Below are 107992 nucleotides of genomic sequence, written 5' to 3'. Positions count from 1 at the left end.
GGAAAAGAGCTATATAAAAAAAGAAAAGAAAAAATAGAGCGAAGCTTTGCAGATTCAAAACAACTGCATGGGCTTCGCTACTGCCGGTTGAGGGGAAAGCAGAATGTGAGTGAGCAAGTACTTCTCACAGCTGCGTGTCAGAACATGAAGAAGATTGCCACACACCTAGCGAAGCTAGGCTAGGTGTGTGGGAGGCCTTTTTCATTAAATCTCATCCATCATAATTACGATGAAAATAAAAAAGATTGTAGAAAAACATGAGTTTCTCTACAATCTGAAGTCCCTTTATATAAAGGGACTTTTTTGTTTTTCCTGATGGAGATTTCTCGCAGTAAAAATGATGAAACGGCTGTTTTGCGGGATTCATTAGCATGATCTGAACCGCTGAGGAATAGGATGATATAGAGGCTTTCTCATCAGTCTCACCATCTTTCAGTTTGATCTCATACACATGGGGCGGGAAGGGGTTCTTATTGAATGGGAAAAAGAAAAAATCGACTTAAAGCATGGCTGACAAGAACACTTGAAATCCCTCCAGACGTCATGATGGATCTTCCCCGTATTACGATGGTTGGCAGACTCCACATTTACATAGAGAACCATAAAGGGCTTTTGCTTTTCAGTGATCAAGAGGTAAGGCTGATGCTCAAACAAGGACAATGCATTATTTCAGGGAAAGATTTTGTGATTAAAACGATTTTGCCAGAAGAGATCTTATTAGAAGGGAAAATCGATGAGGTCCGTTATATTGATTCTTAACTGACGGAGGGGAGAAGTGTGAAGAATAAATGGTTCGCCTATTTTATTGGCAGAGTGGAAGTGGAGATCAAGGGAAACGGCATTGAGCGGCTCATCAATGAGTGCACGAGACAGGGGATCACAATGTTTCAAGTGAGCCGCCGTCAAGACAGCGTGCGCTTATTTATTCGCTTATCAGATGTACATGCCTTCAGAAAAGTACAAAGACATCATGAAGTGACATGTTCATTTCATCAAAAGAAGGGATTTCCGTTTCTTCTCCTATGGTCAAGGAAGAATATTGGGTTTACCCTTGGGATTGTGTGTTTTCTAGCGACGATATTGGCGCTTTCAAACATGGTGTGGAAAATTGATATTAAAGGAGCCAATCCAGAAACTGAACATCAGATGAGAAAGCATTTAGACGAGATTGGAGTGCAAAAAGGCCGTTTTCAGTTTCTAATGGGAACACCTGAGAAAATTCAAAAATCACTGACCGCCAATATTCAAAGCATTACATGGGTCGGCGTTGAACTAAACGGTACAACATTTCAAATGAAAGTTGTGGAAAAAAATGAGCCGGAAGAAGAGAAATATACGAGTCCTCAGCACATCGTTGCCAAGAAGAAGGCTGTCATCACGAGAATGTATGTGGAAAAAGGGGAGCCGCTTGCCGCGGTTGACGAACATGTGAAGAAAGGGCAGATGCTCGTCTCTGGCCTCATCGGCAGCGAAGACCAGCAAAAAACGGTGGGTGCTAGAGCGAAAATTTATGGTGAAACGTGGTACCGTTCTGAAGTTTCTGTCCCTCTTCGAACATCTTTTGATGTCTTTACGGGTAAAATGAAGACAAAGCACAAGCTCTCCGCATTTGGAGGTTCAATGCCATTTTGGGGCATTTCCTTTAAAAAGGATGATTTTAAGCAGCCAAAAACAGAAACAGAAGTTCACCCACTACATTTCTTAAACTTCCAGCTCCCATTTTCCTATGAAAAAGAAATGACACGCGAAAGTGAAAAAATAAATCGGACATACACAAATAAAGAAGCGGTTCAAGCAGGGATTAAAATGGGTAAAAAAGAATTAGAAGAGAAGCTAGGTCAAACAGGAGAGGTGAAAAGTGAAAAAGTTTTGCACGAGACAACAGGGAATGGTAAAGTTAAGTTAATCATCCTTTACCAAGTAATAGAAGATATTGTTCAACCAACACCTATTGTTCAGGGAGACTAGAGAATGACAGAACATTTACTTGAAATTCAACAAAAATTAGATAGCCCAAACGAAGCGATTGCTTTATTTGGAAATCAAGATGCTTATCTGAAACTGATGGAAAACGAGCTGAATGTCTCCATTATTACGCGCGGAGAAAAAGTGTATGTTTCTGGTCAGGAAGCATCAAGAGAAACAGCGAGCCGTCTGATTACATCTCTCTTACATCTCATCCGAAAAGGAATTGAGATTTCTGAACGGGATGTCGTCTATGCCATTAAAATGGCGCAAAAAGACAAGCTCAATTATTTTGAAAATATGTATGAAGATGAAATTACGAAAAATGCTAAAGGGAAGTCAATCAGGGTAAAAACCATTGGCCAGCGGGAATATGCTGCGGCGATGAAAAAAGATGACCTGGTCTTTGGAATTGGACCAGCTGGAACAGGGAAGACGTATTTGGCAGTCGTCAACGCGGTACATGCACTGAAAAATGGACATGTGAAACGGATTATCCTGACAAGACCAGCTGTTGAAGCAGGAGAGAGTCTTGGCTTTTTACCAGGTGATCTAAAGGAAAAAGTAGATCCTTATTTAAGACCACTATATGATGCCTTGCATGATGTGCTTGGCAGTGATCATACGGAACGTTTAATCGAGCGCGGCGTGATTGAAATAGCGCCTCTTGCCTACATGAGAGGGCGGACACTCGATGATGCATTTGTTATTTTAGATGAAGCGCAGAATACAACGCCTGCCCAAATGAAAATGTTTTTGACGAGACTTGGGTTTGGCTCTAAAATGGTCATTACAGGAGATATTACACAGATTGATCTGCCGAAAGGCATGCAGTCTGGTCTTGCAGCTGCAAAGGACATGCTTGCAGAGATCAAGGGCATTTCATTTATTGAGTTAGACCAGACAGATGTGGTCAGACACCCGCTTGTGGCGAAGATCATCGGAGCATACGAAAAGCAAAAATGAACTTAGTGACCCGATCGTCTTCATCGGGTCATTTTGTTTCGATCGTGGTTTAAAGTAAAAAAGGAGGTACTTTCCTTGAGAAAGAATCAGAAAGACAGTCAGCGCAAAAGACTACTGTCTAAAAAAGAACCTCAGAAAATGGAGCGCTCACGTTATTTAAATGTTTTGCTATACGCAGGTTTAGCAGCCATTCTATTCGTGGTGCTCTTCTTCCATGTAAAGCCTGAATCGCTCGACTTAGATTTATTTTCAGTGAGCGAACAGACCATCTATTCTCCATCAACCGTCGATGATCAAGAAGCGACAGAAGAAAAGAAGCAAGAAGCAACAGATCAAGTAGAGGATCAATATACACTCAAAAAAGCGTATTCTGACAATCGTGTTGACCTCATCTCCTCCCTTTTTGAAGCCATTAAAGAAGAGAAGAAAGCAGCTGATGAAAAAGAGAATCCGCCATCAGATAAAGAAATGGTCAAGCGTGTCAAAGAAAAACTCACATCAGATATGCAGGAGGCTGTTTCAGACCAATCCATCAAAGCACTGCTTCAGGCAAGTGACGAAAATCTCTCTTTTACTAAGGATTCCATCATCACAGTGGTAAATTCACTGATGAGTAAAGAAATCACAGCAGCGAAATTACAAGATGAGAAAAAACAAGTGAAAACAGAGCTTGAAAATAATTCAATTCCATCAAAATACTTAAATGCAGCAAAAGAAATTGGTGAATTTGCGATCATTCCAAACTATGTATTTGATCCAGTGGCTACAGAGAAGAAAAGACAAGAAGCCGCTGATAATATTCAGCCCGTTCAGATTAAGCAAGGGCAAATTTTAGTCGAAGAAGGAGAACTTATCGACCGGGAAGTGTATCGTAAATTAGAACTGACAGGCCTCTTAAACAGCTCCAATTTGATTAAGCCTGTAAGCGGTCTTATGATATTGATTGGTCTGTTTTTAGCAGCGATTATTCATTCACTTGAAACGAGGAAAAAATCGCTTGTTCATAAGAATAAGTCGTTGCTGCTCTACTCGCTTATTTTCACCATTATTTTAGTCATCATGGAAGTATTCAGTCTCTTCCAGGAAACGAAGTATACGACGATAGGTTATGTGGTACCAGTGGCACTTGGCACGATGCTGATCAAGCTGCTTATCAATGAGCGGCTAGCGATCTTCTCTGGCCTTGTATTTGCTCTTTGCGGCAGTATGATGTTTAATCAAGGAGTAACCGGCGTCTTTAACTATGTGATCTGTGCTTATTACCTTGTGAACGGGATGGCGGGCATTTTATTTTTGAGAAAGCATAATGCACGTTCAAAAATATTGCAGGCAGGGCTTTGGGTCGCTTTAATGAATGTCCTTGTGGTTCTATCCATTACGCTGATCCAAAACTCCTCACCATCAGGGCTTGAAATCGGTGTGAACCTCATGATGGCGTTTGTGTCAGGGTTTGCATCATCTATTTTGGTCATTGGGTTAATGCCTGTGTTTGAGAGTATGTTCGGCATCCTTTCAACAATGAAGCTGATTGAATTATCAAACCCAAATCATCCGCTGCTCAAAAAGATTTTAACAGAGACACCAGGTACATATCATCATAGTGTCATGGTGGCAAATTTAGCGGATGCTGCATGTGAAGCAGTTGGCGCAAACGGTCTTTTAGCAAGGGTTGGCGCTTATTATCATGACATTGGGAAAACGAAAAGACCGCAATACTTTATCGAAAACCAAATGAACATTGATAATCCGCATGACAAGCTTTCTCCTCAGCTAAGTAAAAATATCATTATTGCCCATACGACAGATGGAGCTGATATGCTGAGAGAAAAGAAGTTTCCTGAAGAGCTTGTCGATATTGCAGAACAGCATCACGGGAAGTCACTGTTAAAGTTCTTTTACTATAAGGCAAAAGAGCGTGATGATCAGGTGACAGAGGAAGAATTCCGTTATCCTGGTCCAAAACCGCAATCAAAAGAAGCGGCAATTATTTCTGTAGCGGACAGCGTTGAAGCGGCAGTACGATCGATGCATAATCCAAATCCAGAGCGAATCGAAAAGCTCGTCAAAGGCATTATTTCAGATAAAATGCAGGATGGGCAATTTAGTGAATGTGATCTGACATTTAAAGAATTAAATATTATTGGTCAAACGATTTGTACAACATTAAAGGGGATTTTTCATTCTCGGATTGAATATCCAGATGCCCCGAAGCAGAAGGTGAAGTAAATGACATTGTTAATCGATTTAATAGATGAAACAGGACAAGTATCAAAAGAGCAGCTTGAAGAAGTGGAAAAGCTTCTTCAGTTCGCTGCAGATGCCCTTGAGGTCAAAGATCAAGCGGAGGTATCAGTGACGATCGTCTCGAATGAAGAGATTCATCAAATCAATAAAGAATACCGCGGGAAAGACGCACCAACGGATGTCATCTCCTTTGCACTTGAGGAAGAAGGAGAAGGGGAAATTGAAATCATTGGTGCTGATGATATTCCGCCTGTACTCGGCGACATCATCATTAGTGTGGACCGTACGAAAGAGCAGGCAGAGGAATATGGACATTCCTTTATGAGAGAGCTTGGATTCCTCACCATTCATGGGTTCCTTCATTTGCTCGGGTTTGATCATATGACAGAAGAAGATGAAAAAGAAATGTTCGCCAAACAGACAAAGATCTTGGATGATTATGGCCTTTCAAGATCTTCGTAAGAAAAGAAGGCCGCTTGCCCGTCTTTTTCGGAGTTTTTATTATGCATTTAGAGGAATATGGCGAACTTTCTTGAATGAACGGAATTTTCGATTTCACACAGTCGCAGCCATCATCGTGGTGATCTGCGGCTTTTGGTTTCACATTGAACCATACGAATGGATGATCGTTTTGCTTTTATGCGGGGGGATGTTTGCGCTTGAACTTGTCAATACAGCCATTGAACATACAGTGGACCTGATGACAGAAGATAAGCACCCTCTTGCAGAGAGAGCGAAGGACGCTGCAGCAGGCGCTGTTTGCGTTTACGCCGCGATTTCGGTTATGATTGGGGTGATCATCTTCTTACCGAAGATCATGCAATAGAACAATATTACTATTTATTAACATTTTTAGAAATGGGCGTGAAAATGTCACGTGAATTATGTAAAATATAAATGTGACAGTGGGTCCATTTCTTCTGAAAGTGGGAACTAGGAATGAACAAACAAGAGTTGATTTCAGAAGCAGTTAAAGCAAGAGATTTTGCATATGTACCCTATTCAAAATTCAAAGTCGGTGCAGCATTATTGTCGAATGATGGAAAAGTGTATGGCGGCTGCAACATTGAAAATGCAGCATATGGCATGTGTAATTGTGCGGAAAGAACAGCACTTTTTAAAGCCTATTCAGAAGGCATCACATCGTTTCAAATGCTAGCGGTAGTGGCTGATACAGACCGGCCTGTTTCGCCGTGCGGCGCATGCAGACAGGTCATTTCAGAGCTGTGTGCACCTGATATGCCAGTGATTCTAACGAACTTAAAAGGACATATATACGAAACAACAGTAAACGAACTATTGCCAGGCGCATTTTCACCGGAGGATTTAAATGACTAACGAAAGCTTCAAATCAGGATTTGTATCAATTATTGGAAGACCAAATGTAGGAAAATCAACCTTTCTTAATCGTGTGATTGGACAAAAGATCGCCATCATGAGTGATAAGCCCCAAACGACACGAAACAAAGTGCAAGGTGTCTTGACAACAAACACGTCACAAACGATCTTTATCGATACACCAGGGATTCATAAACCTAAGCATAAGCTTGGTGACTTTATGATGAGAGTGGCTACAAATACACTGAAGGAAGTCGACCTGATCTTGTTTATGATCAATGCACAGGAAGGCTATGGCAAGGGTGATGAATTCATCATTGAACGACTCAAGCAAACATCTACACCGGTATTCCTAGTCGTCAATAAAATCGACCAAATTCACCCAGATGAGCTGTTCCTTTTAATTGATGAATACCGCACACGTTATCCATTTAAGGAAATTGTGCCAATTTCAGCTCTTGAAGGAAACAACATTGACACGCTTCTTCAGCAGATTGAAAGTTATCTTCCTGAGGGCCCTCAATTTTATCCGGCAGATCAAGTAACAGATCATCCAGAGCGGTTTATTATTTCTGAATTAATTCGTGAAAAAGTGCTGCATTTAACGAGAGAAGAGATCCCGCACAGTATTGCAGTTGCGATCGAATCCATTAAGCCAGATGAAAATGGCAAGATCCATGTTGCGGCGACCATTGTCGTAGAACGTGATTCACAAAAAGGGATCGTCATTGGTAAACGAGGCAGCTTATTAAAAGAAGTGGGACAAAAAGCACGCAGAGATATTGAAGCACTTCTCGGTTCAAAAGTGTATCTGGAGCTTTGGGTAAAGGTTCAGAAGGACTGGCGTAATAAATCCACTCATCTTCGTGACTTCGGATTTAGAGAAGACGAATATTAAAAAATCGCTGCTGTTGTCATAAAATCTGACAATGGTGCGGTTCGATTAGTAAAAATTGTTTATCATGAAATGGAGGTAGCTTGGTCAAGATAAAATTAATATGTTGGATGTAGCGTTGCTGCTTCTAATAAAGAAAGGTGGGGTTTTTATGTTGAATTTTACATGGAACGTATTTTCACAAACAGGAAGCGTTGACACGTATCTGCTTTTCAAAGAGTTAGAAAAGGAGAACCTGGAAAGACCCGATGTACTTGAAGAAGAGATAGCACGATTTGATTTTCCAATCTTATAATTCTTGACCCCCTCCAATGCTCGGAGTGTAGACAAATGCTCATTAAAAGTGAAGGAATCGTCCTTAGAACAACAGATTATGGCGAAACAAACAAAATTGTCACGCTGCTCACTAGAGAACATGGGAAAATTGGCGTGATGGCAAGAGGTGCAAAAAAATCAAACAGCCGCCTGTCAGCCATAAGCCAGCCGTTTTTATACGGAACCTTCCTGATCCAATCATCAACAGGACTTGGAACGCTCCAGCAAGGCGAAATGATTGAAAGTATGCGAACCATTCGGGAGGATTTATTTTTGACCGCATATGCCGCATATATGACAGAGTTACTCGATAAAGGCACAGAAGAAAAAAAGCCAAACCCTTATTTGTTTGAGCTCCTGCTTCAATCTCTGCGTCATCTGAATGAAGGCACAGATGCTGATATTATCTTATTTATCGTAGAGGTCAAAATGTTATCAGTAATGGGAATGAAGCCTGAACTTGATCAATGTGTCCATTGTGGTCAAAAAGAAGGGCAGTTTCATTTCTCTATTAGAGATAACGGCTTCATTTGCCAAAATTGCTTTTCTAAAGATCCGTATAAACTGCCCTTATCCCCAGCAGCTGCAAGGCTGCTCCGTTTATTTCATTATTTTGATTTATCAAGGCTCGGTCAGGTTGATGTGAAACCGCAGACGAAACAAGAAATTCGTCAAGTGCTCGATCACTACTATGAAGAGTATTCAGGCCTTTATTTGAAATCAAAAAAATTCATGAATCAGATGGAATCCATGAAAAAGCTAATGGGCGGGGAAAACAAAAGTTGACATCTCCCATGACTTTTTGTAAGATCATCTAAGATAAAATATGTTGCATTGACAGAAAGAAGTACTTACGCAGAATTCATTAAAAGCGACCTTAGGGCGGTGTGAGCTAAGGATGGAGGCGTAACGAAAGGCATTCTTGAGCAACGTAAAACAAAGCGGCTGGATGCTACGACACCAGCAAATAGGGTGGAACCGCGGGAAAAACTCTCGTCCCTATGTTTGCAAGGAGCCTTGCGAGCATAGAGACGGGAGTTTTTGTGTTCTCTTACGAGGTTCTCATCCCCACCCGCCATATCATAGCGGATGGTGTAGAAAAGATGGAGGTGCGATCATTGAATATTCAAGACATGATTTTGACGCTGCAAAAGCATTGGTCAAATGAAGGCTGCGTATTAATGCAGGCGTATGACACAGAAAAAGGTGCCGGAACGATGAGTCCATACACGTTCCTGCGAAGCATTGGCCCAGAGCCGTGGAAGGTAGCATATGTAGAGCCTTCAAGACGCCCGGCTGATGGCAGATATGGAGAAAACCCAAATAGATTGTATCAGCATCATCAATTTCAAGTGATCATTAAGCCGTCACCTGACAATATTCAAGAACTGTATCTTGAATCATTGAAAGCACTTGGTATTGACCCGCTGAAACATGATATTCGTTTTGTGGAAGACAACTGGGAAAACCCATCTCTTGGCTGTGCAGGACTTGGCTGGGAAGTATGGCTTGATGGGATGGAAATTACACAATTCACGTATTTCCAGCAAGTCGGCGGCTTAGAATGTAAGCCTGTTTCCGTTGAAATCACATACGGTATTGAACGTCTTGCTTCCTACATCCAGGACAAAGAAAATGTCTTCGATCTTGAATGGACAGACGGGTTTACAGTCAGAGATTTATTCTTAATGGCTGAATATGAGCACTCTGTTTATACATTTGAAACATCTAATACTGACATGCTGTTTGAGTTATTTACGACCTATGAGAAGGAAGCGCATAGCCAAATGGACAAAGGGCTTGTTCACCCAGCATACGATTATGTGCTCAAATGCTCTCATACGTTTAATCTGCTCGATGCAAAGGGCGCGATTTCTGTTACCGAGCGAACTGGCTATATCGGAAGAGTGCGCCAGTTAGCCAGAAAAGTAGCCAAAACATATTATGAAGAACGAGAAAAATTGGGATTCCCTATGCTAAAAGAGGAGGCGGCTTCTCATGAATAAACAAGATGTATTACTCGAAATTGGCTTAGAAGAGATGCCGGCTCGTTTCATGCCGGAAAGCACAAAGCAGCTAGGTGAGAAAGTAAAAGCATGGTTTGAAACGCAAAATATTTCATTTGAAGATGTTGCTTTATTCAACTCACCAAGACGTCTTGCTGTACTCGTGAAAGGTGTCGCAGAAAAACAAGAAGACATCAAAGAAGAAGCAAAAGGCCCAGCTAAAAAGATTGCGAAAGATGCTGAAGGCAATTGGACAAAAGCAGCAGAAGGCTTTGCCCGCGGACAAGGTGCCTCAACAGCTGATCTCTATTTTAAAGAGATCAAAGGAGTGGACTACGTTCATGTCCAAAAGTTTCAAGAAGGAAAGCAAGTCAAAGACCTTCTGCCAGCGTTAGGTGAGATCGCCGCCTCATTAAGTTTTCCAAAGAACATGAGATGGGGAAGTAAAGATTTACGCTATATCCGTCCGATTAAATGGATTGTTTGTTTATTTGGAGAGGAGATTGTACCTGTTGAAATTGCTGGGGTGAAAAGCGGCCGTGAGACAAGAGGACACCGTTTCCTTGGTAGGGCAGCCACCATCGACTCGCCTGCTTCTTATGAGCAAACATTGCGCGATCAATTTGTCATTGCAGATTCAGATAAAAGAAAACAATCCATTACTAAGCAGCTAAATGCCCTATCTTCAGAAAAAGGCTGGGTCATTCCTGTTGATCCTGAGCTTCTAGAAGAAGTCAACGATCTTGTAGAATATCCAACGGTGCTTTCTGGTTCCTTTGAAGAAGAATTCCTTGCATTGCCGGAAGAAGTATTAGTGACCACAATGAAAGAGCATCAGCGCTACTTCCCTGTGAAAAATGAGCAAGGGGAATTATTGCCGCACTTTATTACGGTCAGAAATGGAAACAGTGAGGCGCTTGAAAATGTCGCAAGAGGGAACGAAAAAGTACTTCGTGCACGTTTATCAGATGCTGCATTCTTCTATAAAGAAGACGAAAAACTAGTCATTGATGACAATATTAAGAAGCTTGATAAAGTTGTATTCCATGAGAAACTTGGCACAATTGGCGACAAGCTAAAGAGAGTGGCAGACATTGCGACCCGTCTAGCAGCGCATGTCGGTGCAGATGACGAAACGACAAAACGAGTGGCAAGAGCAGCAAGTATTTCGAAGTTTGATCTTGTGACTCAAATGGTCTATGAATTCCCAGAATTACAAGGAATCATGGGCGAGAAATATGCAAAAGCACTTGGCGAACATGAAGAAGTGGCAAAGAGTATCAACGAGCACTATATGCCGCGCTTTGCCGGTGATGAGGCGCCCTCCACTTTGATTGGTGCGATTGTGGCAGTAGCAGATAAGCTGGATTCTATTTGTTCCTTCTTCTCAATTGATGTCATTCCAACAGGCTCTCAAGACCCTTATGGACTGAGAAGACAAGCGAGCGGTATCGTTCAAATCCTGCTCGATCGTCATTGGAATATTTCATTTAAAGAGCTTTTGGCACTTGCTCAAGTAGAAGCAGAACATGAAGCTGCTCTGATTGAATTTTTGACACACCGTTTAAAATATGTCCTCCAAGCAGAGCATATCCGTCATGATGTTGTCGATGCAGTGCTGGATGTTGAAAATATTGAACCTTATGCAGTCGTGAAAAAAGCAGCTGTTCTTGAAGAGAGCGTGAAACAAGAAAGCTTCAAAGAAACGGCAGAAGCATTAGGACGCGTCATTTCAATCAGTAAAAAAGGGGAAGATGCAGAGATTCAGCCTGAGCTGTTTGAAAATGAGCATGAGCAAAAGCTATATGAGGCGTATCAACAAGTAGAGACAGCTGTCAAGGAACATGTAGCAGCAGGGCAATACAGCGCAGCACTTGAGGCGCTAGATACGTTAAAAACACCGATTGTTCATTATTTCGATCACACAATGGTACATGCGGATGATGAAAAGCTGAAGCGAAATCGTTTGGCGCAAATGGTCAAACTAGCCAAAGTCATTCAATCATTTGCGAATATGAACAATTTAATTGTAAAATAAATACCTAAGAACGGTTGCCTTTTTCGAAGGGCAATCGTTTTTTACTCATTTAATTCACGGTTTTTGAGTGGATTTTTGTTTCATTCGGACAAAGATGCGCTATAATATGATGAGTTATGAAAATGATATACATAAAGTAAAGATTCGCTCTCTCTATTTAAAGGTGGTGAGTACAATCGAGTTAAATAAACGGCAAGAGCAGATTTTACAGATTGTCAAAGAGAATGGTCCGATCACTGGAGAGCATATCGCCGATCGGCTGAACTTAACTAGGGCGACCCTCAGACCGGATTTAGCCATATTAACGATGTCAGGCTTTTTAGAAGCAAGACCAAGGGTCGGCTACTTTTTCACAGGAAAAACAGGCACGCAGCTTCTAGCAGATAAGCTGAAAAAACTTCAAGTAAAAGATTTTCAATCCATTCCAGTGGTGATACATGAGAATGTTTCAGTTTATGATGCGATTTGTACGATGTTTTTAGAGGATGTGGGCACATTATTCGTTGTGGATGATCACTCTATTTTAACAGGCGTGTTGTCAAGGAAAGACCTCCTTCGCGCAAGTATTGGAAAACAGGAGCTTCCATCTATCCCTGTCCATATTATTATGACAAGAATGCCGAACATCACCGTTTGCCGCAAGGAAGATTTTATTATGGATGTGGCGAAGCACTTGATTGAAAAGCAGATAGATGCACTTCCTGTTATAAAAGATACGGATAAAGGCTTTGAAGTGGTCGGCAGAATTACGAAAACAAACATGACGAAAATACTTGTTAGCTTATCGGAGAATGAAATAATCTAATTACAGAAGACTGCGAGGGGATGTTATGAGTAATCGCGTAATTTTTGTGGTATCAGATTCAGTAGGAGAAACGGCAGAGCTCGTGGTCAAAGCGGCACTTAGCCAATTTGATGGCGGTTCATCAGACCATTCAAATATTAGAAGAATTCCGTATGTAGAGGATGTCGGTACGATTAAAGAAGTCATTTCACTGGCGAAAGCAGATAACGGAATCGTCTGCTTTACTCTTGTTGTGCCAGAAATGCGCCAATTCTTAATTGAAGAGGCAGAAGCAAACGGAGTCGTTTATTATGACATCATCGGACCACTCATCGATAAAATGGAGACTGCTTATGGAAATGAAGCGAAACATGAGCCGGGGCGTGTACGTCAATTAGATGAGGACTATTTTAAAAAGGTTGAAGCCATTGAGTTCGCAGTGAAGTATGATGACGGCAGAGACCCAAGAGGCATTCTAAAGGCTGATATTGTGCTCATCGGTGTATCACGCACATCTAAGACACCATTATCTCAATACTTGGCGCATAAACGGCTGAAGGTAGCGAACGTTCCAATTGTTCCTGAAGTAGATCCGCCAGAGGAGTTATTTTCAGTTGATCCAAAAAAATGCATCGGTCTAAAAATCAGTCCAGACAAACTAAATCATATTCGTAAAGAGCGTTTGAAATCTCTAGGTTTAAATGATCGCGCAATTTATGCGAACATTGAGCGGATTAAAGAAGAACTAGAGTATTTTGAAAAAGTGGTGGACCGCATTAACTGTCAAGTCGTTGATGTATCGAATAAAGCAGTTGAGGAAACGGCAAATGTCATTCATCAAATGCTGACCAAAAGAGGTTCCGAATAAACTCAGGATGCTCCTCCTGGGTTTTTCCTATGGTGGGAAACGGGTAAACAAAAACAATGGCATATTTGCTGCATTTGTATTATAATAAAAAATTGTGATAAAATGATTGATTTTAGGTTTAAGTTAAGTCAAGAACGAATAAACTAATATTGGCAGAAGTCAAGTGATTCTGAACATAACTTTTCGACAAAATGAGTTTTACTGTTGTTTGCTATATGGGGGGAAAGTATGGTCTTTTTGCTTCTCTAAAGCAGGAATAAGGTGGAGGGATGGAGAATTAGTCACCTGAATGAACATAAACAAGAGAGGGCGATTTATGTCGATGCAGATGCTTGTCCTGTAAAAGACGAAATCCTTTCTGTCGCATCTCAATTTCAAGTACCTGTGATGTTCATTGCTTCATATGAGCATTTTCAAACCAAAAGATCTCCACTTGAAGATTGGCGGTTTGTAGATACACATAAGGAAGCAGCGGATTTAGTCATTGCGAACTCAGCTGCCGCGCATGATATTGTCGTCACCCAAGACATTGGTCTTGCCTCCTTACTGCTTCCAAGACAGGTCATTGTACTGTCTGAAAGAGGACGGATGTACACAAACGAAACAATTGATTTTGATTTGGAACGCAGACATGTTTCCAGTAAACAGCGAAGAAAAGGTGTATATGGAAAAGGTCCCAAAAAGCTTTTAGAAGAGGATAAAAAGCGATTTATTGCGCAGCTACAAAAAATCCTGTCGAATCATGAAGGATTTTTGAATTAAAAGGCGAATAATGTACGACGGAGTGTTATAGGATGAGCAAACGTATACCAGATGAACTTTTGGAGCAAATCCAAAAAAACGCAGACATTGTCGAAGTGATTGGAGAATACGTACAGCTTAGAAAGCAAGGTCGAAATTACTTCGGTCTTTGTCCATTCCATGGTGAAAATACTCCTTCATTCTCTGTTTCAGCAGATAAGCAAATCTTCCATTGTTTTGGCTGTGGTGCAGGAGGTAATGTATTTTCGTTCCTCAGACAAATGGAAGGCTACTCATTTATTGAAGCCGTTTCACATGTTGCTGATAAGTACCATATTGATTTGCCTGATCATGTAGCAAATGCTCAGGTCAGCTCCTCACAGCAAGAGGACACTGCAGATCATAAAATGATTGAAGCGCATGAGCTTCTTAAGAAATTTTACCACCATTTGCTGGTAAATACAAAGGAAGGTCAAAACGCACTCGATTATTTACGGGCGAGAGGCTTTACGGATGAAACAATTGCCAAGTTTGAGATCGGATATGCTCTTGACTCTTGGGATTTCGTGACCAAGTTTTTAGAAAAACGAGGGTTTGATCCTGTGATGATGGAGAAGGCTGGTCTTTTGATTCAACGTGAAAACGGAACAGGCTTTTTTGACCGCTTTAGGGATCGTGTGATGTTTCCCATTCATGATCATCATGGGACAGTTGTCGCTTTTTCCGGAAGATCGCTTGGTGATCAGCAGCCTAAGTATATGAATAGTCCTGAAACGCCACTTTTTCATAAAAGTAAGCTGCTTTATCACTTTCATGACGCGCGTATGCATATACGAAAACGCGAACGGGCGGTTCTTTTCGAAGGATTTGCTGACGTCATTTCAGCTGTCACATCAGGTGTCGGCGAAAGTGTTGCAACAATGGGTACGTCTCTAACAGAAGAGCACGTAAAACTTCTCAGACGTAACGTAGAAGAGATCATTCTTTGCTATGACTCTGACACGGCCGGTTATGAAGCCACCATGAAAGCATCAGATTTGCTTGGAAAAAGAGGATGTAAAGTTCGCGTTGCCATGATACCAGATGGACTTGATCCAGATGATTACATTCGTAAATATGGCGGCGAGAAATTTAGGAATGACATCATAGATGCAAGTGTGACATTAATGACTTTTAAGATGAACTTTTTCCGTAGGGGAAAGAATTTATCTGACGAAGGAGACCGGCTTACTTATATGAAGCAGGTACTCCGAGAAATTAGCCGGTTAAACGGTTCCTTGGAACAAGAGATTTACATGAAACAGCTTGCTGGAGAGTTCTCGATCTCACTTGATTCATTAAAAGAACAACTGGAGCTGTTTGAAAAACAGCAGCGGCAAGAAGCCAAAAGCACACAGGAAGAAAGCGGGCTTGAAAAACGGCGTGCACATCTGTCAACACAGGTAAGAAGAAAGCGTCTGCGGCCAGCATATGAAAATGCAGAGCGAATGCTGCTTGCTCATATGTTAAAAAGTGATGACGTGATCCGAAAAGTACTTGACAGAGTAGGGATTGAATTTAATATAGATTCTCACAGGGCGCTGGCCACGTACATTTATGCTTTGTATGAAGAAGGCAAAGAACCAACGCCGCAGCATCTGATGAACCGTATAGAAGATGATGTCATCAATCAGCTTCTGACGGATATATTCATGATTCAAGTTGGAGACGAACTAAGTGAAGCTGAATTAAGTGATTATGTAAAAAAAGTGTTGAATCATCGGAATTTGTCAATGATAAAGGAAAAAGAACTAGAACGTGCAGAAGCGGAGAGGCAAAAAGATTTCTTCAAAGCGGCAACACTTGCAAAAGAAATTATTCAGTTGAACCGTTCGCTGAAGTAATACGTCTAATATTTATGACAAGACTTACGGCTGGCAATGAATCCTTTACGGGAGGAGCATAAGACCGCAAGCATCTTGCTTTCATCATTATTTATTTTATTCCTATTTGCTCATCTGTTTGATAAAGAGAGAAAAGCAGAGCGAAAGCAAATCGCAAGTTACTTTAGAATTCGTTGCAAGCTTTGGAAGGAGGGATCCATAATGGCTGATAAACAAGCCCACGAAACCGAAACTGAATTAACCTTTGAACAGGTGAGAGATAAGCTCACTGAAACGGGTAAAAAACGGGGCGTTTTAACATACGAAGAAATTGCAGAGCGTATGTCTAGCTTTGAAATTGAATCAGACCAAATGGATGAATACTATGAATACTTAGGCGAACAGGGTGTAGAGCTCATCAGTGAAAACGAAGAGACAGAAGACCCAAATGTTCAGCAGCTGGCTAAAGCAGAAGAGGAATTTGACCTGAATGATTTAAGCGTACCACCAGGTGTCAAAATTAATGATCCTGTTCGTATGTACTTAAAAGAAATCGGACGCGTCAATTTGTTATCTGCTAAAGAAGAAATTACGTATGCTCAAAAGATCGAAGAAGGCGATGAGGAATCAAAAAGAAGATTAGCGGAAGCAAACCTTCGTCTCGTTGTCAGCATCGCGAAACGCTACGTCGGTCGTGGTATGCTGTTCCTTGACTTGATTCAAGAAGGAAACATGGGTCTTATGAAGGCAGTTGAGAAGTTTGATTACCGCAAAGGATACAAATTCTCAACATATGCAACCTGGTGGATTAGACAGGCGATCACGCGTGCGATTGCCGATCAGGCCAGAACAATCAGGATCCCGGTTCATATGGTGGAAACCATTAATAAATTGATCCGTGTTCAAAGACAGCTTCTGCAAGACCTAGGCAGAGAACCAACGCCAGAGGAAATTGCTGAAGACATGGATTTAACTCCAGAAAAGGTAAGAGAAATTCTTAAAATTGCGCAAGAGCCTGTATCTTTAGAAACACCTATTGGTGAAGAAGATGACTCGCATCTTGGTGATTTTATTGAAGACCAAGAGGCGACATCTCCATCTGACCATGCTGCATACGAATTGTTAAAAGAGCAGCTTGAAGATGTATTAGACACGCTAACGGACCGTGAAGAAAATGTACTGAGACTACGCTTCGGACTAGATGACGGAAGAACACGTACGTTAGAAGAGGTTGGAAAGGTGTTCGGCGTCACAAGAGAGCGTATCCGCCAAATTGAAGCGAAAGCTCTGCGTAAATTAAGACACCCAAGCAGAAGTAAACGATTAAAAGACTTCTTAGAGTAGAAACTGGACGGATCTTGAAAGAGATCCGTTCTTTCTTCATCAAAAATGAAAACGCTTTTTTCAATCTGATTATATTTTACTGAATAACAAATGAATTTGCAACGTTCTTAGAGAAAAGATGTATAAAAAATACATCAAAATGTGCTGAAGGCTTCATTTCTCATCTTGTATCATTTTTGTCTAATCTGTGAACTTGACCAAAGTTTTGTATCATAATTCGTTTACTTTTTGTAAAATTAAAGTAGAATTAGAATTGTTTGCATAGTCTCAAAGGGGTTTTCACAAAGGGGAGGATGAAAGAAATGAAACGGAATCCACTTATACCATTCTTATTGATTGCCATTTTAGGTATTGGACTCACTTTTTTCTTATCAATGAAGGGGTTGAAAGATGAAGACAAAATCGCCTCTGGAGGCGAGGAGCAAAAACAAGAAGAGACAGCGAATGCGACGCCGGAAGAATTGTATAAGCAAAACTGTTTGAGCTGTCACGGGGAAAACTATGAAGGCGGCGCAGGTCCTGCATTAAAAGGCGTTGGAGACAAGCTTGAAGTGGCAGACATCAAGAAGAAAATTCAAGAAGGCGGCAACGGGATGCCAGGCGGGCTGATCCCGAATGAAAAGCTCGATGAAATGTCGGAATGGGTATCCAAAATTAAATAATGTTACGCAAAAAGCTCTTTTTCATCAGAAGAGCTTTTTTCATTTGAAAACGACTTTTAAAAAGTCCATAATTTATATAAGATAGACAAGTATGAACATTAAAGAAAAGTAGTGATACGTATGAATGAAATGAATTTATCAAAACGATTAAAAAGAGTCGCAGACTTTTTACCACATGAGGCCGTCTTTGCTGATATCGGCTCAGATCATGCCTATTTGCCATGCTATGCGATCCTGCATCAAAAAGCAGTAAAAGCCATTGCTGGTGAAATTACAGAGGGACCGCTTCAATCGGCGAAGCAGCAAGTACATAGACTTGAATTAGATGACCAGATCTCGGTCAGAAAAGGTAATGGCCTTGAAGTTATTGAAAAGGGCGAAGTGAATGCTATCACGATTGCAGGTATGGGCGGAGCACTCATCGCAAGCATTTTAAATGATGGCAAGCATAAGCTCGCAGGCCATGAGAGGCTCATTCTTCAGCCAAATATCCATGCTCACCACATTCGTTTATGGCTCTATCAAGAGGGGTATGAATTGATGGATGAAGTCATTTTAGAAGAGGATGGCAAAATATACGAAATCATGATCGCAGAAAAAGGCGACAAAGATAAAGCCTATGAAGGGATGTCGATTGAAACAGGCATGCTAGTTGGTCCGTTTCTTGCGAAAGAGCAAAACGACGTCTTCCGGCGCAAGTGGATGCAAGAGCTTCAGCATATGGAGAAAATAGAAAGTCAAATTCAGCAGGCAGCGCGGGCAGAAGAGAATGAGGAGCGCCTTGAAGAGCTGCATGTAAAAATAAAGATTCTAAAGGAGGTTTTGACTGTTGGCTAAAACAGTAAACGGACATGAAATCATCCAATTATTTGAACAATTTTCACCAAAGGCATATGCCGTAGAAGGTGACAAAATCGGTCTCCAGATTGGGACGTTAAATAAAAAGGTAAACAATGTCATGATCACCTTGGATGTATTAGAGAATGTGGTAGATGAGGCGATCGAAAGAAATGTGGATCTCATTATTGCTCACCATCCACCGATCTTCCGTCCGTTAAAACATGTAGCGACAGATCAGCCAGCTGGACGGATCATTGAGAAATGCATCAAACATGATATTGCGGTATATGTGGCACATACGAATTTAGATGTGGCTGATGGAGGAGTCAATGACTTGCTTGCGGAGGCTTTAGAGCTTGAAGAAACAAGTGTGTTAGTCCCGACATATGAAGATCAAATCAAACAGCTTGCCCTGTATGTTCCGCAGGAATTTGAAGAAGCCATCCGTACAGCTTTAGGAAATGCGGGCGCAGGCCATATTGGCAACTACAGCCATTGCGCGTTTTCAAATGAGGGGACAGGCAGCTTTTTGCCATCAGAAGATGCGGATCCGTTCATTGGTGAGAGCGGTCAATTGGAATTTGTCAAAGAAGTGCGGATTGAAACCATTTTCCCGGCAAGTATAGAAAAACAAGTGATTCGTGAAATGATCAAAGCACACCCTTATGAAGAAGTCGCTTATAGTGTACACACGACAGATCTTCCTCCGATTCAAAAAGGCCTTGGCCGTATAGGGGAGCTAAGAGAGCCTATGACCCTTGGAGATTTTACACGATTTGTGAAGACAAAGCTGGATGTAAATGGTGCTCGCTTTGTAGGTGATCAGGACGCTGTTGTGAAAAAAGTGGCTGTGCTTGGCGGAGACGGAAATAAATACATTCATCAAGCGAAAAGAATGGGTGCTGATGTGTATGTGACAGGGGATCTTTATTTCCATGTCGCCCATGATGCCATGATGCTCGGGCTGAACGTAGTGGACCCAGGGCATTATGCAGAAAAGATTATGAAAGAGGGCGTAAAGGCGAAGCTTCAATCGCTATGTTCAGATAAAAAGTATGATGTACAGCTCTTTGTTTCTGAATCGAACACAAACCCATTTCAATTTATGTAAACAAAAAAACGTCAGAGCTGCTATGCTCTGACGTTTTCTTTATTTCTTTGTTTTCACGCGCGGTAGTATTTTCGAAAGAGGAACCGACCGTTCAATCTTCCAAGTTGCTTCATCATCCGGCTCGTAGTTTTCTAAGAAACGTATGACTTCCTTTGTAATAGGTGTTGGTGTTGAAGCACCAGCCGTAACGGCAACGGTATTTACGCCTTGCAGCCACTCCAGCTTGAGCTCACTTAGGTCACCAATACGGTAAGCCTGCGTTCCAGCAATCTCCATGGACACTTGTGCCAGACGGTTGGAGTTATTACTTTTTGGATCGCCGACAACAATGGTAAGATCAGCTTGGCCAGCTTGCTCGGAAACAGCTTCCTGACGTACCTGTGTCGCAAGACAAATTTCTTGATGGTACTCGACGTGAGGGTATTTCTCTTTAATCAGCTCCATTAGATCGTGAACATCCCACTGAGACATCGTCGTCTGATTGGTGATGAGCAGTTTATCTGATGTTAAATCGAGCGCCTCAATGTCGGCTTCTGTTTCGACAAGATGCACCTTGTCAGGAGCTACTCCGACAGCTCCCTCTGGCTCAGGATGACCCTTTTTCCCAATATAAATAATGTCATATCCATCGGCTGTTTTCTCTGAAATGAGTTCATGTGTTTTCGTTACATCGGGACAGGTTGCATCAATGGTGATAAGGCCTTTTTCTTCTGCAATTTGACGAACCTCAGGTGAAACGCCGTGAGCGGTGAAAATGACTGTTCCGCTTTCAACCTGCTTTAAAATGTCCATGCGGTTTGGTCCGTCCAGTGTGTAGATCCCATCTTCTTCGAAGGCATCTGTCACGTGCTTGTTGTGCACAATCATACCTAATATATAAATTGGGCGTGGCAAGTTTTTATCAAGTGCGGCATTTTTAGCAATGACCATTGCATCCACAACGCCATAGCAATAGCCACGCGGCGAAATTTTAATTACATTCATTTATTCGTCCTCCTGTAGGGAAGTGCTGCTAGAGAAGAACAATATAAAAAGCCGTAAAAAACGGCTTTTTATCATTCTCTAGCTTCCATTATAGCCAAAGTAAGCGCATATATCAAAGATTGTTATACGCAGTGAACACTTCGCCGTTAAAAGATCACTAGACATATAGTTTTGGAACAGAGCTGCCAGGTCTTTTTTTCGGTTTTGCTTCAGGAGCAGGTGATGTGTGAGGAGCTGCTTTTTTGACGAGGATGTCCTCTGGTTCTTTGTTTTCTTCTATTTCATCATCTCGTGCTGCTTCTTCTTGCGGCACTTCTGTTTCCTTGCCGATCTCTTTAGGATCTTCATCTGCGCTTGTTTCATCATCATCCGCACTGCCGAGCTGGCTGTACAGCTTAATCATGGCAGGCAGATTTCTTACTAAAGGACCGTATTGCTGAATCATTGGTGTAAATTGCTGCGCCATACCGAGCACTTTTTGTACATTTCCTAACATGCTTGAGAGGGTCGCAGGATTTGTGAAGCTCTGGATTCCTTGTAATCCCGCACCACCTCCAGAGATCCCTGCTCCCCCTGCGCCAGGAAGAAATTTAGCGAGCATGCCTTTCATTCCTGCTCCGCCGCCTAGTGCGCGGCTCTCGCCTCCTGGAATTCCGTCCATCCCGCGTATACCGCCTCCCTGTACAGACGGGGAGCGAGGCATCATTTGCTGAAATTGATTGCCTTGCCCTTGAAAAGGCTGTTCGATAGGAGGCTGCTGCCCTCTTTGAAAAATCCCGGGTTGTCCGCCATTTCCAAGATGCCGGCGTGAGGGACGGTGCGGCTGAAAATCGCCCATAGGCCTTTGCCCTAACATACTTGTACCTCCCTTACTGCATTCTCTTTCTCTTCATAGGTTATGCAAGGAAGCATCAATTGGTTTCCTGTAAGAAAAGCGGACATGGTTTTTTTGCTGAAAATCAGCTATAATGAGGAGATGAGCAAAAAGGCATTGCCTTAAGGAGTGAAAACATGAACGAAACAAAATTTACGACATATGAATTAAAGCCTTTTATTATAGATGCTATTCATGAACTGGGCTTTTATGAGCCAACTGATATTCAAAAAAGAATCATCCCTGCTGTGTTAAAAGGAGAAAGCGTGATTGGTCAATCACAAACAGGAACAGGAAAAACTCACGCGTACTTATTGCCGCTTATTCATTCAATTGATCCAAGCAAAGAGCAAGTACAAGTTGTGATTACTGCACCTACAAGAGAATTAGCCAATCAAATTTTCAAAGAAGCCCAAACGATTTTAAAGAATGCCTCTCCAGAAGAAGAGATGAAAGCAAAGCTTTACATTGGCGGAACGGACAAGCAGAAATCCATTCAAAAGCTAAAAAACCAGCCGCATTTGGTTGTCGGTACACCTGGACGTATTGCTGACCTCATTCATGAGCAGGCGCTGAACGTTTACAAAGCGACATCTCTTGTCATTGATGAAGCGGATTTAATGCTGGATATGGGATTTTTAGAAGATGTGGACCGTATTGGTTCACAAATGCCAGAACAGCTGCAAATGCTTGTGTTCTCAGCAACTATTCCAGAAAAATTAAAGCCGTTCCTGAAAAAATATATGGACAATCCAAAATATGCCCATGTTGAACCAAAACGAATTACAGCTGAAAACATTCAGCATATTTTAGTCCCATCTAAACAGCGTGACAAGCTAAAACTGCTTCATGAAATGGTGACGAATGTACAGCCTTATTTAGGCATCATTTTTGCCAATACAAAAACAACCGTTGATGAAATCGCATCATTCCTACAAGAAAAAGGAATGAAAGTTGGAGTGCTTCATGGCGGATTAACGCCGCGCGAACGTAAAAAAGTGATGAAACAAATTGATGATTTAGAGTTCACTTATATTGTGGCATCTGATCTTGCAGCCCGCGGAATTGATATTAAAGGCGTCAGCCACGTGATCAACTATGAACTTCCATCTGATCTTGATTTTTATGTTCACCGTGTTGGTAGAACAGCTCGAGCTGGTTCATCTGGAATTGCAATGACTATTTATGAGCTTGCTGATGAGGATGCACTCATTCAAATCGAGAAAATGGGCGTTGTGTTTGAAAACAAAACCATTGTTCATGGCGAATGGCGAGATGCAGATGACCGCTTGAAGCGGCAAAGACGTAAAAAAGCACCTAATGAAATTGAAGAAAAAGCAAAGCGTCTTGTGAGAAAACCGAAAGCCGTCAAACCTGGATATAAAAAGAAAATGACACGTGAGATGGACAAAATCAAGAGACAGGAACGTAGAAAGTCAAAGCGTAATGGAAAGTAGGGGGAAACATTGTTGAAGATTGGTTCACATGTATCCATGAGCGGAAAACATATGCTTCTTGCAGCGAGTCAAGAAGCAGCCTCTTATGGTTCGAATACGTTTATGATTTATACAGGTGCACCGCAAAATACGCGCCGCAAAAAAATTGAAGACCTCAATATTGAAGCTGGACAAGCGCATATGAAAGAGCATGGTATGACAGATATCGTCGTACATGCACCGTATATTATTAATATTGGGAACACCGTAAATCCAGCGACATTTGAGCTTGGCGTGGACTTCCTTCGCTCTGAGATTGAACGTACAGAAGCGCTAGGTGCAGGGCAGATTGTTCTCCACCCAGGTGCACATGTCGGAGCAGGATCAGAAGCAGGAATCCAAAAAATCATTGAAGGTTTAAACGAAGTCATCGTAAAAGGGCAAGAGGTTCAAATTGCACTTGAAACAATGGCAGGCAAAGGATCAGAGTGCGGAAGAAGCTTTGAAGAGCTTGCCCAAATTATCGACGGAGTGACACATAACGAAGCACTTTCAGTCTGCTTTGATACATGTCACACACACGATGCTGGTTATCCGATTGTAACTGACTTTGATGGGGTGTTAGAAGAATTTGATCGAATCGTCGGTATTGACCGAATCAAGGTTCTTCATATTAATGACAGTAAAAACGTACAAGGCGCAAGAAAAGACCGACATGAAAATATCGGCTTTGGTGAAATTGGCTTCGATGCACTGAACTATATTGTGCATCACCCGCAGCTTCAAGATGTGCCCAAAATCTTAGAAACGCCTTATGTAGGTGAAGATAAAAAGAACAAAAAACCACCTTACAAATTCGAAATTGCGATGCTGAAAGAAAAGCAATTTGACGAAGGCTTACTAGATAAAATTAAGGGTCAGTAAAAAAGCATACAACATCATGAGGTGCCGCTAAATGCGGCCCTTTTTTGCTTAACTTGTAAACTGATTAAACAGATCATTGACAGTCTGAGCTGTCTGTTTAGAAGTAATCGCTTCCACTTGCTTAAGAAGCCGGTTACGCTCTGCATCATTAAAAATATTGACGTTTTTCCCATTCATGAGTTTGGCCACCTCGACAGCTTGGTTTGACGTTAAACTGACACCATACTGTTTCGCATACCTTAACAGATCATTTGCTGTGATCTGATTGAGCCGCTGCAGGACAATTTTTTGAATTAAAATCAATTCCATTCCTCCCCTCTGTAACAATGTATGGGCGAAAACGGAAAATGTGCAAAAAATTTTATTTTATCCTGTGAAATGATAAAATAGTAAAGTGAATAAAATGTTCATTGAAAATTTAACATGTGTAGAAGGGAGAACGTATGGCAAATAGTAAACAGCATAGAAAGGAATCAGTGCCTCATTTTATTTTGAGAATTTTCCTGATTCTAGTAGGAGCTGCATGCGCAGCAGTCAGCATTGAATTATTTTTAGTGCCAAACAATATTATTGATGGAGGCATCATCGGTATTTCGCTTATTTTGGATTATCTCTTTACAGATAACCCATTCATCAATTTTGCGACGATTGTTGTCATTTTAAATATTCCATTTATGATATCAGGATACAAACATATTGGGAAAACCTTTCTGGTTTCCACAATGATTGGGATTGTCAGCTTAGCCGTGATTGAATCTTCACTCCATCATGTAGAGGCATTTACAAATCAGCCGATCTTAGCTACTGTATTTGGCGGGCTATTACTTGGTTTTGGTGTTGGACTTGTCATCCGTAATGGAGGCTCAATGGATGGAACAGAGATCTTAGGAATTCTTCTGACGAAAAAAATTCCTTTCTCCGTCGGTGAGTTTGTCATGATCGTCAATGTGTTCATTTTTATTTGGGCAGGCTTTGTCTTCGGACCAGAGCAGGCTATGTATTCTGTCATGACATATTATTTGGCAATGAAAACAATTGATGCTGTCATTCAAGGGCTTGATGAAACAAAAGCTGTCATTATCGTGTCAGATTATTATGATGAAATTTCAGATGCGATTCTTCATCGACTTGGCAGGGGAACGACAAAGCTGAGAGGGAAAGGCGGCTATACAGATGAAGAAAAGGATGTCATCTACGCCGTTGTCACAAGACTTGAAATTACAAAGCTAAAATCCATTGTATTTGAAATTGATGGTCAAGCATTTATTACGATTATGGATACGCATGAAACAAAAGGCGGTAAGTTCAAAACAGCCATTCATTAGCTTTTATTTTACTTTTTAATCTTTCTTTTATATAATGAAATGTATGTATGGACAGAGAAAATGGCAAAAGCCATTTTCTTTTTGTTGTATAAATCGTAATCATTCTTTTTATATTGATTAAAGGTGGAAAGATTCATGGCAAAGCCAATTATTGAAATGAAGGACATTTCGTACTCGTATGGACAGCGAAATGTCATTGATCACATTCATTTAACAGTAGAGGAAGGGAACTTTCTAGCACTTGTTGGACCGAATGGATCTGGTAAAACAACCTTATTAAAATGCCTGCTTGGGCTCATTAAACCACAGCAAGGTGAATTAAAGCTATTTGGCACGCCTGCGTCAAAATTTAGAGACTGGGATCAAATTGGATTTGTTTCTCAAAAGGCGAATAGTTTTAATACGGGTTTCCCTGCTTCTGTTTACGAGGTCGTTGCAAGTGGATTGACGGCGAAAATTGGTTTATTCAAACGAATGAGCAAGCAGGACAAATGGCAAGTTGAGGATGCCATTCGCTCAGTTGGCATACAAGATTTAAAGCACCAAAACATCGGTGAACTTTCAGGCGGTCAGCAGCAACGTGCTTTTATTGCCCGTGCGCTCGTCAGTCAGCCAAAGCTGCTCATTTTAGATGAACCGACGGTTGGTGTAGACCAGCGGACAGTAGAAGGCTTTTATCAGCTGCTCGAAACATTGAACAAAGAAAAAGGAATGTCTTTAATTCTCGTTACACACGACGTTGGCACCGTTTCTGATAAAGTCACCCATGTGGCTTGCTTAAATCAGGCACTTCATTTCCACGGGGATGCAGAAACGTTTGATTCAATGGATGATCAAGCGTTATCTCAATTTTACGGACATGACATTCAAGTGATTCATCACGACCATCACCATCATGGGGGACATGAATAATGCTATTTCCATTTTTTCATTATGAATTTTTACAAAATGCGTTTATCGCAGGGATGCTGATCGGCTTTATTGCGCCCTTACTTGGTGTATTTATCGTCGTGAGAAGGCTCTCGCTGATTGCAGATGCCCTCAGTCACGTATCACTTGCCGGTATTGCAGCAAGCTTATTCCTTGATAAAAAGTATGGCCTCTTGACAGGGGTGAGCCCGCTGTACTTAGGGATGGCGTTTTCTGTTGCCGGTTCATTGTTTATTGAACGTCTGCGCTCCGTGTATAAGCATTATCAGGAGCTTGCGATTCCTATTATTTTATCAGGTGGTATCGGGATTTCCGTCATCTTCATTTCACTAGCGAATGGCTTTAATACCGATTTGTTTAGTTATTTGTTCGGAAGTGTCAGTGCGGTTTCGAGATTAGATCTTTGGATTATTGTTGGGATTTCACTCGTTGTTGTGTTAGTTGTCGTGCTTTTATATAAAGAATTGTTTTTACTTTCTTTTGATGAAGAGCATGCAAAGGCTTCTGGTATTTCAGCGAAATGGATTCATTTTATTTTTATCTTAGTCGTCGCACTCGTCATTGCGGCATCAATGCGTATCGTAGGCACACTGCTTGTCTCCGCGCTTATGACGCTTCCTGTTGCGGCAAGTATCCGTATTGCCAAAGGATTCAAACAGGCGATCTTCCTTTCGATCTTGTTCGGTGAATTGTCTGTATTGGCCGGATTAATCTTAAGCTATTATCTAGATTTAGCGCCAGGCGGAACCATTGTGATGCTGTCCATTTTGATTTTAATCGGATGTATTAGTATTGGAAAATTCAGAAGGGGGAATCATCATGAACGTACAAGAAGCGCTTGATTTATTAAAGGAAAAAGGCTACAAATATACAAGCAAACGTGAAGATATGCTTCAATTGTTTTCTGATTCTGATAAATATTTGACCGCTAAAAATGTGCTGACGGCACTAAGTGAAGACTACCCAGGTCTTAGCTTTGATACGATATATCGAAACTTATCGCTATATGAAGACTTAGGTATATTAGAAACAACGGAATTGTCAGGGGAGAAGCTTTTTCGTTTTAAATGCTCATTTTCTCATCACCACCATCACTTTATTTGTCTTGCATGCGGTAAAACAAAGGAGATCGATGCCTGTCCTATGGACAAGCTAGACGCCGATTTAGAGGATTATCACATTAGTGGACATAAATTCGAAATCTACGGAACGTGTCCTTCCTGCGAACCGAAGGAAGTTCACTCATGAAAAAGCCAGCCGCAGAGCTGGCTTTTTCTTTTGTCTTTTTGAAAACGTTTTACAAAGGGCGGCTGTTTCATTAAAATGAGAACAAGGTACGATGCAGCAATTTGCGTCTTTTGGAGTAAAGGGAGGGGTCAAAAGTGGCGTATTATGTCGTGTTCGATGTAGGCGGGACGAGAACAAAACATGGATTAATGGATCAGGATGGGGAGCTGGTCACGAGCGGTGACTATCAAACGAACTGCCGGCAGCTTGAACCGTTTTTAGAAGTTATGGCGGATGTGGTCAAGCAATATCAGAGAACGTCGGATGTCAGCGGAATCGCCATTAGTCTTCCGGGCTTTGTGGACAGTGAAACAGGTTATACAGAATTTGCAGGAGCCATCATCGCCTTAAATGGTCAAAATGTAAAAACACTTTTAGAAGAGAAAACATCTCTTCGTGTTGAAGTTGAAAATGATGCGAATTGTGCAGCTCTTGCAGAAAAATATAGTGGCCATGCGAAAGATTGTGACAGCTTTATTTGTATGACGATTGGCACAGGTGTTGGCGGTGGTCTTTTCGCTGGCGGTCAGCTTGTGCGCGGAGCTTCCTTCCGCGGCGGTGAATTTGGCATGATGCTGACAGAGACAGAAAATGGACAATTTACAACACTCAACAGCAGTGCTTCAACGGCTGGATTAATTCGCAGCTATAAAGAAAAGCAAGGAATTCCGCAAAGTACTCAAATAGACGGTCAAGAAATTTTTGAAAAGGCAAAGCACGATCCGTCCATTGAGAAGCTGGTGGATCAGTGGTACAAGCGAATCGCCATTGGTATTTACAATGTAGCAACTGTCCTTAATCCAGAGAAAATCCTCATTGGAGGCGGCGTAAGTGCAAGACCGGATTTACTATCAAGCATTGAGAAACATTTACATACACTGCATGCATGGAAGAACATTCAGGTGAAGCTGGAAACGTGCCACTACTTGAATCAGGCAGGCATGAAGGGAGCACTGTACCATTTTCTCATGAAAGAAGGTCAGCTTGTTCCATCAAAAAAGCCGATACATTAAGGGTTTTCAACTATGCTGAAATGAAGCCAAAGAGATAAAATAAAGATCATTTTATCTCTTTGTGCGCAATCAAAAGCCGATACATTAGCGTATCGGCTTTTCTGTATTAATAAACAGTTTCAAAACGCTGCTCGTATTGTTTAATCCACTGAGATGCTTCCTGCCAGTTGTTGACGCGTATAATCCTGTCATCTATGGGCATTTGATTATATGGGGAGTTAAAAAGAATAACCGGTATGTCAGCCTCTTTTGCAATCATTGTGGCATTCCCATGATGATCCTCGAAAAACACATCAATCTTGTGCTTTTGAACAGCTTCGAGCTTATGATGACCGCCAACCAGCTCAATGTCATCATAGTGCACGTGATGTTTGTGAAACCACTCGTAGGTGATATCCGCATGATGCTGCCTTCTCGCTGTAATATAGATCAGCCTGTGTTGATGTTTCATTTGATCAAGAATCTCTTTTGCGTCCTTAGCAGGCTTTGCCTGTTTATATATATGAGGCTCATGCTGATTCATCCAGCCCCAAAACTCTTCTTGAGAAATATTTAAAAGCTTCGTCAAATCATATTCTGTCATATCATCTAGTGTCATGGCACATTGGAACGACTCATTTAAATAGGGAACAAAGGTATCCTGCGCCGTCACTGTGCCATCTATATCAATTCCTAAACGTAACATGCCCACACTCCTCATTTTTATACTCTTAAAGTGTAACATAATCAATTCACAATTCCAGCAAGTTTTAGCAAACATGAAACAGACATTTTTGCTCATACTAAAAAAGCTCCTTTCTATTAACCAAAAGGGGGAATTGATCATGGAAAGAGACGAAGATTTCAGAAGAAATGATCGTGAAATCGACACACACTTTAGTAATGATGATGGCTATCTAGAGGAAACAGCTGCTGAAATTGCAGAGCCATATCAGGCTTCAAGAGATCGAGTAGACAGACGAGAACGTGACCAAGTAGGTGACGATTCAGGCAGTAAGGGGATAGGCTATACAGCACTCGCGATTGCGATTATCTCGTTATTTGTCTTGCCGGTGCTATTAGGAGTAGCGGCAATCGTCGTTGGTTATATTGCAAGAAGAAAAGGAGCACATGCGCTTGGCGCATGGTCAATCGGGATCGGAATTGTTTCCGTCATCCTTGGCATATTTATCACCCCGTTCTTTTAACAAGAACAGAAAAACGCCTGACAGTGACGTCAGGCGTTTTTTGTTATGCGTTGGCTTTTGCTTTTTCAGCTTCCATTTTTGCATAATGCTCTTCAGCGATTTTATCGATTTCTTTTTTCAGTTCTTCAACCATTGTTTCTTCTGGCACTTTACGAACAATTTCACCTTTACGGAACAATAGGCCTTCGCCTCTAGCTCCAGCAATTCCGATATCAGCTTCACGCGCTTCACCTGGACCGTTTACAGCGCAGCCAAGAACAGCTACTTTAATCGGTGCTTTAATCGTGGAGATATATTCTTCGACTTCATTTGCAATGCTTATGAGGTCGATTTCAATTCGGCCGCAAGTTGGGCAAGAGATCAGTGTTGCTGCATTTGATGCAAGACCAAATGATTTCAACAGTTCACGTGCTACTTTTACTTCCTCAACTGGATCAGCACTTAATGAAATGCGGAGTGTATTCCCAATCCCCATATTCAAAATAGCGCCGAGACCAGCTGCACTTTTGACCGTACCTGCAAATAATGTACCTGATTCTGTAATTCCAAGGTGAAGAGGGTAGTCAAACGCTTTTGCTGCTTTTTCGTACGCCTCAATAGCTAGGTTGACATCAGATGCTTTCATGCTGACGATGATATCATGAAAATCTAGATCTTCTAGAATTTTAATGTGGTGCAGTGCACTTTCGACCATACCATCTGCTGTTGGGTAGCCGTATTTATCAAGAATTTTTTTCTCTAATGAACCGGCGTTTACCCCAATACGGATTGGAATGCCTTTTTCTTTTGCTGCTTTCACAACAGCTTCGACTTTTTCTCGTCTTCCGATGTTTCCTGGGTTGATTCGAATTTTGTCTGCACCTGCTTCAATGGCCTTCAGTGCAAGCTTGTAGTCAAAATGAATATCGACAACAAGCGGGATGTTGATTTGTTTTTTTATGTCTGCAATCGCATTTGCTGCACGCTCGTCTGGGCATGCGACACGCACGATTTGACAGCCTGCTTCTTCAAGACGCTTAATTTCAGCTACTGTCGCTTCGACATCATGTGTTTTGGTTGTTGCCATACTTTGAATGACAACCTCATTATTTCCACCTATAGTTAAAGGTCCCACTTTGACGGGACGCGTTTTAGTACGATGTGTGACTTCACTCACTTGTCAATCGCTCCTTAGTGTACAAGCAATCATTTGCCATGTACGTCTTGTTTTACAGTTCATATTGTAACAGTCTCTTTGTATGAATGACAAGGAATTAACGTTTTATCTCTTATATACCGGAAACTTATATGTGCTGCCTGCCCGAATTTCGTTTGCTTTGACGCCTTGATTCAGCTCTTCAAAATCCTCAATGACTTCATCAAGTGGCTTGCTTGTATGGACGATAGAGACGACGGTTTCACCTTGTTTCACCGTGACCTTCTTATATGCTTTTTTCTCAGGTGTTTGAAAGGCATTTGCAGGGACAGCTGGACCTTCTTCAACAGGGATGGTGCCATTTTTTAAATCAAAAAAGATAATAAAAAGGACAAACAAACTGATTAGCAAAAAAATAATACGCCGCATTTCACTCACCGCTTTTAAGAGTTTACTTCAGTCTATGCATGTCCTGAAATGATAGAACCAACATGAGGAGAAAAGGTGAAAAGGGAGGTTCTAGTTCGTTCTAGTGAGTCTTGTATTGAATTTACGCTCGGCGATGCTTTTTCAAGCTTCTATCACCATTATGATAAAATAAAAACAGGGGGAAAGTTTATGAAGAAAATCAGTCAGCAGATATATGTGAGAGCGCTAACAGAAGAAGATGCACAGCCACTACTTACACTTGAGCTTGAGAATCGCTCCTATTTTCAGCAATTTACACCTTTGGTTAAAGACGATTTTTTCACGTTATCTCGTCAAATTGAACGAATTCAGCGCAGTGTGGAAAGGTGCGCAAAGGATGAAGCCTACATGCACGGTATTTTCTTAAATGAAACAGATGACTTAATTGGGACAATCTCATTAAGTTCTGTCGTTAGAGGCCCGGTAGAAGGAGCTTGGCTAGGCTATGTACTTGATGAAAAGCATGGCGGTAAAGGGTATATGACAGAAGCCATTCGTTTAATCATTGATTATGCCTTTGATGAACTGCACCTTCATCGTATTGAAGCTGGAGTAAAGCCGAGTAATATAGGTTCTATTCGTGTACTTGAAAAGACAGGTTTTGAAAATGAGGGATTGAATCGTAAAAAAGTAAAGATTAATGGTGTGTGGGAAGATCATTATTTGTTTGCGATCATTCATCCAGATGAATCATAGAGCATGAACATACATAAAAAGCTCCTCCAAGTTGGGGGAGCTTTCATTTACTCATTAACTTTTGACAAGTGGTTTATGTTTAGCGGGTATTTCCTTTACGACGAGATATAAGAAGATAAAGTTAATGATCCAATTTAATAAAAATGAGTTCGCAACAGGCGTGTTTAATGCACTCATGATAGCGAAAAAGACCGTTGTTAATGTGAGTGAATAAGCGGAGAGCTTCCATAGCATTTGGAAAGACAGCTCTTTTTGCTGCATGCGTTTAATAAATGTACCAAGCATCGCAAGGAATGTTGCGCTAATGAACATGAGAGCCGCAGTTGATAGATACAGCAGCACCCAGATAACTGGGATAATAATCGCTTGATTCTGATTTGTGACGCGGGCGAGTTCGTCTTTTGTCAGCGTTCCGCCAAGCAGCTGGTATGGGATATCTGTCATTTGGCCATCAATGGCGATCACTGCTTTTTCTTTTAATAATGCGATGGCCGTTTGCTTTGATTCAAGCTCACTTGCTTTTATTTTTTCAGCAGGATCAAAGATGATCGTAATGCCGTTTTCTTCTTTTTCTATCGGTGCACTTTGATCCGCTTGAAGCTTTCCTTTTTCGATTGAGAAATCAGGTAAATCTTTTTTGATCACATGCTGAAATCCTGACATCGCATTCGAGATCTCTTGACTCATATGATAACCCTGAGGAACTGCTGCGATGATCGAAAGGATAAAAATGAATAAAATCGCTTTGCCAATCCCTGTAAACCGTGCTTTAGCAATATCTTTTGGTGAATAAATGCCTTTTAACAATAGTTTAAATACGTTCAATCAATTCACTTCCTACATTCTTTTCTATTTCTCATATTGTATCAATGTCTATCTATCAAGTACAAGTATGGCTTCATCGCTGGTTAAGATAGATGGAATGAGGCATAATGTATACAGCATATAAAAAGGAGGCGGCAGTGACTTGGACGTGCTGTATTGGATTCTGGTTATCTGTGCATTTATCATTGCGTTTGTTGGACTTGTTTATCCAATTATCCCTAGCGTGGTCTTTATGGTTCTCGGATTTATTCTATATGGTTTCTTTTTCAGCTTCGAGCCGCTTACACTGACGTTCTGGCTCATCCAAGCCGTGTTTACCGCGGTATTATTTGCGGCAGATTATGTCTCAAACCTCATTGGGGTCAAGCGTTTTGGCGGCAGTCGTGCAGCTATTTGGGGAAGCACCATTGGGTTATTAGTCGGTCCTTTTGTGATTCCCGTTGCAGGAATTATCATTGGTCCATTTATCGGAAGTGTCATTGCAGAGCTCCTTGTTCATCAAAAAGATGTGAAGACGAGTGTGAAAGTGGGATTAGGCTCATTAATCGGGTTTATATCAGGTGTATTTGCCAAAGGATTGATTCAAGCGCTGATGCTGGGCATCTTTTTATTTTATGTCCTTCGCTAAATAGAAAAAGGGAGTTTAAAACTTTTTCTAAAGGGCTAAATACAAAATAAACACTGAAATGTTTCAGATCATGAGCAATAACATTGAAACAAGCCAATTCTTTTGATACTCTTTGAGTAGGTTGAATTGCTTGCTTACGACCTAAGGAAGCATTTCAGTACATACATTTCTAAGGAGGAATTTAACCATGGCTTTTAAACTTCCAGAATTACCATATGCTTACGATGCATTAGAACCACATATCGACAAGGAAACAATGACGATTCACCACACAAAACACCACAACACATACGTAACAAACTTAAACAAAGCAATCGAAGGTGTATCAGCTCTTGAAGATCAATCAATCGAAGAGCTAGTGGCTAACCTAAACTCTGTGCCTGAAAACGTCCGTACAGCTGTACGTAACAATGGCGGAGGACATGCTAACCACTCATTATTCTGGACGCTTCTTTCACCAAACGGTGGCGGCGCACCAACTGGTGAACTTGCAGATGCAATCGAAAAAGAATTAGGCGGATTTGAAAAATTCAAATCTGATTTCGCTGCAGCAGCTGCAGGACGCTTTGGTTCTGGTTGGGCATGGCTTGTTGTGAACAATGGCAAACTTGAAATCACAAGCACGCCAAACCAAGATTCTCCTTTAACTGAAGGAAAAACACCAATTCTAGGACTTGACGTTTGGGAGCATGCTTACTACCTAAACTACCAAAACCGTCGTCCTGATTACATTTCAGCTTTCTGGAATGTTGTGAACTGGGATGAAGTGGCTCGCCTTTACAGCGAAGCTAAATAAATCATTTGATTTGAAAAGACCTGCTCTTTAGAGAAGCAGGTCTTTTTATATTTTCCCTCCTTTTTTTACATATCTGCCTTTTGATGAGACAGACTATTGTGTAGAAAAGGAGAATGAAATATATGAGCAGATTAAAGAAAATGTTCGGGGACATGGATGTTACAAGAGATTTAATGCTCCTCCTCACGATTGGCGGATTATACGCACTTGCCATTGCGCTTTCTAATACGTTTGTAAACGTGTATTTATGGAAACAGTCTGGGAAATTCACGGATCTTGCGATTTACAATCTGGCTATTGTTGTGCTTCAGCCCATTACATTTTTATTCGCAGGCCGGCTCGCTAAAAAAATAGACCGGGCGTTTGTCCTTCGTTTCGGCGTTATCTTTTTAGCCGCTTTTTACTTAATTGTCTTAATGGCAGGAGAGCAAGCGGCCGCGCGGCTTGTTTTATTAGGGAGTGTCCTTGGGATCGGCTATGGTTTTTACTGGCTTGCTTTTAACGTACTTACCTTTGAGATCACTGAGCCTGAAACAAGAGATTTCTTTAATGGGTTTCTCGGAGTGCTGTCATCTACTGCTGGCATGATCGGTCCTCTCATTGCGGGGATTGTCATTTCTCAATTAACGGATGATACAGGCTATACGGTGATTTTCACGTTATCGCTTTTTTTGTTTTCCCTCGCGGTTGTGATGAGCTTTTTCCTCAAGAGAAGGCAGTCAAAAGGGAAATTTATCATCAAGCAAATATGGAAAGAACGCCATGCCGACGAGAATTGGCGTAAGATTACAACAGCTCACTTTTTTCAAGGGCTTCGTGAAGGGGTCTTTGTCTTCTTAATCAGTGTCTTTGTGTTTATCGCAACAAACAGTGAGCTTGCTCTCGGGACGTTTGGTTTAGTGAACTCCGGTGTTGCCTTTTTCGCTTATTTCTTCGCTACACGTTTGATTAAGAAAAAGTGGCGAAAGAAAGCCATTATGCTTGGCGGGCTGATTTTATACGGCGCCTTGTTCTTAATCGTCTTTCACTTGTCCTATGTATCACTTCTCATGTATGCGGTAGCCATTGCGATAGGATACCCGCTTCTGCTTGTTCCATATGTATCCTTAACATACGATGTCATCGGTCATGCAAGGTATGCAAGGAAAGCCCGAATTGAATATATTGTGGTCAGAGAGCTGTTTTTAAATGCTGGCCGTATTTGTTCCATTGTGTTGTTTCTTCTGTCTGTCACCTTACTAGGTGATGAGCTCGGAATTCCCGCTTCTCTTGTTGTGCTTGGAGCGGGACACACACTCATTTATTATTTTGTAAAAGATATTCATTTAAAAGAAAAAACAGCTGATATGAAAGAGACTGACGGTCAAAAGCCAGTTTCTCACACGAACCTTATTAAGGGAGAAAGGTAAAATTTCTTACCAATGGAACATCAAATTTCTAGATAAATAATAGAAAAACCGCTAAAATGATGATGGCACCTTTTATACACAAAAAGGGGTGCCATTTCTTTCTTGATAGAAAAGGTGATGTGATGAGAAACAAGAAAAACAAAAAAGACGTAAAGGAAGGGCGCAAAACACTTCCACTCCGGCTGAATTTACTATTTTTAGCTGCGTTTATTATTTTTACCGGTGTTGTTGTGAGACTCGGATTTGTACAAATTGTCAATGGAGAAGATTATAAAAAGCAGGCAGAAAAACAAGAAGATGTGAATGTCAGCTCATCTGCTCCGCGCGGAAAAATTTACGATCGAAACTATAATACGATTGTCAGCAATAAAGCGCTAAATGCCATTACATATACGAGAACCTCGACAACTTCACAAGAAGAGCGGCTCAAAGTGGCAACAAAATTAGCGGATATGATTCATGTGAGTACGAAAAAAATCACAGATCGTGACAAAAAAGATTTCTGGATCTTAACGCATCCGAATGAAGCGAAAAAGCTTGTTCAAAAGGAATCGGAATTAAAGGGTGACGATAAGGTCTCTGATGATAAACTATATGAGCTACAACTAAAACGCATCACGGACAAGGAATTAAATCAACTGACGAAAAAAGACTTGCAAGTGCTTGCGATTAAAAGACAAATGGATGCAGGCTATGCACTTACGCCTCAATTCATTAAAAATGAAGATGTGAAGCCAAGCGAAATTGCTTACGTCTCTGAGCATTTGGACGAGCTGCCAGGTGTGGATGTCACGACAGACTGGTCACGCAGCTACCCGTATAAAGGACTGCTCCGCAGTATGCTCGGCAGTGTATCCTCAAGTGATGAAGGGCTTCCGCAGTCACTTCTTGAACATTATTTATCGCTCGGCTACAGCCGAAATGACCGTGTAGGAAAAAGCTATCTAGAATATCAATATGAAGATGTCCTGCAAGGCCAAAAGGAAAAAGAACAGAGCACAACTGATAAAGAGGGCAATGTGACAAGCTCTAAAGTGCTAACAGAAGGAAAGAGCGGGAAAGACCTTGTGCTCACCATTGATATTCAGCTGCAAAAAGCGGTTGAAAAAATCGTTGAAAAGAATTTGAGAAGTGCGAAACAAAGAGGCGGAACAGAGCTTCTTGATCGCGCGTTTGTTGTCATGATGGACCCGAGAAATGGAGAGGTTCTCTCAGTTGCGGGGAAACAGATTTCAAACAAAAACGGAAAATACAAATTTGATGACTACGCATTAGGAACGATGACATCATCTTATGCGATGGGCTCAGCTGTCAAAGGGGCAACTGTACTGACGGGATATAAAACAGGCGTGCTTCACATAGGAAGTACCCAGTACGATGAACCGCTGTATATCGCGCAGTCACCGCCCAAGAAATCCTATCAAAATATGGGACTCATTAATGATTTAACGGCACTCGAGCGTTCATCTAACGTGTATATGTTTAAAACAGCGATTGCCGTTGGAAAAGGGGAGTATCGTAAGAACCAGCCGCTCCCAATCGATCCGAAAGCTTTTGATACATTCCGCTATAATTTCAGTAAATTTGGTCTTGGGGTCAAAACAGGGATTGACCTGCCAAACGAAGCGACAGGCTACCGGGGAACGTCTACACAATCTGGTCTCCTGCTTGACTATGCAATTGGACAGTATGATACGTTTACACCGCTGCAAATGGCGCAATACGTTTCAACAGTTGCCAATGGCGGATATCGTTTACGTCCGCAGCTTGTTAAAGAAGTGAGAGAGCCAGATCCGCAGCGCGGCATTGGTGCTGTGACAGAATCCGTCAAACCGGACGTATTGAATAAGCTAGACATGACGAGTGATGAGATCAAGCGTGTTCAGCAAGGCTTCAAGCTTGTTATGCAGAACCCACGAGGGACAGCCTATTCGAACTTTGGCAACAAAAAATACAACCCGGCTGGCAAAACAGGGACCGCTCAATCATTCTATGACGGCCCAATTAAAAGCAAACGCGGCACACCGACGTATAACACCACTCTTGTTGCGTATGCGCCTGCTGATAATCCAGAAGTGGCCATTTCCGTCGTTGTACCGTGGGTGTATCAAGACTACAATCAGCGCTATCCAATTACAAATGATATCGGTGAACAAGTACTAGACAAGTACTTTGAGCTGAAATCAAAACAGGAAAGCAATGATACACAAGCGAAGAACAAAAATAAAATTGAAAATGAAGCAGAAACAAATGACTAGACCTTTTCTAGGTAAAAACGCTCACTTTTTGTGGGCGTTTTTTTTACGTTTTCTTCAAATTTTTCGAGATAAATTGACAAAATGCATAAAAAACATCGCAAGAATTCTACAAAACTTCGACATTTACAAAACCTTAACATTCCATTTAAACGAAATTAATAAAGAACCTTTAATGTATTACTCGTAGGACAAATTATTCAGGGGGTATTCTTGAAATGAAAAAGAACAAATTATGGCTGCTTACATTCCTTACTATCGCATTGTTAGCATTCGTCACAGCATGCGGAAACAGCAGCTCAAGCGGAGATTCAAAAGACAGTAAAGGAAATGCTTCAAACAAAGATGAGGCATCAGGTTCCATTACCATCTCAGGATCATCTGCGATGCAGCCTTTAGTTCTTGCGGCAGCAGAAAAATTCATGGATAAACATCCAAAAGCCGATATTCAAGTACAAGCCGGCGGTTCAGGAACAGGACTTTCTCAAGTTTCAGAAGGATCTGTACAAATTGGTAACTCAGATGTATTCGCAGAAGAGAAAGACGGAATCGACGCAAAAGCTTTAAAAGACCACAAAGTAGCAGTTGTTGGAATGGCAGCAGCTGTAAACCCTGAAGTGGGTGTCAAAGACATCACAAAGGACGAATTGAAAAAAATCTTCACTGGTAAAATCAAAAACTGGAAAGAGCTTGGCGGGAAAGATCAAAAAATCACTCTTGTGAACAGACCTGACTCTTCAGGAACTCGTGCAACATTTGTGAAGTATGCACTTGATGGTGCAACACCTGCAGAAGGAATCACAGAAGATTCTTCAAACACAGTGAAAAAACTGATTGCAGAAACACCAGGTGCGATTGGATACCTAGCATTCTCTTATTTAACAGATGACAAAATTACACCGCTTAGCATTGATGGTGTGAAACCGGAAGAAAGCAATGTAGAAAGCGGTAAATATACAATTTGGGCTTACGAGCATTCTTATACAAAAGGTGAGCCGGATGGTCTAGCAAAACAATTCTTAGATTACCTCATGAGTGATGAAGTACAAAAAGAAATCGTCAAAGACCAAGGCTACATCTCAGTTTCTAATATGAAAGTAGAAAGAGACGCAACAGGCAAACAAACAGATAAGTAAGAGGTCTTGAATTGCTGATGAAGGAAAAGTGGAGCTTTTCACTTTTCCTTTTATGACATTCATAGGAGTGTAGAAAAAGATGAAGCAGATAGAACATACAGAAGCGAGCGATCGACTGATCAGCTCGAAGAAAAATAGGCAAATGGATGAAGTAAGAGGAAGTATTTTGGTGAGATTCTGCGCATTCTTAATGATTGCTGTATCAATCGCCATTACCATCTTCCTTGGCATTAAGGGTTTACAATCTTTCATCGTAAATGGTGTAAGCCCAATTGAGTTCTTAACCAGTATCAATTGGAACCCAACAGCAGAAAACCCGCAGTACGGTGCATTTCCGTTTATCTTTGGATCAATCGCCGTCACGCTCCTATCGGCACTCATTGCAGCGCCGCTAGGCATCGCTGGCGCCATCTTTATGACAGAAATTGCACCTGCTTGGGGACGTAAAATCCTCCAGCCAGTCATTGAATTGCTTGTAGGGATTCCATCCGTTGTTTACGGATTCATAGGTCTTACAGTATTGGTGCCGTTTATCGGACATTTCAAGTCAAGCGGCTCAGGACATAGCGTGCTAGCAGGAACGATTGTCCTGTCTATTATGATACTGCCAACCGTTACATCCATTGCGACTGATGCAATGGCTTCACTACCAAAAAGTTTACGTGAGGGATCGTATGCACTAGGCGCAACAAGATGGCAAACGATTAGACGTGTGCTTGTCCCGGCAGCTCTGCCAACATTAATGACAGCGGTCGTGCTCGGCATGGCTAGAGCATTTGGAGAAGCCCTTGCTGTACAGATGGTCATTGGAAACACGCGTAATTTACCAGAGAGCATTATGGATACAGCTGGTACATTAACAACCATTATTACGTTAAACATGGGTCACACAACGTATGGAAGTGTTGAGAACAATACACTTTGGTCAATGGGACTTGTCCTTCTAGTTGTATCATTTATGTTCATACTCATTATCAGATACTTGTCGTCTAGGAGGAAGATTTAATGAATAGCAAAATGACCGATCGTTTTGCCACATTTATATTTGGATTATGTGCTGCCATTATTACGGCGATTCTCGTTGGTTTGTTTTCTTATATCATTTTCAACGGTGCAAAAGAATTAAATTTCGACTTTTTGACAACCCGCTCAAGTGCGATTGGCTCTGGCGGCGGCATCAGGGATCAGCTGTTTAACTCGTTTTATATTTTGTTTATTACGATGCTGATCACAGTCCCGCTTGGCGTCGGCGGGGGAGTGTATATGGCAGAGTATGCACCTCAAAACAAAGTCACAGATTTTATTCGTACATGTATTGAAGTGCTGTCTTCACTTCCGTCTATCGTCATTGGGATGTTTGGTTTACTCATGTTTGTGAATTTAACAGGCTGGGGCTATACGATCATTGGAGGAGCTCTGGCGCTCACTGTGTTTAACCTGCCGGTGATGGTCAGGGTGACAGAAGATGCGCTGCGCTCTGTACCGAAGGATCAAAAGGAAGCATCACTTGCGCTTGGTGTAACGAAGTGGCACACAGTCAAAACGGTCCTTATTCCAGGTGCGCTTCCGTCTATAATCACCGGTGCGATTTTAGCATCAGGAAGAGTCTTTGGTGAGGCGGCTGCTCTTCTTTTTACAGCAGGTCTCTCAACACCGCGCCTTGATTTCACAAACTGGAGTCCTTTTTCTGATACGTCACCGCTGAATGTTTTTAGACCGGCTGAAACATTAGCCGTTCATATATGGAACGTCAATACACAAGGAATCATTCCAGATGCAGAAGCCATTGCAAATGGTGCATCAGCCGTACTTGTGCTTTCAGTCTTATTGTTCAACTTAGCAGCTAGATGGCTTGGTTCATTTATTCATAAAAAGCTTACGTCAAAATAATGTGAGAGAGGTGTGAAGGGGATATGGTTCAAATGCTGGCAGAAAAAAAAGAAATTGCAGCGAAAAAGGCTCCACTTCAAGCGGAACAGATTTTACAGGTGCAGGATTTAAGCATTTATTATGGTGAAAAAAGAGCGGTCAATCACATTTCATTCGAGATCGAGAAGAATGCGATTACCGCATTAATCGGCCCATCTGGCTGCGGTAAGTCTACCTTTTTACGCAGTATTAACCGCATGAACGACTTAATTCCAGGTGCGAGAAGTGAAGGGGCGATCATGTACGAAGGGTTAAATATTTTGGATGACCGCATTAATGTGGTGAATTTAAGAAGAGAAATCGGCATGGTCTTCCAAAAGCCAAATCCATTTCCTAAATCGATCTACAATAACATCACCCATGCGTTAAAGTATGCCGGGGAAAAAAGAAAATCTGTGCTTGATGATGCGGTTGAGGAAAGCTTAACAAAGGCGGCGCTATGGGATGAGGTCAAAGATCGTTTGCACAGATCTGCTTTGTCATTGTCAGGCGGTCAGCAGCAGCGCCTTTGTATTGCACGTACACTTGCGATGAAACCTAGTGTTCTGCTATTAGATGAACCGGCTTCTGCCCTAGACCCCATCTCAAATGCGAAAATTGAAGAACTATTAGGGGAATTGAAAAATGATTATTCAATCGTCATTGTGACACACAACATGCAGCAAGCACTCCGTGTATCTGATCGTACGGCCTTTTTCTTAAACGGAGATCTAGTAGAATATGATGCCACAGAACGTATCTTTACACGTCCTGCGCAGCAAAAAACAGAAGACTATATCAATGGTCGATTTGGATAAGGCGGGTGGATTTTGATGAATGCAGTAGCAACTGAAACAGCAAAAAAAGAAGTGTTTCGTGTGAATGATATGAATCTTTGGTATGGACAGCATCATGCACTGAAGCATATTGACTTAGCTATAAGAGAGCATGAAGTCACAGCGATTATCGGCCCGTCCGGCTGCGGAAAGTCAACCTTTATTAAAACGTTAAATCTTATGGTCAAAACAGTGCCAGGTGTGAAAATCACCGGGGATATGATGTATAACGGTGACAACATTTTAAAAGGCCGTGTCGATTTAGTGGAGCTGCGTAAAAATGTCGGGATGGTGTTTCAAAAAGGGAATCCATTCCCTCAGTCTATCTTTGATAATGTCGTATACGGACCAAGAATTCACGGAGTAAAGAGCAAGCAGCAATTGAAAGAAATCGCTGAAAAAGCGCTTCGAGATGTTGCCCTTTGGGATGAAGTGAAAGATCGATTAAGTGCGCCCGCTCTAGGTCTTTCTGGCGGTCAGCAGCAGCGTCTTTGTATCGCAAGAGCCATTGCCACAAGCCCAGACATCTTATTAATGGATGAACCAACATCAGCGCTTGATCCTGTCTCAACATTAAAGATTGAAGAATTGATTATGAAATTGAAAGAGAAATATACAATTGCCATTGTGACGCATAACATGCAGCAAGCGGCTAGGGTATCAGACCGAACGGCATTCTTCTTAATGGGGGAGCTTGTTGAGGTTAATGATACGAATGTGATGTTTTCTGAGCCAAACGATCAAAGAACGAATGATTATATATCTGGTCGATTTGGATAAGAAAAGCCCCCTGGAGGTCAGTGCCGCCAGGGGGCTTTTGTTGTTATTTTGTTAAGGCTTTGACAATCTGTTTGAACGTCATCCCTGTTTTTAAATTGAACTTGCCTGCACGAATTTCTTTATGGTAGCCGGCGTCAATTACGTAATCATTAAAATCTTTAGACGAGTTGATGATGCCGTCCTTTTCAAGCATGTCTGAAACATCACTTGTACTCATACCGTTTTTAATCACGAATTTGATCGATTTGCCTTTAGGCTTTTGTTTATCACTCTTAGAATCGCCGTCTTCATTTGCCTTCAGCACTTTTTCTTTATAGTCAAGAAGCTGCTGGTACGTTTCACGGCTGACAGTGACTTCTTTTTTGGAGTCTAAATAGTTTTTCACGTCAGTGTCTGTTACTTTCTGTGCGAGGGTTTCTTTTGTTGTTGTATCAGCTGCTGCCTCGTCTTTCCCAGTGAGAAAAAAGACAATCGCAAGAACCCCAGTTGCAAGAATCATACCTGCTGCAAACGTTTGGATGCTTTTTTTCGTCATACAAGCACCCTCTCGTTGTCTTTAATGATCATGTTGACATCTTCTACAGATACATGCTCAGCGCGCGCAATGGCCTCAGGAGACATGCCATTTTGGTGCTTTGAAATGATCTGTCTTGCGATGGATGGATCAATTTCTGAATGCTTGCGAACGACGATGTTTGTTTCAAGTAATTCTTCTTCAAGCACTTTCATTTTCTTTTTCAGTTTATAGATTTCTTGCATTGCAGATAGTTGAAGTGTTTCAAGTTCCTGCTCGACTTCTTTAATCGGCTCTCTTTGAAAATATGAGAATGCGATCAGTACAATACTGACAACAAGCAATCCGATAATTGCAATTTCCATGTTTCATCACCTTTTATTCATATTTTTATGCTGAAAGCCATAAAAGGCTTTCAAGATTGTTTCAGACAGTTTTCGACCCTTCTTTTTTATACCATAAAAAAGCTAGTTTCAAAAGGAATTGCTGAAGAAAATCACCTTTTTTTCATCTTTTTTCTTTTTATATGTAAAACGGGTATGAAACCTTGCTTCGCTGTCAAAATAAATGAAAGAGGCGGGGAGAAGAGGGGTCTCATGTATACAGTACGACAAAGGATAAGGTTTTATAGGGGAGCAGACGATTTTTCATGACATAACCATGCGATATGTAAGTGAATGCACTCAAAATGAAATTGGTGAAAAAACATTCTAGCATTCCTAAGCTAGAAGTGGTATTATAGTTAGGTCTGAATGTGAATTGATTTTAGTTTGGAGGGAAAAATATGCGCGTAAATATTACTCTAGCTTGCACTGAATGCGGTGAGCGTAACTATATTACTAAAAAGAATAAGCGAAACAATCCAGATCGCGTTGAATTCAAAAAGTATTGCTCACGTGATAAAAAACAAACTTTACATCGTGAAACAAAGTAAGCAGCAGGGAATTTTCCTGCTGTTTTTTTATGATGGGAGATGATCTTTATGAAAAAGGAGCTTCGCCTTCAAACATTAGCCAAGCTGGATCAGATAAGCGCTGAAGAGTTTGAGCGCAGCACGGCTTTACTTCATGAGTACTTATTGCAGCTGCCAGCATGGAAACAGGCGAAAACGATCGCTTTGACGATGTCTAGAGGAAAAGAGATACCGACAATGCCTCTGATTGAAAAAGCGTGGGAAGAAGGAAAAACAGTATGTATCCCTACCTGTTTTCCGAAAACAAAAGAGATGATGTTTTATGAATATACACCGCAAACAAAGATGACATCCAGCTACTTTGGGCTATTGGAACCAGACCCTCAAGTATCAACAGCTGTACATAAAGAAACCATTGATTTAATCATTGTGCCTGGGGTATGCTTCGATCAAAAAGGCTACCGGATTGGATTTGGGGGCGGCTATTATGACCGCTACTTAGCTGACTATCACGGTGTAACCATTGCACTTTGTCTGTCTTTACAGCAAATCAGTCATGTGCCGTCTGAAGCACACGACATACCGGTGTCTATGATTGTCAGTGAAAAAGGTATATTATATCAAAAGTAAAAGTCCGCTGATTGTCCAAAGAACGGGCTTTTTGTGTTGAGATCCTTTCATCAGAGTTGCAGTAACGGTAGGGTGAAACGCAATATGATTTCACATTGATCAACAAATCTGCATGTAGTGGCATTTTGCTAAGAGGTCCGTTTTGAAAAAATTTCGTGGAAAGAAAAGATACTTCCGTAATATGTGGGAGGAAGTGAATAATGACGTTTCTTATGATCAATCAGAGTGTGAAGAGGTCTATTATATTCAATCAAAAGAACAAGGGATTAGATTGTGAAAGCCGGCTAATGAAAAGAACCATTGTAAGCGATAAAAATGATCGTTCATGCATAAACAAATCCTATTTAAGCCACGATACGAACATAGGAGGGAATATGATGAATAAAATGATTTGGAGCATTGTGTTCACATTGTTTGCATTCGTTCTCGTGCAAAATCGTTATCGGCTGATGAATTTGATCTTAGGTCAAAATCAAGTGCGTCACTTTTTTATTAAGTGGCTGATGAAAATCCCATATTTTCGGACGAAATTTATTCGCCAAGCATTCTAATCCCGCAGAAGCCGGGATTTTTTTGTTCAGAAATGCGGATAAGAACGATTCTTGTTATAATAATGTAAAAAATGGAGCGCGAATGAATGAATGTCATAGATAGTCTATTTTGGCGAGTTGTTGATGAATTAAGGCAAAAAGGGTACGAGATGATTCAAAGTCCGTATCCAGAAGATGAAATATTTTTTGAAGCACCAAGAAACTCAGGGTATGATCTCATCCGTCTATATAGAAAAGATGTGAATTTTAGACAGGAGATTGTTCGAGATATCGAAGAGCAGACGTATCGGGTGAATCAGCTGAGAGAGGCGATGCGTAAACGGTCTCTTCATCTCTTGCAGCTCCAATTTACAGCTGACGATCCTGTAGATGATTGGGAAGACTTAAACGGTCAGCCGCAGAAAAAACAAAAGGTGACGGTTACACCTGTATTACTGAACGCAGACATTCTTCAGCACGATGTAAACGAGCTGCAAAAATGGCTGAACACCTCGGTAACATTGGATGTAGAAGAGGCGAAGAGAGACACAGCTGAGGATGTCATGCAGCTTAAAATGAATGTACTTCAAGCATTTAATGATCAGGAAAAGCAGCGTGAACGAGAACGGGCCGTTTTTCAAAATGGCAGACCGATTTTCACCTACTTGCTCATCGCTGTTCAAGTGGTGATGTTTCTTTTGCTTGAACTATCTGGCGGAAGTACCAATACCGCGACTTTAACAGCGTTTGGTGCTAAAAATAATGGGCTGATCTTAGATGGAGAATGGTGGCGCCTCATTACACCAATGTTTTTGCACATTGGCTTGACGCACTTACTCTTTAATACATTTGCTCTTTGGTCTGTCGGAGCGGCTGTTGAGAGAATTTATGGCTCAGGGAGATTTTTGCTCATCTATTTCATTTCCGGCATTTTTGGCTCCATTGCGAGCTTTGTTCTTAATACGGCCATCGCAGCCGGTGCATCAGGTGCGATCTTTGGCTGCTTAGGTGCGCTATTATATTTAGCAATTTCTAACCGCAAGCTATTCTTTCGAACGATGGGGACAAATATTATTGTGATCATCCTGATCAATTTAGGGATAGGCTTCACCGTATCAGGTATTGATAACGCAGGGCACCTTGGCGGTCTGGTTGGCGGTTTTTTAGCCGCTTTAGCTGTCCGGCTCCCTAAACAGGTGCAGCCTGTCAAAATGTTTGTTGCTAGTGTTGTTTTGCTGTTGATTGGCAGTTTTGGACTGTATACAGGGTTTCATTCAGACGATCAAAAGGAAGCGGCGGCAGTAAGTGAGGCGGCAAGTCTATTTGATGAGAAGAACTATAACGAAGCAAGTAAACGGTTAGAGGAACATGTACACCAAAAGGATGCATCAGCTGATGCTCTCCATATATATGCACTATCTGAAGCGCAGCTCGGCCACCTTGACAAAGCGATTGAATTTTTACAAAAGTCGCTTAAAAAAGATCCTGATGATCCAAATAAACTGTATCATTTATCGTTGTTGTACGTAGAAAAAGGAGAGACAGCGAAAGCGGAGGATCTAATCGAGAAAGGGTTAGACCAAGATCCAAAAAATGATCAATTTTTAAAACTGAAACAATATATTGAAAGCACGCAAACACATTGAATGACTTGACTGAAAGCGCATTTATGAATACGCTTATCCTATCTGTTGATGAGAAGAAATGGTGGAAATAATGAAAACGTTATATGATGTACAGCAGCTGCTCATGAGATTTGGAAATTATGTGTATTTCGGAGATCGTGAAGTGGAATTAGAATTTATGGCAGATGAACTGAAGGAAATGTATACATCGGGCATTATTGACCGGACCGAATGGTCAAACGCAATGACTATTCTTCAAATGGAACTAGCCAAATTAAATCGAAAAACAATGTGAAGGTGGAGGGCATATGATAGGGGATTGGTTTGTAGGAGTTGATCTTGGCGGTACGACAATTAAGCTTGCGTTCATTAATCTATATGGTGAAATTCAGCATAAGTGGGAGATTCCTACGGATAAATCAGGGCAGACGATCACAGTCGATATTGCCAAATCAATTGACCACAAACTGGTCGAAATCAGTATGCCAAAATCAGCGCTTATTGGGATTGGAATGGGTGCACCTGGGCCTGTAGATAAAGTATCTGGGATTGTCTATAAAACAACGAATCTCGGCTGGACAAACTATCCACTCAAAGATCACCTGGAGGCAGAGACAGGACTTCCATCTGTCATAGAAAATGATGCGAATATTGCTGCACTCGGTGAAATGTGGAAGGGGGCAGGAGATGGCGCAAAAAATATCCTGATGGTCACACTTGGCACGGGTGTTGGCGGCGGTATTATTGTAAATGGTGAAGTTGTTCAAGGTGAGACTGGGGCTGGCGGAGAAATTGGCCATATTTGTGCCGTTCCATTCCAAGGAGCACCGTGTAACTGCGGAAGAACAGGCTGTATTGAAACCATTGCTTCTGCGACTGGCATCGTTCGGCTTGCAAAGGATAAATTAGAAACGGAGCAGCATACATCTTCACTTGGCACGCTCACTTCGCTGTCTGCAAAGGATGTGTTTAGGGCCGCTGAAAGTGGAGATGATCTTGCCATGCGTGTCTTAGAAGAAGTGACGACTCATCTTGGACTAGTCTTAGCGAATCTTGCCAGTGCGTTAAACCCAACAAAAATCGTCATTGGCGGCGGTGTTTCAAAAGCAGGGGAGCTTCTTCGCAGTAAAGTAGAGCGCGTTGTTAAACATCACGCATTTCCGCCTTGCGCTGATGATGTCGAAGTCGTGATTGCTTCACTCGGAAACGATGCAGGAGTCATCGGTGGTGCATGGATGGCAAAAAACAAATGGCTGTCTTAAACAAAAAAGTCATCATGATGTCATTTTTATTAAAAAAAGCGATAGATGGGCATGAAATGAAATGTTTAGCATATTCATAAGTTTGTCATGAGGAAAAAGACATTGATTTTCCAGCACATACAGGATAAGATATAGTTTAGTTATTTTTGAAGAAGCACCAATAATTAGGGTATTCCCTAACTTGAGTGCATGCTTAGAGCATAAGGAGGTTACAATGCGAAAGAAAAGATTAAAGGCGATTTCATTTTTACTGATTGCGACATTGTTAATGTGGGTCAAAACCTATGTTATCTATAAATCTAGCTTTAATATTAAAATAGAAAATTTCATGCAGGAGTTTATCCTGTTTATTAATCCGCTTAGCTTTCTCTTGTTTATCTTCGGTATCGGTTTATTTATGAAAGAAAAAAATCGCAATCGATATATCATCGTGATGAGTTTTATCCTGACATTCATTTTGTTAGCTAACATTGTGTTTTATCGATTCTATAGTGACTTTCTAACCATCCCCGTCCTATTTCAAACAAACAATATGGGTGACCTCGGGTCAAGTATTACCTCTTTAATTGAACCAGTCGATTTTCTGATGTTCGTTGATATTATGATTTTAATGTGGCTCTATAAAAAGCAGCCTTCCTTTAGAACGGATGTCACCATTTCACGAAAAGAACGAGCAGCTTATTATTTATTTGTGGCAGCCACTTTCTTCTTTAACCTTGGTTTGGCTGAAACAGAAAGACCAGAACTGCTCACTCGCTCATTTGACCGTGAGATGCTGGTGAAAAATATTAGCTTATATAATTTCCATATTTATGATGGAGTGTTGCAATCGAAGCAGTCTGCTCAACGAGCCCTTGCCGACAGCAATAGCTTAACGGAAATTGAAAACTATGTAAGCGCAAATCAAACCGACCGTAATGAAAAAACGTTTGGTCAAGCGAAAGGGCGAAATGTCATTCTTGTCTCCCTAGAGTCTACTCAGAGCTTTGTGGTCAATGAAAAATTAAATGGGAAAGAAATTACCCCATTTTTAAACAAACTAATCAAGAAAAGCTACAACTTTACTAATTTCTATCATCAAACAGGTCAAGGGAAAACATCGGACTCAGAGTTTATTGTTGATAACTCTCTCTATCCACTTGGAAGAGGGGCTGTGTTCTTCACAAACCCAAGCAATGAGTATACAGCCACACCTGAGTTGTTAAAGGATGAGGGGTATCACTCTTCTGTTATTCATGCGAATAACAAAAGTTTCTGGAATCGTGACCTGATCTACGATAGCTTTGGCTACGATAAGTTTTTTGATATTAAATCATTTGATGTGAATGAAGAGAACTCAGTTGGCTGGGGCTTGAAAGATGGTCCGTTCTTTGAACAGTCAGCGGAATTGATGAAATCGATCCCGCAGCCTTTCTATACGAGATTGATTACATTAACGAATCACTTTCCATTTGATCTAGATGAAGAAGATAAGCTCATTGATGAATATGATTCTAAGAGCAAAACGTTAAACAAGTTCTTTCCTACAGTGCGTTATCAAGATGAGGCGCTGAAGATTTTCTTTGAAAAGATGAAGGAAACAGGTTTGTACGAAAATTCCATCTTTGTTTTATATGGAGATCACTATGGAATTTCAGAAAACCATAACGAAGCAATGGGACAATTTTTAAATAAAAAGATTACGCCATTTGAAGAAGTGCAGCTTCAAAAAGTCCCGTTTGTTGTACACATTCCAGGGATCACAGATCAACATCCAAAAGAAATTGATACGGTAGGCGGTCAAGTCGATATCCGTCCAACTATACTCAATCTTTTAGGAATTGATACAAGTAAACAGATTCAATTTGGTCATGATCTTTTATCAAAAGATAAGAATGACTTTACCGTGCTTCGTGATGGCAGCTTTATTACGAAGGACAGTGTTTTCACAGATGGAGTTTGCTACAATAAAGAAACGGGTGAGCCAAGAGATGATGAGACCGTTTGTCAGTCTTATGAAGAGAAGGCAAAGCAAGAGCTTCAATTCTCTGATCAAATCATCTACGGTGATCTCCTTAGATTTTATGACCGGAACAGCCCGGACCATTCTCCATCCAAAAAAGAAGATGAAACGAAGCTGAAAAAGGCGTCCTAACATATGAGAAAACCTCTGCTATTTTTAGATGCAGAGGTTTTCTTTTTTTGTCTGCCGGCTCATATAGTATGAGAGGAGGGATGTAAATGAAGACAACGTCGTTTGGGAAAATTGAATGGCAGCTGGATGAAGCGGGAAAGGATAATGTGGCAAAACAGTTAGGGATAGGGAATGCGGCTTTTCATTTATCCAATCAAACAAGCACTGATCACCTTCTTTTACCGGGATATAGACTTCCGGAAGGCATCCATTCATTTTCTTCCATAGGTGAGCTGCAGAAATTTATTGCGCCTTACAGGCTGCAGCAATCCGATGATTGGATCAATGGAACCTTTGAATATGATAGTGCTCAATTAGAAGAAGAGCTGAGCCGCTTGAAAGCCGCATTTCCTTTTCTTCAAATCAGCATAATAGGTCATTCAGTGCTTGATACACCTATTTATGAAATCCGAACAGAGCCTGTTCAGCATTTACATTCTATTCATTTGAATGCCTCTTTTCATGCAAATGAATGGATCACGACGTCTGTTTTAATAAAATGGCTGAAATCGCTGTGTTTAGCCGCATCTGACCCGGTGCAAGCAAGACATCATGAAGCCGTTCATATTCTGCGAACCACAGCTCTCTCCATCGTGCCAATGGTGAATCCAGATGGCGTAGACCTCGTACGGAATGGACCTGAGTCGCTAGGTCTCAGCAGTGAAGAATTCACACCGCTACATGGTAGATATGCTGATTATCAGGAGTGGAAAGCAAATATTCGAGGGGTGGATTTGAACAATCAATTTCCAGCTTATTGGGAGATCGAATACTACCGTCATCAGCCTAAGGCACCGTCCAATCGGGGTTTTCCAGGGCGCGAGCCGCTAACAGAACCAGAAGCGAAAGCGATGGCAAATCTAGCGTTACGAAAACGCTTTGACCGGCTGATCGCTCTCCATACACAAGGAGAAGAGATATACTGGGGCTTTCTTGGCCACGAACCTGCCATCTCAAAAGAAACGGTCAAACGATTCGAGCAAGTAAGCGGCTATAAACCGGTTCGATATCTTGACAGCTATGCAGGCTATCGCGATTGGTTTATTTATCAATTTCACAATGAGGGCTATACAGTCGAGCTTGGTCTAGGAAAAAATCCTCTTTCCATGAATCAATTTGACACCATCTATGAGAAAACAAAGCGGCTGTTATGGGAAGCATGTAAGTGTTAAAAAGCACCTGTCAGGTGCTTTTTACATTTGAACGTGAATCAATTTCTTATTGTCAATAAAAATAATGTTAGAGCAATTGACGAAGGCCGCCTTGTGAGCTATTGTGAAAAGTACGGATGTAAAAAAAAGGATATGTTTTAGGGAGATGTCGAACATTGAGTGCTCAAAGCCTGTGGAAAAGGAATTTCACTTACTTATTTATTTCTAAAATGTGCAAAATAACAGCTGATAGTTTATCTTTCAACACCATCTTGTGGCTTTTAGTACTAGGCGGGAAAGGGGCAATTGGAACAGCTTTTTTTATTGCGGTCAGCTTTGTTCCGCAAGCCATTGTTGGGCCGCTGATTACCCCAATGATGAAGCCGCATCAATTGAAATTTTGGATGTGTTTTGCTGATTTAACAAGAGGAGCGATAATCCTTGTGATCGTGGTCAGTTACTTTTATGATTTCACGCCATTAGCACTTGTGATTGGCTGTATGCTGCTTCATTCGGCGACTGGTGGCTCCTACGAACCGGCGTCCGTATCAATTATTCCAAAGCTTGTCCATGAGGACCTCATACAAAAAGCGAATGCAACTATCCAATCAGCAAGTCATGTGGTCAGGCTTGTGACGGTAACGATTTGTGGTGTCATGATTGCGTTTGTAGGGGTAGGGTATACAATGCTTGTGATCATTCCTCTTTATCTCTTCTCCGCTTTATTGGTATTAATGATTACATATGAAACAGAAGTCATCATCGATAAAGCCAAAAAAGGGTTATCATACGGCAAAAGATTAATTCGGGGATTTTCACTTGTTAAAAGGCATCATATTTTGTTTCCATTGGCGATTTTTTGTGTCTGTTCAAACTTCGCTGCAGCACCATGGGAAGCATTGTCTGTTATTTATTTAACAGAGGATTTACATAGTGGACCAGTTATCTATTCATTTATTAAAGTCACAACGGCACTAGGTGCCTTCTTGATGGGGTTTGTTTTGACAAAGGTAAAAGTGAACCGGTATGGGCTGCTGTTTATAGGTGCCGGGATCGTTGATGGAATCTCGTTCTTCATCACAGGCATGAACGCATTTTTACCACTTGTGTTTATATCAGCCTTTGCTTTAGGGGCTGCCATCAGTGCAGTCAACGTACCTGAACATACAATGATTCAATTGTCAGTAAAAGCAGAGGATCAGCCGCAAGTGTATGCGATTATCAACATGATCTCCTTCTTCATGATTCCGTTAGGTGCTCTCATTGGCGGCTATATGGCGACACTATTTGGGTCTGGGTATGTCATTGCGGCTGGCGGCATCATTGAAGCTGTGTCAGGGATATGCCTGCTTCTATTCACAAAGATTGGGAAGGTAGAGAGGGCGGATTTGACGATAGAACGAGACAAACCTTCTTTAAATGCAACGTGAGCATGGCATGATTGATTGTGAATAGGTTACAATGAGGACGAGAAAACATGAGGATTCAATGGAAAGGGGCAAGAAACATGGCCATAGCAGATGTGACCATCATTCCAATAGGTACTGAAACACCAAGTGTCAGTGCTTATGTAGCAGATGTACAAAGAATTTTAGAAGGCTTTCAAAAAGAAGGGAAAATTAATTATCAATTAACACCAATGAATACGTTAATTGAAGGTGAATTATCTGTTTTATTTGAAGTCATTCAGCGCATTCATGAAGCACCTTTTGAAAAGGGATTGCACCGCGTAGCCACCAATATCCGCATTGATGACAGGCGGGATCAAACCACAACGCTTACAAGTAAAATAGAAAGCGTGAATAAGCACTTGAATCAATAAAAAAAGCCTGCTATTTGCAGGCTTTTAATGTGCGGTTGGATAACCGCTATAGATGATGGTCATGACAGTAAACCATCCAAAAACCAAAAATGTCGCGCCAGCAAAAGCGATGGCAAGTACGTTCACTTTTTTAAGTGAGCGATAGATCCCGAGTGCAGCTAAAATCGTGACTAGACCAAAAATAATGACGAGCATCATGTGAAAGTCCCCCTTTGTCATCAATCCCCTTGATTTCCTTTCTTTTCATTTTAACCGTTTTCATAAAGCTTGTCGAGTAGATTCCAGTTGACGATTGTTTGAATTTTTATTGTGTAGCCTTCATAATAAAAAAGAATGAATAAAGTAGGTGATGAAAATGAATTGGAGAAGAATGCCACTAGGCTATGTACAAGCGAATGCGTATATTTGGAAAAATGAGCACGGAGAATGCTTAATCTTTGATCCAGGCGGTGAAGCACAAAAGCTGATTTCCTATATAAAAGAAAAACAGCTCACACCGCTTGCTGTCTTACTGACACATGCTCATTTTGATCATATCGGTGCGGCAGATGAGGTGCGTGCAGAGTGGGGAGTGCCACTCTATGTACACGAGAATGAAAAGGAATGGCTGACGAACGCTGAATTAAACGGTTCAGCTCGATTGATTGGGAATGGAATTACGGTCAAAGAAGCAGAAAAATTAATTACGTCAGAAGGAACTCTTCAAATTGGATCGTTTACATTAGAGATGTTCCATACACCTGGGCATTCACCAGGCAGTGTGTCTTACTATTCGGCGGAAGAAGGATTTGTGATTTCTGGTGACACGTTATTCGAAGGTGGCATCGGGAGAACAGATTTAGTAGGGGGCAGTCAAGAAGTGCTGCTTCAATCGATTCATAACAAATTGTTGTCATTACCAGAATCAACTCTTGTTTTAAGTGGACATGGCGGTGAAACCACTGTACTCACAGAGCAGGAGCAAAATCCGTTTATCAATGGTTTTTCTCTTTAAACACAGGTATGAAAAAAGCATCTCTTTTTAAAGAGACGCTTTTTTCAATTAATGTCCGGTACCGGGAACCATGATGAAGATCGAATAATATGTAAATCCGGCAAAGAAAATCGTCAAGTACGCTCCGAAAATGTAAATATACATTCTTTCGGATAAATTCAAGTAGGATAAAAATACAAAAAGAACGGTTTGACCGAAGAACAGCAACGATGCATCTTTCATATGCCCTAAATAGAACATGACAGCAAAAATACCCGTCCAAAAGCCAAGCACGCGGAACATGCGATTCATTTCTTTCCCTCCCCTTAAAAAAACCCCTTTGATTCATATTATAGCTGATCACCACTTGTTATGTAAACATTTACATTTTTGACAACGTGTGAACATTTATTTTACAAGTAGAAAAAATTTTTTTGAAAAAGTGATCAAAACGTGTTTATGCCGAAATACATGAGGGTACTTACTCCATAAGAGAAAAGGTTAACGACCTAAGGAGGAAGACTAATGAGTGACATTACTTTTTATTCATACCCGAGCTGCACGTCTTGCCGCAAAACAAAACATTGGCTAAAGGCGAATCAAATTGATTTTAAAGAGCGTCACCTTTTCAGAGAAACGCCAACCCTAGATGAATTAAAAAAGATTCTTTCCTTAACAACAGAAGGAATGGATGAAATTTTAGCCACACGAAGCCAGGCTTTTAAAAGCTTAAATTTAAATATTAATGATTTAAAAGTAAACGAGGTTCTTCAGCTTCTCATTGAAAAACCAAAACTGCTCCGGAGGCCAATTATCATTGATGGAAATAAATTAGTAGTAGGCTATAATCCCGGAGAACTCATGAAAATATCAAAAAAGAAAGCGATTCATCAATCAGTTTCCTAATAAAAACGAAGATCAGCTGAAACATTCTTCAGCCGTCTTCGTTTTTGTGCTGAACTGGGCTAGCTGGGTTCGAACCAACGATCACGGAGTCAAAGTCCATTGCCTTACCACTTGGCTATAGCCCAATATCAAACGTGTAATGATATTGTTCACCATCTGCGGTCATTTATACATAAAAGTTGTATGTCACTAGTTTTAAGTGAAAAAGGAGCGGAAGAAGTAAATGAAAAATGAAAAATCTAAGCAATTATATGAATTTATCCTAAAAGAAGCCCCTGTCATGACCGAAGAATGGCTGAAAACAAGAACAGAAGAAGGCTCATTATATTCCAAACATGCTTCAGAGGAAACGGAAATGAAGCTGAAGGAACAGAACACAGCGTTTATTCAAACCATTGCAGCAACGCTTGTGACGCTGTCAGACAAAGTAGAAAATCATTTAAAAAAATGGTCTGTTGATATTGCACGTGATCGAGCCGTTCACGAGGTGCCTTTATATGAAATCATTGGACAATTTAAGATATTCCGTCAGATTTTCTGTTCGAGAATCGAGAAATTCATACTAGAAACCGAGCTTGAAGTGACGCTCCAAGATGTGTGCGGGTGGAATCAGCATTTTCATTCCACGTTTGATAATATGATCGAGCGTTTATCAGAAGAATACGACCGTGTGACACTGAGTCAGCTAAATGCACAAAGAGAGATGATTCAGGAACTGAGTGCTCCTGTTATTCCAGTTTCAAAGGAAATTGGGATTTTGCCGCTCATCGGAGAGATTGATACGTACCGGGCCAAAATTATTCTAGAATCCGTACTAGAACAGGCTTCAAGACTGCGTCTAACGCATTTGTTTATTGATATATCAGGCGTACCGGTCGTTGATACGATGGTTGCTTATCAGCTCTTTAAAGTGGTGGATAGTGCGAAGCTTCTAGGAATCGAGACGATTATTTCAGGCATCCGCCCAGAAATTGCTCAAACCGTCGTGAAATTGGGCATTGATTTCTCAAAAGTAAATACTGAACACAGCCTTGCAAAAGCTTTAGAAAAAAGAGGATTTCGTATTTTTGAAGAACAGCCGCAAGAAGCCACATGACCAAAAAACCTGCACTTGTAAAAGTCAGGTTTTTTTATATGCTCTTTTTTAAAAAACCACGTTTTCCATCGCAAGCTGATGATTTTTTCGCATGCTTAGTCGTTAAAATGATAAAATGCTCTTTTGTCAGACAGGTTCCTCCAACTTACAATATGGTCAGAGAAGGGAGTGAACCATTTGTATGATATTGAATATTTGGGACAAGAGCTGCTAGAAGAAGCATGCCGCATGAGAGCATCTGATGTGCATATTGTTCCAAAAGAAAAGGAAGCGTCGGTATCTTTCCGCGTAGACTCAGATTTAATTCAGCAGCGAACCATTGATAAAAAAAGCGGCGAGCGGCTCATTGCTCATTTTAAATTTTTATCATCCATGGATATCGGGGAAAAAAGGAGGCCGCAAAATGGGTCACTAGCTGTGATGCTAAGAAGCGGCCAGGTGTTTATTCGGATGTCTACCTTACCAACTGTAAATGATGAGAGTTTAGTGATTAGAATATTGCCGCAGGATCATGTTCCAAAAATAAAACATCTGTCACTATTTCCGAAAGCCTCCATCAGATTATTATCATTTTTGAATCATTCGCATGGGCTGATTTTATTTACCGGTCCAACAAATTCAGGGAAAACAACAACCCTTTATTCATTAATCCAGTTTGCAAAAAAGAATTTCAACCGAAATATTATTACACTTGAAGATCCTGTGGAAACAAGAAATGAAGAAGTGTTACAGGTTCAAGTGAATGAAAAAGCCGGCATCACATATGCCGCAGGATTACGTGCTATTTTAAGACATGATCCAGATCTGATTGTGCTAGGAGAAATAAGAGATGCCGAAACGGCCCGAACGGCAATTAGAGCAGCACTGACAGGCCATTTAGTGATGAGTACGCTTCATGCGAAAAATGCAAAAGGAGCCCTTTATCGTATGCTTGAATTTGGTGTCACGATGAATGAACTCGAACAAACGATGGTTGCGATTGCTGCGCAGCGATTAATCGAGCTTACCTGTCCTTTTTGCGGAGAAACATGTCAGCTTTACTGTAAATTAAATCGACCGGTCAGACGAACAAATGTATTTGAACTGCTGTTCGGAAAGGAGCTAGGTGAGTGTATCAAGGAGGCTAAAGGAGAATATGCTCACTCGTCATATGAAACACTGCAAAGATTAATTCGTAAAGGAGTGGCACTAGGCTATTTATCGAAAAACACCTATCATCGCTGGGTTTATGAAGAAGCAAGCCTCTAAAGCATGGTCTAAAAAGGACCAAGCGGAATGTCTATCAAAACTTGCTCAATTGATTCAGGCTGGATATACAGTGATTGAGGCATTAACGATGGTGAATATCCAGTTGTCGAATGAGCAGCAGCAACAATTAACACCGGGCATTCAGTGGCTGCTTGAAGGGGAGCCTTTTTATGTGGTGCTGGAGAGACTCCAATTTCAGCGGGAAGTCATTGCCATATTAAGTTTCTCCGAAAAGCATGGCAGTCTAGCACAAGCACTTGAACAAAGCGCGCGGTTTTTAGAGAAAAAAATCAAACAGGTAGACACGTTTAAACGCATGTTACGTTACCCGATCTTCCTCATCTTTACGGTTTTGGTCGTGCTCATACTCGTTCAACAAATGATCATTCCTCAATTTTCTCTCTTGTACTCCTCGATGGATACCCGAATGTCATGGCTGATTCAAGGTATGTTTGGACTTTTTCAATTGCTGCATGTTTCTCTCCTCCTCATCGGCAGTGTGTGTATCTGTTTGACCGGATACTATGCTGTCTTTTTTAGGAAAAAGTCCACCCTTGAGAAGCTGAGGGTGATAAGCAGGTTTCCTTTTTTATATAAAGGAATGCGGCTGATGCATACGTACCTTTTCTCTCTTCAGTTAAGCGGACTGCTTCAAGCTGGATTATCGATGTACGAGAGCTTGCTAGCTTTTAAACAGCAAAGCTACTTACCCTTTCTTCAAGAAATATCAGAACAGATGATTGAAGAGCTAAGAAAAGGAGAAAGCATGACATATCAAGTAAGCTCGTCTCCCTTTTTCGAGAAACATTTTGCAGCCGTCATCGAGCATGGTGAAGCGAGCGGGATGCTTGCAAGAGAAATGTACACGTACAGCCAATTTCTATTAGAGAATGCAGAGCTGAAAATTGAAAAATGGATTTCGTGGCTGCAGCCGGTGATCTATGGTGTGACAGCACTTCTTATACTCATTGTGTATCTATCTATTCTTTTACCAATGTATCAACTCATGGAGCAAGTGTAAGAAGGAGGACAAAGACATGAATGATAAAGGATTTACCCTGTTAGAAATGTTAATTGTCATGCTCGTGATTTCGATTCTTTTACTTATTACCATCCCGAATATCACTCGTCACCACCAAACGATTCAAGCAAAGGGCTGTGAAGGGCTTAAATCAATGGTGAGCACACAGGTGATGGCATATGAATTAGAGCATGATGGCAAGATACCATCTTTAGCTGAATTAGAAAAAGAAGGCTATGTCAAAAAGGGATTAACGTGTCCTAATGGAAAAGCGATTGTCATTCAAAACGGCCATGTGAAGCATGAATAAATTGATTTTTCATGAGAAGGGTTTTACCCTCATTGAACAGCTAATGATCTTACTTGTTCTATCGATTCTATTGTCGATCATAGGAGGAAAAATCCCAAATTTAATAGAAGGCGCTGAAGCCAAAAGACAAGTGAACATCATGAAACAAGATTTTCAATTGGCTGCTTATACTGCATTTATCAAAAAAACACGTGTGTATGTTGAATTCCATCCGCCACATGTATCGTATCAGGTAATCGATCAAAAGGATGGCGAAGTCATTACTTCTTTTCAGCAACAAAAGGGAAGCATTAAGGCTTCTACATTTCCACAAGGTATCTATTTTAATGTAAACGGACATCCAAGCAGCGGCGGGTCTCTCATCATTCAATTTGGCAGTCAAACGTATAAACTCACGATCTATTTAGGAAGCGGGCGAATCCATGTTCAAAAACAATAGAGGGTTTAGTACGATTGAGGCGCTGTTTGCTTGTCATATCTTCCTATTTGCAGCCCTTGTGCTCATGCCAGCCTATGAAAAAATCATGATAGGGAAAAATGAAGTAAGAGCCAAACTTGAAGCTTACCAAATCTTGCATGAACAGATGAATGAATCGTTCATAGATGGTACAAAACCTTCTGTCAAAAAGAAACGAGGCGACGTCACATATGTATTCAATTGGAGTAAAGAGAAGGGATGTGTATCATACAAAATACAAAAAAAGCAGACCATATGCTTTCACCATGTTGCTGAACGGTGAACAAGGTTTTACCCTTGTCCAGGCTTTGTGGCAATTACAGCTATTTTTGTTCCTTTCTTTTGGCTGTGTACTAATCTTTTCTACAGCTGAGAAAGCCCGTCCTTTTGAAGAGATTAACCGATTTTCACAAATGGAGTGGAAACAGACTGTCCTGCAATTAGATGAGGAATTAAGCCGTGCAACGGCTGTTAGATCGGTGCAAGGAGGTAAAGCGTTAGAGTATGTATCTGATCAAGGGCGAGTGGTAACGATTGAGCCATATCAAGAGATGCTTCGGAAGCGAATGGATCAAGCAGGCCATCTTCCTTTATTGCAAAAGGTGAAAGAATTTCGTGTCAGAACGAATCAATATAGAGCCATCCTGAAAGTCACAGATGAATCTGGTAAGGTGTATGAAGCCGTTTTTTTCATATATAAAGGGGTGGTTCCTACATCGTGAAAAGAGAAGGAGGATTTATCTATCCGCATGTACTAGCTGCGATTCTATTTTTTCTCTTGATCCTAGGATCAATGACGATAGGGTTTCAAAAAGAGCTGAGAAGTGCAGAGCTGACGATTTCTTTTTATAAAAAACAGCAGCTTTTCAGGGTGGGGGCGAGTGAAGCTGCCCGTACATTACATCGTTTGTGTGAAAAGCAGCATACCCATATTGACACTGAAGAAGGCCGCGTGACATTGAAGCAGATGACATGCGATCAAAAGAAAAAGCGTATCCTCATGTTAGTCAGTGTGAAAACAAAGGTTGGTTTATCAGATGAGCGGGAACTGGTGCTGGATTGGAAGACCCGTGAAATCATGAAATGGGCAAACCCTGAATAGCCAGTGTATAAAATGATCCTCTTCTAGGTAACACTTGAAGAAAGAAGAGGTGAATGTGTTGAAAACCAATGACTATGTAAAATATATGACGCAGGAAATCATTAAATATATGAATACACCACGTGACGAACGGAAGGAACATAAACAAGAGAAAATGGAAACGAAACCGCCATTTTCACAGCGTTTATTTGGGGTTCTGCCGTTTGGGTTTTCAATGATGTTAAAAAAACGTCAGCGACATCGACGAAAGTAAAAAGCCGCCAGCAGGCGGTTTTTTTATGCCCCTTTAGCTGTATTCTTCCACAACTATCACTTTATTGACCTTGTTTGAGTAAGGGTTATAAGAAATAGTGACAAATACCCCAAATTCTTTGGCGTGGTCTTTTAACGTAATATGATACTGTTTCACAGATTCCTTCTCACGATGACGGTCCCATACTTTTTGTTTGAATAAGACTTGTGCCAGCGGATATCGTTTCTTTGCTTCTTTGACTGCCCGTGTTTCCCATTGATCTGCGGCGACAGTGAAACCTTTCGCATCAGCAGGATTGGCGTCGTGTATCATAGGGCTCAACAGTAAACTGAGCATGATTATCATCTTTCCATATTTCACTTCACATCACCTCACCTGTTATTATTCTGACCAAATGCTGCACTTTTATGTAAATTTCTAAGAAGTACAAATGTCACACAAAAAATTATTGAATACGGCGAAAGAATGAGAAAATGGAAGAATTTTCTCGTAATAGTTCTTGTTTAAGAACAAAATGGACTAATTTGACGTTTTGGGTTTTATAGGTATTTCCTTATACTGTATGTAATCGTTCTTATTAAAGAACAATCGTTCAAGGAGTTGGAGAATGAATGAAACAGTCGCTCTTTGTACTCTTTTGTGCCATTTGTTTGATTTTCACATCTTTTTTGATCTCAACAACGAACGCTTCTTTTAACGATGTTGAGCACTCAAACTTTGTCATGAAAACATGCGAAAATTTTGAACAGACGGATCAGCATTGTCAGCCTACCAAATGGGATAGAAGTCATTTGGAACTCATCGATCAAACGATGAACAAAGGAACAGTCTGCGCGCCTCAAAGCTTGAGCATGACATTAAAAAATAGTGGACAATCTATTGCACACTCTGAATGGAAATGGGAATTACATAAAGTAAAAAGTGAGCAGAAGCCGTTACAAGATGGTCATATTCTTGAAAAAGGCTCTATACAGTCCCTTCTTTCACAAGAAACAACGACTGTCACGACAGATAAAGCAAAAACGAATGGAATCTATGCGTTTAAAATCTATTATCTTAAAGGTTTTGGTGGATCTGAAGAAGCATTCATATGGTCTAAACATATGCAGCTCGCAAAGTGTCAAGAAAAGGCATCCTAAATGGAGCTGTCTTCTAAAGGAAACAATGATAGGCGAAGGGGAGAAGAGGTCATGAAAAAATGGATGAAGATGTCTGGAAGTATTCTTTATGTGGTGGTGTTCACGGTGATGATTGCATGTATTATTGTCGTATTGTCTTCAAGAACTACTGGGGGAGATCCTCAGATTTTCGGTTATCAATTCAAGCAAGTATTATCTGGATCAATGGAACCAGAATTTTCGACTGGCTCACTCATTGTCGTAAAAGAAGTGACTTCACCGGAGGCGCTTAAAAAAGGAGATATTATCACGTTTCAAACGAAGCAGGACCAGTCTTATGTGACCCACCGAATTGTTGGGGTGAAAGGAAAGGGAGCAAATAAAGCCTTTGAGACGAAAGGTGACCACAATATGTATCAGGACGGCACGCTAGTAAAAGCGGATCAGGTGGCTGCGCAGTATACGGGTGTGAACATTCCTTATGCAGGAAAGCTTCTATCGTATGCAGGGACTTCGGCTGGAACTGCGTTGCTGCTCATTATACCAGGTGTGATGCTGCTCGTTTATTCCACTCTTCATTTTGTGGGCGCTGCAAAACACCGAAGACACACGGCTGATTTACATATGTCAGAGGAACAAGCTTAAATTTTCGTTTGTAACCTAATTAGGTTTCAATAAAACAATTTATTAGGGGGTTCATTCATGGCAAAGAAAAGATCAATTCGTTTAGGTGTATTATCAGGGGCTTTAGGCCTTGCATTAATCGGCGGGGGGACATGGGCGGCGTTTAACGATGTAGAAAAGGCAAACGCGGTCTACTCGACAGGAGAGCTGGATTTATCAGCAAAAGAGAACTCCGGCGCCATCAACCTTGCGAACTTAAAACCTGGTGATCGGATCAAGAAAGAATTTCATTTTGAAAATAAAGGATCGCTTGCGATCAATCAAGTGCTGATGAGTCTTGATTACAGCCAGTTTCAAGACGGAGCTTCCGCGAAGAATGGCGGTAAGAATACAGCTGAAGAATTTCTCAGCCAGTTTCAGGTGAGTGTTCTTACGGTTGGAGCCGAAGGTGGAAATGGTTATCCGAAAAATATTATCTTAGACCATGCAAACCTGCTTGACTTGCATCAACTAACGTCAAAACAGGATCAGACCGCATTTGAAAAGCTTCGTCATGCCGTCGATGAGAAGTTTTTACATGAAAGTGGGAAGATTAATGTAGCAACTGTTGATGGAACAGTGGCTCCAGAGTATGACGGCATTCCAAAGAACCCGTTTGATTACGATAAAATGGAAATGATCATTGAATTTGTCAATGACCAGACGAAGGATAAAGCTGGTCACTATATCCAAAATAAATACCAAGGCGATGCGATTCAAATTGATCTTTCCTTCGAAGCGACTCAGTGGAATGGTTTAACGATCAATCCCAAAAAGCATACGGATGAAAAAGGCTACGTGAAAGAAAACGAAAAAGCACACAGCGAAGATAAAAAATAAAGCCAGTCTTTAGACTGATATCAAGCTCTGCATAGCAATTGGAGGAGTATGCGCTAAAATGTGCGCTTTACTCCTCTTCTTGATTTTTTTTCCAGATTTGATAATCTAAAAATTCACGAAATTGCTTTTTCGAAACCCCTGATGTCATTGCATCTCGAACTAGTTTTTCCCATTCACTATCTAATTGACCATCGTATTCGGTTTCATCTTTTTCGTGTAACAGTGTATGAACCGAGACGTCCAGAACAGCGGAGACTTTTTCAAGAAATTGAATGGAGGGGTTTGTTTGCAAGTTTCTTTCTATTGAGCTTAAATAAGACTTCGCTACCCCAGCCTTTTCGGCCAGTTCTGATAGTGAGTAGCCTTTTTCATTGCGGTATTGTTTAATACGCTGGCCAATCAATGTCATCACCTTCCTTTCGATATTATAGCACATTCAGAAAGGTTTGATAGAATGACTTCTTACCAGAGGGTGAGACTCAGAGGACTTTTCACTTGATTTGAGGAATTGACGGACTTCTTCAACTGTTAGCCCTGCTTTACGAGCTTCAAGTAATAATTCAATCCATTCACTGTCTAATATGTTCGTTTTCTTTTCCATACAAATACCCTCCTAAAATACTGAATCATGTATTTCAGGCACTTAACGCATGAAATGGAAAGACACAGGTGGTAAGACCTCATAGTTTGCTTGCGTCATTTTTCCGCCCAATACAAACAGACAAACGTTGCTTTTGGCTGATCGAAAATTGTATGTCACATGAAAGGGAGGGGACCTATGGGTCAACCTCCTCTTTTTTGCTGTAAGTAAAAAAGTCCGCCATTTTCAATCGTAAGACTGATTTTTGGTTCGTATAAAGTTTTAAGTGCTTGTCTTTCTATTTCATATTCTACAGACGTGTCTGAAGTCCCTTCATAAAATTGGTTTAAAAGTTCAGTGTCTTCTTTCCATTTTTGAACAGCTCTCACCGCCCAATTGTCTGGTTCCTCATGGGCGTAACGCTCCATTAGACTATAGAGCCGTTTGACTCCGCTTTCTGGCTTGATCATTGTACTCATTGTAAAGCAATAATCGGGAATTTGAGATGACAGCTCACGGGTTTCCAGCTTTTCTTGAAATTGTTCAACGACTTCTCCGCGTATTAGATGAAGTCCTAGTGATAAAAGTTTATCCTTCTTTCGATCTGCGAGATAAGAAATTTTCACATTGAGACCAAGCCATGGCTCGAGTGCGATCTGGTTGTTCGTGAGCGGAGTGACTCGTTCATAGAGACGGATAAAACGGCCCTGCTGTTTGACAGCTTCAAATATTTGAAATAAACGAGGGGAGCCAAAGTGGATAAATTCACCCTCAATCGTATCATCCACTTTTTTTTGATCGGTGATGAGGGTCAATTGCCGCGGCTCTGGTACACCACCAGTTTTTTCAAGCCAGTGCCAATAAAAAGGGCGGTTCATAATCAATTTATCCATATCGATGGTTAGTTGTACGGTCATATGTCCTGCACTTTCTTCTAGTATGTCGCATTGATTTGCCTGAAAGAAACGGAGAAGAAAGGTATGTATGTCACGCTGCTCCATTGATCAACTCTCCTTTATGAGCCTTGCTGTCTTTTTTCTAAAAGTGGTGTTTTTGCTTCTGATAAATAGGAAGCAAACTGGGTTAATTTCTTTTTCATGTCTCCGTCTGATTCGTGCTGAAAGAGAATCTGATGTAGTTCTGTTTCGGCATCTTTGATATCTATTCGCGTTAAAATATCATCTAGATCGCCAATGACGTTTTCAAACAGCTGAATTTTTTCATATAAAAGCTTTAAGATATGTTCCTCAACGGTTCCGTTTGTTGCCATATTGTAAATGTGGACATCTCGCTCTTGTCCAAGGCGGTGGATACGTCCAATTCGCTGTTCTAGACGCATCGGGTTCCACGGAAGATCGTAGTTGATGATTTGGTTACAAAACTGAAGGTTGATTCCTTCGCCGCCCGCTTCTGTCGCAATTAACACTTGCGCCCGTTCTCTAAATAAATCTTTCATCCAATCTTTTTTGCCCCGCTTAAAGCCGCCTCGAAAAGGAACGGAGCTGATGCCATTTTGCTGAAGAAACCATTGTAAATATATTTGTGTCGCGCGGTATTCGGTGAAAATAATGACCTTTTCATTTAACTGCTGAATAAGCTTGACGACTTCAAGCGCCTTTGTGTTTTGCTGAACTTGATTGATTTTCTCCATAATTTGCGCTATAGCAGAAGATCCAAGGATATGTTTTTCATCTTCCTGCATTTTTTTAATCGTCATATAGACCGCCTCGCGGCTTGAACAGCATTCACGTTCCAAGGTCATGATGGAAAACATGTGCTTTGTATAAGACGGGTTCTCTTTCAGCTTGCAGATTTCATCATATAAAGCTTGTTCCGTTGGAGAGAAATCAATGGAAATCGTTTTGACATGCCGTTTTGTCCACTCGATGCCCGTGTCTTGCCTTCGGTTACGAATCATCACTTTATTCACAAGCTGTTTTAATCGGTCGTGGTCTTCAAGCTGTAAATCCTTTTTGGCAAAGACATCTTTAAACTGATGTTCATTCCCGAGGTGGCCTGGCTTCAGAAGGGAAACGAGATTAAATATTTCTCCGATACGGTTTTGGATAGGTGTCGCTGTCAGCAGCAGGCAGAATTTCTTATTTAGATTTCTCACAAATTCATAGTTTTTCGTTTTATTGTTTTTCAGTTTGTGTGCTTCATCAATAATGACCATATCGTAGGCAATTGATAAAATGGTGTCTCGATGCGGCTGTCTTTTGGCTGTATCAATGGAGGAAACCACGACGTCACACTGCTCCCACACGTAGCTCTTTTTTTGTTCAACAGCATCAATGTAAAATTTCGTCCGCAGCTCCTGTACCCATTGAGACACAAGGGAGGCGGGGACAAGTATGAGAATTTTTTTTGCAAGTCCACGAATCATGTATTCTTTGATAATGAGTCCTGCTTCTACGGTTTTTCCAAGTCCCACTTCATCTGCTAAAATGGCTTTTCCGTTCATCTCTTCTACGACTCTTCTGGCTACTTCAAGCTGATGTTTTAAAGGCGTGAATGCAGGCAGGTGCGCGGGAGCTTGCAGTCCTTCAAATGAATCAATGGCTGTGACTTTTTGAACCTGCGTCGCTAAACGGTACATTTCCCAGTTCGCCCAGGGGCCGTCTGCTGCAAGCCGCTGCTGAAATTCACTTGCCCATTCCTGATCAAAAATCGTTTGTATATTCAATGTGATCGCCTGCCTTTCTAATAGGTTAATGATAAAATTGTTCTGTATTTAAACGCTTCATTTTTTAAGAGGTCTTTAAAAGACTAGATATATGAATAAAAGCGAACGATAGTGAATGTTTGTTTGAAAAATGTTAATGATTTTTCTGTTGCTCTTCATCCGTTTCTAATGGTAGGATGTTGGTAAGTGATCTAGAAAATAAGTCACCCATTTTGATAGTATGTCCAATAAATGTGAAGAATATGAGCGGATGATGGTATGGGGAGAGACTTGGCGGTTATTTAGCACTGGCAGGCGCCGAAGGAGCAAGCTGAATCGTTTCAGTGAATCTCTCAGGCAAAAGTACTCTTACCGGACGCAACTCTGGAGAGTGTTTGCTCATCGATTTTTAGCAAACCACCAAAGGGGAAAACGCACAATGCTGTTGTGCTGTAAACTTTCAGGTGCAAGGACAGAGACTTCTTTTTGATAAAAGGGAGCGCTCTGTCCTTTTTTGCTGCGATTTTTTTCTGAAAATTCAGCTTGTGATCTGCACTGAAAGAAAAAAGGGGGAAACGATTGATGTTGAAACGAACACCGCTTTTTCATGCGTATGAAACGTTTGGCGCAAAAACCATTGACTTCGGGGGCTGGGAATTACCTGTCCAATTTTCTTCCATTAAAGAAGAACATGAAGCTGTTCGAACAAAAGCAGGGCTTTTTGATGTGTCTCACATGGGTGAGGTGGAAATCAAAGGTCAAGATGCCCTTCCTTTTTTACAAAGGTTATTAACCAATGATGTGTCTAAGCTGACAGACGGTAAGGCACTATATACAGCCATGTGCTATGAAGATGGCGGGACGGTGGATGATCTGCTCGTCTATCAAAAAGAAAAGAACAATTATCTGCTTGTCATTAATGCATCAAATATTGAAAAAGATGTGGATTGGCTGCTTCAGCATCAAGATGAGAACGACGTATTGATCCAAAATGTCTCGGATCAAATCGCCTTGCTAGCCCTTCAAGGACCTCTTGCTGCTGACATTATGAAAGATGTGGCGGATGAAGAGGTGACATCTCTCAAGCCATTTACATTTTTATCAAAAGCTGAGGTCGCTCAAAAAGAAGTGCTTGTTTCAAGAACGGGCTACACAGGGGAGGACGGCTTTGAAATCTACTGCCAGTCAGAAGATGCGGTCCACATCTGGTCGGCTTTATTAGAAGCAGGCGAGCCAAAAGGGTTAATACCGTGCGGGCTCGGTGCACGTGACACCTTAAGATTTGAAGCAAGACTTCCGCTTTATGGCCAGGAGCTGACAAAGGATATCTCTCCATTAGAAGGCGGGATTGGCTTTGCTGTCAAAACGGATAAAGAAGCCAATTTTATTGGCAAAGAAGCGCTCAAACAGCAAAAAGAAGAGGGAGCGAAGCGAAAGCTTGTCGGCATTGAAATGATCGATAAAGGGATTCCGCGCACAGACTATCCGGTCTTTTCAGGAGAAAAGCAGATTGGGGTTGTCACAACCGGCACACAATCCCCAACATTAAAGAAAAATGTCGGGCTTGCTTTGATCGAATCTTCTCAGGCGCAGCTTCAGGCAGAGGTGGAAGTACAAGTTCGCAAAAAACGTCTAAAAGCTAAAATCGTCGCAACACCATTTTATAAAAGAGCCAAATAACGAGGGGGAATAGAGGATGAAGCACAGGTATCTGCCGCAAACCGAGCGAGATCAAAAAGAAATGCTGGATGTCATCGGCGTTCAGTCGATTGATGAGCTTTTTTCAGATATCCCAGAAAAAGTGAGATTTAAAGGAGCATACAACATTAAAGAAGCCGCATCTGAAACAGAGCTTGTAAGGGAATTATCCCGATTAGCTGCAAAGAATAAGGATACGGTTTCCTATGCATCGTTTCTTGGTGCCGGTGTATATGATCATTACCAGCCTGTCATTGTTGATCATGTCATCTCACGTTCCGAATTTTATACAGCATACACACCTTATCAGCCGGAGATTTCGCAAGGTGAACTACAAGCCATTTTTGAATTTCAAACAATGATTGCTGAGCTGACGGGTATGGATCTTGCCAACTCCTCGATGTATGATGGCGGGACGGCATTAGCTGAAGCGGCGATGCTGGCTGCGGGACACACAAAAAAGAAAAAAGTGGTTGTTTCTGAAACGGTTCACCCTGAATCAAGAGCAGTGCTAAAAACATACGCCAAAGGACAGCACATCGAAGTTGTTGAAGTGCCTGCAAAAAAAGGGCAGACGGATCTAGCAGCATTAGAGAAGGCCGTCTGTGACGATACAGCAGCAGTTCTTATGCAATATCCAAACTTCTTTGGTGTCGTCGAACCGTTAAAAGACATTGAACCTATTGCGCATAAAGGAAAAAGTCTGTTCATTGTCTCAAGTAATCCGCTTGCACTCGGGTTACTGACGCCGCCAGGTAAACTTGGGGCAGACATTGTCGTTGGTGATGCACAGCCGTTTGGCATTCCAGCAGCGTTTGGCGGGCCGCATTGCGGATATTTTGCTGTGACGAAAAAGTTGATGCGAAAAGTGCCAGGTCGTTTAGTCGGGCAGACAGAAGACGAAAATGGTGTTCGTGGGTTTGTGCTGACCCTTCAAGCGCGTGAGCAGCATATTCGGAGAGATAAAGCGACGTCCAATATTTGTTCGAATCAGGCATTAAATGCATTAGCCGCTTCCGTTGCCATGACAGCACTCGGAAAAACAGGCATCAAAGACATCGCCTATCAAAACGTGCAAAAAGCGCACTATGCTAAGACGCAGGCTCAAACATATGGACTGCTTGCTGATGTAGAAGGGGCCCATTTTAATGAATTTGTGATCAAATTACAAGAGCCTGTGAAAGAAGCCAATAAACGATTGCTTGAAAAAGGAATCATCGGCGGCTATGACTTAGGGATAGACTACCCAGAGCTTCAACATCACATGCTTGTCGCCGTAACAGAGCTAAGAACGAAAGAAGAAATTGATACGTTCATTAAGGAATTGGGGGATCGCCATGAATAAACAAGATCAGCCGCTTATTTTTGAATTATCCAAAGAAGGAAGAATTGGTTATAGCCTGCCTGATTTAGATGTACCTGAACAGGAGATCCCGTCTTTATTTGATGACACGTATATCCGTCATGAGGATGCTGAGCTTCCTGAAGTATCTGAGCTTGATATCATGCGTCATTATACAGCATTATCAAGACGTAATCATGGGGTCGATTCCGGATTTTATCCTCTTGGCTCTTGTACGATGAAATATAATCCGAAGATTAATGAAAAGGTCGCACGCCTTGCAGGCTTCGCGCAAGTCCATCCACTACAGGAGGCAGACACTGTGCAAGGTGCATTAGAGTTACTCCACGACCTGGGTGCTCATCTTGAAGAAATTACTGGGATGGACGCTGTGACATTACAGCCTGCGGCAGGAGCACACGGGGAATGGACAGGACTCATGATGATCCGTGCGTACCATGAAGCAAGAGGAGACCATAAGCGAACAAAAGTCATTGTGCCTGATTCTGCCCATGGAACGAACCCGGCATCTGCGACAGTGGCCGGATTTGAAACCATTACCGTCGCATCTGATGCGAATGGGCTTGTTGATTTAGAGGACCTGCGCCGTGTTGTCAATGAAGAAACAGCTGCTTTAATGCTGACGAATCCGAATACACTCGGTCTATTCGAAGAAAATATTTTAGAAATGGCTGAAATCGTTCATGGAGCTGGCGGTAAGCTTTATTATGACGGAGCCAACTTGAATGCCGTTTTAAGCAGAGCAAGACCGGGGGATATGGGGTTTGACGTCGTTCACTTAAATCTCCATAAAACCTTTACAGGTCCACATGGAGGCGGAGGCCCTGGTTCAGGTCCTGTAGGCGTCAAAAAGGATTTGATTCCGTACTTGCCAAAGCCGGTGCTTGTGAAGAAGGAAGGCCGCTTTTACTTTGATGATGATCGACCAGAATCAATTGGCCGCGTGAAGCCGTTCTATGGCAACTTTGGCATTAACGTCAGAGCATATGCGTACATTCGCTCTATGGGTCCAGACGGCCTAAAGGCTGTAACGGATAATGCCGTGTTAAATGCGAACTATATGATGCGCCGCTTAAGTGCTCATTTCGATTTGCCATTTGACCGTCACTGTAAGCATGAATTTGTTCTTTCAGGTAAACGTCAGAAAAAATTAGGTGTGCGGACACTCGATATTGCCAAACGATTACTTGATTTTGGCTATCATCCGCCAACGATCTACTTCCCGCTCAATGTAGAGGAATGTATCATGATTGAACCAACTGAAACAGAATCAAAAGAAACTCTTGATGCCTTCATCGAAGCGATGATTCAGATTGCCAAAGAAGCAGAAGAGAATCCAGAAGTGGTACAGGAAGCGCCGCATACGACGGTCGTCAAACGAATGGACGAAACAAAGGCCGCGCGGAATCCAGTCCTCGTTTTTGAAAGATAAAGAAAAAAAGACTCAGGGGGATCACGCTCCCAGAGTCTTTTTTGTTAGTTCTTCGTTTTGATGCGGCCGCCCCATTTTTTAAAGCCGCCTTTTAAATTATAAATCTCACGACAGCCGTTTTTACGTAAAGTTTGAGCTGCTTTTCCGCTTCTTAAATTGTTTTGGCAATAGAGATAAACAGGCTTGTCAGGACGAATTTCATTTTTGCGCTGCTTTAGCTGGGAAAGGGGGATGTTTCTTGCCCCTAAAATATGTCCGCCTTCAAACTCATTTGGCTCTCTCACATCAATGAGTTGAGCTTTGCGGTAACCTTTAATAAATTCTGCTTCCGTCAGCGTTTTCATAATGCGCTGCTGATAAATGTAGCTGCCGATGGAATAAAGAACGAAAAGTCCACAAAGTGAGAGGACGATATAGTTGAATATTGACAATACAACTCGACTCCTTCTTGAGCATCAGCACAGTAGCCTGTCTGATGGTACGTTTTAGACAAATACTATTATAGTAAAGCAAAAGAAACTTGTCATCATAAATGGTAAGAATTATTTTCAATTCGTTCCCTATTTGATAGACTGATGAAGAGAGAAAACCGGTGGCCATCACCATCATCTAACATTGACTACGTAAAAGAGAAGGGATTTTTATATGCAAAAAGAGAAATGGTGTTTCATTGATACAGGAAATCAAGACCCAGCCTTTAACATGGCAATGGATGAAGCCTTGCTTTATTGGCATAGTGAGAAGCTCATCCCGCCTGTCATCCGTTTTTATGGATGGAATCCGGCGACATTGTCTGTTGGGTATTTTCAGCATGTTGAAAAGGAAATCAACATGGAAGCAGTCGAGCGCTATGGTCTTGGGTTTGTCCGCAGACCAACTGGAGGGCGGGGGGTTCTTCATGATCAGGAGCTGACCTACAGCGTGATTGTGTCAGAGGAACATCCAGAAATGCCAGCGACGGTGACAGAGGCATACCGCGTCATTTCAGAAGGCATTTTAGAGGGCTTTAAAGAACTGGGGCTCGATGCATATTTTGCCATTCCTCGTACAGATAAAGAAAAAGAAAGCTTAAAAAATCCAAGGTCGTCTGTATGCTTCGATGCTCCTTCCTGGTATGAGCTTGTCGTAGAAGGCAGAAAGGTAGCAGGCAGTGCTCAAACGAGACAAAAAGGAGTGATCCTCCAGCACGGCTCCATCTTAATTGACCTTGATGAGGACAAATTGTTCGATTTATTTCTTTATCCAAACGACCGTGTGAGAGAGCGGATGCAGCGGAGCTTTAAAAACAAAGCGGTCGCCATCAATGAAATCTCAGACCGAACTTGTACAATAGACGATGCGCGTGTTGCGTTTAAACGAGGATTTGAAAAAGGGTTAAATATTGAGCTTGTGCCTTATGAGCTGACAGATGAAGAATTAGCGTTTGTCCATCATCTCGCCAAAACGAAATATGCCTCAGACGAGTGGAATTACAAGCGCTAAGACAGTGGACACTCCTTGTTTTTTAATGGGCGATGGTGTAGAATTGTTATGATTATTAAGTAAAGGTGCATTATGGAGGGGTTTTATGACTACACCTAGTATGGAAGATTACATTGAACAAATATATATGCTGATAGAAGAAAAAGGATATGCCAGAGTCTCTGATATTGCAGAAGCACTCGCTGTCCATCCCTCCTCTGTAACAAAAATGGTTCAGAAGCTAGATAAAGATGAATACCTCATTTATGAGAAGTATCGTGGTCTAATTTTAACCCCGAAAGGCAAAAAAATTGGAAAACGTCTCGTATACAGACATGAACTGCTAGAGCAATTTTTAAGAATCATTGGTGTAGATGAAGAGAAAATTTATGATGATGTAGAAGGCATTGAACATCATCTCAGCTGGAACAGCATTGACCGCATCGGCGATCTTGTTCAATTCTTTGAAGAAAACGACGAGCGATCTGTTCAGCTGAAAGCGATTCAAAAGAAAAACGAACAAACAAATCAAGAATCTTAAGAAAAAGAACACCCTTAGCAAGGGTGTTCTTTCATATTGTTGACAAAGGGCTAAAATGATTTTTATTTTAGCCCTTTGTCTTCTGTTTTTTCAGCGTGACTTGAAAACCTTTGCAGTCTAGGAAGGGCGAGTACCGGAGCGGAGCGAATTTGACATTCGTGAGCACCGGAGCGCAGACCTGACACCGAATGCGAGGGTTTGTCCGCGCGCTGAAAGGACACCCTCAGCATGGGTGTCCTTTTTGATTAAAGTTCTAATTGAAAGCATATGCTCTTACACTATTAATAGCGTGATATCAAAGGGGGCTCCTTGATGAAGATAGATGGTGTGTTCTCAGGTGGAGGCATTAAAGGGGCAGCACTTGCGGGTGCCTATGAAGCGCTTGAAGCGAGAGGATATCAATTTGTCCGCCTTGCTGGTACAAGTGCTGGAGCGATCATTGCTTCATTCATCGCAGCAGGTTTTACTAGTCAGGAGATTCGGGAGCTTTTAGATGAAATGGAGGAACATCACTTGCTTGACAGGAGATGCCAATTCATTCCGTTTCAAATGCTCAGGTGGGTATCCATTTACTGGCGCCTCGGTCTGTACAAAGGCGACCGGCTGGAAAAATGGCTGACAGACGTTTTAAAACGAAAAGGGGTTACCGTATTTGGAGATCTTAAAAAAGATTCGCTGAAAATTGTTGCCTCCGATTTAACAAATGGGAAAATCCTCGTGCTGCCAGACGACCTTCCTTCATACGGCTTAAATCCAGAGCGCTTTTCCGTTGCAAGGGCGATTCGGATGAGTTGCAGCCTGCCGTATTTTTTCGAGCCTGTCAAACTAAGGTCATCAAAAGGCATTTGTACCATTGTGGATGGAGGAGTGCTTAGCAATTTTCCAATTTGGTTGTTTGCGGAAGAGAAAAAAAGACCGTTCGTCGGTGTCACATTAACCCCAAACGAAAAAGAACGCCCTCAACACTCCATCCGCAATGCGTTTGAACTGTTTGGCGCTCTTTTTGAAACGATGCGTGGTGCTCATGACGAAAGACACATTGCCACAAAACACGAACGTCATGTTATTTTTATTCCTGTAGAACACGTCATTGCCACTGATTTTCATCTGAAGACAGAAAAGAAAAAGGCGCTTGTCGATCTAGGCAGACAGAAAGCCGAGCAATTTTTAAAAAGCTGGACATTTTAAAACAAGGCGCGATTTTTCTTTTTGTTTTTCTTGCCTTCAATCACAGTTAACTGTGTTTGGCTTTTCTTTTTGAGAAGGACGGGCTTAGACTTGTGGTCAGTCGGCACGCTTCGCAAATGAGTGACCCGATTTTTCATCTGGCTTTTCGTTTTTGGTTTAGGCTGCTGGTAGCGACGTTTTGATTGTTTGACTGCTTTACGATAAAGATTGCCCTCTGTTCCAGTTCTTCGATTCATCAGCCATCTAAATAGGAAAAATAGAGCCGCTCCAATGATCACAACTGATAGCAGCATTGTAAAAAGTCTGCCTGGATTCGTTGTGAGTAAATACACAAATCCCAAAACACCTAAAGCGAAAATAATGGTAAAAGCAGGATGTACTCGGCGATTCATAACTGTCCACCTCCGAAGGAATTTACCGGATTTATAAGTTAGATCACTTGATGAGCAGAATCTGATGCTTGTTTCTCAGACGCTTCCTCTAAACGAAGAAGTTCATTAAAACTTGCAATGGCTACCTCGACTTGATCGTCAGAGGGTTCTTTTGTTGTGAGCAATTGCAGCCAAAGGCCAGGATAGCCAAGCACTTTAAGCACAGGCACTTCTCGGAGTTTGTTCGTGAGCTGAAGCACTTCAAATGAAATGCCCAGAACAACCGGAATGAGCGCCAAGCGATTCAGAACTCTCACCCATAAAGGATCTGTCGGTACGAGTAAATAGACGAACATTCCGACAATGACAGTGAATAAAATAAAGCTGCTACCGCATCGATAATGCAGCCGTGATTGTTTTTGTACATTTTCCACTGTGATGTCAAGATTCTGTTCATAGCAGTTTATGACTTTATGTTCTGCGCCATGATATTGAAATACCCTTTTAATTAAAGGGGTCATGGAAATAAAGTAAATGTAGCCTAATAACAGGACCAGTTTAAAGAATGTTTCCACTGCGATTTGTGCGAAATTCCCTGAAAAGACGGGCCGCACCAGTTCAGCTAAAAAGACAGGTACTAGGGTAAAGACAAATTTACTAAAGAGAAGAGAGAGAACTCCGATTACAGCAATGCCGAAAATCATGGATAATTTCGAGCTTTTTTGTTCTTTTTCAAGAGTATGATCTTCTGAAGGATCTAAGTCATAGCGCTCGCTGGAGAAGTTCAAGTGCTTACTGCCATTTGCGCTTGCTTCAACAAGTGCAGCAACACCCCTGACAAAGGGGATTTTCTTGAGAAAGGCGGTTCGTTTATTGGAGGTCCGGGGAAGCTTCAAAAACTCAATGGACTGATCCTTTCGCCGAATCGCTGTCACATAGTTCTTTTTACCTCCAAACATGACACCTTCGACAACTGCCTGCCCTCCATATGCTGGACGTTTTGTTTGATTGGACATATTTCATCAACCTGCCTGTTTCCTGTAATTTACATGCATTTCCTTATACCTTTATTGTACAGGAAATGAGGGGAAATCACTAGCGCACAAGTCGATTATCTACTAGAATTCTATCTACCTCTTTTTAGCCAGTATACCCTGTTATAAAAATTTTACACTCACGGATGGAAATCCTTTTTTTTATGACATTTTGGACATACTACTTGCTGGAGGTGTTCACAAATGAAACGTGATGAAAAGAAAAACCAAGAAGAGACAAATCAGGCTGTACAAACGTCATCGCTGTGGGCAAGAGCAGCTGCGACAGGCTTTGTTGGCGGTGTTTTTTGGGGCTTTATCGGGTTTCTGACCCATATGTTTCATTTCTCAGAGGTGAGTCCCAATATGCTCCTTCAGCCTTTTGTGCTCGGAGAGTGGAAAAAGGGAGGACTTGGCACTTTTATTAGTATTGTGCTTTTAGGGGTTTTATCGATTGGAGCAGCCTTTATTTATTATGGGGTTTTAAAACGAATCAAAGGCTATTGGATGGGGCTGATATATGGCGCGCTTTTATGGCTGCTCGTTTTTTACGTATTTAATCCGATTTTCCCAGATGTAAAGCAAGTCCAAGATTTGCAGCAAAGCACCATCGTCACGACATTTTGCCTATATATTTTATATGGCATGTTTGTCGGGTACAGTATTTCGTTTGAATATAATGAATTAACGAGTCAGAAGCTTGCAAGGGCACTCGGGAAAAAGACAGAATAAAGTGTAAATCACCTATTCATATGATAAAATATTTTTGGAAACGAAAGGTTTCTAATGAAAAAGAAACAGATCTCGATATAGATTGAATTAGGGTGAAGGAGTGGTTGTATGCCTCATTTTCTTGTGTTGAATGGGCCCAATTTAAATAGGCTTGGCAAAAGAGAGCCGGCTGTTTACGGAAGTAAGACGCTGACAGATTTAGAAACGGATTTGTTCCAGTTTGCAGAAAGAGCCAATATCCAGTTAACGTTCTTTCAATCGAATCACGAAGGGGATTTGATTGATGCGCTCCACGAGGCAGAAGATCAGTACGATGGAGTCGTGTTTAACCCGGGTGCTTTTACACACTACAGCTATGCGCTGAGAGATGCCATTGCAAGTATTTCTTTATCCGTCGTCGAAGTACATATCTCAAACGTTCATAAGAGAGAGGAATTCCGCCATCATTCTGTACTTGCTCCAGTATGCCAAGGGCAAATCGTTGGTCTTGGTTTAGAAGGGTATAAATTGGCGATTCGTTATTTAGTGAGTGAAGGGGGAGCAGTATCATGAAACTTGAAAAGTTAAGAACACTTTTATCTGAATTAGAGATCGATGGTCTTGTCATTACGAGCAGCTTTAATTTACAGTACATGACCAGCTTTACTGGCTCAGCCGGTCTTGCAGTTGTTTCAAAGGACCAGGCAGCTTTTATCACGGATTTTCGTTATACAGAGCAAGCGAAGGACCAAGTAAAAGGCTACGACATTATTGAACATAAAGGAAACATCGTGGAAACCGCAGCCCAAACGGCAAAGGAATTTGGGATAAAACGCCTTGGGTTTGAACAACATCATATGACATTTGCCACGTACCAGCAGTATGCAGATAAAGCAGGCGATATAGAGCTTGTTCCGGTCTCAGAATCAGTTGAAAAGTTGCGCTTGATTAAGTCTAGTGAAGAGATTAAGATATTAGAGGAAGCTGCGAAGATTGCAGATCACGCCTTTGATCATATTCTCACTTACATCAAGCCGGGCTTGACGGAAATTGCTGTCATGAACGAGCTTGAATTTTTCATGAGAAAAGAAGGCGCTGAAGGATCTTCATTCGATATGATTGTCGCCTCAGGTGTTCGTTCAAGCCTGCCGCACGGAAGAGCGAGTGAAAAGGTGATTGAATCTGGTGATTTAGTCACACTCGATTTTGGTGCTTACTATAAAGGTTATTGTTCTGATATGACAAGAACGATTGCTGTCGGCACACCGAGCGATAAGCTAAAGGAAATTTATCATATCGTATTAGAAGCAGAAAACGCTGGTGTGGATAGAATCAAGCCAGGCTTAACAGGAAAAGAAGCTGATCGCATCACACGTGACATCATTGAAAAGTATGGCTATGGTCAATACTTCGGGCATTCAACTGGCCACGGGCTAGGGATGGAAGTACATGAAGCGCCAGGCCTTTCCTCACGATCAGAGGTCGTCTTAGAAGAAGGAATGGTCGTGACAGTTGAGCCGGGAATTTACTTGCCGGATGTCGGCGGCGTGAGAATTGAGGATGATATTGTCCTGACAGCTGACGGCAATAAACGATTGACCCACTCACCGAAAGAACTTATCATATTATGATGGTGAAATGTAGGAGGATGACAAAATGATTTCAGTAAACGATTTTCGTACAGGCCTGACAATTGAAGTGGACGGCGGTATTTGGCGTGTAGTGGATTTCCAACACGTAAAGCCAGGGAAAGGCGCAGCGTTTGTTCGTTCGAAACTGCGTAACCTGCGTACTGGTGCCATTCAAGAAAAAACATTCCGTGCAGGCGAAAAAGTAGCGAAAGCTCAAATTGAAACAAAAACAATGCAGTACTTGTACGCAAATGGCGACCAGCATGTCTTCATGGATACAAGTTCTTATGAGCAGCTTGAACTAAGTGAAACACAAATTAAAGATGAGCTGAAATATTTGCTAGAAAATATGTCAGTTCAAATTGTGATGTACGGTGCTGAAACACTTGGAGTAGAACTTCCAAACACGGTAGAACTAGAAGTAGTAGAAACAGAGCCTGGTATTAAAGGTGACACAACATCAGGCGGCTCAAAACCTGCAAAAACTGAAACTGGTTTAATCGTCAACGTTCCTTTCTTTGTGAACCAAGGAGATAAACTAGTCATTAATACATCAGACGGTTCATACGTGTCAAGAGCGTAATGAACGAAGAAAGACTGTAAACACGAGGTTTACAGTCTTTTTAGATTGTTGACAAAGGGCTAAAATGACGTTTATTTTAGCCCTTTGTCTTCTTTTCAGCGTGATAGAAAACCTTTGAAGTCTAGGAAGGACGAGCACCGAAGCGGAGCGAATTTGCCATTCGTGAGCATCGGCGCGCAGGACTGACACCGAATGCGAGGGTTTGTCTACACGCTTTGACTGTAAACGTCGTGTTTACAGTCTTTTTTTATTGTAAAACATGTAAGACTCCTCAAAAGGCAGACCTTCTCTCAATTCTCTCATTCATCTCTTTTCCTTTCTGAAAAACAAGACTACTTCCATCTAGACAAGCATATAGTGTAAAAAAAGCTGGAGGTTCTATATGAAACCATTTCTTTTCCCAGGCATCCATCCGTCAGTAGCGGCAATGGCCGGCATGAGGTTCTTATCGGCAGCGATTGAACTGACGGCCGCCATCCTCATTTTAGTCACAAATGACGTTCGAAAAGCGGTTGTCATCAATAGTATATTGGCGATCATTGGGCCGCTCATTTTTATTATCACGATGACGATTGGAATCTATCAAATTGCAGGGCAGTTATCCTATGCCAAGCTCGTCTTTATTTTCATTGGTGTCGTGTTTATTCTTGTTGGGATCTATAAGTGAAACGGCTTGGCATAATTAACGGCTCCCATCATACATTTTAGAGAAGAAAAAAAGGAGGGGAATTCGTTGCGGAGTTTGTTGGATATTCTCCCGCACTCGATTGGACAAGAACTTAGACTGCTAAAAGAAGCAGAATGGGATCAAATAGAAGAAATCCGCATTCGCACGGATCGTCCTATTGAATTGATGCAAAGAGGAAAACCGCGCTTTCTTTCTTATCGCACAACAGGAGAAGATGCGTCTCAGCTATTAGGCAGGCTGAGCAATTACAGCATGTACACACTTGAAGAAGAGCTAAAGCAAGGCTACATCACCATATCTGGCGGACACCGGGTGGGAATTGCAGGAAAGGTGATCGTTGAAAACGGCATTGTCAAAGGATTAAGAGATATCTCTTCATTTAATATCCGCATCGCAAAAGAAAAAATCGGGATTGCGCTTCCCTTTCTTCCTTATTTATATGACGAGCACTGGTGCAATACACTCATCATCGGTCCACCGCAAACAGGGAAAACGACATTATTGCGGGATGTAGCAAGACTGGCTAGTACTGGCACAAAAGCAATTCCTCCTAAAAAAACAGGCATTATAGATGAGCGTTCCGAAATCGCTGGGTGTATAAGAGGGGTGCCGCAGCACCAGTTTGGACACCGGGTTGATGTGCTCGATGCGTGTCCAAAGGCTGAAGGTTTGATGATGATGATTCGATCTATGAGTCCAGAGGTCATGATTGTCGATGAAATCGGAAAAAGCGAGGATGTACAGGCACTTTTAGAAGCGATTCATGCCGGAGTCACCATTATCGTCTCAGTTCATGGCTATTCACTTGAAGATGTGTATAAACGTCCATCATTGAAGCCGTTATGGGAGCTTCGAGTATTTGAACGATATGTTGAATTAAATCGCAAGAATGGTCCCGGCACGATTAGGCGGATATATGACCAAGACGGACAAGAGATGAAATGGAGGCGGGGAGTGGACGTATGTTAAAGCTCATTGGCGCTATCTTGATTGTCGCGGCTACGACTTGGGGAGGGTTCGAGTTTGCCAAACGATATAGCGACCGGCCGAAACAAATTCGGCAGCTTCGGTTTGCGCTCCAGTCTCTTGAAGCTGAAATTATGTATGGGCAAACGCCTCTAGCGCGGGCTGCAGAGCAAATTGCGTCGCAAGTAGGTACTCCTGTGAATCGGTTATTTGAACAATTTGCAGAAAAACTCAAAGTCGGAACTTTTTCGGCACGGCATGCATGGAATGAGAGTCTTGAGGATGTTTGGAAAAAAACCGTTTTGAAAAAAGGCGAATATGAGGCACTGAAGCACTTTGGAGAAACACTTGGCCAGCATGATGTCACTTCTCAGCAAAAGTATATCAAGCTTGCTTTAGGTCATTTGGAATCGGAGGAGAAGGAAGCTGAAATCGCCCAAGCGAAAAATGAAAAAATGGTCAGAAGTCTCGGATTTTTAAGCGGATTACTACTGATTCTTTTATTGATGTGAGAGGAAGGGAGTCGAGAGCATGGGCGTTGATGTAAACGTCATTTTTCAAATTGCGGGAGTAGGCATCGTTGTGGCATTCCTCCATACGATTTTAGATCAAATGGGGAAAAAGGAGTATGCTCAGTGGGTCACGCTGCTTGGGTTTATCTACATTTTGTTTATGGTGGCAACCATTGTAGATGATTTGTTTAAAAAGATTAAAGCCGTATTTCTATTTCAAGGATAGGGGAGGGCTTACAAATCGAAATCATACAAATTGTTGGACTTGGTTTAATCGCTACTTTTTTAGCATTAATCGTCAAAGAACAAAAGCCGACCTTCGCCTTTATGCTTGTTGTTTTTACAGGATGTGTGATTTTTCTTTATTTAATTGATCAAATCTATGCCATTATCTCGATGATTGAAAAAATTGCGGCAAGCGCCGGCGTCAATATGAAGTATGTTGAAACCATTTTAAAAATTATTGGCATTGCCTATATTGCAGAATTCGGCGCCCAGCTGACAAAAGATGCTGGACAAGGCGCCATTGCATCAAAAATAGAGCTTGGCGGCAAAATTCTCATCTTGGTCATGGCAGTCCCTATTTTAACAGTCATCATTGAGACCATCTTAGGTATGATCCCGTCCATGACGTAATTGAAAAGAGGTGATGACAATGAAACGGGTGACAGCTGTTATGGGACTGATGCTTTTCTTCTGGCTGATCGCTCCGCATGCAGGTGCAGAAGAGAAAGTACCTTTATCAAATGAAGAACCAGCAGCAGAAGAAGTGGCGAATGGACAGGCTGATGCACTAGAGCTTCAATCCATCAATGACTTTTGGGAAACCATATTGGACGAGTATGGCGGCTTTCTGCCAGAAAGCCAAAAAGGCACAGTGAAGGAAATGATTGATGGCGATAAAGAGCTGTCTCCCCAAACATGGCTGAAAGCCTTTGTTCATTATCTTTTTCACGAGGTCATAGCAAACGGAAAGCTCCTAGGTACACTGATTTTACTCACCATCTTTTGTTCGCTTTTGCAGCTTTTGCAGAATGCGTTTGAGCAAAGCACCGTCAGTAAAGTCGCATACGCTCTTGTTTATATGGTGCTGATCATTATTGCACTCAACAGCTTTCATGTGGCGATTTCTTATGCAACAGAAGCCATTCAAACGATGACCAGTTTTATTCTTGCTCTTATTCCTCTTTTATTAGCACTTATTGCTTCATCAGGCGGGCTTGTCTCAGCCGGATTCTTTCATCCCGTTATTTTATTTTTGATGAATACGAGCGGCGTTTTTATTCAATATGTCGTTCTTCCCCTTATCTTTTTATCTGCGATATTGAGCATTGTCAGTACGCTGACCGAACAATACAAGGTCACCCAGCTTGCCCAGCTGTTAAGAAATGTGGCGATAGGCGGGTTAGCCGTTTTTTTAACTGTCTTTCTTGGCGTCATTTCTGTGCAAGGTGCATCTGCTGCAATTACGGATGGAATCGCTCTTCGTACAGCCAAATTTATTACCGGAAATTTCATCCCTGTCCTTGGCAGAATGTTTACAGATGCGACGGATACCGTGATCAGTGCCTCTGTGTTACTCAAAAATACGGTCGGACTTGTTGGCGTCGCCATTCTCATTTCAATTGCCGCCTTCCCGGCGATTAAAGTGCTCTCACTAGCCCTTATATATAAGCTTGCCGCAGCCATTCTTCAGCCATTAGGAGGCGGACCGATCATCAGCTGTCTTGATGTCATTTCAAAAAGTGTTCTTTATATCTTTGCCGCACTTGCTGTCGTGTCGCTCATGTTCTTTTTAAGCATTACCGTCATTATCACTGCTGGCAACTTGACCATGATGATGAAGTAAGGAGGGACACCTTTTGAGTTTTCTCACGGAATGGATCACAAGTATTATTCTCTTTATCTTATTTGCGATTGTCATTGATCTTCTGCTTCCCAATTCAAGCATGCAAAAGTATGCCAAAATGGTCGTCAGCCTGCTGCTGATTGTGGTGATGCTCAATCCGATCTTTGCTTTATTTCGGGCAGACCCTGACCAAATTTTTTCGGAATTGATGAAGGGGAAGGAAGAAGCACAGTCAGAAGAAATAAAAAATCAGATGAATTTAGAAAAAAAAGAAATACAAGCCTCTCAGCGTGCATATATTTTAAAGCAAATGGCTGTCCAACTAGAAAAAAGCGCAAAGGAGCCACTGGAGAAGGAGAGCTATGAAATGAAACACGTAGAAGTGCTGGCAGATGAGGAGCACCTGGATCAGAATATGGAGGCGGATCAATTTCGCATCAAAGCAGTTCTTTCCCCGCTCACAGGTGATGCTGTAGAAACGGTGGCAAAGGTGGACATTGATCTCTCCACGCAAAAGGAGGAAAGCGCTGAATCTTCTAGCAAAGAGATCACGAGGGTGAAAGAGACACTTGCTGATGTTTGGAATACGAGTCCTGAGCACATTGCGCTGAACATTGAGGGAGGTGACGCAGCAGATCATGAATAACAAGGACTGGAAACAAAAGCTGAAATCATTCTTGCAGCCGCCTGAAAAAGGTGAAGGGAAACCAAAATTAACGAAGCACCATTACTTGCTGCTTGTATTCATCATCGGCGTATCTTTCATGTTAGTCAGTCAGATCTTGTCACCGCCATCAAGCAAAGAACAGGCTGCTGTTCCTGCTTCTAAAAAAACATCCTCACAAGAGCAGGAGGTATTCAAGCCGGCATCGTCAAGTAAATCAAAGAATTCGATTGAGGATGTGGAGCAAGAATACGAAAATCAGCTGAAAGAAATTTTAGAGACCATCATTGGCGTTGAGGATGTATCGATTGTGGTCAATGTAGACGCAACTTCTTTAAAAGTGTTTGAAAAAAACAAATCCAATAAAAGCACAACGACCGAGGAAACAGATAAAGAAGGCGGCGTGCGAAGTGTCACTGATCAAACAAAAGAAGAAGAAATCGTCATCATCAAAAATGGCAATGAAGAAACACCTGTAGTGGTTCAAACGAAAAAACCAGATATTCGCGGTGTCCTCGTTGTTGCTCAAGGAGTAGACAACGTTCAAATAAAGAAAACCATCATTGAAGCGGTTACACGAGTGCTTGATGTAGCGAGCCATAGAGTGGCTGTTGCCCCTAAAAAAATCAAGGAGGATTCGGAATGATGTTAAAAAAACAAACGGTTTGGCTATTAACGATGCTAAGTTTAGTTGTCGTCTTAAGTGTGTACTATATCATGTCTCCACAAGGTGAAAATGCAGTGACAGTAGAAGATATGAAATCAAAAGGAACGGAAGAGAAAAAGACTGAAACAGAAAAAGGGACGGACAAAGGAACGGAAAAAGGCACTGATGAGAAGTCCACTGACAAAGAAACAAATGGCAAACAAGAGGATATCGAAACAAGCGGTGAAGAAGGAAAGGCTGTGTCGGAGCAAACAGACGATGAGCTTTTTACAACATACAGATTAGAGCTTGAAGATAAACGAAGCAAACAGCGCGAAGAGTTCAACGAAATCGTATCCAGTGATGATGCAACAGCACAAGAAAAAAGTGAAGCGTATGATCAAATGACAGCGCTTAGTGAGGCAGAAGGGACGGAGCGTCAGCTCGAAACCTTAATTAAAACAAAAGGATATAAAGATGCGCTAGTGAGTGCTGAAGGAGATAAAGTGAGCATCACGGTTCGTTCTGACAAAAAATCAAAGTCCCAAGCGGCCGATATTATTGATATGGTCACAAAAGAAATGAGAGGTCTTGATAACGTAGCTGTCACTTTTGAGCCCTCCAATCAATAAAAAATGAACAGGCGCCCTTGCCGAAAAGGGCGTTTTTTGATGCGGTTTGGCGCCCTCTCCAAGGTGCTTTCGCGAGGCGCTTCGCCACAATAGTAGTTGAATTCATTGAAATCCTCCTGTAAGATGGTTATAGTATGTACTTTTAGTACTAGCCTATAAGAAAAAGATAAATCCATACATAGGGGTGCAAATCCATGTTAAAAATTGAAGAAATTCATGAACTGATTAAATTAATTGACGAATCTACAATTGATGAATTTACGTACGAAAACGAAGGTGCAAAAATCAAACTGAAGAAAAATAAAGAAGTCGTTCAGCAAGTTGCGGCACCAGTGGCTCCTGTCCAAGCAGCTCCAGCTCAACAAGCTCCTAAAGCACAAGCTCCAGCTCAGACCGAAGCCCCTGCACAAGAGGCAGCTGCGTCTGAAAATCTGCATAAAATCACATCCCCAATGGTTGGCACATTTTATGCTTCATCTTCACCAGAAGCAGGTCCATACGTGACAACAGGTTCTAAGGTGAAGGAAAACACAGTTGTGTGCATCGTAGAAGCGATGAAACTGTTTAATGAAATCGAAGCAGAAGTAAAAGGTGAAATCGTCGAAGTATTAGCTGAGAACGGTCAGCTTGTAGAATTCGGACAACCCCTCTTTCTAGTGAAAGCAGAGTAAGGAGTACGATCATGATTAAAAAGCTATTAATTGCAAACAGAGGAGAAATCGCAGTTAGAATTATCCGCGCTTGTAAAGAGCTTGGAATTGAAACAGTTGCGGTATTTTCTGAAGCGGATCGCGATGCGCTTCATGTTCAAATGGCTGATGAAGCATATTGCATCGGACCGACTGCTTCAAAAGATAGTTATTTAAATGTCACGAATATTGTCAGTGTAGCAAAATTAACAGGGACAGATGCCATCCATCCAGGATACGGCTTCCTTGCTGAAAATGCAGACTTTGCAGAGCTTTGCGAGGAATGCAATGTCATCTTTGTTGGTCCAACTGCGTCAGCGATTTCCAAAATGGGAACGAAAGATGTCGCAAGGGAAACAATGAAAGATGCCGGGGTTCCGATTGTTCCTGGTTCTCAAGGAATTGTAAAAGATCTTGATGATGCTGTTTCAACAGCAGCAAGTATTGGGTATCCTGTCATTATTAAAGCAACTGCAGGCGGCGGCGGTAAAGGAATCCGTGTGGCTCGTACCGAAGAAGAGCTCATTAATGGTGTTACCATCACGCAGCAGGAAGCAGCGCAAAACTTTGGTAACCCTGGCGTCTATTTAGAGAAGTTCATTGAAGACTTTAGACACGTGGAAATCCAAGTGCTTGCAGATCAGCATGGCCATACCATTCACTTAGGAGAGCGTGATTGCTCGATCCAAAGAAGAATGCAAAAGCTTCTTGAAGAAACGCCATCACCAGCGCTGAATGCAGACATCCGTGAGCAAATGGGTGAAGCAGCCGTAAAAGCAGCAGAAGCTGTTGAATACACTGGTGCTGGAACAGTCGAATTCATTTATGATTATAATGAAGAGAAATTCTACTTCATGGAAATGAATACCCGTATTCAAGTAGAGCATCCTGTAACAGAAATGGTCACAGGTGTTGACTTGATCAAAGAACAAATTAAAGTTGCATCAGGTGAAAAACTTTCTCTTACACAAGAGGATGTCGTATATGCAGGATGGGCGATCGAATGCCGTATTAATGCAGAGAACCCAGAGAAAAACTTCATGCCATCAGCTGGTGAAATTAAAATGTATCTTCCGCCAGGCGGTCTAGGAGTACGTGTTGATTCTGCCGCTTATCCGGGCTATGTGATTCCGCCATATTACGATAGTATGATTGCAAAGGTGATCACATATGGTAAGACGAGAGAAGAAGCGATTGCGAGAATGAAACGCGCGCTTCAAGAATTCGTCATTGAAGGAGTCTACACAACGATCCCATTCCATCTAAGATTGCTTGAGCATGAAACATTTGTGAGCGGTAATTTTAATACGAAGTTTTTAGAAACATACCAAATCATGAAATAATCATAGCTTTCGGAGGTGAATGATCGTGTCAGAAAACAATTTGCTTGAAATGAACCTTGATGAAGATCAATTGGGAAAAGTGCAAATTGCACCAGAAGTGATTGAGGTCATTGCTGGGATCGCCGCTTCAGAAGTCGAAGGCATTGCCGAAATGCGCGGCAATTTCGCTGCTGATGTAGCAGAACGCTTTGGTAAGAAAAATCACCGTAAAGGTGTGAAAGTAGATGTCTCTGATGAAGGCATCACAATCGATGTATACTGTGTGGTTCAATTTGGCCTATCCATTCCAAAGGTATCCACTGCTGTCCAAGAAAATATCCGTCAAACTCTTTTGAACATGACTGCCTTGACGATTAATGAAATCAATATTCATGTCGTTGGTATTCAATTTGATACTAAAGCATCTGAGGCTGAAGTAGATCAAGAAATGTAAAAAAAGAGTTCAAGTGAAACCAAGGAGGCATTGCCTCTTTGGTTTTTTAAAGCCCATTTTTGGGTCATTTCCGAATAATAATGATCTCACGCGTTGATTGATTCGTTTTTCGTCACAGCTCGCATGGATCTTGGTGCGACCACGGGCAAAATATGTTATGATCTCTGTATGGCTTAACGACAAGCGGATAAAGTGGTTAAAGGAGTAAATAATGAAAAGAAGAACTGCAAGAGAAAAGGCGCTACAAACATTATTTCAAATTGATGTGAGCAATATTGATCCGAAAGAGGCCATTACACATGCGCTGGATGAACAAGAATCAGATCCTTTTTTCGAGGAACTGGTTTTCGGTGTGCTTGAACAAAAGGACAAGCTCGATGACATGATTTCACAGCATCTAGTGAATTGGAAACTCGATCGTATTGCAAACGTAGACAGAGCCATTTTAAGGCTGTCTGTGTACGAGATGGTGTATCAAGAAGATATCCCGCTTAGTGTTTCGATGAATGAAGCGATTGAATTGGCCAAATTATTCGGTGATGATAAAGCACCGAAATTTGTAAATGGTGTACTTTCAAACATTAAAAACGACCTAAAGCAGCAATAGGAGGATTCGACATGACAGCAACAATCATCGATGGGAAAGAAACAGCAAAAGAAAAGCGTGAGCAATTAGCAAAAGAAGTAGAAGAGCTAAAACAAAAAGGAGTCACACCTGGTCTTGCCGTTATTCTAATCGGTGATGATCCGGCTTCACTTTCTTACGTGCGCGGGAAGAAGAAAGCAGCAGAAGCAATGGGGATGCATTTCCAGCTTGACCATTTAGATGCTTCTTTAACAGAAGAAGAATTGCTTCAGCTGATTGATCAGTACAATGCGAACGACCAATTCCACGGGATTCTTGTTCAGCTTCCACTGCCAAAACATATTTCTGAAAAAGCCGTTATTGAACGTATTTCACCTGAAAAAGATGTTGATGGTTTCCATCCATTGAATATCGGGAAAATGCTGCTTGGGGAGGACACATTCCTTCCATGTACACCAGCAGGCATTGTTGAATTACTAAACAAAACGGGTGTTAATCTTTCTGGAAAAGAAGTCGTTGTTGTGGGACGCAGCAATATTGTCGGTAAACCAGTAGGGCAATTGCTGTTAAACGAAAACGCAACGGTTACTTATTGCCATTCAAGAACAGTGAATATTTCAGAACATACGTTGAAAGCGGACATTTTAGTTGTTGCCGTCGGTCGAGCAAACTTTATTAAAGCTGACCAAATTAAAGAAGGCGCTATTGTTATTGATGTAGGAGTCAATCGTTTAGATAATGGGAAGCTTGTTGGAGATGTTGATTTTGAAGAGGCAAAAGAAAAAGCTTCTTATATCACACCAGTCCCTGGCGGAGTCGGTCCAATGACGATTACGATGCTTGCACACAATACGGTTAAATCAGCAAAACGTACATTAGCATAAGCTTTATCCATTCATCCACCTGCATGCTGCTGGTGGATGAATGTGCGTTTTTGAAGAGGAGGAATGCGTCATGAGTGAAAAAGCCTTTGTGACGGTCACAGCCCTTACAAAATACATAAAAAGAAAATTTGATGTTGATCCGCATTTAGAAGATATTTGGATCAAAGGTGAGCTATCCAATGTAAAGATTCATTCAAGAGGACATGTGTACTTCACCTTAAAAGACGTAAACGCACGCATGCAAGCTGTCATGTTCCAGCGCTCTGCGTCTAAGCTGCCTTTCTCTCCTAAGAGCGGAATGAAGGTGTTTGTACGCGGCGGGATTCAAGTATATGAACCAAGCGGCAACTATCAATTATATGCAAAAGAAATGCAGCCTGATGGTGTTGGTGCTCTTCATCTTGCTTATGAAGAGCTGAAGAAAAAGCTGGCAAGTGAAGGCTTATTTGATGCGCGCTATAAAAAACCAATTCCTGAATATCCAGAGGTTGTTGGTGTGATTACATCTCCAACAGGAGCGGCTGTTCGAGATGTCATTACGACCATCAACCGGCGCTATCAGCAGGCGAAAATCATTGTGCTTCCGGCGCTTGTCCAAGGTGAACATGCGACCCGTTCCATCGTAGAACGGATCAAGGAAGCGAATGAAAAACAGCTCTGTGATGTCTTGATTGTCGGAAGAGGAGGCGGTTCGATTGAAGAACTTTGGGCCTTTAATGAAGAAGCTGTCGCAAGGGCCATCTTCGCATCAGACATTCCAATCATATCTGCAGTTGGGCACGAAACAGACTTTACGATCAGTGATTTCACTGCAGACATGAGAGCACCCACACCAACAGGAGCAGCCGAACTTGCTGTTCCAAGCACGACCGATTTAATTGAACGAATCAAATCAATCGATATACGGCTGACAAGAGCGGTAAAGAATCAAACCTCACAAGCGAAAGACCGTCTTGTGGCGCTGCAATCCTCGTATGCCTTCCGTTTTCCAAAACGATTACAGGAGCAAAAAGAGCAGCAATTTGATTTGGTATTTGACCGTTTTCAAAAACAGCTGACGAGACAAATTGAGCAAAAACGCAGTCAACTAGACAGACAAACATACAGGCTGAAGCCGCTTCATCCTAAAGAGCAGCTGCTTCAGGCGAAAAAACGCCACGCCAATGAATCAGAACAGCTCATCCGCAGTATGAATGTGCAAATGAAAACAATTCATTCGCAGTTCCAATCGGTTCTTGGTAAACTAAATGCATTAAATCCACTTCAAGTGATGGAAAGAGGCTACAGCTTAGCCTATAAAGAAGAAGAACTGATAAAAAGTGTGAACCAAGTAGAGACGAAGGATCAGCTGACTATCACGATGAAAGATGGACGTCTGATTTGTGAGGTTATTGAGAAGGAGAGGCAATCATCATGACAGAATCCAATAAACAAAAAGAAGAACAAATGACATTTGAAGAGGCGATGAAAGGTCTTGAGGAGATTGTGGGAAAGCTCGAGGAAGGAGATGTACCACTTGAGCAGGCCATTCATTATTTCCAAGAAGGCATGACCCTTTCGAAGCTTTGTCATGAAAAATTACAGCATGTTGAAAAGCAAATGGATTTCATTTTAAAAGAGGACGGTGAGCTGGCTCCCTTCTCAGTGAAGGAGGCAGATGCTGGTGACAAGTAATTTAAATGAATTTTTAACAACACGAAAACAGGCCATTGAAGATTATTTATTTACATATGTTCAGGAATTGACGATTCCAGAAGACCTGAAATCTTCTATGCTCTATTCTCTTAAAGCGGGCGGGAAAAGGCTTCGACCTGTTCTCGTTCTTGCTCTATTACATGCCTACGGTAAAAACGAAGAAGACGGTATACCTGTCGGCTGTGCAGTTGAGATGATTCATACGTATTCATTGATACATGACGACCTTCCTTGCATGGACGACGATGACCTTCGCAGAGGAATACCGACAAATCATAAAGTGTACGGAGAAGCAACAGCGGTTCTCGCAGGTGATGCCCTTTTAACAGAAAGCTTCCGCCTGATTACATCACAGCTGTCTAGCAGCGTCTCAGCTGACCAAAAGCTCAGAATTGTAGAGGAGCTTGTAAAGTCAGCAGGTGCACTAGGAATGGTTGGCGGTCAATTTGACGACATGGAAGCAGAGCAAAAACAAGTATCGCTTGCTGAACTAGAATCCATTCACGCCCGTAAAACAGGAAAGCTTCTTACGTTCAGCGTCGCGGCAGGTGCAATGCTGGCAGGAGCATCAGATGACGATATCGAAAAGCTAAGGGAATTCAGCTATCATATTGGCATTGCGTTTCAAATCCGTGATGACATTTTAGATCTTGAAGGAAACGAAGAAAAAATCGGCAAACGGGTCGGCTCTGATACAGCAAATGAAAAGTCGACATATCCTTCTTTATTAACGCTTTCAGGAGCAAAAGAAAAACTGCATGAGCACATCACACGTGCAAAAGAAATTGTCTCAAATCTTCAATTAGAGCAGCAATTGCTGCATGATTTATGTGATCTAATTGCCTCAAGAGATCATTAAAAACAGCCTAGATTTGAGGGTCCTCGAGCAATTGTGGTAAACTGTAAACAGTTTATTATGATGAGACAACTCTTATTCCCTATTGGTTTTCAAAGGAATAAGGCATTATAGCTGTATATAGAAATTTTGTTGAAAGCGAGTTGATCCTAATTGGATCTTTTATCAATAAAAAATCCAACGTTTCTAAAAGGAATGTCAAATGCAGAATTAGAGGAGCTTAGCGCTGACATTCGCATGTTTTTAATTGAGTCCTTAGCTAACTCTGGCGGGCATATCGGTCCGAACCTGGGAGTCGTTGAACTGACTGTTGCGCTTCATAAAGTATTTGACAGCCCAAAAGACAAATTCCTCTGGGATGTTGGACATCAGTCTTACGTTCATAAGCTGTTAACGGGAAGAGGGTCGGAGTTTGATACACTTCGTCAATATAAAGGGCTTTGCGGTTTTCCTAAACGAAATGAAAGCGAACATGACGTTTGGGAGACAGGTCACAGTTCAACCTCGTTATCTGGTGCGATGGGTATGGCGGCAGCGCGTGATATTAAAGGGACAGATGAATATATCCTGCCGATTATCGGAGACGGTGCACTAACCGGAGGGATGGCGCTGGAAGCTTTGAATCATATCGGTGATGAAAAGAAAGATATGATTGTCATATTAAACGACAATGAAATGAGTATTGCACCAAACGTTGGTGCGATTCACACAATGCTTGGCAGATTACGTACAGCAGGCAAATACCAATGGGTAAAGGACGAGCTCGAATATTTATTCAAGCGCATTCCAGCTGTAGGCGGAAAGCTTGCTGCCACAGCAGAGCGTATCAAAGACAGCCTCAAATATTTACTTGTATCTGGCATGTTTTTTGAGGAAATGGGATTTACTTACTTAGGTCCTGTAGACGGACATTCGTATGAAGATCTTTTTGAAAATCTTGAATATGCAAAGAAAACAAAAGGTCCAGTTCTTCTGCATGTCATTACGAAAAAAGGAAAAGGCTATCAACCGGCAGAATCCGATAAAATCGGGACTTGGCACGGTACTGGTCCATACAAAATCGATACCGGTGATTTTGTAAAACCGGCAGCAGCAGCTCCGTCTTGGAGTGGTCTCGTCAGTGAAACGGTCAGAAAGCTGGCGCGGGAAGATGAGCGGATTGTTGCGATCACGCCTGCGATGCCTGTTGGTTCAAAGCTTGAAGGCTTTGCGAAGGAATTTCCAGAGCGGATGTTTGATGTAGGAATTGCCGAACAGCATGCAGCCACAATGGCAGCTGGGCTTGCGACGCAGGACATGAAGCCATTTTTAGCGATTTATTCAACGTTCCTGCAAAGAGCCTATGACCAAGTGCTGCACGATATTTGCCGTCAGAACCTCAACGTATTTATTGGCATTGATCGTGCGGGACTTGTCGGTGCAGATGGAGAAACCCATCAAGGTGTGTTTGATATTGCTTTTATGCGTCATATGCCGAATATGGTACTTATGATGCCAAAAGATGAAAATGAAGGACAGCACATGGTCAATACAGCCATTCAGTACGATGACGGTCCTATTGCTATGCGTTTCCCGCGCGGTAATGGGCTGGGTGTCAAAATGGATGAACAGCTGAAAACCATTCCGATTGGGTCCTGGGAGGTTCTTCGTCCAGGGAAGGACGCTGTCATTTTAACATTTGGTACTACGATTAAAATGGCGCTTCAAGCAGCAGAAGAACTTCAAAAAGAAGGGAAATCAATTCGTGTCGTCAATGCTCGTTTTATTAAGCCTCTTGATGAAGCGATGTTAAATGACATTCTTTCTGAAGGTATTCCGATTTTAACGATTGAAGAAGCTGTGCTCCAAGGCGGATTTGGCAGCAGCGTCTTAGAATATATACACGATAAGAAAGCATCTCATATCAAAGTAGAGCGTATGGGCATTCCAGATGAATTTATTGAGCATGGAAGTGTTGATGCCCTGCTTGAAGAAATTGGTCTGACGAAAGCACACGTTGCTGACTCTTTACGTGACCTGCTTCCCGCAGCACCAAGAAAAGGAATTGGATCATGACATCAAAGAAAGAACGACTTGACGTTTTATTAGTCGAACAAGGACTAATGGAAACGAGAGAGAAAGCAAAGCGTGCCATCATGGCAGGGATCGTTTACTCAAATGAAAACCGTTTGGATAAACCAGGAGAGAAAATCGCTCGTGATACTCCGCTCACTGTGAAGGGGAACCCTCTGAAATATGTGAGCCGCGGCGGGTTAAAGCTCGAAAAAGCACTCAAAGAATTCGACTTAACCGTTGAAGGGAAATTGCTAATCGATATTGGTTCATCAACAGGCGGATTTACAGATTGTGCTCTTCAAAATGGAGCGGTCAAATCATATGCTGTTGATGTTGGCTACAATCAGCTTGCGTGGAAATTAAGGCAGGATGACAGGGTAATCGTCATGGAGCGCACCAATTTCCGTCACTCCGTCCCAGCAGATTTTACTGAAGGGTTGCCAGAAGTAGCATCAATTGATGTCTCTTTTATTTCACTTAAACTCATCCTGCCGGCTTTAAAGCACATTCTTGTCCCAGGCGGAGACTGTATTGCACTCGTCAAGCCTCAATTTGAAGCAGGCAGAGAGCTTGTTGGGAAAAAAGGCATTGTGCGAGATCCGTCCGTCCACCTCGGTGTACTGGAAGAGATGAATCAGTTTGCTGCAAAAGAAGGCTATGATGTAAAGGATGTATCATTTTCGCCTATTACTGGTGGAGACGGGAATATTGAGTTCCTTCTTCATTTAGTGCTTCATTCCGAACAAGAAGAGAATGCGGCACTTCCGGCTTCAGAGCTTGAAAAGGTCGTCAAGGAAGCCCATTCTGTATTGAAAGAAAAGAAAAACAGCCCTGAGCCGGCTGACACATGAGATCATCGAAACAAAAGGAATAATAGCTCGCTATTATTCCTTTTTACATGGTCAAAAGACGAGAATTGACCGATTCTCACGTAATGCTTGTTTTTTGAACTGTGGTTCATATAACATAGAACGTAAAGACAAACTGAGATCAAACGCCTAGGGGGGTCAAACATGAATAAAGGTCAAAGGCATATTAAGATTAGGGAAATCATTGCGGGCCAAGAGATTGAAACACAGGATGAACTAGTCGATATTTTAAAAGCCGATGGATATAACATCACACAAGCGACCGTTTCAAGAGATATTAAAGAATTACATTTAGTGAAAGTGCCGACGAACAATGGAACATATAAATACAGTCTTCCTGCGGATCAGCGGTTTAACCCGCTGTCTAAACTGAAGCGATCCTTAATGGATGCATTTATCAAAATGGATGCTGCAAGTCATTTAATCGTCCTCAAAACCATGCCCGGTAATGCTCAGGCCATTGGGGCTTTAATGGATAATTTAGATTGGGAAGAAATCATGGGAACCATTTGCGGAGATGATACCATTTTGATCATTTGCCGCACACCAGATGATACGGAGACAGTTTCGAGCAAAATTTTAGAGCTGCTATAAAGAATCAGGTTTACAAAAAGAGGTGTCAAATGAGTGTTAGCAGAACTAACCATTAAAAACTTTGCAATCATTGAAGAGTTAACGGTTTCGTTTGAAAAAGGACTCACAGTCCTAACAGGGGAAACAGGTGCTGGAAAATCCATCATGATTGACGCAGTCTCACTTCTTGTAGGAGGGAGAGGGTCGTCTGAATTTGTTCGTTATGGTGAAAAAAAGGCAGAGCTGGAGGGGCTTTTTCTTGTGCCAGCCGATCACCCTGTATTTGCTTTATGCGAAGAGCAGGGAATTGACGCATCGGATGAAATGATGATTCTTCGCCGTGATATTAACAATAACGGAAAAAGCATCTGCCGCATCAATGGCAAACTTGTCACGATCTCACTTTTACGCGAGGTAGGACGCCTTTTGCTCGATATACATGGGCAGCACGATAACCAGTTATTGATGGAGGATGAAAATCATCTGCATTTGCTCGATCAATTTGGAGCAGAAGAAATTGCACCTGCTTTGTCACAATATCAAGAAGCATATGAGCAATATACAAAGACAGCCCAAAAGCTAAAACAGCTCTCTGAGAATGAGCAAGAGATGGTGCACCGGTTAGATTTACTGCAATTTCAGCTAGAGGAGATTGAAGCGGCACAATTAGAGCCGGGAGAAGATGAGAAGCTTCAAGAAGAGCGCCATCAGATCAGCAACTACGAAAAAATCTTTTCCTCACTTCAAAACGCATATAATGCCTTGCGCAATGAGCAGGGAGGACTTGATTGGGTTGGCATGTCATCAAGCGAGCTCGAGCAGGTTTCTGAGATCAACGACGATCTGAAAAAGCTATCCGAACAAGTGTCGAACTCCTATTACTTATTAGAGGATTCGACGTTCCAAATGCGAAGCATGTTGGATCAATTAGAGTTCGACCCAGCACGTCTTGATTTTATTGAATCTAGGCTGAATGAAATGAAGCAGTTAAAACGAAAATATGGGACAACGGTTGAGGAAATTTTGGAGTATGCGGCGAAGATAGAAGAAGAAATAGATCAAATTCAAAATCGAGACAGCCACCTGCAGACGCTTAAAAACAAACTGGATGCAATGAGCCGTGATGCCCTGCTTGAAGCACTTAACGTTTCAGAGCTTCGTAAAAAATGGGCCAAAAAACTAGCGAAGCAAATTCAAACAGAACTAAAAGATTTGTATATGGAGAAGTCAACGTTTGATACATCCTTTTCCATTCGGTATGCGCCTTTTAGCAGCACGGATAATCCGCTGCTAGATGGAAAGCCCGTCCAGCTTGGAAAAAACGGAATCGACCAAGCTCAATTTGTGATCTCTACTAATCCTGGCGAACCGATGAAATCTTTATCAAAAGTTGCCTCGGGTGGAGAAATTTCACGTGTCATGCTCGCCGTGAAAAGTATTTTCTCAGCCAAACAAGAAGTCACGTCCATTATTTTCGATGAGGTGGATACGGGCGTAAGCGGCAGAGTGGCACAGGCGATTGCCGAAAAAATTTACAAAGTGGCGGCTGGCTCACAAGTGCTCTGCATTACGCACCTCCCGCAAGTAGCAGCAATGGCTGACACGCATCTCTTCATTTCTAAACGCTCTAAAGCCGGCAGAACACTGACAAGCGTCAAACCATTAAGTCATGAAGAAAAAGTGAGTGAAATTGGCAGGATGATTGCGGGTGTGGAAGTCACTGAGCTGACAAAACAGCACGCAAAAGAATTGCTTCATCAAGCAAATGATGTCAAAACAACAGGGTAGCTGAAAAATCAGCTGCCTTTTTTATATTGTGTCAAAATCGCTGTATATACCCGTGAAATCGTCTTTTTCTTTTATCAATTTATCCAATCATTTTCTATAGGTGCCGGTTATAAATCCTAGCGAAGAAGGCAAAAGTAAAGATGTAGCCAAAACATGAGTGTTCTGGTGTGGGTAAGGAGCGAGGAGAGTGAAAAATGAATGCCCGAAAAGATGAGAAAAGCCATTGGTGTGATTCTCCTTGTTTCTTTAATAAGTACAGGGTTTATGAGCATAGTGAAGGAATACATCAGCATTCCAACAAATGTTGCTGTATTTGAAAAACAAAAGCACTCAATTGACACATCAATAGAAGCGTCAGCCAATGCTTCTTCACAAGCCTTTAGTCTTTCAGAGAAAAAGAATCAGCTTGAAGTGACAGGACAAAAGGCGGGAAAAGCCGAAATTGTTTATGATTTTAAAGGATTTCCTATTAAGAAAACAAAAGTCGACGTTCTCCCTGAATTAAAAGTCGTTCCTGGAGGACAATCCATTGGCGTCAAGCTCCACTCTGTAGGAGTTCTCGTTGTTGGTTTTCATCAAATCACAACAGCAGACGGCAAAAAATCACCAGGCGAAGCCGCAGGCATTCAATCAGGGGATATGATCATTGAAATCAATGGTCAAAAGATGGAGAAAATGAATGACCTCACCCCATTTATCCAGAAAGCAGGAAAAACAGGTGAAACGCTTCGTTTACTCATAAAAAGAGACCATAAAACCTTTCAAACAACATTAACACCCGCAAAAGATGCAAGTGAAGGCACCTATCGAATTGGTCTTTACATTCGAGATTCCGCAGCAGGAATCGGCACGATGACCTTCTTTGAACCATCTTCTAAAAAATATGGTGCCCTTGGGCATGTGATTTCTGACATGGATACAAAAAAACCAATCGTTGTCAACAATGGTGAAATTGTCAGATCAACCGTGACATCAATTGAAAAAGGCACAGGAGGCAACCCTGGAGAAAAATTGGCGAGATTCTCTTCCGAACGAAAAACGATAGGGGATATCTCCCGCAACAGCCCATTTGGTATCTTTGGTACGTTAACCGAAAAGCTTGAAAATCATGTATCAGACAAACCGCTTCCAGTCGCTTTATCAAATGAAGTAAAAGAAGGTCCAGCAGAAATTTTAACCGTTGTGGATCATGATAAAGTGGAGAAGTTTGATATTAAAATCGTCAGCACGACACCGCAGAAATTCCCGGCAACAAAAGGGATGGTATTGAAGATAACAGATGAACGTCTTTTAAGTAAAACGGGCGGTATCGTCCAAGGCATGAGCGGAAGCCCCATCATCCAAAACGGAAAGGTCATTGGAGCGGTCACACACGTATTTGTCAATGATCCGACAAGCGGGTACGGCGTACACATTGAATGGATGCTGTCAGAAGCAGGAATCGATCTTTATCAAAAAAACAAAAAAGCAAGCTGATCATCAAACTGCCGCGAATCTCCCGGCAGTTTTTTTCTCCCCTTTCTTTCTCTGCCATCATGTTATAAAATAAGGAAAAAGAGATTTTTCGACAAAATGGAAAATAGTATGTTGTCAAATTGCAATAATCGTCGATTCGTTAAGAAAAACGTAGAAAAAGCTAGATAATGCTCTATTATTCGGAAAATTAAAGTTTTTTAAAGGGGATAGCATGGTTTTGTCGAATTGAACACTCAGAAGAGAAATGCAAAAGACTAAAGGAATCGACATTGGGGAGGAAAGAACGTGGAGAAAATTAAAGTGTGTGTAGCTGATGACAATCGAGAGCTTGTTGGCCTTTTGACAGAGTATATTGAGGGACAGGAAGATATGGAAGTACTTGGCGTGGCGTATAATGGTCAGGAATGTCTGACATTATTTAAAGATAAAGAGCCCGACGTTCTCCTCTTAGATATTATCATGCCTCATTTAGACGGTCTTGCTGTACTGGAACGCCTCCGTGAAAACAATGACATGACCAAACAGCCAAGTGTGATTATGCTAACGGCGTTCGGTCAAGAAGATGTCACGAAAAAAGCAGTTGATTTGGGCGCATCCTATTTCATCTTAAAGCCATTTGATATGGAAAACCTAGTCGGTCATATTCGTCAAGTCAGTGGAAACGGCACACAAGTCACCCATCGATCTTCATCTATCCAAAACAGTGTCCTTCGGAACAAACCTGAACCGAAACGTAAAAACTTAGATGCGAGCATTACGACGATTATTCATGAGATTGGCGTACCCGCTCATATTAAAGGATATTTATACTTAAGAGAAGCGATTTCGATGGTGTACAATGACATTGAGCTTCTCGGAAGCATCACAAAAGTGTTGTACCCAGACATCGCGAAGAAATTTAACACGACTGCCAGCAGGGTAGAACGAGCGATTCGCCATGCGATTGAAGTTGCTTGGAGCAGAGGAAACATCGATTCCATTTCCTCACTCTTTGGTTATACAGTCAGCATGTCTAAAGCGAAACCAACCAATTCTGAATTTATTGCTATGGTGGCTGATCGTCTGCGCTTAGAGCATAGAGCTAGCTAGTTCATTTTCTTAAAAAAACGTTTCTGCAAAGAGGCGTTTTTTTATTTCGAAAAATATTGTTAAAAATTGGTTGTGTTGATACAATCATCTTATTGTTTCATTTGGACAAACTCGGCTTGCTTTATTTTCGGAATAAAATGAAAAATAAAGCATGAAAGAAATGGGGATGACATAAATTAGTGATAATCAGCTACGCAATCAATTGTTTGGTCTTCAAATAGAAGAAGAAAAAGCTCATTCGTAAGGAAAAGGATGAGAGGAAAAGGTCTGATGGATTTGGTAAATAAAGCAAATGAGATCGAAAGTTCTATTTCTATTGACCTGATTGGTTGGCGTTTTAAAGTCACTGGCTTCTTAGAGATTGTGCCATTTGAACTGAATATTCCCATTGTCGAATTTAATAATTTTCACATTCTTTTACTATGCTATAATAATGAGAAGAAGAGGGTGAGGTTATGGGAAAGCTGAAAATCCACTCTGCTGAGGTAGCGAACGAAATTAGCAAGTGGACGAGGGTCATTTCTCAGAATGACCTAGAAAAATCTGCTGTCTATAAAGAGAAAATTCAGAATTTGCTAAAAAATACAGATGAAGACCGTGAAGTTCTCCTTTATTATCAGCTTGTTAATGGCAGACATGAAATGTTACTTGGAAATATTGAAAAAGCCAATCACATTATGAAGAGTGTCGGAACGCTCGATGAGAAAGCAGATGACATTATTAATTTTTATTTTTACTTTTACAAAGGCCAATATGCTGCATATGTGAAAAAGTATGATGAAGCCATCAGTTTTTACAAAATTGCAGAACAGCGCCTAAAACGTGTGAATGAAGACCTGGAAGTAGGAACTTTTCACCATAAGGTTGCTTCAATCTATTACGAACTGAAACAAAATTTCATATCCATTAATCATATTAAAAAAGCCATCGATACGTTCAAAGCGCATGAAGAGTATACAGCGCAGGCGATTGACAGTTTGATTTTACATGCAAGTAATTGTATTGATTTGTTTCAATTTGAAGAAGCAGAAGAAAAATACCAAGAAGCACTTGAGAAAAGTAAACGCATTAACAATGAAGTGCTGATTGGGAAATGCTATCACAATTTAGCCGTTCTTTATTATGCGAAGCCTGATTATGAAAAAAGCGCACAATATGCCAAAAAAGGGATGGGCATTCAAATTCACCGTGACAATAGCCATTATTACATCCAATCTTTATATGTTCTGGCAAATGCCTTGGTTCATCTAGGAGATCAAGAGGCGAAGGAATATATTAAAGAGGGTATTCAGTATAGCTGCGATATCCAAAATAATGAATATATAGTAAAATTTGAAATTTTGGATTTGATGTGCGAAAATAGTGGAGCAGCAGACGTATTCTCTGAAAAATTAGACTACATAGAAAAAAATAGATTATATGTGGAGCTTGAGGATTTGTCTGAACAAATATCGAAATACTTCAAGGAACGAAATGACTATCAAAATGCCATTCGTTTTCTTGAAAAGAAATTCGATGCACAAATACTTCAAAAGAAAGTGGAGGTTATCTTATGAAAAAGTTGTTGTTAGGTGTAACCGTCGTTACAGCAGTCGCAGTTGTTTCTTCCCTTTTTGCTCTTGACGCAGAGACGACAGAGCAAGCCATCAGAGCGATTACGTGATCGAATTTACCTGTGAGCCTCTTCGTACTAATCAGAAGAGGTTTTTTTATGTGCTCAAACTGGAAAAATGAAAAGAGACACGTCATAATGAAAGGAAGCATCATACTTAGAGGTGACCTATGACGAAAATTTTTGCACACAGAGGTTTTAAAGGAATCTACCCTGAAAATACCATGATAGCCTTTGAGCATGCACTCCATTCTGGAGCTGACGGAATTGAGCTCGATGTTCAGCTGACGAAAGATGGCAAGCTTGCTGTCATTCACGATGAGAAGCTGAACAGAACAACGAATATGAAGGGCTTAGTGAAAGACCATACATATGAAGAGTTAAAAGCAGGAGATGCGAGTCATTCTTTCTATGAAGAAACCGGTGCTGTATCCATTCCTCTTTTAGAGGAAGTATTGGAGTTAGTGACGCAGCACCCATCACTCATCATCAATATTGAACTGAAAAATTCCATTTATCGATATCCTGGTATTGAAGAGAAAGTAAAGGAGCAAATTGAACACTTTCAAATAGAAGATCGTGTACTTGTCTCATCGTTTCATCATGGGAGTTTAGCTCTTTTTCACAAGCTGATGCCGCATGTTGAGCTTGCTGTTCTCACAATGGATGTGATTCATCAGCCGGAGATGTACTTAAAAACAGTACCTGCAAGAGGTTATCATCCGAATATAAAGGGCGCAGGGGTGACAAAAGAAGTCGTGTCGGCTCTCCGTGCCGCTCAGCAAGTGATCAGGCCGTTTACGGTAAACAGTGAAAAGCAGATGAAAAGCATGTTTTCCTTAGGTGTCGATGGAATTTTCACTGATTTTCCTGACAGAGCCGTCAAAATAAGAGAAGAAATGAAATAAAGACCTGCTATCAGAAGCGGGTCTTTTTTCATGTCTATCTCTGCTTAAAGCGGGTGGTCACTTTATTGCGTTTGCGGTCTCTATATAAAATAAAGCCAGCGACTACATAAAGACCTCCTCCTAAAAATAATAACCCTGCAATTCCTTGCAGCCATAAAAATGGAAATGGTGCAATGATGATGCCGAAAACCGTGTCACGCAGCAGCTTAATCCCAAGTGCAGCAAGCGCGCCAGGTATTAAAATAATCACTAATGCAAGTATTCTCCCCATCAAATGTCCCCTTAAACGTCATTTACTTCCATTGTCTAATTCAAAAAATATTTTGTCAAGAAAGGAAAACGTGGTAATATAAGAGTTGTGCAATTTTTTGCAACGGAAAAATATGGTGTGCAAATTTTTTCATATAAAGGGGTAACGGGATGCAGAGAGTCTTGATTGTCGGTGCAGGACACGGTGGATCAATATTGCTTGAAACATTGCTGAAAACAAATATGATTCAAATCGTTGCGATCGCCGACCTTGATCTTGGGGCACCGGGGATGGTAGAAGCGAAAAAGAATGGAATCGATACGACAACGGATTGGAAAGAATACATAAAAGATGACATTGATATCATCATTGAAACAACGGGCAGTTCAGCTGTGCTTAAAGAACTGATGAAAGAAAAACGAGAGCATGCTGTCATTGTTCCGAGTTCGATGGCATACGTCATATCAGAATTAATGTCAGAAAAGCATCAGCTCATTCAAATATTAAAGGAACAAACCTATAAACATGACCGCATTTTTAATGCAACGAACGATGGCATGATTTTTATTAATATGGATGAAGAAGTCGTCCTATTTAATCGGTCGGCTGCCAAAATGGTTGGATGTTCGCAAAAAGATGCGATTGGCCGTCACATACGTGAAGTCATTCCAAACACAAAGCTTCCCGATATTTTAAGATCGAGGGAGCCTGAATTTAATCAAAAACAATTTCTGAATCAGCAAATACAAATTGTCACAACGCGTTTGCCAATTATTGATGACGCAGGAAGAATGCTGGGCGCTTTATCGATCTTCAAAGATATTACAGATGCGGTGGAGCTTGCGGAGGAAGTCACAAACCTCAAAGAAGTGCGGACAATGCTTGAGGCCATTATTCAATCATCGGATGAAGCGATATCCGTCGTAGATGAGCAGGGGAAAGGAATTTTAATCAACCGAGCTTACACGAAAATGACGGGGTTAACAGACAAAGAAGTTGTGGGCAAACCAGCAGGTGCGGATATTTCTGAAGGCGAAAGCATGCATTTGAAGGTGCTTGAAACGAGAAGGCCGGTTCGAGGCGTTAGAATGAAAGTCGGACCAAATAAGAAGGATGTGATCGTCAACGTAGCGCCAGTGATCGTTGATGGCATTCTAAAAGGCAGTGTCGGCGTCATTCATGACGTATCAGAAATTCAATCACTCACCAATGAATTGAATAAAGCAAGACAGCTCATCCGGACACTTGAGGCAAAGTACACATTTGAAGACATTATTGGAGAAAGTGAGCAAATGCTTGTGGCACTTGAGCAGGCAAAGCTAGGGGCAAAAACACCAGCCACCATTTTACTCAGGGGAGAATCAGGTACTGGGAAAGAGCTGTTCGCGCACGCTATACACAATGAAAGTGACCGGAAATATAATCGCTTTGTAAGAGTCAACTGTGCGGCCTTATCGGAAACCCTTTTAGAGTCAGAACTTTTTGGCTACGAGGAAGGAGCATTTTCTGGTGCAAGGCGCGGCGGTAAAAAAGGGCTGTTTGAAGAGGCAAATCACGGCAGTATTTTTTTGGATGAAATTGGTGAAATGACGCCAAGTACACAAGCGAAATTATTACGCGTCATGCAGGAGAAAGAAATTGTCAGAGTAGGCGGAACAAAAGCCATCCCTGTTGATGTACGTGTGATCACCGCAACAAATGTCAATATTGAAAAAGCGATGGCGGAAGGAAAGTTCAGAGAGGACTTATATTATCGCATGAACAGATATCCGATCTCTATTCCGCCGCTAAGGCAGCGCCTTGAAGATATTGACTCCTTAAGCAAACGTCTCATCCAGAAGATCAATTTAGACTATGGACGAAATGTGAGCGGCTTAACGGAAGGGGCGCTCGATAGACTTCGATCCTACAGCTGGCCTGGAAACGTAAGAGAACTGGAAAATGTCCTTGGACGAGCCATGATCTTTTTGAACCCGCAAGAAGAATGGATCGATGAAGATCATATTTCCTTCATGGAGTCAGAAGAGCAGGAAGAAAAAGAGCAGCAGGAACTGGCTGTCAGTCAATTTGAGGGAGAGACACTTTCGGATGCTGTTGAGGCATTTGAAGCGCAGCTGATTAAACAAACCCTTGAAAAGCATCAATTCAACCGCACGAAAACAGCGAAAACGTTAGGGATTAGCATTCGAAACCTTTACTATAAAATGGATAAATATCAACTTGCAAAAGATAGCATGCAATAAAATGCATGTTACCTGCAAAAAATTGCATGTATTTCATGCGAAATGCCTTATGTCGCTGCATTTCAAGCTGGCACAGAACTTGCATATGAAAACCATGAACCGAGCATAAGGAAAGGTGGACATATATGAAGCTTGACGATCTGATTATGAAAGCCGCCCAGCTGCAAAATAAAACTGCTGCTGTGGCTCATGCAGAAGACGAAGAAGTGCTTCATGCCATCAAGATGGCAATTGAACGAAAGGTCGCTCGCTTCCTGCTGGTTGGGAACAAACGCAACCTGAAGGAGCTGGTGAAACAGCATGAGATCAATGAGGACTGGATAGATATTATTCATTCGGATTCTCCTGAAGAATCAGCCAAAATTGCCGTGCAGGCAGTGAGTGAGAAGCATGCAGATATATTGATGAAGGGGCATGTCCCGACAGCCGTTCTTTTAAAAGCGGTACTGAATAAAGAGTACGGGCTGCGGACAGCGAGTGTCCTATCACATGTCGCGGCATTCGAAGTGCCGGGCTTTGATCGTTTTATTTATGTCACGGATTCTGCGATGAACATCGCGCCCGATTTAAATATGCTCAAAGAGATCACGATCAATGCTGTTCAAGTAGCACAAGCTGTCGGAAACGACATGCCAAAGGTGGCAGTGTTATCTGCGGTAGAGGTCGTGAACCCGGCAATGGATTCAACTTTGACAGCGGCAAGTCTGGCACAAATGAATAGGCGAGGTCAAATTTCTGGCTGCCTCATTGATGGACCTCTTGCTTTAGACAATGCCATTTCTCAAACGGCAGCTTCTCATAAAAATATTACGAGTGATGTCGCCGGTCATGCAGATATTTTGCTTGTGCCAACGATTGAAGCAGGGAACATTCTTTATAAATCTCTCATCTACTTTGCACATGCAAAGGTGGGAGCTGTGGTGGCAGGAGCGAAGGCGCCGATTGCCTTAACAAGCCGATCGGATACAGCCGAAAGTAAGCTTTATTCAATTGCACTTGCCATCTGTACATCAAATTAAGCGGAAGTCATAGGAGGAATAAATAATGGAACTTTTTAAATATATGGAACGATACGATTATGAGCAGCTTGTATTTTGTCAGGATGAACAGTCTGGCTTAAAAGCCATTATTGCTATTCATGATACAACACTTGGGCCAGCACTAGGCGGGACGAGAATGTGGACGTATGAAAACGAAGAAGCAGCGATCGAAGATGCGTTACGTCTAGCAAGAGGGATGACTTATAAAAACGCAGCAGCAGGCCTGAATCTTGGCGGCGGGAAAACAGTCATCATCGGTGACCCGAGAAAAGATAAAAATGAAGAAATGTTCCGTGCGTTTGGACGCTACATTCAAGGATTGAATGGCCGCTATATCACAGCGGAGGATGTCGGTACAACGGTAGAAGACATGGATCTTATTCATGAAGAAACAGACTTTGTGACAGGTATTTCTCCTGCATTTGGTTCTTCCGGAAATCCGTCTCCTGTTACGGCTTACGGTGTATATAAAGGGATGAAAGCTGCTGCCAAAGCTGCATTTGGGACCGATTCATTAGAAGGAAAAACAATTGCTGTCCAAGGTGTTGGGAATGTGGCCTACAATTTGTGTAAACACCTGCACGAAGAAGGTGCACAGCTAATTGTCACAGATATCAACAAAGACTCTGTAAAGCGAGCTGTTGAAGACTTTGGTGCAAAAGCAGTAGACCCTGACGATATTTATGATCAAGCATGTGATATTTATGCACCATGTGCACTTGGTGCAACGATTAACGATGTAACGATTCCTAAGTTGAAAGCAAAGGTCATCGCAGGTGCAGCCAATAACCAGCTGAGAGAAACGCATCACGGCGATCTTATCCATGAAATGGGCATTGTCTATGCACCTGATTATGTGATCAATGCAGGCGGCGTGATTAACGTTGCTGATGAGCTTTATGGCTATAATGCAGATCGTGCGATGAAAAAAGTGGAAGGTATTTACCAAAATATTGAACGTGTCATTGAAATTTCAAACCGTGATGCCATTCCAACTTATAAAGCGGCAGACCGATTGGCAGAGGAGCGAATTGAAAGAATGCGCAAATCAAGAAGCCAATTCCTGCAAAATGGTCAACATATTTTAAGTCGTCGCTAATTTGGAGAATGAGTTGAAACGGAGGTTTTGTTTTTGCTGACAAAAGAATGGCGTATTCTCACAATTAATCCTGGCTCTACTTCAACAAAAATCGGTGTGTTTCACAATGAACGATCTATTTTTGAAACGACACTCAGACATACAGATGAGGAATTAAAGCAATTCCCACATATCATTGATCAATTTTCATTTCGTAAAGAAACAATCCTGAAAACGCTGCATGAACAAGGGATGAACATCTCAAAGTTTGATGCAGTGTGCGCACGCGGCGGCCTTCTCCGGCCTATCGAAGGAGGCACATATGAAGTCAATGAGCAAATGACCCAAGACCTCAAAGAAGGATATGCCGGCCAGCATGCATCAAATCTGGGCGGTATCATTGCACGAGAAATTGCACTTGGCCTGAACATCCCAGCTTTTATTGTCGATCCAGTTGTGGTGGATGAACTAAAACCAATTGCTCGTATTTCAGGGCTGCCAACGATTGAAAGAAAAAGCATCTTCCATGCATTAAATCAAAAAGCAGTCGCAAGAAAAACGGCTGCATCCTTTGGGAAGCGTTACGAAGATTTGAACATGATTATTACGCATATGGGCGGCGGCATCACCATTGGTGTACATGAAAAAGGAAAAGTCATTGATGTCAATAACGGACTGCATGGCGAAGGACCTTTCAGCCCGGAGCGAGCGGGGACCCTGCCAACAGGTGACCTCGTCAATCTTTGCTTTTCTGGTGAGTATAGCCAAGAGGAAATGCTGAAACGCATTATTGGTGAAGGCGGACTTGCGGGCTACCTTGGTACGACAGATGCTGTGAAAGTGGAGCGCATGATTGAAGCAGGCGATGAACGGGCGGCACTGATTTATGAAGCGATGTGCTATCAAATTGCCAAGGAAATCGGTGCGGCTAGTGCTGTCTTAAAAGGAGCAGTTGACGTCATTGTGTTAACAGGCGGACTTGCGTACAGCAAACAAATTACATCAAGTATTAGAGGATACATTGACTGGATTTCAGATGTTGTCGTGTATCCAGGCGAAAATGAACTGCAATCCTTAGCAGAAGGTGCACTTCGTATTTTAAAAGAAGAAGAATCACCGAAAGAATACCCAAATGATCAACGAATGAAGAAAGGAGTGACAAGTCATGGCAACTGAATATGACCTCGTCATTCTTGGTGGAGGCACAGGCGGCTATGTAGCGGCCATCCGTGCCTCACAGCTTGGATTGAAAACAGCAGTTGTAGAAAAAGAAAAGCTTGGCGGAACATGTCTGCATAAAGGATGCATTCCGTCTAAAGCGCTGCTTAGAAGTGCAGAAGTCTATCAAACCGTCAAACGTGCTGCTGATTTTGGCGTTGAGGCAAACGGCATTGCCTTGCAATTTGCCAATGTGCAGAAAAGAAAAACAGAGATTGTAGAGAAACTAGCAGGCGGCGTCAAACACTTAATGAAACAAGGAAAAATTGATGTCTATGAAGGGATCGGCCGTATCCTTGGTCCATCTATCTTTTCGCCAATGCCAGGAACCATCTCCGTAGAAATGGCAAATGGAGATGAAAATGAAATGCTCATTCCAAAGCAGGTCATTATTGCGACAGGTTCAAGACCGCGGGTGCTGCCTGGGCTTGAAGCAGATGGGACGCACATTCTTTCATCAGATGATGCACTTGAACTGCCAGAGCTTCCACAGTCAATGCTCATTGTCGGCGGCGGGGTGATCGGAATTGAGTGGGCTTCCATGCTCAATGATTTTGGTGTGAAGGTGACTGTGATTGAATTTGCAGATCGCATATTGCCAACAGAGGATCATGACATTTCTAAAGAAATGGAAAAGCTTTTATCTAAAAAAGGCATCACCTTTGTGAAAAATG

The 107992-nt window shown here is 41.7% G+C and carries 124 protein-coding genes, 1 tRNA gene and 2 riboswitches (1 of these 127 cut by a window edge); of the genes, 104 read left to right on the top strand and 21 right to left on the bottom strand.

What is annotated here, in order from left to right:
* The 21 genes from ACP7A0_RS05335 to ACP7A0_RS05235 all read left to right on the top strand — a co-directional run.
* Window positions 1-183 (top strand): transposase (locus ACP7A0_RS05335; protein WP_148943888.1); only part of this gene is annotated, 183 nt, incomplete at its 5' end.
* Between the two features lie 294 nt (window positions 184-477).
* Window positions 478-759 carry a sporulation protein YqfC gene (yqfC, locus tag ACP7A0_RS05330; protein ID WP_012010618.1) on the top strand — a complete coding sequence of 94 codons (282 nt, stop codon included), beginning with the start codon at window positions 478-480 and terminating at the stop codon, window positions 757-759.
* A gap of 18 nt (window positions 760-777) precedes the next feature.
* Window positions 778-1968: a sporulation protein YqfD gene (yqfD, locus tag ACP7A0_RS05325; RefSeq protein ID WP_106030980.1), complete on the top strand. Its 1191-nt coding sequence runs from the start codon at window positions 778-780 to the stop codon at window positions 1966-1968.
* A 3-nt stretch (window positions 1969-1971) separates the two neighbouring features.
* The gene (locus ACP7A0_RS05320; protein WP_060596660.1) at window positions 1972-2931 is read left to right on the top strand and encodes a PhoH family protein; all 960 of its coding nucleotides are present in this window, start codon (window positions 1972-1974) and stop codon (window positions 2929-2931) included.
* A 114-nt stretch (window positions 2932-3045) separates the two neighbouring features.
* Entirely contained in the window at window positions 3046-5157 is a 2112-nt protein-coding gene (locus ACP7A0_RS05315; protein WP_374955736.1) for an HD family phosphohydrolase, read from the top strand.
* Window positions 5158-5637 carry an rRNA maturation RNase YbeY gene (ybeY, locus tag ACP7A0_RS05310; RefSeq protein WP_012010615.1) on the top strand — a complete coding sequence of 160 codons (480 nt, stop codon included), beginning with the start codon at window positions 5158-5160 and terminating at the stop codon, window positions 5635-5637.
* Window positions 5615-6001 carry a diacylglycerol kinase family protein gene (locus ACP7A0_RS05305; RefSeq protein ID WP_426004462.1) on the top strand — a complete coding sequence of 129 codons (387 nt, stop codon included), beginning with the start codon at window positions 5615-5617 and terminating at the stop codon, window positions 5999-6001. Before ybeY ends, ACP7A0_RS05305 begins: the two co-directional genes overlap by 23 nt.
* 113 nt (window positions 6002-6114) lie before the next feature.
* On the top strand, window positions 6115-6513 hold the full coding sequence (locus ACP7A0_RS05300; protein WP_034661347.1) for a cytidine deaminase: 399 nt from the start codon (window positions 6115-6117) through the stop codon (window positions 6511-6513).
* The gene (gene era / locus ACP7A0_RS05295; protein ID WP_426004460.1) at window positions 6506-7411 is read left to right on the top strand and encodes a GTPase Era; all 906 of its coding nucleotides are present in this window, start codon (window positions 6506-6508) and stop codon (window positions 7409-7411) included. The genes ACP7A0_RS05300 and era overlap by 8 nt, the downstream gene beginning before the upstream one ends.
* 148 nt (window positions 7412-7559) lie before the next feature.
* Window positions 7560-7703: a YqzL family protein gene (locus ACP7A0_RS05290; RefSeq protein ID WP_003217288.1), complete on the top strand. Its 144-nt coding sequence runs from the start codon at window positions 7560-7562 to the stop codon at window positions 7701-7703.
* Between the two features lie 35 nt (window positions 7704-7738).
* Window positions 7739-8509 (top strand): DNA repair protein RecO, encoded by a 771-nt coding sequence (gene recO / locus ACP7A0_RS05285; protein ID WP_034661344.1) that lies wholly within the window; start codon window positions 7739-7741, stop codon window positions 8507-8509.
* A 332-nt stretch (window positions 8510-8841) separates the two neighbouring features.
* Window positions 8842-9729 carry a glycine--tRNA ligase subunit alpha gene (glyQ, locus tag ACP7A0_RS05280; RefSeq protein ID WP_012010611.1) on the top strand — a complete coding sequence of 296 codons (888 nt, stop codon included), beginning with the start codon at window positions 8842-8844 and terminating at the stop codon, window positions 9727-9729.
* Complete coding sequence (glyS, locus tag ACP7A0_RS05275) at window positions 9722-11767, top strand: glycine--tRNA ligase subunit beta (protein WP_034661343.1); 2046 nt, start codon at window positions 9722-9724, stop codon at window positions 11765-11767. The genes glyQ and glyS overlap by 8 nt, the downstream gene beginning before the upstream one ends.
* Before the next feature lie 166 nt (window positions 11768-11933).
* Window positions 11934-12572, top strand: a complete 639-nt coding sequence (locus ACP7A0_RS05270; RefSeq protein ID WP_024423017.1) for a helix-turn-helix transcriptional regulator — start codon at window positions 11934-11936, stop codon at window positions 12570-12572.
* Window positions 12573-12597: 25 nt separating this feature from the next.
* Entirely contained in the window at window positions 12598-13419 is an 822-nt protein-coding gene (locus tag ACP7A0_RS05265) for a pyruvate, water dikinase regulatory protein (RefSeq protein ID WP_008342399.1), read from the top strand.
* A 261-nt stretch (window positions 13420-13680) separates the two neighbouring features.
* Window positions 13681-14181 (top strand): YaiI/YqxD family protein, encoded by a 501-nt coding sequence (locus tag ACP7A0_RS05260; RefSeq protein ID WP_034661340.1) that lies wholly within the window; start codon window positions 13681-13683, stop codon window positions 14179-14181.
* A gap of 32 nt (window positions 14182-14213) precedes the next feature.
* Window positions 14214-16043 (top strand): DNA primase, encoded by a 1830-nt coding sequence (gene dnaG, locus ACP7A0_RS05255; protein WP_034661338.1) that lies wholly within the window; start codon window positions 14214-14216, stop codon window positions 16041-16043.
* A gap of 201 nt (window positions 16044-16244) precedes the next feature.
* Window positions 16245-17366, top strand: coding sequence for an RNA polymerase sigma factor RpoD (rpoD, locus tag ACP7A0_RS05250; RefSeq protein ID WP_008342392.1), 1122 nt, complete (start codon window positions 16245-16247; stop codon window positions 17364-17366).
* Between the two features lie 302 nt (window positions 17367-17668).
* Window positions 17669-18028: a cytochrome c550 gene (gene cccA, locus ACP7A0_RS05245; RefSeq protein ID WP_003217503.1), complete on the top strand. Its 360-nt coding sequence runs from the start codon at window positions 17669-17671 to the stop codon at window positions 18026-18028.
* 120 nt (window positions 18029-18148) lie between these two features.
* Window positions 18149-18865 (top strand): tRNA (adenine(22)-N(1))-methyltransferase, encoded by a 717-nt coding sequence (locus ACP7A0_RS05240; RefSeq protein ID WP_095285397.1) that lies wholly within the window; start codon window positions 18149-18151, stop codon window positions 18863-18865.
* Window positions 18858-19979: a Nif3-like dinuclear metal center hexameric protein gene (locus ACP7A0_RS05235; protein ID WP_060596667.1), complete on the top strand. Its 1122-nt coding sequence runs from the start codon at window positions 18858-18860 to the stop codon at window positions 19977-19979. Before ACP7A0_RS05240 ends, ACP7A0_RS05235 begins: the two co-directional genes overlap by 8 nt.
* 39 nt (window positions 19980-20018) lie before the next feature.
* Here ACP7A0_RS05235 and ACP7A0_RS05230 read toward each other — a convergent pair whose 3' ends face one another.
* Both ACP7A0_RS05230 and vrrA read right to left on the bottom strand, forming a co-directional pair.
* The gene (locus tag ACP7A0_RS05230; protein ID WP_034661333.1) at window positions 20019-20963 is read right to left on the bottom strand and encodes a 4-hydroxy-3-methylbut-2-enyl diphosphate reductase; all 945 of its coding nucleotides are present in this window, start codon (window positions 20961-20963) and stop codon (window positions 20019-20021) included.
* 157 nt (window positions 20964-21120) lie between these two features.
* The gene (gene vrrA / locus ACP7A0_RS05225; RefSeq protein WP_034661332.1) at window positions 21121-21819 is read right to left on the bottom strand and encodes a VrrA/YqfQ family protein; all 699 of its coding nucleotides are present in this window, start codon (window positions 21817-21819) and stop codon (window positions 21121-21123) included.
* A 155-nt stretch (window positions 21820-21974) separates the two neighbouring features.
* Between vrrA and ACP7A0_RS05220 the strand changes: the two genes are divergently transcribed.
* Together ACP7A0_RS05220 and ACP7A0_RS05215 are read left to right on the top strand one after the other, a co-directional pair.
* Complete coding sequence (locus ACP7A0_RS05220) at window positions 21975-23294, top strand: DEAD/DEAH box helicase (RefSeq protein ID WP_034661331.1); 1320 nt, start codon at window positions 21975-21977, stop codon at window positions 23292-23294.
* Window positions 23295-23303: 9 nt separating this feature from the next.
* Window positions 23304-24197, top strand: coding sequence for a deoxyribonuclease IV (locus ACP7A0_RS05215; RefSeq protein ID WP_034661328.1), 894 nt, complete (start codon window positions 23304-23306; stop codon window positions 24195-24197).
* 48 nt (window positions 24198-24245) lie between these two features.
* Here ACP7A0_RS05215 and ACP7A0_RS05210 read toward each other — a convergent pair whose 3' ends face one another.
* Window positions 24246-24500 (bottom strand): DUF2624 domain-containing protein, encoded by a 255-nt coding sequence (locus ACP7A0_RS05210; protein WP_034661327.1) that lies wholly within the window; start codon window positions 24498-24500, stop codon window positions 24246-24248.
* A 140-nt stretch (window positions 24501-24640) separates the two neighbouring features.
* On the opposite strand from ACP7A0_RS05210, the gene ACP7A0_RS05205 reads away from it, so the two are divergent.
* The 5 genes from ACP7A0_RS05205 to ACP7A0_RS05185 all read left to right on the top strand — a co-directional run bounded on the left by ACP7A0_RS05205 (window position 24641) and on the right by ACP7A0_RS05185 (window position 28752).
* On the top strand, window positions 24641-25522 hold the full coding sequence (locus ACP7A0_RS05205; protein ID WP_034661326.1) for a YitT family protein: 882 nt from the start codon (window positions 24641-24643) through the stop codon (window positions 25520-25522).
* Between the two features lie 135 nt (window positions 25523-25657).
* Entirely contained in the window at window positions 25658-26434 is a 777-nt protein-coding gene (locus ACP7A0_RS05200; protein WP_034661324.1) for a metal ABC transporter ATP-binding protein, read from the top strand.
* Entirely contained in the window at window positions 26434-27294 is an 861-nt protein-coding gene (locus ACP7A0_RS05195) for a metal ABC transporter permease (RefSeq protein ID WP_034661323.1), read from the top strand. Before ACP7A0_RS05200 ends, ACP7A0_RS05195 begins: the two co-directional genes overlap by 1 nt.
* Window positions 27272-27700 carry a Fur family transcriptional regulator gene (locus tag ACP7A0_RS05190; protein ID WP_012010595.1) on the top strand — a complete coding sequence of 143 codons (429 nt, stop codon included), beginning with the start codon at window positions 27272-27274 and terminating at the stop codon, window positions 27698-27700. The genes ACP7A0_RS05195 and ACP7A0_RS05190 overlap by 23 nt, the downstream gene beginning before the upstream one ends.
* A gap of 134 nt (window positions 27701-27834) precedes the next feature.
* Window positions 27835-28752 (top strand): ROK family protein, encoded by a 918-nt coding sequence (locus ACP7A0_RS05185; RefSeq protein WP_034661322.1) that lies wholly within the window; start codon window positions 27835-27837, stop codon window positions 28750-28752.
* Between the two features lie 106 nt (window positions 28753-28858).
* Here the strand turns inward: ACP7A0_RS05185 and ACP7A0_RS05180 are convergent, their stop codons facing one another.
* Window positions 28859-29437 (bottom strand): 5' nucleotidase, NT5C type, encoded by a 579-nt coding sequence (locus tag ACP7A0_RS05180; RefSeq protein WP_334749753.1) that lies wholly within the window; start codon window positions 29435-29437, stop codon window positions 28859-28861.
* Window positions 29438-29576: 139 nt separating this feature from the next.
* On the opposite strand from ACP7A0_RS05180, the gene ACP7A0_RS05175 reads away from it, so the two are divergent.
* A complete protein-coding gene (locus ACP7A0_RS05175; RefSeq protein WP_003217474.1) occupies window positions 29577-29939 on the top strand; it encodes a DUF308 domain-containing protein in 363 nt (120 codons plus the stop codon).
* A 43-nt stretch (window positions 29940-29982) separates the two neighbouring features.
* Here ACP7A0_RS05175 and ispG read toward each other — a convergent pair whose 3' ends face one another.
* Together ispG and ACP7A0_RS05165 are read right to left on the bottom strand one after the other, a co-directional pair.
* Window positions 29983-31095 (bottom strand): flavodoxin-dependent (E)-4-hydroxy-3-methylbut-2-enyl-diphosphate synthase, encoded by a 1113-nt coding sequence (gene ispG, locus ACP7A0_RS05170; RefSeq protein WP_034661319.1) that lies wholly within the window; start codon window positions 31093-31095, stop codon window positions 29983-29985.
* A 105-nt stretch (window positions 31096-31200) separates the two neighbouring features.
* A complete protein-coding gene (locus ACP7A0_RS05165) occupies window positions 31201-31503 on the bottom strand; it encodes a hypothetical protein (RefSeq protein WP_034661318.1) in 303 nt (100 codons plus the stop codon).
* A gap of 189 nt (window positions 31504-31692) precedes the next feature.
* Here ACP7A0_RS05165 and ACP7A0_RS05160 point away from each other — a divergent pair, with 189 nt between their 5' ends.
* Window positions 31693-32238: a GNAT family N-acetyltransferase gene (locus tag ACP7A0_RS05160; RefSeq protein WP_034661316.1), complete on the top strand. Its 546-nt coding sequence runs from the start codon at window positions 31693-31695 to the stop codon at window positions 32236-32238.
* A 54-nt stretch (window positions 32239-32292) separates the two neighbouring features.
* Here the strand turns inward: ACP7A0_RS05160 and ACP7A0_RS05155 are convergent, their stop codons facing one another.
* Window positions 32293-33063 (bottom strand): DUF1189 domain-containing protein, encoded by a 771-nt coding sequence (locus ACP7A0_RS05155; protein WP_034661315.1) that lies wholly within the window; start codon window positions 33061-33063, stop codon window positions 32293-32295.
* A gap of 142 nt (window positions 33064-33205) precedes the next feature.
* On the opposite strand from ACP7A0_RS05155, the gene ACP7A0_RS05150 reads away from it, so the two are divergent.
* The 9 genes from ACP7A0_RS05150 to pstB (ACP7A0_RS05110) all read left to right on the top strand — a co-directional run bounded on the left by ACP7A0_RS05150 (window position 33206) and on the right by pstB (ACP7A0_RS05110) (window position 42811).
* Window positions 33206-33691, top strand: a complete 486-nt coding sequence (locus ACP7A0_RS05150) for a DUF456 domain-containing protein (protein WP_060596679.1) — start codon at window positions 33206-33208, stop codon at window positions 33689-33691.
* Between the two features lie 187 nt (window positions 33692-33878).
* Window positions 33879-34487, top strand: coding sequence for a superoxide dismutase SodA (sodA, locus tag ACP7A0_RS05145; RefSeq protein ID WP_003217313.1), 609 nt, complete (start codon window positions 33879-33881; stop codon window positions 34485-34487).
* Between the two features lie 122 nt (window positions 34488-34609).
* Window positions 34610-35896 carry an MFS transporter gene (locus ACP7A0_RS05140; protein WP_060596680.1) on the top strand — a complete coding sequence of 429 codons (1287 nt, stop codon included), beginning with the start codon at window positions 34610-34612 and terminating at the stop codon, window positions 35894-35896.
* A gap of 122 nt (window positions 35897-36018) precedes the next feature.
* On the top strand, window positions 36019-38154 hold the full coding sequence (locus tag ACP7A0_RS05135) for a peptidoglycan D,D-transpeptidase FtsI family protein (RefSeq protein ID WP_426004447.1): 2136 nt from the start codon (window positions 36019-36021) through the stop codon (window positions 38152-38154).
* Window positions 38155-38369: 215 nt separating this feature from the next.
* Window positions 38370-39287, top strand: a complete 918-nt coding sequence (locus ACP7A0_RS05130) for a phosphate ABC transporter substrate-binding protein (protein ID WP_007501261.1) — start codon at window positions 38370-38372, stop codon at window positions 39285-39287.
* Between the two features lie 79 nt (window positions 39288-39366).
* Entirely contained in the window at window positions 39367-40293 is a 927-nt protein-coding gene (gene pstC / locus ACP7A0_RS05125; protein WP_060596681.1) for a phosphate ABC transporter permease subunit PstC, read from the top strand.
* Complete coding sequence (gene pstA / locus ACP7A0_RS05120; protein ID WP_003217489.1) at window positions 40293-41177, top strand: phosphate ABC transporter permease PstA; 885 nt, start codon at window positions 40293-40295, stop codon at window positions 41175-41177. The genes pstC and pstA overlap by 1 nt, the downstream gene beginning before the upstream one ends.
* A gap of 23 nt (window positions 41178-41200) precedes the next feature.
* The gene (gene pstB, locus ACP7A0_RS05115) at window positions 41201-42013 is read left to right on the top strand and encodes a phosphate ABC transporter ATP-binding protein PstB (protein ID WP_034661308.1); all 813 of its coding nucleotides are present in this window, start codon (window positions 41201-41203) and stop codon (window positions 42011-42013) included.
* Between the two features lie 15 nt (window positions 42014-42028).
* Window positions 42029-42811, top strand: a complete 783-nt coding sequence (pstB, locus tag ACP7A0_RS05110; protein WP_066030657.1) for a phosphate ABC transporter ATP-binding protein PstB — start codon at window positions 42029-42031, stop codon at window positions 42809-42811.
* Between the two features lie 43 nt (window positions 42812-42854).
* On the opposite strand, the gene ACP7A0_RS05105 is transcribed toward pstB (ACP7A0_RS05110), so the two are convergent.
* Together ACP7A0_RS05105 and ACP7A0_RS05100 are read right to left on the bottom strand one after the other, a co-directional pair.
* The gene (locus ACP7A0_RS05105; protein WP_426004443.1) at window positions 42855-43346 is read right to left on the bottom strand and encodes an endolytic transglycosylase MltG; all 492 of its coding nucleotides are present in this window, start codon (window positions 43344-43346) and stop codon (window positions 42855-42857) included.
* A complete protein-coding gene (locus tag ACP7A0_RS05100; RefSeq protein WP_003217285.1) occupies window positions 43343-43690 on the bottom strand; it encodes a hypothetical protein in 348 nt (115 codons plus the stop codon). The genes ACP7A0_RS05105 and ACP7A0_RS05100 overlap by 4 nt, the downstream gene beginning before the upstream one ends.
* 419 nt (window positions 43691-44109) lie before the next feature.
* Between ACP7A0_RS05100 and rpmG the strand changes: the two genes are divergently transcribed.
* The 11 genes from rpmG to ACP7A0_RS05045 all read left to right on the top strand — a co-directional run bounded on the left by rpmG (window position 44110) and on the right by ACP7A0_RS05045 (window position 53431).
* Window positions 44110-44259, top strand: coding sequence for a 50S ribosomal protein L33 (rpmG, locus tag ACP7A0_RS05095; RefSeq protein WP_008360061.1), 150 nt, complete (start codon window positions 44110-44112; stop codon window positions 44257-44259).
* Window positions 44260-44307: 48 nt separating this feature from the next.
* Window positions 44308-44868 (top strand): 5-formyltetrahydrofolate cyclo-ligase, encoded by a 561-nt coding sequence (locus ACP7A0_RS05090; RefSeq protein WP_106039258.1) that lies wholly within the window; start codon window positions 44308-44310, stop codon window positions 44866-44868.
* Between the two features lie 142 nt (window positions 44869-45010).
* Window positions 45011-45145 (top strand): hypothetical protein, encoded by a 135-nt coding sequence (locus tag ACP7A0_RS05085; RefSeq protein ID WP_258182066.1) that lies wholly within the window; start codon window positions 45011-45013, stop codon window positions 45143-45145.
* A 100-nt stretch (window positions 45146-45245) separates the two neighbouring features.
* A complete protein-coding gene (locus ACP7A0_RS05080) occupies window positions 45246-45419 on the top strand; it encodes a hypothetical protein (protein ID WP_017367602.1) in 174 nt (57 codons plus the stop codon).
* Between the two features lie 86 nt (window positions 45420-45505).
* The gene (locus ACP7A0_RS05075; RefSeq protein WP_426004439.1) at window positions 45506-47044 is read left to right on the top strand and encodes a rhomboid family intramembrane serine protease; all 1539 of its coding nucleotides are present in this window, start codon (window positions 45506-45508) and stop codon (window positions 47042-47044) included.
* Between the two features lie 70 nt (window positions 47045-47114).
* Window positions 47115-47318 (top strand): YqgQ family protein, encoded by a 204-nt coding sequence (locus ACP7A0_RS05070; protein ID WP_008342322.1) that lies wholly within the window; start codon window positions 47115-47117, stop codon window positions 47316-47318.
* Window positions 47319-47331: 13 nt separating this feature from the next.
* A complete protein-coding gene (locus ACP7A0_RS05065; RefSeq protein WP_340876238.1) occupies window positions 47332-48285 on the top strand; it encodes an ROK family glucokinase in 954 nt (317 codons plus the stop codon).
* Between the two features lie 214 nt (window positions 48286-48499).
* On the top strand, window positions 48500-50419 hold the full coding sequence (locus ACP7A0_RS05060) for an LTA synthase family protein (protein WP_106039256.1): 1920 nt from the start codon (window positions 48500-48502) through the stop codon (window positions 50417-50419).
* A gap of 86 nt (window positions 50420-50505) precedes the next feature.
* Entirely contained in the window at window positions 50506-51630 is a 1125-nt protein-coding gene (locus ACP7A0_RS05055; protein WP_060596686.1) for a M14 family metallopeptidase, read from the top strand.
* 155 nt (window positions 51631-51785) lie between these two features.
* Complete coding sequence (locus tag ACP7A0_RS05050) at window positions 51786-53039, top strand: MFS transporter (RefSeq protein ID WP_060596687.1); 1254 nt, start codon at window positions 51786-51788, stop codon at window positions 53037-53039.
* A gap of 77 nt (window positions 53040-53116) precedes the next feature.
* The gene (locus tag ACP7A0_RS05045) at window positions 53117-53431 is read left to right on the top strand and encodes an MTH1187 family thiamine-binding protein (protein ID WP_034662003.1); all 315 of its coding nucleotides are present in this window, start codon (window positions 53117-53119) and stop codon (window positions 53429-53431) included.
* A 24-nt stretch (window positions 53432-53455) separates the two neighbouring features.
* Here the strand turns inward: ACP7A0_RS05045 and ACP7A0_RS05040 are convergent, their stop codons facing one another.
* Entirely contained in the window at window positions 53456-53629 is a 174-nt protein-coding gene (locus tag ACP7A0_RS05040) for a DUF2759 domain-containing protein (RefSeq protein WP_003217333.1), read from the bottom strand.
* Window positions 53630-53786: 157 nt separating this feature from the next.
* Here ACP7A0_RS05040 and ACP7A0_RS05035 point away from each other — a divergent pair, with 157 nt between their 5' ends.
* A complete protein-coding gene (locus ACP7A0_RS05035; protein ID WP_060596838.1) occupies window positions 53787-54425 on the top strand; it encodes an MBL fold metallo-hydrolase in 639 nt (212 codons plus the stop codon).
* 48 nt (window positions 54426-54473) lie between these two features.
* On the opposite strand, the gene ACP7A0_RS05030 is transcribed toward ACP7A0_RS05035, so the two are convergent.
* Complete coding sequence (locus ACP7A0_RS05030; protein WP_003217440.1) at window positions 54474-54716, bottom strand: DUF2626 domain-containing protein; 243 nt, start codon at window positions 54714-54716, stop codon at window positions 54474-54476.
* Window positions 54717-54929: 213 nt separating this feature from the next.
* Here ACP7A0_RS05030 and ACP7A0_RS05025 point away from each other — a divergent pair, with 213 nt between their 5' ends.
* Entirely contained in the window at window positions 54930-55310 is a 381-nt protein-coding gene (locus ACP7A0_RS05025; protein ID WP_007501232.1) for a Spx/MgsR family RNA polymerase-binding regulatory protein, read from the top strand.
* 54 nt (window positions 55311-55364) lie between these two features.
* Here the strand turns inward: ACP7A0_RS05025 and ACP7A0_RS05020 are convergent.
* Window positions 55365-55435: transfer RNA gene (locus ACP7A0_RS05020), tRNA-Gln, on the bottom strand.
* Between the two features lie 98 nt (window positions 55436-55533).
* Here ACP7A0_RS05020 and ACP7A0_RS05015 point away from each other — a divergent pair.
* From ACP7A0_RS05015 to ACP7A0_RS04975, 9 genes are all read left to right on the top strand, one after another.
* Window positions 55534-56406 carry an STAS domain-containing protein gene (locus ACP7A0_RS05015; protein ID WP_034661297.1) on the top strand — a complete coding sequence of 291 codons (873 nt, stop codon included), beginning with the start codon at window positions 55534-55536 and terminating at the stop codon, window positions 56404-56406.
* 177 nt (window positions 56407-56583) lie between these two features.
* A complete protein-coding gene (gene comGA / locus ACP7A0_RS05010) occupies window positions 56584-57654 on the top strand; it encodes a competence type IV pilus ATPase ComGA (protein ID WP_106039253.1) in 1071 nt (356 codons plus the stop codon).
* Entirely contained in the window at window positions 57635-58675 is a 1041-nt protein-coding gene (comGB, locus tag ACP7A0_RS05005; RefSeq protein ID WP_426004433.1) for a competence type IV pilus assembly protein ComGB, read from the top strand. The genes comGA and comGB overlap by 20 nt, the downstream gene beginning before the upstream one ends.
* A 16-nt stretch (window positions 58676-58691) precedes the next feature.
* The gene (comGC, locus tag ACP7A0_RS05000) at window positions 58692-58985 is read left to right on the top strand and encodes a competence type IV pilus major pilin ComGC (RefSeq protein WP_375565911.1); all 294 of its coding nucleotides are present in this window, start codon (window positions 58692-58694) and stop codon (window positions 58983-58985) included.
* A complete protein-coding gene (gene comGD, locus ACP7A0_RS04995; RefSeq protein WP_066030666.1) occupies window positions 58978-59424 on the top strand; it encodes a competence type IV pilus minor pilin ComGD in 447 nt (148 codons plus the stop codon). Before comGC ends, comGD begins: the two co-directional genes overlap by 8 nt.
* On the top strand, window positions 59408-59725 hold the full coding sequence (gene comGE, locus ACP7A0_RS04990; protein WP_034661291.1) for a competence type IV pilus minor pilin ComGE: 318 nt from the start codon (window positions 59408-59410) through the stop codon (window positions 59723-59725). The genes comGD and comGE overlap by 17 nt, the downstream gene beginning before the upstream one ends.
* A complete protein-coding gene (comGF, locus tag ACP7A0_RS04985; RefSeq protein WP_034661289.1) occupies window positions 59664-60164 on the top strand; it encodes a competence type IV pilus minor pilin ComGF in 501 nt (166 codons plus the stop codon). Before comGE ends, comGF begins: the two co-directional genes overlap by 62 nt.
* Window positions 60161-60544 (top strand): hypothetical protein, encoded by a 384-nt coding sequence (locus ACP7A0_RS04980; RefSeq protein WP_426004427.1) that lies wholly within the window; start codon window positions 60161-60163, stop codon window positions 60542-60544. Before comGF ends, ACP7A0_RS04980 begins: the two co-directional genes overlap by 4 nt.
* A gap of 58 nt (window positions 60545-60602) precedes the next feature.
* Window positions 60603-60797, top strand: a complete 195-nt coding sequence (locus ACP7A0_RS04975; RefSeq protein ID WP_024718846.1) for a YqzE family protein — start codon at window positions 60603-60605, stop codon at window positions 60795-60797.
* 33 nt (window positions 60798-60830) lie between these two features.
* Here ACP7A0_RS04975 and ACP7A0_RS04970 read toward each other — a convergent pair whose 3' ends face one another.
* Window positions 60831-61109, bottom strand: a complete 279-nt coding sequence (locus tag ACP7A0_RS04970) for a DUF3889 domain-containing protein (protein ID WP_375567698.1) — start codon at window positions 61107-61109, stop codon at window positions 60831-60833.
* Window positions 61110-61408: 299 nt separating this feature from the next.
* On the opposite strand from ACP7A0_RS04970, the gene tapA reads away from it, so the two are divergent.
* From tapA to tasA, 3 genes are read left to right on the top strand one after another with little or no spacing between them, the layout of a single operon-like run.
* Window positions 61409-61936: an amyloid fiber anchoring/assembly protein TapA gene (gene tapA / locus ACP7A0_RS04965; protein WP_426004425.1), complete on the top strand. Its 528-nt coding sequence runs from the start codon at window positions 61409-61411 to the stop codon at window positions 61934-61936.
* A gap of 51 nt (window positions 61937-61987) precedes the next feature.
* A complete protein-coding gene (gene sipW / locus ACP7A0_RS04960; protein WP_066031752.1) occupies window positions 61988-62560 on the top strand; it encodes a signal peptidase I SipW in 573 nt (190 codons plus the stop codon).
* 57 nt (window positions 62561-62617) lie between these two features.
* Window positions 62618-63418, top strand: a complete 801-nt coding sequence (gene tasA / locus ACP7A0_RS04955; RefSeq protein WP_034661283.1) for a biofilm matrix protein TasA — start codon at window positions 62618-62620, stop codon at window positions 63416-63418.
* A 67-nt stretch (window positions 63419-63485) separates the two neighbouring features.
* Here tasA and sinR read toward each other — a convergent pair whose 3' ends face one another.
* The 4 genes from sinR to ACP7A0_RS04935 form a co-directional block, all read right to left on the bottom strand.
* Window positions 63486-63821, bottom strand: coding sequence for a transcriptional regulator SinR (gene sinR, locus ACP7A0_RS04950; RefSeq protein ID WP_095285385.1), 336 nt, complete (start codon window positions 63819-63821; stop codon window positions 63486-63488).
* A 33-nt stretch (window positions 63822-63854) separates the two neighbouring features.
* A complete protein-coding gene (locus tag ACP7A0_RS04945; RefSeq protein ID WP_106031001.1) occupies window positions 63855-64019 on the bottom strand; it encodes an anti-repressor SinI family protein in 165 nt (54 codons plus the stop codon).
* Window positions 64020-64201: 182 nt separating this feature from the next.
* The gene (locus ACP7A0_RS04940) at window positions 64202-64999 is read right to left on the bottom strand and encodes a YqhG family protein (protein ID WP_034661279.1); all 798 of its coding nucleotides are present in this window, start codon (window positions 64997-64999) and stop codon (window positions 64202-64204) included.
* A gap of 14 nt (window positions 65000-65013) precedes the next feature.
* On the bottom strand, window positions 65014-66684 hold the full coding sequence (locus tag ACP7A0_RS04935) for a DEAD/DEAH box helicase (RefSeq protein WP_060596833.1): 1671 nt from the start codon (window positions 66682-66684) through the stop codon (window positions 65014-65016).
* 250 nt (window positions 66685-66934) lie between these two features.
* Window positions 66935-67042: riboswitch (glycine riboswitch) on the top strand.
* 3 nt (window positions 67043-67045) lie between these two features.
* Window positions 67046-67141: riboswitch (glycine riboswitch) on the top strand.
* Between the two features lie 104 nt (window positions 67142-67245).
* Between ACP7A0_RS04935 and gcvT the strand changes: the two genes are divergently transcribed.
* The 3 genes from gcvT to gcvPB are packed head-to-tail and all read left to right on the top strand — an operon-like array spanning window position 67246 to window position 71156.
* Window positions 67246-68343 carry a glycine cleavage system aminomethyltransferase GcvT gene (gcvT, locus tag ACP7A0_RS04930; protein ID WP_066030667.1) on the top strand — a complete coding sequence of 366 codons (1098 nt, stop codon included), beginning with the start codon at window positions 67246-67248 and terminating at the stop codon, window positions 68341-68343.
* 16 nt (window positions 68344-68359) lie between these two features.
* Window positions 68360-69706 carry an aminomethyl-transferring glycine dehydrogenase subunit GcvPA gene (gene gcvPA / locus ACP7A0_RS04925; RefSeq protein WP_106061669.1) on the top strand — a complete coding sequence of 449 codons (1347 nt, stop codon included), beginning with the start codon at window positions 68360-68362 and terminating at the stop codon, window positions 69704-69706.
* Complete coding sequence (gene gcvPB, locus ACP7A0_RS04920; RefSeq protein WP_066030668.1) at window positions 69699-71156, top strand: aminomethyl-transferring glycine dehydrogenase subunit GcvPB; 1458 nt, start codon at window positions 69699-69701, stop codon at window positions 71154-71156. The genes gcvPA and gcvPB overlap by 8 nt, the downstream gene beginning before the upstream one ends.
* 44 nt (window positions 71157-71200) lie before the next feature.
* Here gcvPB and ACP7A0_RS04915 read toward each other — a convergent pair whose 3' ends face one another.
* On the bottom strand, window positions 71201-71581 hold the full coding sequence (locus ACP7A0_RS04915; RefSeq protein ID WP_024718853.1) for a rhodanese-like domain-containing protein: 381 nt from the start codon (window positions 71579-71581) through the stop codon (window positions 71201-71203).
* Window positions 71582-71801: 220 nt separating this feature from the next.
* Between ACP7A0_RS04915 and ACP7A0_RS04910 the strand changes: the two genes are divergently transcribed.
* The 3 genes from ACP7A0_RS04910 to ACP7A0_RS04900 all read left to right on the top strand — a co-directional run bounded on the left by ACP7A0_RS04910 (window position 71802) and on the right by ACP7A0_RS04900 (window position 74346).
* Window positions 71802-72638: a lipoate--protein ligase family protein gene (locus tag ACP7A0_RS04910; RefSeq protein ID WP_003216009.1), complete on the top strand. Its 837-nt coding sequence runs from the start codon at window positions 71802-71804 to the stop codon at window positions 72636-72638.
* Window positions 72639-72723: 85 nt separating this feature from the next.
* Complete coding sequence (gene mntR, locus ACP7A0_RS04905; RefSeq protein WP_003215946.1) at window positions 72724-73158, top strand: transcriptional regulator MntR; 435 nt, start codon at window positions 72724-72726, stop codon at window positions 73156-73158.
* Between the two features lie 312 nt (window positions 73159-73470).
* Entirely contained in the window at window positions 73471-74346 is an 876-nt protein-coding gene (locus ACP7A0_RS04900) for a patatin-like phospholipase family protein (RefSeq protein WP_060596829.1), read from the top strand.
* On the opposite strand, the gene ACP7A0_RS04895 is transcribed toward ACP7A0_RS04900, so the two are convergent.
* Complete coding sequence (locus tag ACP7A0_RS04895) at window positions 74343-74738, bottom strand: SA1362 family protein (RefSeq protein WP_060596828.1); 396 nt, start codon at window positions 74736-74738, stop codon at window positions 74343-74345. The two genes, ACP7A0_RS04900 and ACP7A0_RS04895, sit on opposite strands and share 4 nt — an antisense overlap.
* A 38-nt stretch (window positions 74739-74776) precedes the next feature.
* Window positions 74777-75733, bottom strand: a complete 957-nt coding sequence (locus ACP7A0_RS04890; protein WP_060596827.1) for a DUF1385 domain-containing protein — start codon at window positions 75731-75733, stop codon at window positions 74777-74779.
* A 222-nt stretch (window positions 75734-75955) separates the two neighbouring features.
* Here ACP7A0_RS04890 and ACP7A0_RS04885 point away from each other — a divergent pair, with 222 nt between their 5' ends.
* The 29 genes from ACP7A0_RS04885 to ACP7A0_RS04745 all read left to right on the top strand — a co-directional run bounded on the left by ACP7A0_RS04885 (window position 75956) and on the right by ACP7A0_RS04745 (window position 101489).
* Window positions 75956-76483 carry a YqhR family membrane protein gene (locus ACP7A0_RS04885; RefSeq protein WP_066030670.1) on the top strand — a complete coding sequence of 176 codons (528 nt, stop codon included), beginning with the start codon at window positions 75956-75958 and terminating at the stop codon, window positions 76481-76483.
* Between the two features lie 108 nt (window positions 76484-76591).
* A complete protein-coding gene (aroQ, locus tag ACP7A0_RS04880; protein ID WP_003215787.1) occupies window positions 76592-77035 on the top strand; it encodes a type II 3-dehydroquinate dehydratase in 444 nt (147 codons plus the stop codon).
* The gene (locus ACP7A0_RS04875) at window positions 77032-78093 is read left to right on the top strand and encodes a M24 family metallopeptidase (protein WP_060596826.1); all 1062 of its coding nucleotides are present in this window, start codon (window positions 77032-77034) and stop codon (window positions 78091-78093) included. The genes aroQ and ACP7A0_RS04875 overlap by 4 nt, the downstream gene beginning before the upstream one ends.
* A 25-nt stretch (window positions 78094-78118) precedes the next feature.
* Window positions 78119-78676: an elongation factor P gene (gene efp, locus ACP7A0_RS04870; RefSeq protein WP_012010541.1), complete on the top strand. Its 558-nt coding sequence runs from the start codon at window positions 78119-78121 to the stop codon at window positions 78674-78676.
* A 382-nt stretch (window positions 78677-79058) separates the two neighbouring features.
* Complete coding sequence (locus tag ACP7A0_RS04865; protein WP_066030673.1) at window positions 79059-79343, top strand: YqhV family protein; 285 nt, start codon at window positions 79059-79061, stop codon at window positions 79341-79343.
* 66 nt (window positions 79344-79409) lie between these two features.
* Window positions 79410-80333 carry a stage III sporulation protein AA gene (gene spoIIIAA / locus ACP7A0_RS04860; RefSeq protein WP_066030674.1) on the top strand — a complete coding sequence of 308 codons (924 nt, stop codon included), beginning with the start codon at window positions 79410-79412 and terminating at the stop codon, window positions 80331-80333.
* A complete protein-coding gene (gene spoIIIAB / locus ACP7A0_RS04855; RefSeq protein ID WP_106056073.1) occupies window positions 80327-80842 on the top strand; it encodes a stage III sporulation protein SpoIIIAB in 516 nt (171 codons plus the stop codon). The genes spoIIIAA and spoIIIAB overlap by 7 nt, the downstream gene beginning before the upstream one ends.
* Before the next feature lie 19 nt (window positions 80843-80861).
* A complete protein-coding gene (spoIIIAC, locus tag ACP7A0_RS04850; protein WP_003153142.1) occupies window positions 80862-81068 on the top strand; it encodes a stage III sporulation protein AC in 207 nt (68 codons plus the stop codon).
* Window positions 81065-81478 (top strand): stage III sporulation protein AD, encoded by a 414-nt coding sequence (spoIIIAD, locus tag ACP7A0_RS04845; RefSeq protein ID WP_087978339.1) that lies wholly within the window; start codon window positions 81065-81067, stop codon window positions 81476-81478. Before spoIIIAC ends, spoIIIAD begins: the two co-directional genes overlap by 4 nt.
* Window positions 81479-81497: 19 nt before the next feature.
* Window positions 81498-82691, top strand: a complete 1194-nt coding sequence (gene spoIIIAE / locus ACP7A0_RS04840; RefSeq protein ID WP_034661263.1) for a stage III sporulation protein AE — start codon at window positions 81498-81500, stop codon at window positions 82689-82691.
* 13 nt (window positions 82692-82704) lie between these two features.
* Entirely contained in the window at window positions 82705-83337 is a 633-nt protein-coding gene (spoIIIAF, locus tag ACP7A0_RS04835) for a stage III sporulation protein AF (protein WP_034661262.1), read from the top strand.
* Window positions 83330-84001, top strand: coding sequence for a stage III sporulation protein AG (spoIIIAG, locus tag ACP7A0_RS04830; RefSeq protein ID WP_426004414.1), 672 nt, complete (start codon window positions 83330-83332; stop codon window positions 83999-84001). Before spoIIIAF ends, spoIIIAG begins: the two co-directional genes overlap by 8 nt.
* On the top strand, window positions 84001-84633 hold the full coding sequence (locus ACP7A0_RS04825; RefSeq protein ID WP_034661997.1) for a SpoIIIAH-like family protein: 633 nt from the start codon (window positions 84001-84003) through the stop codon (window positions 84631-84633). Before spoIIIAG ends, ACP7A0_RS04825 begins: the two co-directional genes overlap by 1 nt.
* Before the next feature lie 194 nt (window positions 84634-84827).
* Entirely contained in the window at window positions 84828-85304 is a 477-nt protein-coding gene (gene accB / locus ACP7A0_RS04820) for an acetyl-CoA carboxylase biotin carboxyl carrier protein (protein ID WP_034661259.1), read from the top strand.
* An 11-nt stretch (window positions 85305-85315) separates the two neighbouring features.
* Window positions 85316-86665, top strand: a complete 1350-nt coding sequence (gene accC / locus ACP7A0_RS04815; protein ID WP_034661258.1) for an acetyl-CoA carboxylase biotin carboxylase subunit — start codon at window positions 85316-85318, stop codon at window positions 86663-86665.
* A 25-nt stretch (window positions 86666-86690) separates the two neighbouring features.
* Window positions 86691-87098 carry an Asp23/Gls24 family envelope stress response protein gene (locus ACP7A0_RS04810; protein ID WP_034661256.1) on the top strand — a complete coding sequence of 136 codons (408 nt, stop codon included), beginning with the start codon at window positions 86691-86693 and terminating at the stop codon, window positions 87096-87098.
* 211 nt (window positions 87099-87309) lie between these two features.
* Entirely contained in the window at window positions 87310-87705 is a 396-nt protein-coding gene (nusB, locus tag ACP7A0_RS04805) for a transcription antitermination factor NusB (protein WP_034661255.1), read from the top strand.
* An 11-nt stretch (window positions 87706-87716) separates the two neighbouring features.
* Complete coding sequence (gene folD / locus ACP7A0_RS04800) at window positions 87717-88568, top strand: bifunctional methylenetetrahydrofolate dehydrogenase/methenyltetrahydrofolate cyclohydrolase FolD (RefSeq protein WP_106031010.1); 852 nt, start codon at window positions 87717-87719, stop codon at window positions 88566-88568.
* A gap of 70 nt (window positions 88569-88638) precedes the next feature.
* Window positions 88639-89985 carry an exodeoxyribonuclease VII large subunit gene (gene xseA, locus ACP7A0_RS04795; RefSeq protein ID WP_426004410.1) on the top strand — a complete coding sequence of 449 codons (1347 nt, stop codon included), beginning with the start codon at window positions 88639-88641 and terminating at the stop codon, window positions 89983-89985.
* Window positions 89982-90242, top strand: coding sequence for an exodeoxyribonuclease VII small subunit (locus tag ACP7A0_RS04790; protein WP_003215880.1), 261 nt, complete (start codon window positions 89982-89984; stop codon window positions 90240-90242). Before xseA ends, ACP7A0_RS04790 begins: the two co-directional genes overlap by 4 nt.
* The gene (locus ACP7A0_RS04785; protein WP_189288356.1) at window positions 90226-91122 is read left to right on the top strand and encodes a polyprenyl synthetase family protein; all 897 of its coding nucleotides are present in this window, start codon (window positions 90226-90228) and stop codon (window positions 91120-91122) included. The genes ACP7A0_RS04790 and ACP7A0_RS04785 overlap by 17 nt, the downstream gene beginning before the upstream one ends.
* 150 nt (window positions 91123-91272) lie before the next feature.
* Window positions 91273-93174 carry a 1-deoxy-D-xylulose-5-phosphate synthase gene (dxs, locus tag ACP7A0_RS04780; RefSeq protein WP_060596820.1) on the top strand — a complete coding sequence of 634 codons (1902 nt, stop codon included), beginning with the start codon at window positions 91273-91275 and terminating at the stop codon, window positions 93172-93174.
* Entirely contained in the window at window positions 93171-94025 is an 855-nt protein-coding gene (locus ACP7A0_RS04775) for a TlyA family RNA methyltransferase (RefSeq protein ID WP_066030678.1), read from the top strand. Before dxs ends, ACP7A0_RS04775 begins: the two co-directional genes overlap by 4 nt.
* Before the next feature lie 162 nt (window positions 94026-94187).
* Entirely contained in the window at window positions 94188-94637 is a 450-nt protein-coding gene (ahrC, locus tag ACP7A0_RS04770; RefSeq protein WP_034661246.1) for a transcriptional regulator AhrC/ArgR, read from the top strand.
* A gap of 33 nt (window positions 94638-94670) precedes the next feature.
* On the top strand, window positions 94671-96404 hold the full coding sequence (gene recN / locus ACP7A0_RS04765; protein ID WP_060596818.1) for a DNA repair protein RecN: 1734 nt from the start codon (window positions 94671-94673) through the stop codon (window positions 96402-96404).
* A gap of 198 nt (window positions 96405-96602) precedes the next feature.
* Window positions 96603-97880 (top strand): SpoIVB peptidase, encoded by a 1278-nt coding sequence (gene spoIVB / locus ACP7A0_RS04760; RefSeq protein WP_034661244.1) that lies wholly within the window; start codon window positions 96603-96605, stop codon window positions 97878-97880.
* Between the two features lie 285 nt (window positions 97881-98165).
* A complete protein-coding gene (gene spo0A / locus ACP7A0_RS04755) occupies window positions 98166-98969 on the top strand; it encodes a sporulation transcription factor Spo0A (RefSeq protein WP_012010520.1) in 804 nt (267 codons plus the stop codon).
* A 455-nt stretch (window positions 98970-99424) separates the two neighbouring features.
* Window positions 99425-100525, top strand: coding sequence for a Rap family tetratricopeptide repeat protein (locus tag ACP7A0_RS04750; protein WP_066030680.1), 1101 nt, complete (start codon window positions 99425-99427; stop codon window positions 100523-100525).
* 226 nt (window positions 100526-100751) lie between these two features.
* Window positions 100752-101489, top strand: coding sequence for a glycerophosphodiester phosphodiesterase (locus tag ACP7A0_RS04745; RefSeq protein ID WP_066030681.1), 738 nt, complete (start codon window positions 100752-100754; stop codon window positions 101487-101489).
* A 34-nt stretch (window positions 101490-101523) separates the two neighbouring features.
* On the opposite strand, the gene ACP7A0_RS04740 is transcribed toward ACP7A0_RS04745, so the two are convergent.
* On the bottom strand, window positions 101524-101760 hold the full coding sequence (locus ACP7A0_RS04740; protein ID WP_034661240.1) for a DUF2627 domain-containing protein: 237 nt from the start codon (window positions 101758-101760) through the stop codon (window positions 101524-101526).
* A 149-nt stretch (window positions 101761-101909) separates the two neighbouring features.
* Here ACP7A0_RS04740 and ACP7A0_RS04735 point away from each other — a divergent pair, with 149 nt between their 5' ends.
* The 5 genes from ACP7A0_RS04735 to lpdA form a co-directional block, all read left to right on the top strand.
* Window positions 101910-103982 (top strand): sigma-54 interaction domain-containing protein, encoded by a 2073-nt coding sequence (locus tag ACP7A0_RS04735; protein ID WP_034661239.1) that lies wholly within the window; start codon window positions 101910-101912, stop codon window positions 103980-103982.
* Window positions 103983-104107: 125 nt separating this feature from the next.
* Window positions 104108-105001, top strand: a complete 894-nt coding sequence (gene yqiS, locus ACP7A0_RS04730) for a phosphate butyryltransferase (RefSeq protein WP_034661238.1) — start codon at window positions 104108-104110, stop codon at window positions 104999-105001.
* 25 nt (window positions 105002-105026) lie between these two features.
* Window positions 105027-106121, top strand: a complete 1095-nt coding sequence (bcd, locus tag ACP7A0_RS04725; RefSeq protein ID WP_003215658.1) for a branched-chain amino acid dehydrogenase — start codon at window positions 105027-105029, stop codon at window positions 106119-106121.
* 33 nt (window positions 106122-106154) lie between these two features.
* Window positions 106155-107276, top strand: a complete 1122-nt coding sequence (gene buk / locus ACP7A0_RS04720) for a butyrate kinase (RefSeq protein ID WP_375565887.1) — start codon at window positions 106155-106157, stop codon at window positions 107274-107276.
* A protein-coding gene (lpdA, locus tag ACP7A0_RS04715; RefSeq protein WP_060596814.1) for a dihydrolipoyl dehydrogenase crosses the window boundary here: on the top strand, window positions 107266-107992 show its 5' portion. It continues 698 nt past the right edge of the window; the window shows 727 of its 1425 coding nt (coding positions 1-727); it begins with the start codon at window positions 107266-107268; its stop codon lies beyond the right edge, outside the window. The genes buk and lpdA overlap by 11 nt, the downstream gene beginning before the upstream one ends.

This window comes from Bacillus sp. DWP3-1 (assembly GCF_049896565.1).
GTDB lineage: Bacteria > Bacillota > Bacilli > Bacillales > Bacillaceae > Bacillus.
The sequence above is the reverse complement of the archived record's forward strand: the minus strand, read 5'-3'. Positions and strand labels throughout refer to the sequence as shown.

Excerpts from the sequence above, each read along its gene's own strand:
- ACP7A0_RS05045 (WP_034662003.1), top strand. The coding sequence starts at position 53,117 with ATGGCCATAGCAGATGTGACCATCATTCCAATAGGTACTGAAACACCA.
- gcvPB (WP_066030668.1), top strand. The coding sequence starts at position 69,699 with ATGAATAAACAAGATCAGCCGCTTATTTTTGAATTATCCAAAGAAGGA.
- ACP7A0_RS05055 (WP_060596686.1), top strand. The coding sequence starts at position 50,506 with ATGAAGACAACGTCGTTTGGGAAAATTGAATGGCAGCTGGATGAAGCG.
- ACP7A0_RS04740 (WP_034661240.1), bottom strand. The coding sequence starts at position 101,760 with ATGGGGAGAATACTTGCATTAGTGATTATTTTAATACCTGGCGCGCTT.
- recO (WP_034661344.1), top strand. The coding sequence starts at position 7,739 with ATGCTCATTAAAAGTGAAGGAATCGTCCTTAGAACAACAGATTATGGC.
- comGC (WP_375565911.1), top strand. The coding sequence starts at position 58,692 with ATGAATGATAAAGGATTTACCCTGTTAGAAATGTTAATTGTCATGCTC.
- sodA (WP_003217313.1), top strand. The coding sequence starts at position 33,879 with ATGGCTTTTAAACTTCCAGAATTACCATATGCTTACGATGCATTAGAA.
- ACP7A0_RS05165 (WP_034661318.1), bottom strand. The coding sequence starts at position 31,503 with ATGCGGCGTATTATTTTTTTGCTAATCAGTTTGTTTGTCCTTTTTATT.
- ACP7A0_RS05015 (WP_034661297.1), top strand. The coding sequence starts at position 55,534 with ATGAAAAATGAAAAATCTAAGCAATTATATGAATTTATCCTAAAAGAA.
- ACP7A0_RS04825 (WP_034661997.1), top strand. The coding sequence starts at position 84,001 with ATGTTAAAAAAACAAACGGTTTGGCTATTAACGATGCTAAGTTTAGTT.
- ACP7A0_RS05130 (WP_007501261.1), top strand. The coding sequence starts at position 38,370 with ATGAAAAAGAACAAATTATGGCTGCTTACATTCCTTACTATCGCATTG.
- ACP7A0_RS05230 (WP_034661333.1), bottom strand. The coding sequence starts at position 20,963 with ATGAATGTAATTAAAATTTCGCCGCGTGGCTATTGCTATGGCGTTGTG.
- pstB (WP_034661308.1), top strand. The coding sequence starts at position 41,201 with ATGGTTCAAATGCTGGCAGAAAAAAAAGAAATTGCAGCGAAAAAGGCT.
- ACP7A0_RS05105 (WP_426004443.1), bottom strand. The coding sequence starts at position 43,346 with ATGACGAAAAAAAGCATCCAAACGTTTGCAGCAGGTATGATTCTTGCA.
- ACP7A0_RS05220 (WP_034661331.1), top strand. The coding sequence starts at position 21,975 with ATGAACGAAACAAAATTTACGACATATGAATTAAAGCCTTTTATTATA.
- folD (WP_106031010.1), top strand. The coding sequence starts at position 87,717 with ATGACAGCAACAATCATCGATGGGAAAGAAACAGCAAAAGAAAAGCGT.
- bcd (WP_003215658.1), top strand. The coding sequence starts at position 105,027 with ATGGAACTTTTTAAATATATGGAACGATACGATTATGAGCAGCTTGTA.
- dnaG (WP_034661338.1), top strand. The coding sequence starts at position 14,214 with ATGAGCAAACGTATACCAGATGAACTTTTGGAGCAAATCCAAAAAAAC.
- era (WP_426004460.1), top strand. The coding sequence starts at position 6,506 with ATGACTAACGAAAGCTTCAAATCAGGATTTGTATCAATTATTGGAAGA.
- ACP7A0_RS04910 (WP_003216009.1), top strand. The coding sequence starts at position 71,802 with ATGCAAAAAGAGAAATGGTGTTTCATTGATACAGGAAATCAAGACCCA.
- pstB (WP_066030657.1), top strand. The coding sequence starts at position 42,029 with ATGAATGCAGTAGCAACTGAAACAGCAAAAAAAGAAGTGTTTCGTGTG.
- accB (WP_034661259.1), top strand. The coding sequence starts at position 84,828 with ATGTTAAAAATTGAAGAAATTCATGAACTGATTAAATTAATTGACGAA.
- ACP7A0_RS05190 (WP_012010595.1), top strand. The coding sequence starts at position 27,272 with ATGAACGTACAAGAAGCGCTTGATTTATTAAAGGAAAAAGGCTACAAA.
- tapA (WP_426004425.1), top strand. The coding sequence starts at position 61,409 with ATGAAACAGTCGCTCTTTGTACTCTTTTGTGCCATTTGTTTGATTTTC.
- pstA (WP_003217489.1), top strand. The coding sequence starts at position 40,293 with ATGAATAGCAAAATGACCGATCGTTTTGCCACATTTATATTTGGATTA.
- ahrC (WP_034661246.1), top strand. The coding sequence starts at position 94,188 with ATGAATAAAGGTCAAAGGCATATTAAGATTAGGGAAATCATTGCGGGC.
- ACP7A0_RS05305 (WP_426004462.1), top strand. The coding sequence starts at position 5,615 with ATGGCCTTTCAAGATCTTCGTAAGAAAAGAAGGCCGCTTGCCCGTCTT.
- pstC (WP_060596681.1), top strand. The coding sequence starts at position 39,367 with ATGAAGCAGATAGAACATACAGAAGCGAGCGATCGACTGATCAGCTCG.
- ACP7A0_RS04890 (WP_060596827.1), bottom strand. The coding sequence starts at position 75,733 with ATGTCCAATCAAACAAAACGTCCAGCATATGGAGGGCAGGCAGTTGTC.
- ACP7A0_RS04775 (WP_066030678.1), top strand. The coding sequence starts at position 93,171 with ATGACATCAAAGAAAGAACGACTTGACGTTTTATTAGTCGAACAAGGA.
- ACP7A0_RS04970 (WP_375567698.1), bottom strand. The coding sequence starts at position 61,109 with ATGATACACGACGCCAATCCTGCTGATGCGAAAGGTTTCACTGTCGCC.
- ACP7A0_RS04865 (WP_066030673.1), top strand. The coding sequence starts at position 79,059 with ATGAAACCATTTCTTTTCCCAGGCATCCATCCGTCAGTAGCGGCAATG.
- sipW (WP_066031752.1), top strand. The coding sequence starts at position 61,988 with ATGAAAAAATGGATGAAGATGTCTGGAAGTATTCTTTATGTGGTGGTG.
- ACP7A0_RS04875 (WP_060596826.1), top strand. The coding sequence starts at position 77,032 with ATGAAACTTGAAAAGTTAAGAACACTTTTATCTGAATTAGAGATCGAT.
- comGD (WP_066030666.1), top strand. The coding sequence starts at position 58,978 with ATGAATAAATTGATTTTTCATGAGAAGGGTTTTACCCTCATTGAACAG.
- vrrA (WP_034661332.1), bottom strand. The coding sequence starts at position 21,819 with ATGTTAGGGCAAAGGCCTATGGGCGATTTTCAGCCGCACCGTCCCTCA.
- ACP7A0_RS05290 (WP_003217288.1), top strand. The coding sequence starts at position 7,560 with ATGTTGAATTTTACATGGAACGTATTTTCACAAACAGGAAGCGTTGAC.
- spoIIIAE (WP_034661263.1), top strand. The coding sequence starts at position 81,498 with ATGAAACGGGTGACAGCTGTTATGGGACTGATGCTTTTCTTCTGGCTG.
- ACP7A0_RS05180 (WP_334749753.1), bottom strand. The coding sequence starts at position 29,437 with ATGTTACGTTTAGGAATTGATATAGATGGCACAGTGACGGCGCAGGAT.
- ACP7A0_RS04785 (WP_189288356.1), top strand. The coding sequence starts at position 90,226 with ATGCTGGTGACAAGTAATTTAAATGAATTTTTAACAACACGAAAACAG.
- yqfC (WP_012010618.1), top strand. The coding sequence starts at position 478 with ATGGGAAAAAGAAAAAATCGACTTAAAGCATGGCTGACAAGAACACTT.
- ACP7A0_RS05200 (WP_034661324.1), top strand. The coding sequence starts at position 25,658 with ATGGCAAAGCCAATTATTGAAATGAAGGACATTTCGTACTCGTATGGA.
- yqiS (WP_034661238.1), top strand. The coding sequence starts at position 104,108 with ATGAAGCTTGACGATCTGATTATGAAAGCCGCCCAGCTGCAAAATAAA.
- ACP7A0_RS05195 (WP_034661323.1), top strand. The coding sequence starts at position 26,434 with ATGCTATTTCCATTTTTTCATTATGAATTTTTACAAAATGCGTTTATC.
- ACP7A0_RS05265 (WP_008342399.1), top strand. The coding sequence starts at position 12,598 with ATGAGTAATCGCGTAATTTTTGTGGTATCAGATTCAGTAGGAGAAACG.
- tasA (WP_034661283.1), top strand. The coding sequence starts at position 62,618 with ATGGCAAAGAAAAGATCAATTCGTTTAGGTGTATTATCAGGGGCTTTA.
- spoIIIAB (WP_106056073.1), top strand. The coding sequence starts at position 80,327 with ATGTTAAAGCTCATTGGCGCTATCTTGATTGTCGCGGCTACGACTTGG.
- ACP7A0_RS05300 (WP_034661347.1), top strand. The coding sequence starts at position 6,115 with ATGAACAAACAAGAGTTGATTTCAGAAGCAGTTAAAGCAAGAGATTTT.
- ACP7A0_RS04945 (WP_106031001.1), bottom strand. The coding sequence starts at position 64,019 with ATGGAAAAGAAAACGAACATATTAGACAGTGAATGGATTGAATTATTA.
- gcvT (WP_066030667.1), top strand. The coding sequence starts at position 67,246 with ATGTTGAAACGAACACCGCTTTTTCATGCGTATGAAACGTTTGGCGCA.
- ybeY (WP_012010615.1), top strand. The coding sequence starts at position 5,158 with ATGACATTGTTAATCGATTTAATAGATGAAACAGGACAAGTATCAAAA.
- spoIIIAC (WP_003153142.1), top strand. The coding sequence starts at position 80,862 with ATGGGCGTTGATGTAAACGTCATTTTTCAAATTGCGGGAGTAGGCATC.
- ACP7A0_RS05035 (WP_060596838.1), top strand. The coding sequence starts at position 53,787 with ATGAATTGGAGAAGAATGCCACTAGGCTATGTACAAGCGAATGCGTAT.
- ACP7A0_RS04895 (WP_060596828.1), bottom strand. The coding sequence starts at position 74,738 with ATGAATCGCCGAGTACATCCTGCTTTTACCATTATTTTCGCTTTAGGT.
- ACP7A0_RS05205 (WP_034661326.1), top strand. The coding sequence starts at position 24,641 with ATGGCAAATAGTAAACAGCATAGAAAGGAATCAGTGCCTCATTTTATT.
- ACP7A0_RS04900 (WP_060596829.1), top strand. The coding sequence starts at position 73,471 with ATGAAGATAGATGGTGTGTTCTCAGGTGGAGGCATTAAAGGGGCAGCA.
- ACP7A0_RS05080 (WP_017367602.1), top strand. The coding sequence starts at position 45,246 with ATGAATAAAATGATTTGGAGCATTGTGTTCACATTGTTTGCATTCGTT.
- nusB (WP_034661255.1), top strand. The coding sequence starts at position 87,310 with ATGAAAAGAAGAACTGCAAGAGAAAAGGCGCTACAAACATTATTTCAA.
- rpmG (WP_008360061.1), top strand. The coding sequence starts at position 44,110 with ATGCGCGTAAATATTACTCTAGCTTGCACTGAATGCGGTGAGCGTAAC.
- ACP7A0_RS05025 (WP_007501232.1), top strand. The coding sequence starts at position 54,930 with ATGAGTGACATTACTTTTTATTCATACCCGAGCTGCACGTCTTGCCGC.
- ACP7A0_RS04750 (WP_066030680.1), top strand. The coding sequence starts at position 99,425 with ATGGGAAAGCTGAAAATCCACTCTGCTGAGGTAGCGAACGAAATTAGC.
- ACP7A0_RS05140 (WP_060596680.1), top strand. The coding sequence starts at position 34,610 with ATGAGCAGATTAAAGAAAATGTTCGGGGACATGGATGTTACAAGAGAT.
- cccA (WP_003217503.1), top strand. The coding sequence starts at position 17,669 with ATGAAACGGAATCCACTTATACCATTCTTATTGATTGCCATTTTAGGT.
- comGE (WP_034661291.1), top strand. The coding sequence starts at position 59,408 with ATGTTCAAAAACAATAGAGGGTTTAGTACGATTGAGGCGCTGTTTGCT.
- ACP7A0_RS04735 (WP_034661239.1), top strand. The coding sequence starts at position 101,910 with ATGCAGAGAGTCTTGATTGTCGGTGCAGGACACGGTGGATCAATATTG.
- ACP7A0_RS04940 (WP_034661279.1), bottom strand. The coding sequence starts at position 64,999 with ATGGAGCAGCGTGACATACATACCTTTCTTCTCCGTTTCTTTCAGGCA.
- ACP7A0_RS05070 (WP_008342322.1), top strand. The coding sequence starts at position 47,115 with ATGAAAACGTTATATGATGTACAGCAGCTGCTCATGAGATTTGGAAAT.
- accC (WP_034661258.1), top strand. The coding sequence starts at position 85,316 with ATGATTAAAAAGCTATTAATTGCAAACAGAGGAGAAATCGCAGTTAGA.
- spoIVB (WP_034661244.1), top strand. The coding sequence starts at position 96,603 with ATGCCCGAAAAGATGAGAAAAGCCATTGGTGTGATTCTCCTTGTTTCT.
- ACP7A0_RS05135 (WP_426004447.1), top strand. The coding sequence starts at position 36,019 with ATGAGAAACAAGAAAAACAAAAAAGACGTAAAGGAAGGGCGCAAAACA.
- ACP7A0_RS04745 (WP_066030681.1), top strand. The coding sequence starts at position 100,752 with ATGACGAAAATTTTTGCACACAGAGGTTTTAAAGGAATCTACCCTGAA.
- ACP7A0_RS05320 (WP_060596660.1), top strand. The coding sequence starts at position 1,972 with ATGACAGAACATTTACTTGAAATTCAACAAAAATTAGATAGCCCAAAC.
- comGB (WP_426004433.1), top strand. The coding sequence starts at position 57,635 with ATGAAGAAGCAAGCCTCTAAAGCATGGTCTAAAAAGGACCAAGCGGAA.
- ACP7A0_RS04790 (WP_003215880.1), top strand. The coding sequence starts at position 89,982 with ATGACAGAATCCAATAAACAAAAAGAAGAACAAATGACATTTGAAGAG.
- ACP7A0_RS05175 (WP_003217474.1), top strand. The coding sequence starts at position 29,577 with ATGGAAAGAGACGAAGATTTCAGAAGAAATGATCGTGAAATCGACACA.
- mntR (WP_003215946.1), top strand. The coding sequence starts at position 72,724 with ATGACTACACCTAGTATGGAAGATTACATTGAACAAATATATATGCTG.
- ACP7A0_RS05065 (WP_340876238.1), top strand. The coding sequence starts at position 47,332 with ATGATAGGGGATTGGTTTGTAGGAGTTGATCTTGGCGGTACGACAATT.
- ACP7A0_RS05090 (WP_106039258.1), top strand. The coding sequence starts at position 44,308 with ATGAAAAAGGAGCTTCGCCTTCAAACATTAGCCAAGCTGGATCAGATA.
- ACP7A0_RS05160 (WP_034661316.1), top strand. The coding sequence starts at position 31,693 with ATGAAGAAAATCAGTCAGCAGATATATGTGAGAGCGCTAACAGAAGAA.
- glyS (WP_034661343.1), top strand. The coding sequence starts at position 9,722 with ATGAATAAACAAGATGTATTACTCGAAATTGGCTTAGAAGAGATGCCG.
- ACP7A0_RS05075 (WP_426004439.1), top strand. The coding sequence starts at position 45,506 with ATGAATGTCATAGATAGTCTATTTTGGCGAGTTGTTGATGAATTAAGG.
- xseA (WP_426004410.1), top strand. The coding sequence starts at position 88,639 with ATGAGTGAAAAAGCCTTTGTGACGGTCACAGCCCTTACAAAATACATA.
- gcvPA (WP_106061669.1), top strand. The coding sequence starts at position 68,360 with ATGAAGCACAGGTATCTGCCGCAAACCGAGCGAGATCAAAAAGAAATG.
- ACP7A0_RS05030 (WP_003217440.1), bottom strand. The coding sequence starts at position 54,716 with ATGAATCGCATGTTCCGCGTGCTTGGCTTTTGGACGGGTATTTTTGCT.
- ACP7A0_RS05240 (WP_095285397.1), top strand. The coding sequence starts at position 18,149 with ATGAATGAAATGAATTTATCAAAACGATTAAAAAGAGTCGCAGACTTT.
- ACP7A0_RS05100 (WP_003217285.1), bottom strand. The coding sequence starts at position 43,690 with ATGGAAATTGCAATTATCGGATTGCTTGTTGTCAGTATTGTACTGATC.
- ACP7A0_RS05060 (WP_106039256.1), top strand. The coding sequence starts at position 48,500 with ATGCGAAAGAAAAGATTAAAGGCGATTTCATTTTTACTGATTGCGACA.
- efp (WP_012010541.1), top strand. The coding sequence starts at position 78,119 with ATGATTTCAGTAAACGATTTTCGTACAGGCCTGACAATTGAAGTGGAC.
- aroQ (WP_003215787.1), top strand. The coding sequence starts at position 76,592 with ATGCCTCATTTTCTTGTGTTGAATGGGCCCAATTTAAATAGGCTTGGC.
- rpoD (WP_008342392.1), top strand. The coding sequence starts at position 16,245 with ATGGCTGATAAACAAGCCCACGAAACCGAAACTGAATTAACCTTTGAA.
- ACP7A0_RS05040 (WP_003217333.1), bottom strand. The coding sequence starts at position 53,629 with ATGATGCTCGTCATTATTTTTGGTCTAGTCACGATTTTAGCTGCACTC.
- spoIIIAG (WP_426004414.1), top strand. The coding sequence starts at position 83,330 with ATGAATAACAAGGACTGGAAACAAAAGCTGAAATCATTCTTGCAGCCG.
- ACP7A0_RS04885 (WP_066030670.1), top strand. The coding sequence starts at position 75,956 with ATGAAACGTGATGAAAAGAAAAACCAAGAAGAGACAAATCAGGCTGTA.